Origin of the sequence: Caballeronia sp. LZ003, assembly GCF_031451465.1 — a bacterium.
GTDB lineage: Bacteria > Pseudomonadota > Gammaproteobacteria > Burkholderiales > Burkholderiaceae > Caballeronia.
The window spans coordinates 1,143,529-1,257,780 of the sequence record NZ_JARUXJ010000003.1 but is presented as its reverse complement, the minus strand read 5'-3'; the positions used below and the strand labels follow the sequence as shown (position 1 = coordinate 1,257,780).

110 protein-coding genes and 2 pseudogenes (1 of these 112 only partly in view) are annotated in these 114,252 nt (G+C 61.8%); 56 read left to right on the top strand and 56 right to left on the bottom strand.

Features of this window, described 5'->3' with window-relative positions; genetic code table 11:
- The 12 genes from QCE79_RS22895 to QCE79_RS22840 all read left to right on the top strand — a co-directional run.
- On the top strand, positions 1–644 hold the 3' end of the coding sequence (locus QCE79_RS22895) for an aldehyde dehydrogenase (RefSeq protein ID WP_250510729.1). It extends 835 nt beyond the left edge of the window; the window shows 644 of its 1,479 coding nt (coding positions 836–1,479); the start codon falls outside the window, past its left edge; its stop codon occupies positions 642–644.
- Between the two features lie 69 nt (positions 645–713).
- A complete protein-coding gene (locus tag QCE79_RS22890; RefSeq protein ID WP_255784709.1) occupies positions 714–845 on the top strand; it encodes a hypothetical protein in 132 nt (43 codons plus the stop codon).
- Positions 842–1,510 (top strand): haloacid dehalogenase type II, encoded by a 669-nt coding sequence (locus QCE79_RS22885; RefSeq protein ID WP_250468443.1) that lies wholly within the window; start codon positions 842–844, stop codon positions 1,508–1,510. The genes QCE79_RS22890 and QCE79_RS22885 overlap by 4 nt, the downstream gene beginning before the upstream one ends.
- 22 nt (positions 1,511–1,532) lie before the next feature.
- On the top strand, positions 1,533–2,807 hold the full coding sequence (locus QCE79_RS22880; RefSeq protein WP_309848125.1) for an FAD-binding oxidoreductase: 1,275 nt from the start codon (positions 1,533–1,535) through the stop codon (positions 2,805–2,807).
- Positions 2,808–2,893: 86 nt separating this feature from the next.
- Positions 2,894–4,510, top strand: coding sequence for an ABC transporter substrate-binding protein (locus tag QCE79_RS22875; protein ID WP_309848124.1), 1,617 nt, complete (start codon positions 2,894–2,896; stop codon positions 4,508–4,510).
- Between the two features lie 75 nt (positions 4,511–4,585).
- Positions 4,586–5,542 carry an ABC transporter permease gene (locus QCE79_RS22870; protein ID WP_244830116.1) on the top strand — a complete coding sequence of 319 codons (957 nt, stop codon included), beginning with the start codon at positions 4,586–4,588 and terminating at the stop codon, positions 5,540–5,542.
- Entirely contained in the window at positions 5,539–6,483 is a 945-nt protein-coding gene (locus QCE79_RS22865) for an ABC transporter permease (protein WP_250468441.1), read from the top strand. Before QCE79_RS22870 ends, QCE79_RS22865 begins: the two co-directional genes overlap by 4 nt.
- Complete coding sequence (locus QCE79_RS22860; RefSeq protein WP_309848123.1) at positions 6,480–8,327, top strand: ABC transporter ATP-binding protein; 1,848 nt, start codon at positions 6,480–6,482, stop codon at positions 8,325–8,327. The genes QCE79_RS22865 and QCE79_RS22860 overlap by 4 nt, the downstream gene beginning before the upstream one ends.
- A complete protein-coding gene (locus tag QCE79_RS22855) occupies positions 8,324–8,644 on the top strand; it encodes a (2Fe-2S)-binding protein (RefSeq protein WP_244830119.1) in 321 nt (106 codons plus the stop codon). The genes QCE79_RS22860 and QCE79_RS22855 overlap by 4 nt, the downstream gene beginning before the upstream one ends.
- A complete protein-coding gene (locus QCE79_RS22850) occupies positions 8,623–10,041 on the top strand; it encodes an FAD/NAD(P)-binding oxidoreductase (RefSeq protein ID WP_309848122.1) in 1,419 nt (472 codons plus the stop codon). The genes QCE79_RS22855 and QCE79_RS22850 overlap by 22 nt, the downstream gene beginning before the upstream one ends.
- Positions 10,038–11,207, top strand: a complete 1,170-nt coding sequence (locus QCE79_RS22845; RefSeq protein WP_244830121.1) for an FAD-binding oxidoreductase — start codon at positions 10,038–10,040, stop codon at positions 11,205–11,207. The genes QCE79_RS22850 and QCE79_RS22845 overlap by 4 nt, the downstream gene beginning before the upstream one ends.
- Complete coding sequence (locus tag QCE79_RS22840) at positions 11,204–11,650, top strand: helix-turn-helix domain-containing protein (RefSeq protein WP_250510724.1); 447 nt, start codon at positions 11,204–11,206, stop codon at positions 11,648–11,650. Before QCE79_RS22845 ends, QCE79_RS22840 begins: the two co-directional genes overlap by 4 nt.
- Here QCE79_RS22840 and QCE79_RS22835 read toward each other — a convergent pair.
- A complete protein-coding gene (locus QCE79_RS22835; protein ID WP_244830123.1) occupies positions 11,564–12,535 on the bottom strand; it encodes a LysR family transcriptional regulator in 972 nt (323 codons plus the stop codon). The two genes, QCE79_RS22840 and QCE79_RS22835, sit on opposite strands and share 87 nt — an antisense overlap.
- Before the next feature lie 103 nt (positions 12,536–12,638).
- On the opposite strand from QCE79_RS22835, the gene QCE79_RS22830 reads away from it, so the two are divergent.
- The 6 genes from QCE79_RS22830 (at position 12,639) to QCE79_RS22805 (ending at position 18,973) form a co-directional block, all read left to right on the top strand.
- Positions 12,639–13,715: an ABC transporter ATP-binding protein gene (locus QCE79_RS22830; RefSeq protein ID WP_309848121.1), complete on the top strand. Its 1,077-nt coding sequence runs from the start codon at positions 12,639–12,641 to the stop codon at positions 13,713–13,715.
- An 81-nt stretch (positions 13,716–13,796) separates the two neighbouring features.
- Complete coding sequence (locus QCE79_RS22825) at positions 13,797–14,510, top strand: HAD-IA family hydrolase (protein WP_250468434.1); 714 nt, start codon at positions 13,797–13,799, stop codon at positions 14,508–14,510.
- 2 nt (positions 14,511–14,512) lie between these two features.
- The gene (locus tag QCE79_RS22820) at positions 14,513–15,823 is read left to right on the top strand and encodes an FAD-binding oxidoreductase (RefSeq protein ID WP_250494136.1); all 1,311 of its coding nucleotides are present in this window, start codon (positions 14,513–14,515) and stop codon (positions 15,821–15,823) included.
- A 38-nt stretch (positions 15,824–15,861) separates the two neighbouring features.
- Positions 15,862–16,731: an ABC transporter permease gene (locus tag QCE79_RS22815; protein WP_404989400.1), complete on the top strand. Its 870-nt coding sequence runs from the start codon at positions 15,862–15,864 to the stop codon at positions 16,729–16,731.
- Complete coding sequence (locus tag QCE79_RS22810; protein ID WP_250468432.1) at positions 16,728–17,522, top strand: ABC transporter permease; 795 nt, start codon at positions 16,728–16,730, stop codon at positions 17,520–17,522. The genes QCE79_RS22815 and QCE79_RS22810 overlap by 4 nt, the downstream gene beginning before the upstream one ends.
- 23 nt (positions 17,523–17,545) lie before the next feature.
- Positions 17,546–18,973 (top strand): aldehyde dehydrogenase family protein, encoded by a 1,428-nt coding sequence (locus tag QCE79_RS22805; RefSeq protein ID WP_309848119.1) that lies wholly within the window; start codon positions 17,546–17,548, stop codon positions 18,971–18,973.
- Between the two features lie 56 nt (positions 18,974–19,029).
- On the opposite strand, the gene QCE79_RS22800 is transcribed toward QCE79_RS22805, so the two are convergent.
- From QCE79_RS22800 to QCE79_RS22755, 10 genes are all read right to left on the bottom strand, one after another.
- Positions 19,030–20,772 (bottom strand): GMC family oxidoreductase N-terminal domain-containing protein, encoded by a 1,743-nt coding sequence (locus QCE79_RS22800; protein ID WP_309848264.1) that lies wholly within the window; start codon positions 20,770–20,772, stop codon positions 19,030–19,032.
- A 23-nt stretch (positions 20,773–20,795) separates the two neighbouring features.
- Positions 20,796–21,812 carry an ABC transporter substrate-binding protein gene (locus QCE79_RS22795; protein ID WP_244830130.1) on the bottom strand — a complete coding sequence of 339 codons (1,017 nt, stop codon included), beginning with the start codon at positions 21,810–21,812 and terminating at the stop codon, positions 20,796–20,798.
- 243 nt (positions 21,813–22,055) lie between these two features.
- On the bottom strand, positions 22,056–22,403 hold the full coding sequence (locus tag QCE79_RS22790) for a cupin domain-containing protein (protein WP_250510718.1): 348 nt from the start codon (positions 22,401–22,403) through the stop codon (positions 22,056–22,058).
- Positions 22,404–22,428: 25 nt separating this feature from the next.
- A complete protein-coding gene (locus tag QCE79_RS22785) occupies positions 22,429–23,406 on the bottom strand; it encodes a M14 family metallopeptidase (RefSeq protein WP_309848118.1) in 978 nt (325 codons plus the stop codon).
- On the bottom strand, positions 23,403–24,869 hold the full coding sequence (locus QCE79_RS22780; protein WP_244830133.1) for an NAD-dependent succinate-semialdehyde dehydrogenase: 1,467 nt from the start codon (positions 24,867–24,869) through the stop codon (positions 23,403–23,405). The genes QCE79_RS22785 and QCE79_RS22780 overlap by 4 nt, the downstream gene beginning before the upstream one ends.
- 10 nt (positions 24,870–24,879) lie before the next feature.
- On the bottom strand, positions 24,880–25,959 hold the full coding sequence (locus QCE79_RS22775; RefSeq protein WP_309848117.1) for a tartrate dehydrogenase: 1,080 nt from the start codon (positions 25,957–25,959) through the stop codon (positions 24,880–24,882).
- 133 nt (positions 25,960–26,092) lie between these two features.
- Entirely contained in the window at positions 26,093–26,590 is a 498-nt protein-coding gene (locus QCE79_RS22770) for an Lrp/AsnC family transcriptional regulator (protein ID WP_244830135.1), read from the bottom strand.
- Positions 26,591–26,635: 45 nt separating this feature from the next.
- Positions 26,636–28,066, bottom strand: coding sequence for an aspartate aminotransferase family protein (locus QCE79_RS22765; protein ID WP_250468427.1), 1,431 nt, complete (start codon positions 28,064–28,066; stop codon positions 26,636–26,638).
- A 139-nt stretch (positions 28,067–28,205) separates the two neighbouring features.
- The gene (locus QCE79_RS22760; RefSeq protein WP_309848116.1) at positions 28,206–29,132 is read right to left on the bottom strand and encodes a glyoxylate/hydroxypyruvate reductase A; all 927 of its coding nucleotides are present in this window, start codon (positions 29,130–29,132) and stop codon (positions 28,206–28,208) included.
- Positions 29,133–29,137: 5 nt separating this feature from the next.
- On the bottom strand, positions 29,138–30,013 hold the full coding sequence (locus QCE79_RS22755) for a GNAT family N-acetyltransferase (RefSeq protein WP_309848115.1): 876 nt from the start codon (positions 30,011–30,013) through the stop codon (positions 29,138–29,140).
- A 200-nt stretch (positions 30,014–30,213) separates the two neighbouring features.
- Here QCE79_RS22755 and QCE79_RS22750 point away from each other — a divergent pair, with 200 nt between their 5' ends.
- Both QCE79_RS22750 and QCE79_RS22745 read left to right on the top strand, forming a co-directional pair.
- Positions 30,214–32,028 (top strand): DNA-binding protein, encoded by a 1,815-nt coding sequence (locus tag QCE79_RS22750; RefSeq protein ID WP_309848114.1) that lies wholly within the window; start codon positions 30,214–30,216, stop codon positions 32,026–32,028.
- Between the two features lie 167 nt (positions 32,029–32,195).
- The gene (locus QCE79_RS22745; RefSeq protein ID WP_250468423.1) at positions 32,196–33,218 is read left to right on the top strand and encodes a polysaccharide deacetylase family protein; all 1,023 of its coding nucleotides are present in this window, start codon (positions 32,196–32,198) and stop codon (positions 33,216–33,218) included.
- Here QCE79_RS22745 and QCE79_RS22740 read toward each other — a convergent pair whose 3' ends face one another.
- Entirely contained in the window at positions 33,219–34,343 is a 1,125-nt protein-coding gene (locus QCE79_RS22740) for a glycosyltransferase (RefSeq protein WP_309848113.1), read from the bottom strand.
- A gap of 918 nt (positions 34,344–35,261) precedes the next feature.
- Here QCE79_RS22740 and QCE79_RS22735 point away from each other — a divergent pair.
- A complete protein-coding gene (locus QCE79_RS22735) occupies positions 35,262–36,059 on the top strand; it encodes a right-handed parallel beta-helix repeat-containing protein (protein ID WP_244830142.1) in 798 nt (265 codons plus the stop codon).
- 104 nt (positions 36,060–36,163) lie between these two features.
- Positions 36,164–37,246 (top strand): EpsG family protein, encoded by a 1,083-nt coding sequence (locus QCE79_RS22730; RefSeq protein ID WP_309848112.1) that lies wholly within the window; start codon positions 36,164–36,166, stop codon positions 37,244–37,246.
- 42 nt (positions 37,247–37,288) lie between these two features.
- On the opposite strand, the gene QCE79_RS22725 is transcribed toward QCE79_RS22730, so the two are convergent.
- Positions 37,289–38,251: a GNAT family N-acetyltransferase gene (locus QCE79_RS22725; protein WP_244830144.1), complete on the bottom strand. Its 963-nt coding sequence runs from the start codon at positions 38,249–38,251 to the stop codon at positions 37,289–37,291.
- An 816-nt stretch (positions 38,252–39,067) separates the two neighbouring features.
- Between QCE79_RS22725 and QCE79_RS22720 the strand changes: the two genes are divergently transcribed.
- The 3 genes from QCE79_RS22720 to QCE79_RS22710 all read left to right on the top strand — a co-directional run bounded on the left by QCE79_RS22720 (position 39,068) and on the right by QCE79_RS22710 (position 42,114).
- The gene (locus QCE79_RS22720) at positions 39,068–39,922 is read left to right on the top strand and encodes a GNAT family N-acetyltransferase (RefSeq protein ID WP_309848111.1); all 855 of its coding nucleotides are present in this window, start codon (positions 39,068–39,070) and stop codon (positions 39,920–39,922) included.
- Between the two features lie 615 nt (positions 39,923–40,537).
- Complete coding sequence (locus QCE79_RS22715; RefSeq protein WP_309848110.1) at positions 40,538–41,689, top strand: hypothetical protein; 1,152 nt, start codon at positions 40,538–40,540, stop codon at positions 41,687–41,689.
- Positions 41,690–41,904: 215 nt separating this feature from the next.
- Positions 41,905–42,114: a hypothetical protein gene (locus QCE79_RS22710; protein ID WP_250510706.1), complete on the top strand. Its 210-nt coding sequence runs from the start codon at positions 41,905–41,907 to the stop codon at positions 42,112–42,114.
- 31 nt (positions 42,115–42,145) lie between these two features.
- On the opposite strand, the gene QCE79_RS22705 is transcribed toward QCE79_RS22710, so the two are convergent.
- The 12 genes from QCE79_RS22705 to QCE79_RS22650 all read right to left on the bottom strand — a co-directional run bounded on the left by QCE79_RS22705 (position 42,146) and on the right by QCE79_RS22650 (position 57,669).
- The gene (locus tag QCE79_RS22705; RefSeq protein WP_309848109.1) at positions 42,146–43,366 is read right to left on the bottom strand and encodes a glycosyltransferase; all 1,221 of its coding nucleotides are present in this window, start codon (positions 43,364–43,366) and stop codon (positions 42,146–42,148) included.
- Complete coding sequence (locus QCE79_RS22700) at positions 43,363–44,544, bottom strand: glycosyltransferase family 4 protein (protein WP_309848108.1); 1,182 nt, start codon at positions 44,542–44,544, stop codon at positions 43,363–43,365. The genes QCE79_RS22705 and QCE79_RS22700 overlap by 4 nt, the downstream gene beginning before the upstream one ends.
- Positions 44,545–44,561: 17 nt before the next feature.
- Positions 44,562–45,740, bottom strand: coding sequence for a glycosyltransferase family 4 protein (locus QCE79_RS22695; RefSeq protein ID WP_309848105.1), 1,179 nt, complete (start codon positions 45,738–45,740; stop codon positions 44,562–44,564).
- The gene (gene murJ / locus QCE79_RS22690) at positions 45,737–47,074 is read right to left on the bottom strand and encodes a lipid II flippase MurJ (RefSeq protein ID WP_309848102.1); all 1,338 of its coding nucleotides are present in this window, start codon (positions 47,072–47,074) and stop codon (positions 45,737–45,739) included. The genes QCE79_RS22695 and murJ overlap by 4 nt, the downstream gene beginning before the upstream one ends.
- Positions 47,075–47,117: 43 nt before the next feature.
- A complete protein-coding gene (locus QCE79_RS22685; protein ID WP_250494117.1) occupies positions 47,118–48,203 on the bottom strand; it encodes an SDR family oxidoreductase in 1,086 nt (361 codons plus the stop codon).
- An 18-nt stretch (positions 48,204–48,221) separates the two neighbouring features.
- Positions 48,222–49,499, bottom strand: a complete 1,278-nt coding sequence (gene tviB / locus QCE79_RS22680; RefSeq protein WP_250527903.1) for a Vi polysaccharide biosynthesis UDP-N-acetylglucosamine C-6 dehydrogenase TviB — start codon at positions 49,497–49,499, stop codon at positions 48,222–48,224.
- 80 nt (positions 49,500–49,579) lie between these two features.
- A complete protein-coding gene (locus tag QCE79_RS22675) occupies positions 49,580–51,826 on the bottom strand; it encodes a polysaccharide biosynthesis tyrosine autokinase (protein ID WP_309848099.1) in 2,247 nt (748 codons plus the stop codon).
- Between the two features lie 505 nt (positions 51,827–52,331).
- A complete protein-coding gene (locus QCE79_RS22670; protein WP_309848098.1) occupies positions 52,332–53,810 on the bottom strand; it encodes an efflux transporter outer membrane subunit in 1,479 nt (492 codons plus the stop codon).
- Positions 53,811–53,827: 17 nt separating this feature from the next.
- Positions 53,828–54,850 (bottom strand): HlyD family secretion protein, encoded by a 1,023-nt coding sequence (locus QCE79_RS22665; protein ID WP_309848096.1) that lies wholly within the window; start codon positions 54,848–54,850, stop codon positions 53,828–53,830.
- Positions 54,847–55,056, bottom strand: a complete 210-nt coding sequence (locus tag QCE79_RS22660; protein WP_309848095.1) for a DUF1656 domain-containing protein — start codon at positions 55,054–55,056, stop codon at positions 54,847–54,849. Before QCE79_RS22660 ends, QCE79_RS22665 begins: the two co-directional genes overlap by 4 nt.
- Positions 55,057–55,090: 34 nt before the next feature.
- Positions 55,091–57,193, bottom strand: coding sequence for an FUSC family protein (locus QCE79_RS22655; protein WP_309848094.1), 2,103 nt, complete (start codon positions 57,191–57,193; stop codon positions 55,091–55,093).
- The gene (locus QCE79_RS22650) at positions 57,190–57,669 is read right to left on the bottom strand and encodes a MarR family winged helix-turn-helix transcriptional regulator (protein ID WP_244830158.1); all 480 of its coding nucleotides are present in this window, start codon (positions 57,667–57,669) and stop codon (positions 57,190–57,192) included. Before QCE79_RS22650 ends, QCE79_RS22655 begins: the two co-directional genes overlap by 4 nt.
- Before the next feature lie 106 nt (positions 57,670–57,775).
- Here QCE79_RS22650 and QCE79_RS22645 point away from each other — a divergent pair, with 106 nt between their 5' ends.
- The 7 genes from QCE79_RS22645 to QCE79_RS22615 all read left to right on the top strand — a co-directional run bounded on the left by QCE79_RS22645 (position 57,776) and on the right by QCE79_RS22615 (position 65,565).
- Positions 57,776–58,537 (top strand): YoaK family protein, encoded by a 762-nt coding sequence (locus tag QCE79_RS22645; RefSeq protein WP_244830159.1) that lies wholly within the window; start codon positions 57,776–57,778, stop codon positions 58,535–58,537.
- Between the two features lie 23 nt (positions 58,538–58,560).
- Positions 58,561–59,736 (top strand): class C beta-lactamase, encoded by a 1,176-nt coding sequence (ampC, locus tag QCE79_RS22640; protein WP_284503438.1) that lies wholly within the window; start codon positions 58,561–58,563, stop codon positions 59,734–59,736.
- A gap of 475 nt (positions 59,737–60,211) precedes the next feature.
- Complete coding sequence (locus tag QCE79_RS22635) at positions 60,212–61,297, top strand: linear amide C-N hydrolase (protein WP_250494111.1); 1,086 nt, start codon at positions 60,212–60,214, stop codon at positions 61,295–61,297.
- Between the two features lie 82 nt (positions 61,298–61,379).
- Positions 61,380–62,084: a DUF3348 domain-containing protein gene (locus tag QCE79_RS22630; protein ID WP_309848262.1), complete on the top strand. Its 705-nt coding sequence runs from the start codon at positions 61,380–61,382 to the stop codon at positions 62,082–62,084.
- Between the two features lie 9 nt (positions 62,085–62,093).
- Positions 62,094–64,373 carry a DUF802 domain-containing protein gene (locus QCE79_RS22625; RefSeq protein ID WP_309848091.1) on the top strand — a complete coding sequence of 760 codons (2,280 nt, stop codon included), beginning with the start codon at positions 62,094–62,096 and terminating at the stop codon, positions 64,371–64,373.
- Positions 64,370–65,011, top strand: a complete 642-nt coding sequence (locus tag QCE79_RS22620) for an OmpA family protein (RefSeq protein ID WP_244830162.1) — start codon at positions 64,370–64,372, stop codon at positions 65,009–65,011. The genes QCE79_RS22625 and QCE79_RS22620 overlap by 4 nt, the downstream gene beginning before the upstream one ends.
- A complete protein-coding gene (locus QCE79_RS22615) occupies positions 65,008–65,565 on the top strand; it encodes a DUF2894 domain-containing protein (protein ID WP_309848088.1) in 558 nt (185 codons plus the stop codon). Before QCE79_RS22620 ends, QCE79_RS22615 begins: the two co-directional genes overlap by 4 nt.
- A 25-nt stretch (positions 65,566–65,590) precedes the next feature.
- Here QCE79_RS22615 and QCE79_RS22610 read toward each other — a convergent pair whose 3' ends face one another.
- From QCE79_RS22610 to QCE79_RS22565, 10 genes are all read right to left on the bottom strand, one after another.
- On the bottom strand, positions 65,591–66,592 hold the full coding sequence (locus tag QCE79_RS22610) for a transketolase family protein (protein WP_309848086.1): 1,002 nt from the start codon (positions 66,590–66,592) through the stop codon (positions 65,591–65,593).
- Positions 66,589–67,431 carry a transketolase gene (locus tag QCE79_RS22605; protein ID WP_309848084.1) on the bottom strand — a complete coding sequence of 281 codons (843 nt, stop codon included), beginning with the start codon at positions 67,429–67,431 and terminating at the stop codon, positions 66,589–66,591. The genes QCE79_RS22610 and QCE79_RS22605 overlap by 4 nt, the downstream gene beginning before the upstream one ends.
- A gap of 24 nt (positions 67,432–67,455) precedes the next feature.
- The gene (locus tag QCE79_RS22600; RefSeq protein WP_244830166.1) at positions 67,456–68,784 is read right to left on the bottom strand and encodes an MFS transporter; all 1,329 of its coding nucleotides are present in this window, start codon (positions 68,782–68,784) and stop codon (positions 67,456–67,458) included.
- An 88-nt stretch (positions 68,785–68,872) separates the two neighbouring features.
- Positions 68,873–69,622, bottom strand: a complete 750-nt coding sequence (locus QCE79_RS22595) for an SDR family NAD(P)-dependent oxidoreductase (RefSeq protein WP_250510696.1) — start codon at positions 69,620–69,622, stop codon at positions 68,873–68,875.
- A 135-nt stretch (positions 69,623–69,757) separates the two neighbouring features.
- Positions 69,758–70,654 (bottom strand): LysR substrate-binding domain-containing protein, encoded by an 897-nt coding sequence (locus tag QCE79_RS22590; RefSeq protein ID WP_244830168.1) that lies wholly within the window; start codon positions 70,652–70,654, stop codon positions 69,758–69,760.
- Positions 70,655–70,803: 149 nt separating this feature from the next.
- The gene (locus QCE79_RS22585) at positions 70,804–71,391 is read right to left on the bottom strand and encodes a peroxidase-related enzyme (RefSeq protein ID WP_250527897.1); all 588 of its coding nucleotides are present in this window, start codon (positions 71,389–71,391) and stop codon (positions 70,804–70,806) included.
- 19 nt (positions 71,392–71,410) lie between these two features.
- Entirely contained in the window at positions 71,411–74,020 is a 2,610-nt protein-coding gene (locus QCE79_RS22580) for a PAS domain-containing protein (RefSeq protein WP_250468400.1), read from the bottom strand.
- Positions 74,021–74,241: 221 nt separating this feature from the next.
- Positions 74,242–74,418 (bottom strand): hypothetical protein, encoded by a 177-nt coding sequence (locus QCE79_RS22575; RefSeq protein WP_244830173.1) that lies wholly within the window; start codon positions 74,416–74,418, stop codon positions 74,242–74,244.
- Positions 74,419–74,480: 62 nt separating this feature from the next.
- Positions 74,481–75,311: a siderophore-interacting protein gene (locus QCE79_RS22570; protein WP_309848080.1), complete on the bottom strand. Its 831-nt coding sequence runs from the start codon at positions 75,309–75,311 to the stop codon at positions 74,481–74,483.
- Positions 75,312–75,325: 14 nt separating this feature from the next.
- Positions 75,326–76,087: a PadR family transcriptional regulator gene (locus tag QCE79_RS22565; protein WP_244830175.1), complete on the bottom strand. Its 762-nt coding sequence runs from the start codon at positions 76,085–76,087 to the stop codon at positions 75,326–75,328.
- 149 nt (positions 76,088–76,236) lie between these two features.
- Between QCE79_RS22565 and QCE79_RS22560 the strand changes: the two genes are divergently transcribed.
- Together QCE79_RS22560 and QCE79_RS22555 are read left to right on the top strand one after the other, a co-directional pair.
- Entirely contained in the window at positions 76,237–76,818 is a 582-nt protein-coding gene (locus QCE79_RS22560) for a flavin reductase family protein (protein ID WP_309848079.1), read from the top strand.
- Between the two features lie 312 nt (positions 76,819–77,130).
- Entirely contained in the window at positions 77,131–77,883 is a 753-nt protein-coding gene (locus QCE79_RS22555; RefSeq protein ID WP_250527893.1) for a hypothetical protein, read from the top strand.
- A 94-nt stretch (positions 77,884–77,977) separates the two neighbouring features.
- Here QCE79_RS22555 and QCE79_RS22550 read toward each other — a convergent pair whose 3' ends face one another.
- The 3 genes from QCE79_RS22550 to QCE79_RS22540 are packed head-to-tail and all read right to left on the bottom strand — an operon-like array spanning position 77,978 to position 80,188.
- Positions 77,978–79,321, bottom strand: a complete 1,344-nt coding sequence (locus QCE79_RS22550; protein ID WP_309848078.1) for a HAMP domain-containing sensor histidine kinase — start codon at positions 79,319–79,321, stop codon at positions 77,978–77,980.
- Positions 79,318–80,058, bottom strand: coding sequence for a response regulator (locus QCE79_RS22545; protein ID WP_250468395.1), 741 nt, complete (start codon positions 80,056–80,058; stop codon positions 79,318–79,320). Before QCE79_RS22545 ends, QCE79_RS22550 begins: the two co-directional genes overlap by 4 nt.
- A 7-nt stretch (positions 80,059–80,065) precedes the next feature.
- Positions 80,066–80,188, bottom strand: coding sequence for a hypothetical protein (locus QCE79_RS22540; protein WP_284503437.1), 123 nt, complete (start codon positions 80,186–80,188; stop codon positions 80,066–80,068).
- A gap of 268 nt (positions 80,189–80,456) precedes the next feature.
- Between QCE79_RS22540 and QCE79_RS22535 the strand changes: the two genes are divergently transcribed.
- From QCE79_RS22535 to QCE79_RS22525, 3 genes are read left to right on the top strand one after another with little or no spacing between them, the layout of a single operon-like run.
- Complete coding sequence (locus tag QCE79_RS22535) at positions 80,457–80,645, top strand: DUF4148 domain-containing protein (RefSeq protein WP_309848077.1); 189 nt, start codon at positions 80,457–80,459, stop codon at positions 80,643–80,645.
- A gap of 39 nt (positions 80,646–80,684) precedes the next feature.
- Entirely contained in the window at positions 80,685–80,957 is a 273-nt protein-coding gene (locus QCE79_RS22530) for a hypothetical protein (RefSeq protein ID WP_309848075.1), read from the top strand.
- Positions 80,958–80,993: 36 nt separating this feature from the next.
- Positions 80,994–81,410, top strand: a complete 417-nt coding sequence (locus QCE79_RS22525) for an organic hydroperoxide resistance protein (RefSeq protein ID WP_309848073.1) — start codon at positions 80,994–80,996, stop codon at positions 81,408–81,410.
- A 99-nt stretch (positions 81,411–81,509) separates the two neighbouring features.
- Here the strand turns inward: QCE79_RS22525 and QCE79_RS22520 are convergent, their stop codons facing one another.
- The 3 genes from QCE79_RS22520 to QCE79_RS22510 all read right to left on the bottom strand — a co-directional run bounded on the left by QCE79_RS22520 (position 81,510) and on the right by QCE79_RS22510 (position 83,640).
- Complete coding sequence (locus tag QCE79_RS22520; RefSeq protein ID WP_309848070.1) at positions 81,510–82,133, bottom strand: superoxide dismutase; 624 nt, start codon at positions 82,131–82,133, stop codon at positions 81,510–81,512.
- A complete protein-coding gene (locus QCE79_RS22515; protein ID WP_309848275.1) occupies positions 82,021–82,656 on the bottom strand; it encodes a hypothetical protein in 636 nt (211 codons plus the stop codon). Before QCE79_RS22515 ends, QCE79_RS22520 begins: the two co-directional genes overlap by 113 nt.
- A 255-nt stretch (positions 82,657–82,911) precedes the next feature.
- Positions 82,912–83,640: a haloacid dehalogenase type II gene (locus QCE79_RS22510; protein ID WP_309848068.1), complete on the bottom strand. Its 729-nt coding sequence runs from the start codon at positions 83,638–83,640 to the stop codon at positions 82,912–82,914.
- Between the two features lie 93 nt (positions 83,641–83,733).
- On the opposite strand from QCE79_RS22510, the pseudogene QCE79_RS22505 reads away from it, so the two are divergent.
- The 3 genes and pseudogenes from QCE79_RS22505 to QCE79_RS22495 all read left to right on the top strand — a co-directional run.
- Positions 83,734–83,919 (top strand): annotated as a pseudogene (locus QCE79_RS22505) (helix-turn-helix domain-containing protein); the annotation flags it as partial.
- A 372-nt stretch (positions 83,920–84,291) separates the two neighbouring features.
- Positions 84,292–84,924: a TetR/AcrR family transcriptional regulator gene (locus tag QCE79_RS22500; protein ID WP_404989408.1), complete on the top strand. Its 633-nt coding sequence runs from the start codon at positions 84,292–84,294 to the stop codon at positions 84,922–84,924.
- Positions 84,925–85,149: 225 nt separating this feature from the next.
- Positions 85,150–85,521, top strand: coding sequence for a VOC family protein (locus tag QCE79_RS22495; RefSeq protein WP_309848261.1), 372 nt, complete (start codon positions 85,150–85,152; stop codon positions 85,519–85,521).
- Between the two features lie 91 nt (positions 85,522–85,612).
- Here QCE79_RS22495 and QCE79_RS22490 read toward each other — a convergent pair whose 3' ends face one another.
- Positions 85,613–86,035: an RcnB family protein gene (locus QCE79_RS22490; protein ID WP_244830188.1), complete on the bottom strand. Its 423-nt coding sequence runs from the start codon at positions 86,033–86,035 to the stop codon at positions 85,613–85,615.
- A 276-nt stretch (positions 86,036–86,311) separates the two neighbouring features.
- On the opposite strand from QCE79_RS22490, the gene QCE79_RS22485 reads away from it, so the two are divergent.
- From QCE79_RS22485 to QCE79_RS22475, 3 genes are all read left to right on the top strand, one after another.
- On the top strand, positions 86,312–87,826 hold the full coding sequence (locus tag QCE79_RS22485; protein WP_309848066.1) for an FGGY family carbohydrate kinase: 1,515 nt from the start codon (positions 86,312–86,314) through the stop codon (positions 87,824–87,826).
- The gene (locus QCE79_RS22480) at positions 87,823–88,488 is read left to right on the top strand and encodes an HAD family phosphatase (RefSeq protein ID WP_309848064.1); all 666 of its coding nucleotides are present in this window, start codon (positions 87,823–87,825) and stop codon (positions 88,486–88,488) included. The genes QCE79_RS22485 and QCE79_RS22480 overlap by 4 nt, the downstream gene beginning before the upstream one ends.
- Positions 88,489–88,689: 201 nt before the next feature.
- Positions 88,690–88,947, top strand: coding sequence for a hypothetical protein (locus QCE79_RS22475; protein WP_250468386.1), 258 nt, complete (start codon positions 88,690–88,692; stop codon positions 88,945–88,947).
- 19 nt (positions 88,948–88,966) lie between these two features.
- Here the strand turns inward: QCE79_RS22475 and QCE79_RS22470 are convergent, their stop codons facing one another.
- Positions 88,967–90,136, bottom strand: coding sequence for a zinc-dependent alcohol dehydrogenase (locus tag QCE79_RS22470; protein ID WP_309848062.1), 1,170 nt, complete (start codon positions 90,134–90,136; stop codon positions 88,967–88,969).
- Between the two features lie 42 nt (positions 90,137–90,178).
- Complete coding sequence (locus tag QCE79_RS22465; RefSeq protein WP_250510684.1) at positions 90,179–90,382, bottom strand: CsbD family protein; 204 nt, start codon at positions 90,380–90,382, stop codon at positions 90,179–90,181.
- A 265-nt stretch (positions 90,383–90,647) separates the two neighbouring features.
- Here QCE79_RS22465 and QCE79_RS22460 point away from each other — a divergent pair, with 265 nt between their 5' ends.
- A complete protein-coding gene (locus QCE79_RS22460; RefSeq protein ID WP_309848060.1) occupies positions 90,648–90,836 on the top strand; it encodes a hypothetical protein in 189 nt (62 codons plus the stop codon).
- Between the two features lie 58 nt (positions 90,837–90,894).
- Here the strand turns inward: QCE79_RS22460 and QCE79_RS22455 are convergent, their stop codons facing one another.
- The 6 genes from QCE79_RS22455 to QCE79_RS22430 all read right to left on the bottom strand — a co-directional run bounded on the left by QCE79_RS22455 (position 90,895) and on the right by QCE79_RS22430 (position 97,573).
- Complete coding sequence (locus tag QCE79_RS22455) at positions 90,895–91,722, bottom strand: ABC transporter permease (protein WP_309848058.1); 828 nt, start codon at positions 91,720–91,722, stop codon at positions 90,895–90,897.
- A gap of 19 nt (positions 91,723–91,741) precedes the next feature.
- A complete protein-coding gene (locus QCE79_RS22450; protein ID WP_309848056.1) occupies positions 91,742–92,995 on the bottom strand; it encodes an ABC transporter permease in 1,254 nt (417 codons plus the stop codon).
- Positions 92,996–93,072: 77 nt separating this feature from the next.
- Positions 93,073–94,119: an ABC transporter substrate-binding protein gene (locus tag QCE79_RS22445; RefSeq protein ID WP_244830197.1), complete on the bottom strand. Its 1,047-nt coding sequence runs from the start codon at positions 94,117–94,119 to the stop codon at positions 93,073–93,075.
- Between the two features lies 1 nt (position 94,120).
- On the bottom strand, positions 94,121–95,302 hold the full coding sequence (locus QCE79_RS22440) for an ABC transporter ATP-binding protein (protein WP_309848054.1): 1,182 nt from the start codon (positions 95,300–95,302) through the stop codon (positions 94,121–94,123).
- 29 nt (positions 95,303–95,331) lie between these two features.
- Positions 95,332–96,480 (bottom strand): SRPBCC family protein, encoded by a 1,149-nt coding sequence (locus QCE79_RS22435; RefSeq protein ID WP_250468381.1) that lies wholly within the window; start codon positions 96,478–96,480, stop codon positions 95,332–95,334.
- A gap of 166 nt (positions 96,481–96,646) precedes the next feature.
- Positions 96,647–97,573 carry a LysR family transcriptional regulator gene (locus tag QCE79_RS22430; protein ID WP_250468380.1) on the bottom strand — a complete coding sequence of 309 codons (927 nt, stop codon included), beginning with the start codon at positions 97,571–97,573 and terminating at the stop codon, positions 96,647–96,649.
- Positions 97,574–97,807: 234 nt separating this feature from the next.
- On the opposite strand from QCE79_RS22430, the gene QCE79_RS22425 reads away from it, so the two are divergent.
- From QCE79_RS22425 to QCE79_RS22405, 5 genes are all read left to right on the top strand, one after another.
- Positions 97,808–99,139 carry an NAD(P)/FAD-dependent oxidoreductase gene (locus tag QCE79_RS22425; protein WP_244830201.1) on the top strand — a complete coding sequence of 444 codons (1,332 nt, stop codon included), beginning with the start codon at positions 97,808–97,810 and terminating at the stop codon, positions 99,137–99,139.
- Positions 99,140–99,196: 57 nt separating this feature from the next.
- Complete coding sequence (locus QCE79_RS22420; RefSeq protein ID WP_244830202.1) at positions 99,197–99,628, top strand: RidA family protein; 432 nt, start codon at positions 99,197–99,199, stop codon at positions 99,626–99,628.
- A 15-nt stretch (positions 99,629–99,643) separates the two neighbouring features.
- The gene (locus QCE79_RS22415; protein WP_244830203.1) at positions 99,644–100,321 is read left to right on the top strand and encodes a DUF1028 domain-containing protein; all 678 of its coding nucleotides are present in this window, start codon (positions 99,644–99,646) and stop codon (positions 100,319–100,321) included.
- Positions 100,314–101,477, top strand: a complete 1,164-nt coding sequence (argE, locus tag QCE79_RS22410; protein ID WP_309848049.1) for an acetylornithine deacetylase — start codon at positions 100,314–100,316, stop codon at positions 101,475–101,477. Before QCE79_RS22415 ends, argE begins: the two co-directional genes overlap by 8 nt.
- 108 nt (positions 101,478–101,585) lie before the next feature.
- Positions 101,586–103,022 carry a cytosine permease gene (locus tag QCE79_RS22405; protein WP_309848048.1) on the top strand — a complete coding sequence of 479 codons (1,437 nt, stop codon included), beginning with the start codon at positions 101,586–101,588 and terminating at the stop codon, positions 103,020–103,022.
- A 56-nt stretch (positions 103,023–103,078) separates the two neighbouring features.
- Here the strand turns inward: QCE79_RS22405 and hpxZ are convergent, their stop codons facing one another.
- The 5 genes from hpxZ to QCE79_RS22380 are packed head-to-tail and all read right to left on the bottom strand — an operon-like array spanning position 103,079 to position 107,033.
- Positions 103,079–103,456 carry an oxalurate catabolism protein HpxZ gene (gene hpxZ, locus QCE79_RS22400; protein WP_250494079.1) on the bottom strand — a complete coding sequence of 126 codons (378 nt, stop codon included), beginning with the start codon at positions 103,454–103,456 and terminating at the stop codon, positions 103,079–103,081.
- A complete protein-coding gene (locus QCE79_RS22395) occupies positions 103,453–104,856 on the bottom strand; it encodes an AtzE family amidohydrolase (RefSeq protein ID WP_309848045.1) in 1,404 nt (467 codons plus the stop codon). The genes hpxZ and QCE79_RS22395 overlap by 4 nt, the downstream gene beginning before the upstream one ends.
- A complete protein-coding gene (locus tag QCE79_RS22390) occupies positions 104,853–105,050 on the bottom strand; it encodes an AtzG-like protein (protein ID WP_250494077.1) in 198 nt (65 codons plus the stop codon). Before QCE79_RS22390 ends, QCE79_RS22395 begins: the two co-directional genes overlap by 4 nt.
- Positions 105,051–105,099: 49 nt before the next feature.
- Positions 105,100–106,233 carry an amidase gene (locus tag QCE79_RS22385; RefSeq protein WP_309848043.1) on the bottom strand — a complete coding sequence of 378 codons (1,134 nt, stop codon included), beginning with the start codon at positions 106,231–106,233 and terminating at the stop codon, positions 105,100–105,102.
- Positions 106,230–107,033, bottom strand: coding sequence for a cysteine hydrolase (locus QCE79_RS22380; protein WP_309848260.1), 804 nt, complete (start codon positions 107,031–107,033; stop codon positions 106,230–106,232). The genes QCE79_RS22385 and QCE79_RS22380 overlap by 4 nt, the downstream gene beginning before the upstream one ends.
- Before the next feature lie 175 nt (positions 107,034–107,208).
- Between QCE79_RS22380 and QCE79_RS22375 the strand changes: the two genes are divergently transcribed.
- The 6 genes from QCE79_RS22375 to QCE79_RS22350 all read left to right on the top strand — a co-directional run bounded on the left by QCE79_RS22375 (position 107,209) and on the right by QCE79_RS22350 (position 113,013).
- On the top strand, positions 107,209–108,216 hold the full coding sequence (locus tag QCE79_RS22375; RefSeq protein ID WP_404989399.1) for a BMP family protein: 1,008 nt from the start codon (positions 107,209–107,211) through the stop codon (positions 108,214–108,216).
- A complete protein-coding gene (locus QCE79_RS22370; RefSeq protein ID WP_309848041.1) occupies positions 108,213–109,784 on the top strand; it encodes an ABC transporter ATP-binding protein in 1,572 nt (523 codons plus the stop codon). The genes QCE79_RS22375 and QCE79_RS22370 overlap by 4 nt, the downstream gene beginning before the upstream one ends.
- Complete coding sequence (locus QCE79_RS22365) at positions 109,781–110,887, top strand: ABC transporter permease (RefSeq protein WP_309848040.1); 1,107 nt, start codon at positions 109,781–109,783, stop codon at positions 110,885–110,887. Before QCE79_RS22370 ends, QCE79_RS22365 begins: the two co-directional genes overlap by 4 nt.
- Positions 110,884–111,801, top strand: coding sequence for an ABC transporter permease (locus QCE79_RS22360; protein WP_309848038.1), 918 nt, complete (start codon positions 110,884–110,886; stop codon positions 111,799–111,801). The genes QCE79_RS22365 and QCE79_RS22360 overlap by 4 nt, the downstream gene beginning before the upstream one ends.
- A gap of 41 nt (positions 111,802–111,842) precedes the next feature.
- On the top strand, positions 111,843–112,547 hold the full coding sequence (locus tag QCE79_RS22355) for a TetR family transcriptional regulator (protein WP_250468368.1): 705 nt from the start codon (positions 111,843–111,845) through the stop codon (positions 112,545–112,547).
- Positions 112,548–112,737: 190 nt separating this feature from the next.
- The gene (locus tag QCE79_RS22350; protein ID WP_309848037.1) at positions 112,738–113,013 is read left to right on the top strand and encodes a hypothetical protein; all 276 of its coding nucleotides are present in this window, start codon (positions 112,738–112,740) and stop codon (positions 113,011–113,013) included.
- Between the two features lie 29 nt (positions 113,014–113,042).
- Here QCE79_RS22350 and QCE79_RS22345 read toward each other — a convergent pair whose 3' ends face one another.
- Complete coding sequence (locus tag QCE79_RS22345; RefSeq protein WP_309848036.1) at positions 113,043–113,933, bottom strand: LysR family transcriptional regulator; 891 nt, start codon at positions 113,931–113,933, stop codon at positions 113,043–113,045.
- A gap of 219 nt (positions 113,934–114,152) precedes the next feature.
- Here QCE79_RS22345 and QCE79_RS22340 point away from each other — a divergent pair.
- Positions 114,153–114,252 (top strand): annotated as a pseudogene (locus QCE79_RS22340) (succinate dehydrogenase, cytochrome b556 subunit); the annotation flags it as partial.

Below are 114,252 nucleotides of genomic sequence, written 5' to 3'. Positions count from 1 at the left end.
CGCGGCGTATCGCCGGTGCGATCGCCGGCAACGCGGGCCAGGTATGCGTCGCGGGATCGCGGCTCCTGGTCGAGCGTTCGATCGCGGATGAACTCGCCGATCGCATTGCACATGTATTCGGCGAACTGCATGCCGGACCGACCTGGGCCGCCGACACCACCTTGCCGCCGATCATCTCCGAGCCGCAAGCCGCGCGTATCGAAGCGATCGTACAACGCAGCGTCGCGAGCGGCGCCGCGCTGCGCTGCGGCGGAGAACGCCCGCATGCCGCGACGCCCGGACCGTTCTATGCGCCGACGCTTCTGACCGGCGTGACACAGGAAACGGAAGCCGTGCGCCACGAAATCTTCGGCCCGGTGCTGACCTTGCAGGCCTTCGACAGCGAAGAGGAAGCGCTCGCACTCGCCGCTCACCCCGACTATGGCCTCGCCGCCGGCGTGCACACGGCGGACCTCGGCCGCGCGCTGCGCATGGTGCGCGGCATCGAGGCGGGCACGGTGTGGGTCAACCGCTACGGCCGCACCAGCGACTTCGTGATTCCCACCGGCGGCTACAAGGGTTCGGGCATCGGCAAGGACCTCGGGCGGCAAGCCTTCGAAGCCAATTTGCGCATCAAGAGCGTGCTGATCGACATCGGTCAATGAACGATCGATCGTGCGTCGGAAACGCGCCGCATAAGCTGCTGCGGACATGCCTCGAAAGAGTTGTTTTGCATGGTCGAAGCACCCGCATTCAACGACATCAGTATTTTTGCCCTGATTAAATTTTCCTCAGGAAATGCGTTTTTCCTGGCCCTCGCCCCTGAACCCTGCGCGGTTCATTACCCGATAGGACTGACACCATGATCGATTTCGAGCCTAAGTACATCACCTTCGACTGCTACGGCACGCTGACGAAGTTCCGCATGGCCGATATGGCCCGCGAGATGTACGGCGACCGTCTGAAGGGCGCCGAGCTTGAAAAGTTCGTCGCATTCTTTTCCGGATACCGCCGCGACGAAGTGCTCGGCGCGTGGAAGCCGTATCGCGATGTCATCGTCAATGCCGTGCGCCGTGCGTGCCAGCGCATGAACGTCGAGTTCAACGAAGCCGAAGCCGAAAAGTACTACCTCGCCGTGCCGAGCTGGGGCCCGCATCCGGACGTCCCGGAAGGTCTGTCGCGTCTCGCTTCGAAGTACAAGCTCGTGATTCTCTCGAACGCATCGAACGACCAGATTCAAAGCAACGTCGACAAGCTCGGCGCGCCGTTCCATCGCGTGTTCACGGCACAGCAGGCGCAGTCGTACAAGCCGCGCATGCAAGGCTTCGAGTACATGTTCGACCAGCTCGACTGCAACCCCGAAGACGTGCTGCACGTGTCGTCGAGCCTGCGCTACGACCTGATGACCGCGCACGACATGGGCGTGAAGCACAAGGCGTTCGTCAAGCGCGGCCACGAGCCGAGCACGCCGTACTACGAGTACTACGAAGTCGACACCATCGGCGATCTCGCCACCGAGCTCGGCCTGTAATCGTCATCCACCGGACCCGCCGATGAAACTCGACTCCTACTGGCTCGATACCGCACCCGCCTTCACGGCGGCGCAGGAAGGCCCGGCCGATGGCCGGGTCGATGTGGCGGTGATCGGCGGCGGCTTCACCGGTCTGTCGGCGGCGCTGGCGCTTGCCAAACGCGGCGCGAGCGTCGCCGTGTTCGATGCGGGGAAAATGGGCGGCGGCGCTTCCGGGCGCAACGGCGGCCAGTGCAACACCGGCGTGGCGCAGGACTATGCGGCGTTGCGCTCGCAACTGGGCGTCGAGCGTGCGCAGGGCTGTTATCGCGCGTATGCGGCCGCCGTCGATACCGTCGAGCGTTTGATTCGCGAGGAAGGTATCGATTGCGATTATGTTTCGACGGGTAAGCTGAAGCTCGCGTCGAAGCCGCATCATCTCGCGCACATCGAACGTACCGCCGAACTCATTCGCCGCGAAGTCGATCCCGATATCGACGTGCTGACTCGCGAACAGGTTCGCGGCGAAGTGCAGTCGGACAGTTTTCATGGCGGCTTGCTGCAACGTCATGGTGGCCAGATGCATATGGGCAAGTTCGCGGCGGGTCTTGCGAACGCCGCCGTGCGGCAAGGCGCGAAGCTTTTCGAACATGCGGAAGTGCGCGGCATCACGAAGGAAGACGGCGGGTTTCGAATCGATACGGCGCGCGGCGCGGTGAGCGCGAAGCAAGTGTTGATCGCGACCGGTCCTTCCAAGCACGGTCCGTTTTCATGGTACAGACGCAGGCTCGCGCCGGTGGGCTCGTTCATCATCGTGACCGCGCCGCTGCCGGCAGAAGAGCTCGCGCGCATCTTGCCCAAGCGCCGCTCCTACACCACGAGCCGCCTCATGCATAACTATTTTCGCGTGACGCCGGATGCGCGTTTGCTGTTCGGCGGACGCGCGCGCTTCACAGCATCCGAAAGACCTTCGGATGCGAAGAGCGGCCGCATCCTGCAGGACAACCTCGCGCAGATGTTCCCGAGTCTCGCGAGCGTAGGCATCGACTATTGCTGGGGCGGTCTCGTCGATATCACCGCGGACCGTCTGCCGCGCGCCGGGCAGCACGACGGCATCTACTTTTCGATGGGTTACAGCGGCCACGGCACGCAGATGTCCACGCACATGGGCCAGGTCATGGCCGACGTGATGAACGGCAAGGCCGACGCCAATCCGTGGCGCGATTTCGACTGGCCCGCCATTCCGGGTCACACGGGCAAACCGTGGTTCCTGCCGTTGGTCGGTGCGTACTACTCGATCAAAGACGTTTTCTATTGAAGCATCGAAGCATCGAAGCAAATACAGCCAGCCGGAAACAACCGAGCCGGCGATTCATTCAGCCCCAATCTCACGCGGAGAAGTTCATGAGCATCGATCAATCGCCTGATGCAGTCGACCATGCCGGTATCCGGCTCGACGAACTGACGAAAAAAGGCGCGTCGCGCCGTAGCGTGCTGCGCGCGCTGACCGCGGGCGGCTTGCTGTCCGTCACCGGCACGGGCCTGCTTTCCGTGAGCGGCGCCGCGTTCGCGCAGGAAAAGCCGAAGCAGGGCGGACGGATTCGCGTGGCGACGCAATCGTCTTCGTCCGCCGATACGCTCGACCCCGCCAAGGGCGCGCTCGGCACCGACTACGTGCGCGGCTTCATGATCTACAACGGCCTGACCGAACTGGATTCGCATCTCGGCGCGCAGATGTCGCTGGCTGAATCGCTCGAAACGAAAGACGCGATCGTGTGGGTCGTGAAGCTCAGAAGCGGCGTGCAGTTCCACGACGGCAAATCGCTCGCGCCGCAGGACGTGATCTATTCGCTGATGCGTCACAAGGATGCAGCGGTCGGCTCGAAGGCCAAGACCATTGCCGACCAGTTCAAGGACGTGAAGGCCACCGGCCCGAACGAAGTGACCATCACGCTCGCCGGCGCGAACGCCGACCTGCCCGTGATTCTCGCGGATTCGCACTTCCTCATCATCAAGGACGGCACCACCGACTTCAAGACGGCGATCGGCACGGGTCCGTTCAAGGTCAAGGAATTCACGCCGGGCGTGCGTACGGTCGGCGTGCGCAACGAGAAGTACTGGAAGCCGGGCCTGCCGCATCTGGACGAAGTGGAGCTGATCGGTATCGCCGATGAATCCGCGCGCGTCAACGCGCTTCTGTCCGGCGACGTGCAACTGATCAACGCGGTGAGCGCGCGCTCGACGGACCGCATCAAGGGCACGCAAGGCTTCAACGTGCTGGAAACGAAGACGGGTCAATACACCGACCTGATCGTGCGCGACGACGGCGGCATCACGGGCACGAGCGATTTCCGGCGCGGCATGATGCACTTGATGGATCGCGACCAGATTCGCCAGACCGTGTTTCGCGGCTATGGCGCAATCGGCAACGACCAGCCGATCGATCCAACCAACAAGTATTACATGGCCGGTCTGCCGCAACGCAAGTTCGATCCGGACAAGGCCAAGTTCTACTTCCAGAAGGCGAAGCTCGGCAGCGCGCCGGTGCAACTGTACGCATCGCCGGCGGCTGAGGGTTCGGTCGAAATGGCCGTGCTCTTGCAACAGGTCGCGCCGCAAGCGGGCCTGAATCTGCAAGTGGTGCGCGTGCCCGCCGACGGCTATTGGTCGAATCACTGGATGAAGCATCCGCTCGGCTACGGCAACATCAACGCACGCCCGAGCGCGGATGTGCTGTTCACGCAGTTCTTTAAGTCCGACGCACCGTGGAACGAAGCCAACTGGAAGAACCCGCAGTTCGACCAGATGCTGGTGGCCGCGCGCGGCGAGCCGGACGACGCCAAGCGCAAGAAGATCTACGGCGACATGCAGCAGCTCGTGCACGAGGACGGCGGCATCGGCATTCCGATGTTCCAGAGTTCCCTCGATGCCCACACCGCGAAGCTCAAGGGCCTCGGCTCGATTCCGCTCGCCGGTCTCGGCGGCTTCATGTTCGCGGAAAAGGTCTGGCTCACGGCGTAATGTACGCTGCGTCTCAAGCGACATCGCGCGCCCTCAACGGACGGCGCGCGAACCTCAAACCGGAGGCGATATCCGATGAAAGTTCATGCGCAACGACTCGTCGCCACGCGCATCGGCCTCGCGTTGCTGACCTTGCTGATCGTCTCGGCGGTGGTGTTCGGCATCACGGGTCTCTTGCCCGGCGATGCCGCACAGCAGGCGCTCGGCCAGGCGGCCACGCCCGAGCAGGTCACGGCCCTGCGTCACGAGTACGGGCTCGATCAGCCCGCGCTGCAACGCTACGTGCAATGGCTCGTGCACGTGGTCTCGGGCAACTTCGGCACGTCGCTGTCGAACAATCTCCCGGTGAGTCAGCTGATCGCCTCGCGTCTGCCGAATTCGCTCGTGCTGGCCGGTTTGACCGCGCTGGTTTCGGTGCCGGTGGCGCTCTTCATCGGCATCGTATCGGCCATGTTTCGCGGCTCGCTGCTCGACCGCGCGCTCAACGTGCTGACGCTTTCGACCGTGGCCGTGCCCGAGTTTCTCGTCGCGACCATCGCCGTCCTGATCTTCGCGGTGAAGCTGCGCTGGCTGCCAGCGCTCTCGTATCTCTCGGATGTGTCGTCGTTCGGCGCGCTCTTGCGGGTCTACGCGATGCCAGTGATGACGCTCTGCTGCGTGATCGTCGCGCAAATGGCACGCATGACGCGCGCGGCGGTGCTGGATCAGCTCAACGCGTCTTACGTGGAGATGGCGCGTCTAAAGGGCGCATCGCCGATGCGCGTGGTGTTGCGGCACGTCTTACCCAACACCATCGGGCCGATTGCGAACGCGGTGGCGCTGAGTCTCTCGTATCTCTTCGGCGGCGTGGTGATCGTCGAATCGATTTTTAACTATCCCGGTCTTGCAAGCCTCATGGTCGATGCCGTCACCAACCGCGACATGCCGCTCGTGCAGGGCTGCGTCATGGTGTTCTGCGCGGCGTATCTCGCGCTCGTGCTGATTGCCGACCTGGCCCAGATCGTATCCAACCCACGGCTGCGTCAACGATGAATCGTCCCTCGACACCTCACGTGCCACACGCCTCGCAGGTCATGTACGAGCCGGAGCCCGGAATACCGGACGTGGCCGAAGCGCCGGTCATCGTGCAGAAGCGCGGCCCGCTGCGGCGTCTCGCCGGACGCTTCTCGGTGCTCGGCTTGATCGGTCTTTTCATCGTCGTGTTCTGGCTCGCGGTCGCGTTCCTGGCTCCGCTCGTCGCGCCGTACAAAGGCGGCGCGATGACTTCCATCGACATCTTCGGCAGCTATAGCGCGGCGCACTGGCTCGGCACCGATTATCTCGGCCGCGACATGCTCTCCCGCGTGCTGTACGGCACGCAGTACACGGTGGGCCTCGCGCTCGCGGCGACGCTGCTCGCGAGTTTCATCGGCACGTTTTTCGGTCTGATCGCGGCTGTGTCTGGCCGCTGGGTCGATGAAATCTTGAGCCGCTTCTTCGATGCGCTCATCTCCATTCCGAGCAAGGTGCTCGCGCTGGTGGTGATCGCCGCGTTCGGCTCGTCGATCCCCATGCTGACGATGGTCGCCGCGCTCGCCTACATTCCCGGCGCGTTCCGCATTTCGCGCTCGCTCGCGGTCAACATCATGACGCTCGAATACGTGCAGGTGGCAAGAGCGCGCGGCGAGAAGCTGTTCTATATCGCTCGCGTCGAAGTGCTGCCGAACATGATTCACCCGATGCTCGCCGACTTCGGCCTGCGCTTCGTGTTCATCGTGTTGCTGCTGTCGGGCCTGAGCTTTCTCGGCCTCGGTGTCCAGCCGCCGAACGCGGACTGGGGTTCGCTAGTGCGCGAGAACATCGGCGGTCTGGCGGAAGGCGCGCCGGCCGTGCTCATGCCGGCGGTCGCCATCGCCACGCTGACGGTCGGCGTGAATCTGCTCATCGACAGCCTGCGCCGCCACGGTGCGCGCGGCAACGGAGGCGCGCAATGACCACCAACATGATCGAAGTGAAAGGCCTGCGCGTGGTCGCGGGCGCGGCGCCGGACCCGGTCGTCGAGATCGTGAAAGGCGTGGACTTCGTCGTGAAGAAGGGCGAAGTGCTCGCACTGATCGGCGAGTCGGGCTCGGGCAAGACGACGATTGCGCTGGCGCTGCTCGGTCATGCGCGCACCGGCTGCGCGATTGCGGGCGGTTCCGTCAAGATCGGCGACACCGAAGTGCTCGAACTGAGTGAAAAGGGCCGTCGCGCGCTGCGCTCGCGCACGGTGGCTTATGTGGCGCAGAGCGCGTCGGCGGGATTCAATCCGGCACGCACGATCATGGATCAGGTGACCGAGCCCGCGTTGCTGCACAAACTCATGTCCGCCGCGGCGGCGCGCGAGAAGGCGGTCGCGTTGTTCCGCGCGCTCGCGTTGCCGAATCCGGAAAGCATTGGCGACCGGTATCCGCATCAGGTCTCGGGCGGGCAGTTGCAGCGGTTGATGGCCGCGATGGCGCTGATCACCGATCCCGCCGTCGTCGTGTTCGACGAACCGACCACCGCGCTCGATGTGACCACGCAGATCGAAGTCCTCGCCGCATTCAAGCGCGTGGTGCGCGAACTCGGCACGACGGCGGTGTACGTATCGCACGACCTCGCCGTGGTGGCGCAGATGGCGGACCGCATCGTCGTGCTGAACGGCGGACGCGTGCGCGAGAACGGCGCGACCGCGCAAGTGCTCGACGCTCCCGCCGACGATTACACGCGCCAGTTGCTCGGCGCAGTGCGCCGCCCCGATGCGCTGCTCGCCGAACTCTCGCCGCTCACCAGTCAGGGTGAAAAGCCGTTGCTGGAAATTCGCCGCCTGAGCGCGGGTTATGGCCGTGTCGATGCGAACGGCGTGCCCGCCGTGCGCGTGCTCGACGACGTGAGCCTGAAGATCGCGCGTGGCAGCACGCTCGGTGTGATCGGCGAATCGGGATCGGGCAAGACGACGCTTGCACGCGTGGTCGCGGGTCTGGTGGACCGGGCGCGCGGCGACGTGCTGCTCGACGGCAAGCCGCTGCCGGCCAAGCTCTCCGAACGTACGCTCGAACAATACCGGCGCGTGCAGATCGTGTTCCAGAACGCCGATACCGCGCTCAACCCGAGCCGTACCATCGCCGATATTCTCGCGCGGCCGATGAACTTCTATCACGGCCTGCGCGGTGCGGCGGCACGAAAGCGCATGCTGGAACTGCTCGATCTGGTGAAGCTGCCCGCAGCGATTGCGAAGCGCCAGCCGGGCGGTTTGTCGGGCGGACAGAAGCAGCGCGTGAATCTGGCGCGCGCGCTCGCCGCCGACCCCGCGCTCATTCTCTGCGACGAAGTCACGTCCGCGCTCGATACGGTGGTCGGCGCGGCCATTCTCGATCTGCTCGCGGAATTGCGCCGCGAACTCGGCGTCTCGCTCATGTTCATCAGCCACGACATCTCGACGGTGCGGGCCATCTGCGACGAAGTCATCGTGCTGTATGCGGGCCAGTGTGTCGAAGCGGGCCAGCGCGAGTCGCTTTCGCATCCGCCGTATCACCCGTACACGGGTCTGCTCGTCGATTCGGTGCCTGCGCTGCAACCGGGCTGGCTCGACGAGCGGCGCGCATCGACGCTGACTGCCTTGCCCGTGCTCGGCTCGGATAGCGACGTGGATGCGTTGTGCAGCTTCCGTGCGCGTTGCACGGTGCGCATCGACGGCAAGTGCAACGTGACACCGCCATCGGTCAAGACCTTGCCTTCGGGCGCCGCCATTCTGTGCCACCGCTCGGCCGACGACCTCACGCGCATGCAGACACAAGACAACGCGGTGGCTGTATGAACGCACGTTTCGTGAGAGTGGCGGAGACGGGGCGCAAAACGGTGACCATCGTTATCGACGGCAGCATCGCACAGGCCAAGGAAGGCGACACGCTGATGGTCGCGCTGCTGACGGCGCAAGACACCTTGCGCGATTCCGAGTTCGGCGATGGCCGCCGCGCCGGTTTCTGCCTGATGGGCGCGTGCCAGGATTGCTGGGTTTGGACCGCGAGCGGCGAACGCCTGCGCGCCTGCACGACGCCTGTTGAAGAAGGCATGTCGATCGTCACACGCATCGGTCAGACGAAGGAGGGTGTATGGCCGCGCGCGAGCGTTTGAAGGTCGTGGTCATCGGCGGCGGACCGGCGGGCGTGCGCGCAGCCGAAGCGCTCGTGCGCGCGGGCTTGCGTCCGACCGTGGTCGATGAAGGACGGCGCGACGGCGGGCAGATTTATCGGCGGCAGCCCGACGGGTTTTCGCGCTCGTATGAAACGCTTTATGGCAGCGAAGCCGTCCGCGCTCAGTCGCTGCATCGCACGTTCGATGGCTTGCGCGCGCAGATCGACTATCTGCCCGAGACGCTCGTGTGGAACATCGAACCGAACGTGGTGCATATCGTCAGCGGCACGCGCTATCGCAAGCTCGACTTCGACGCGCTCATCGTGTGCAGCGGCGCCACCGACCGCCTCATGCCGGTGCCGGGCTGGCATCACGCAGGCACGTATAGCCTCGGCGGCGCACAGGTCGCGCTGAAGTCGCAAGGCTGTGCAATCGGCGCGCGCACGGTGCTGATGGGCACGGGACCGCTGCTCTATCTCGTCGCCGCGCAATACGTCAAAGCAGGCGCGACGGTCGGTGCGGTGCTGGACACCTCGACGCTTGCACAACGCATTCGCGCATTGCCGCAACTGCTCGCCATGCCATCGACGCTCGTCAAGGGCATCGGCTTGATGCGCGTATTGCGTCGCGCGGGCGTGGCGGTGCATCGCGGCATCACGCCGGTTGGCATCGGCGGGACGGCCGAACATGGCGTCAGCGGCGTGCGCGTTGAAACGGCGAACGGCGCGCAACTCGATATTGCCTGCGATGCCGTCGCGCTCGGCTATCACCTCCGTCCCGAAACGCAGCTCGCCGATCTCGCGGGCTGCGAATTCGTCTTCGATCAGGCCGCCCGGCAATGGCTTGCTCGCATCGACGGCGATGGCCGCAGCAGCGTGCCCGGCGTCTATCTCGCGGGTGACGGCGCACGCGTGCGCGGCGCGGACGCCGCCGAGCGCTCCGGACAACTCGCGGCGCTCGCCGCCTTGCACGATGCGGGGCTCGCGCCCGACAACGCGCGCGTCACGCAATTACGCGACGAACTTGCGCGCTTCACGCGATTCGCCGCCGGCCTGCGGGCCGCTTTCCCGTGGCCCGCGCGCTTCGCTGCCGCGCTTCCGGACGAGGCGATCGTCTGCCGCTGTGAAGCCATCACAGCGGGCGAATTGCGTCGCGTGGTACGCGAAATGGGCGCGCGGGAAGCGAATCGCGCGAAGGCGTTTTCCCGCGTCGGCATGGGCCGCTGTCAGGGCCGATATTGCGCGCACGCGGGCGCGGAAGTCATCGCCGCCGAGGCGCGCGTGCCGCTCGAAGCGGTCGGACGTCTGCGCGGACAAGCGCCTGTCAAGCCGCTGCCGATGGCCGTGACGCTGCAGGACGAAGTGCATCGAGGAATCGAAAAGGAGTTGAGCGAATGAACGAGCGCGCCGATGTGATCGTGATCGGCGGCGGTATCGTCGGCACGACGACCGCATTCTTTTTGCGCCGCCGTAAGCGTTCCGTGATCGTGCTCGAACGCGGTCTCACCGGGCAGCAGGCAAGCGGCGTGAACTTCGGCGGCGTGCGTCGCCAGGGCCGCGCGCTTTCGCAACTGGCCATGTCCAATCGCGCCTTGCAGACCTGGAAACGCTCGCGGGAACTGCTCGGCGAAGATGTCGAATTCCTGCCTTCGGGCCATACTCGCGTCTGCTATCACGCGCATGATGCCGAGTATTTTCAGCGCTATGCCGATGAAGCGCGCGCCCACGGCCTCGATCTCGAAGTGCTCGAAGGCCGTGCGATGTTCGAGCGCTTCCCCTTCCTCGGCCGCGAAGTCCTTGCCGCATCCGTTTCGCCGCTCGATGGCCACGCCAATCCGCGACTCGCCGCGCCTGCGTTCGGGCGTGCGGCGGCGCGGCTCGGAGCGCGCATCGTCGAGAACACGGAAGTGGTGCGTATCGAGAAAGAAGCGGGCGGCTTTCGCGTGGAAAGCGCGGCGGGCGACATCTATCGCGCCGAACAAGTGCTGGTATGCGCGGGCGCGTGGGCCAATACCTTGTCGACGCAACTCGGCGAGCCGGTGCCGCTCGTCGCGCGCGGCCCGCAAATGGCCGTGACCGAACCCGTGCCGTATGTCTTCCAGCATTCGATGGGCGTCTACACGACAGTCAAGGCCGAGAGCGTGTACTTCCGCCAGATTCCGCGCGGCAATCTCGTGCTCGGCGGCGGCCCGCCCGGTCCCGCCGATATCGCCACGCGCCGCGCGGGCGTGCTGCCGGAAAACACCGTCGCGCAGATGGCGCAGTTTCGCCGCATGGTGCCGGCGCTCGGACCCTTGCACGTAATTCGCGTCTGGAGCGGCGTCGAAAGCTATCTGCCGGATTCGGAACCGGTGATCGGCCCGAGCACGAAAGCCGATGGCCTCTTCTATGCGTTCGGTTTCAGCGGCTCGGGGTTTCAGATCGGGCCGGGCGTGGGCGAAACGCTCGCGGAACTGCTCGATACCGGCGCCACACCCATTCCTCTCGATTCGTTCTCCATTCAACGATTCCAGCGCGGTGCATCGGCACACGCGGAATCGGCCACGTCAGAGACTTCTTCATGAACCACGAGAGCCACGCGAACATCAAGCCCGCCGTGCTCGGCAACGCGCTCGCCTATATCGAAGCGAATTTCGACAAGACCGTGAGTCTTGCGCAGCTCGCCGATGTCTCGGCGTTGTCGGTGTCGCGCTTTGCGACCGTGTTTCGCGAGCAGATCGGGCTTTCGCCCTACAAGTATCTGTGCCGCGTGCGGGTGCGGCGTGCGCAGAGTCTGTTGCTCGCGGGCATGCCGGGATCGGTGGTGGCGACGGAAGTCGGCTTTTTCGATCAAAGCCATCTCGCGCGGCATTTCAAGCGCTTGTGCGGCATGACGCCGAGTACGTTCATCGAGCACGCACGCGACCATGCGGACACGCGTTCAGCCAAGCTCGATGCCGGTTGCCTTAAGGGCATCGCGAAGACCGAGCCGCGGATACTTGCTCTCGACGACGCGCATGTCGCCTAGCGTTTCCGCGATGAGCCAGTCGCGCACGTCGGCGACGATAGGCCGCAACGGCCGGTTCGGCGGCGTGACGAGGCAGCAGCGCCGGCTCGTCACGATGAGTTCCAGTTCCGCCGGCACGAGCGCGCCTTGCGCGAGCCAGTGAGACGCCACGTTGAGCCAGCCGAGCGCCATGCCTTGCCCGAGCAACGCGGCCTGCACGACGATGGCGTAGTCGTTGAAACTGAGCATGCCGGCGACATGCCGCTCTTGGTCGGCGAACGCATGAAAGCGCTCATGCCAGCCGCGTTCGCCGTCGTCCATGACGATCACCGTATCGCCATGCGCGCGGCCCGCTTCGGTACACGCGGTTTCGTGGTATCGCTCGTTCGATACCGGCAGCAGCGCTTCGGGCATGACCAGCACGGCGTTCTCGTCGATCTCTTCATCGTGAAGGAAGCGCATGCCGAGATCGACATCGACGAGCGGCCCGCCAATGCGCCCCGAGATCAGTTGAAAGCGCAGGTCCACCGAAGGAAACGCCTGATTGAGCCGGCTCATGCGCGGCATCAGCCAGTGCGTGGTGAAGGCGGTGGAAACCGACAGCGTGACCGACTCCACGCCGGTGGCGCGTGCCTCGATTTCGCGGATGGCGCTTTCTATGCCATTGAAGCCTTCCGATATCTTGCGATACAGAATGCGCCCGCTTTCCGTCAGTTCGATGCCGCCGCGCACGCGCTCGAAAAGCCGCACGCCGATATGGTCTTCCATGCGCGCGAGCATGCGGCTGACCGCCGGCTGACTCACGTAAAGTTCTTGCGCGGCACGCGTGAAATTACCGCAGCGCGCGGCCGCTTCGAAGACGAAGAGCGCGTTGGCGCTGGGCAGTTTCTTGCGAAGGTTTGGCATGACCTGATGTTATGCCCGATCCAACAATTTTGGAATTGCCGTCAAAAACATCGCGCCGTATATTTTTCTTAATCCTCAAGCCCGAAGACACGAGACGACACTCATGGATGCACGAGCGAAAACCGGCGTATCGATCAGGTCGGCAACCAAGCGCTACGGCGCGCTGGCCGCACTCGACGATGTTTCTCTCGACATCGCGCCGGGCGAATTCGTCTCGTTGCTCGGCCCGTCGGGTTCGGGCAAGACCACGCTGCTAGGCATTCTCGGCGGCTTCGTGCAGCCAACGTCCGGAAGCGTCTGGGTCGGCGAGCGCGACATTACATTTGCGCCGCCGCACAAGCGCGATATCGGCATCGTGTTCCAGAACTACGCGCTCTTTCCGCATATGACGGTGGGCGAGAACGTCGCGTTCTCGCTGCGTGCGCGACGCAAGCCGAAATCCACCTGGCCGAAGAAGGTCGCCGATGCCCTGGCGATGGTCGAACTCGCGGGCTACGAGAATCGCGGCATCGACCAGTTGTCGGGCGGGCAGAAGCAACGCGTGGCGCTCGCCCGCGCGATGGTCTTCGAGCCGCAACTGATCCTGATGGACGAGCCGCTCTCCGCGCTCGACAAGCAATTGCGCGAGACCATGCAGATCGAGCTGCGGCGGCTGCATCGGCGGCTTGGCGCGACCATTGTCAACGTGACGCACGATCAGCGCGAGGCGCTCACCATGAGCGACCGCGTGGCCGTGCTCAAAGACGGCAAGCTCGTGCAGATCGACACGCCCGAGCGTCTCTACGACCGTCCTTGCGATGCGTTCGTCGCGAGCTTCATCGGCGAGGCGACCTTGCTCGACGTGAGCCGCACGGGCGACGACACCGTGCGTCTCGGCAACACGGTCTTGCGCACGGCGCACCCGTTGCCACGCGGCGAGAAGCTCTTGCTCGCGGTGCAGACGGAGAAGCTTTTCATCGCGCATGGCGACGCGCAAGCAAACGCCAACCGCTTTTCCTGTCGCGTGACCGAAGTGCTTTATCAGGGCGAAAGTCTGCGCGTGTTCGCGGTGCTCGCAGACGGCACGGCCATCAGCCTGAGACAGCCCGGCAGCTTCGAGGCGCGCCGCCGCATTCCCCAGCCGGGCGCCGAGATGATCGTGGCGCTCGATCCCGCGGACACCATCGTCGTGCCCGCATGAACGGTTTTTCATCGCCTGTGCACGGGCGATTCGACTGGCACATGTTGCCAACTCATACGCAACCCGCAAAAGGATGATGCAATGAATCTCACCGATTTCAAGGTCCTGACGTTCGATGTCGTCGGCACGCTGATCAACTTCGAAAAAGGCGTGCTCGATTCCGTGCGGCGTCTGGGCGGCCCGAAGGCAAAGGACCTGACCGATGACCAGATCTTCACGCCGTACATGGATGGCCGCGCGAAGTATCCGGGGCGTTCGAGCCATGAGATGGCCAACGTCTACCTGCATCTGGCGAAGGAACTCGGTCTGCCCGACGACGCGCAATCGGCTGCTGCGTTCCAGCGCGACGTGCTCGAATGGCCCGCCTTCGAAGATTCCGTTGCCGCATTGAAGCGCCTGCGCAAGCACTTCCGGCTCGTCGCGATGACCAACGCGGACCGCGTCGCGCTGTCGGCGTATGCGCATACGCTCGGCAATCCGTTCGACGATACCGTCTGCTGCGACGAAACCGGTGTCGCCAAGCCCGACCCGCAATTCTTCGCTTACAACCGTGGACGTCAGGCTGCGTTCGGCTACAAGTTCGACGAGATTCTGCATACGGCGCAGAGCCAGTATCACGACATCGGCGTCGCGACGAAGCTCGGTTATGCGACGTGCTGGATTGAACGCCGTCAAGGTCAGAAAGGCTTCGGCGCCACGCCCGTGCCGGAGAACGTGACGACGCCGACGTTCAAGTTCGCGACCCTCGGCGCGCTCGCCGATGCGGTCGAGGCCGAACTGCGCGCCGCCGCCTGATCATGCGCGCCCCGACGACGCCGCGTCCCGCGCCCGACTCGCTCTGGCGGGCGATGGCCGGCCCCGCTGCCGCCACGGCGCCCTTGGCTCGCGACCTCGATGTGGAAGTCGCGATCATCGGTGCGGGCTATTCGGGGCTGACGGCCGCCCATGCCTTGCAAAAGCGCGGCGTGGAGTGCGCCGTGCTCGATGCGAATCCGGTCGGATGGGGCGCAAGCGGTCGCAACGGCGGCGTGGTGTCGTCGAAATTCAGGCTGTCGTTTCCGTCGATTGCGAGCGCGCATGGCGTCGCTATGGCCAAGCGCATGCATCGGCTCGCGCACGAGGGCGTGCGCGCGGTGGAAGCGCTCATCGACGAATTCGGTTTGCAGGCCGCGCAATTCGAGCACACGGGCAGTCTGCGTTGCGCCCATACCGAGCGCGCTTTCGCCTCGATACGGGCGGAAGCCGAGTGGGTTCGCACGACACTCGGCGACACGACCATGAGCGTGCAGTCGCGCGCCGAAGTGGAACACGAGACGGGTTCGCGTGGTTTCGTGGGCGGCGTGTTGAGCGCGGACGCGGGCACCATCTTGCCGCTGGAATACGTGCGCGGGCTTGCCGACGGTCTGACTGCGCGTGGCGTGCCGATCTTCGAATCGACACCGGTGATCGACATGACGCGCGCGGACGATCGTCGCGTGATCCTGCGTGCCCCTGGCGGCACGGTGCGTGCGAAACAGGTGATCGTCGCGACCAACGCTTATTCGAATCTTTCCGATGCCACCGCCGCCTATCATCGCGAACTCGTGCCGTTTCGCAGCGCGATGATCGCGACCGCGAAACTCCCCGCCGACCTCGACGCGCAGTTGATGATCAATCGCCGCAGCTACGCCGAAACGCGCCGCATGATGAAGTGGTTTCGCAAGGTGGATGGCCGCATGCTCTTCGGCGGACGCGATGCCTTCGGCAAGGAAGGCGAGCCAACCGGCTTCGATGCGTTGCAACGCGCGATGATCGCGCTGTTCCCGCAACTCAACGGCGTGCCGGTCGAGTACCGCTGGTCGGGCTATGTCGGCATGACCTTCAACGCGCTGCCGCATGTCGGCCGTAGCGACGACGCCACCACGTTCTGCCTCGGCTACAACGGCGCGGGGATTTCCATGGCGAGCCTCGTCGGGCAACATGCAGCGGCGCTCGCCCTCGGCGACAAGCCCGATCTCGCGCTGCTCGCGCAAGACGGCTTGCGGCCGGTGCCTTTTCATGCGCTGCGCGCGCCGGGCGTGAGGCTCGTCGCCGCGTGGTATCAGTTTCTCGACGCCGTGGGTGCATGATGACGATAGCCAAACGGATACTAGAGGATGCAACGCCGATGCATGCCGCCGCAGCCGACCCCTCGGTGCGCCATCAACGACGCGATGACCGCGCCATGCTGCTGCTCATGGCGCCCGCGTTGTTCGTGGTGATCGTGCTGCTGGTGGTGCCGCTCGCGTGGCTGTCGTGGCAGTCCATTTATCACGAAGGCGCGTTCACGCTCGTGAACTATCGGCGCGTTTTCACGGGCGCTTATCTCGACACCTTTCTGCTGACGTTCAAGCTGTCCATCATCGTGACGGGCGTGACGCTTTTGCTGGGATATCCGGTCGCATATTTCGCGGCATCGGTTTCGCCGCGATGGAGCGCGCTGATACTCGGCATGGTCATTCTGCCGTTCTGGACCAGCGTGCTCGTGCGCACTTACGCATGGCTCGTGCTGTTGCAGCGCACGGGCCTCATCAACAAGGCGCTGCTCGGCATGGGGCTGATCGAGCGGCCCTTGCAGCTTTCGTATAACCAGTTCGGCACGATCATCGCGATGGTGCATATCCTCTTGCCTTTCATGGTGCTGCCGCTCTATTCGGCGATGCAGAAGATTCCGCCGAACCTGTCGCAAGCGGGCGCGAGTCTCGGCGGTTCGCCCTTGCATGTGTTCATGCGCGTGTTCTTGCCGCTCTCGATGGGCGGCGTGATCGCGGGCGTGACACTCGTCTTCGTGTTGTGCCTGGGCTTCTACATCACGCCGGAACTCATGGGCGGCGGCAAGTCGATGATGGTCTCCATGATCGTCAGCCGTAATGTGGAGATCTACAACAGTTGGGGCGCGGCGAGTTCGGTGAGCGTGGTGCTGTTGCTGTGTGTCTTTGCAATCTTCTGGCTCGCGAGCCGCGTGATTCCGCTCGAAAAAACGCTGGGGGCGAAATGAAGAGACTGTCGCTCGGCCGGATCATACTCGGCGCATCGGTGCTGCTGATCCTCGTGTTCCTGATGGTGCCGGTGGTGATCGTCGTGCCGCTGTCGTTTTCGGATGCGCGCTTTCTGACCTTTCCGCCGCCCGCGTATTCGTTGCGCTGGTATCACGCGTTCTTCGACAACCCCGCGTGGATCGACGCAGCCAAGACGACGTTCGCCGCATCGACATGCGCGGCATTGATAGCGACGCCGCTCGGTATTGCGGCGGCTTATGGCATTCAGTACGGCTCGCACTGGTCGATGCGCTATCTGCGCACGCTCCTCATGTTGCCGATGATGGTACCGATCATCATCGTCGCGGTGGGCGTGTTCTTCGTGTTCACGCAAGCGGGATACGTGAATACGCTGGGCGGGCTCATCATCGCGGACACCATGCTGGGTCTGCCTTATGTGCTCATCTCGGTCGGCGCGGATCTGCGCAGCTTCGACCGCACGCAGGAAATGGTCGCGCGCAGTCTCGGCATGAACCGCTTTCGCAGTTTCATGGCGGTGACGCTGCCGCAGATTCGCGCGAGCGTGATCTCGGGCGCGGTGTTCGTCTTCATTCAGGCGCTCGATGAAACCGTCGTCGCGCTGTTCATTTCGGGCGGCAGCAACCAGACGCTCACGCGCCGCATGTTCGTCACCTTGCGCGACGAGATCGATCCGACCATCGCGGCCATCAGCACCATGCTCACGGCGATTACGTTGTGCCTCGTGATGATCGTCGTCGTGAGCCGGCGCTCGGCGGTGGCGCGCACTTAACGCTTATAGAAACGGATCAACGCATGTCACACTCATTGCAGTTCTACATCGATGGCGCGTGGGTCGAACCGGCCGGCACGCGACGTCTGCCCGTGATCGATCCCTGCACGGAAGAAGCGTTTGCAGAGATCGCACTCGGCGATGCGCGCGATGTCGATCGCGCGGTTGCAGCCGCGCGGCGTGCATTCGAAACGTACTCGCGGACACCGGTGTCAGAGCGCGTCGCGTTGCTCGAACGCATACTCGAAGCGTACCTTGCGCGTTACGACGAGATGGCCGAAGTCATCACGCGTGAAATCGGCGCGCCTTCCAAGTTATCGCATGCGTGGCAGGCGTCGCTCGGCAAGCGGCATATCGAAGAGACCTTGCGCACGGTCGCGCGCTTTCAGTGGCAACGCAGGAAGGGCACGACGCTCATTAACCACGAACCGGTCGGCGTCGCTGCGCTCATCACGCCGTGGAACTGGCCGATCAACCAGATCGTCTGCAAGGTCGCGCCCGCGCTCGCTGCGGGTTGCACGGTGGTGCTCAAGCCAAGCGAAGTATCGCCGCTGAATGCGCTCTTGTTTGCCGAGATTCTCGATGCGGCAGGCGTGCCGCCGGGCGTGTTCAATCTCATCAATGGCGACGGTCCGACCGTGGGCGCGGCGCTGTCTTCGCATCCAGATGTGGACATGGTGTCGTTCACTGGCTCGACGCGCGCGGGAGTCGAGATTGCGAAGCTGGCCGCGCCGACCGTGAAGCGCGTGCATCAGGAACTGGGCGGCAAGTCGGCGAACATCCTGCTTGACGATGTCGATCTGGAAGCGGCCGTGACGGCGGGCGTGAACTCGTGCTTCGGCAATAGCGGTCAGTCGTGCAATGCGCCCACGCGCATGCTCGTGCCTGCATCGCGTCATGCAGAGGCCGTGGAGATCGCGCGGCGTGCGGCTTCGAAGCAGCGCGTCGGCCCCGCCGATGCGGACGGCACGACGATGGGCCCGGTCGTCAGCGACGTGCAGTTCACGCGCGTGCAGCGGTTGATTGGCATCGGCATCGAAGAAGGCGCGGAGTTGGTGGCGGGCGGTTTGGGGCGTCCGGACGGGTTGGAACGTGGTTACTACGTGAAGCCGACGGTGTTCGCTGGTGTCGATCCGTCGATGACGATTGCGCGCGAGGAAATCTTCGGGCCGGTGCTTGCGATCATGCCGTATCGCGATGACGAAGAAGCAATTGCGATTGCCAACGATACGCCGTTCGGGCTTGCGGCTTACGTGCAGTCCGGGGATAAGGAGCGGGCGCGGAAGGTGGCGCTACGCATGCGCGCGGGGAGCGTTTATGTGAACTATCCGCCATGGGATGCGGGGTCGCCATTTGGCGGATATAAGCAGTCGGGGAATGGGCGCGAGTATGGGGAGTGGGGATTGGAGGCGTTTTTGGAGGTCAAGGGGATCGTGGGGTTTGGGGAGTAGTCAAGCGCACGCGCCTCGATTCGTAGCGCGCGTGACGCGACCGCCAATCTCACGCCCTACGATATCCGCTTCGACCCATACCCATCCACCACCCCGACCTCGCTCGCAAAGCGATTGGCGCTCGACTCCGCCCGCAGCATATCCGCCACGCGCTCGGCCATCATGATCGTCGGCACATTCGTATTGGCACAGGGTATCGAAGGCATCAGCGAGGCGTCGCATACATAAAGACCATCGACGCCATACACTGCGCCGCGCGCGTCAGTCACGGCGAGCGGATCGTTTTCAGCGCCCATGCGGCATGTGCCCGACGGATGCCACGTTCCGCCAACCGATCGTGTCACGAACCGCGTGAGCGCTTCGTCATCGTTCATCAAGTCGGCGATACTCACGCCCTGCGTCACCACGCGTCGGATCAGCCATCCACGCAACGGTCCCGCAACATCCAGCAGCGCACTCAACGCGCCGCGCTGCAACGCGTTCCACATTCCCGGCACCGCGACCGCTGCGACGCGCGGCGAATAGCTCGACGGAAACACGATGTCGCGATGCGCATCCATCGACGCCGCGTTAAGTGTTTGCGCGCCGAAGCGCAAGGCAAGCTTGAGCCGTTCGAGGTCGCGTGTATCGGAAAGCATGGCGAAATCGACCTTCGGTTCATCGAGTGGATTCGCCGATGCCAACGTCACCCGCCCGCGCGAATACGACTTGTTGACCCAAAAGAAGATCGTGCCGAGCCGATAACCCACCGAATGCCAGCCGGAACGCGAAAGAATCGCGCCGTGCATGTCGCCGGGCACGGTGTCATCGAGATGTGATGAGAAGCGCACGATCGCCTGCTCGTGATGCTCATCGGGATAAGGCGTGCGCGCCGAACGCGGCAAAAACGCGGACACCGCAATCGACGGATGCTCCATCAGATTGCCGCCCACGCCCGGCCGGTCCGCGCATACTTCGATGCCGAGCGCAGCCAACGCTTGCGCCGGCCCGATGCCGCTGCGCATGAGCAACGCGGGACTGTGTATCGCGCCCGCCGAGACGATCACGCGCCGCGCGTGCACATCTTCGTGCGTGCCATCCGGCCGCAGGATGCGCGCACCGATCGCGCGTTTGCCATCGAACAAAATGCGATCGACGACGAGACCCGTGCGGATCGATAGATTCACGCGCTTGCGAGTGGCATCGTCGAGATAACAGATGGACGTCGGAATACGTTCGCCCGCCGCGCTCACCGAGAGCGAGCCGATAAACGCGCCGTCTTGCCAGGGCCCGTTCTGATCCTCATGTAATGGATGGCCGCTCTTGCTAAGCGTATCCAGCACGGCGCGCACGAACGGCGAGATGCGCGCCCACTTCGGTCGCTGAATGCGCAGCGGTCCGTCCGAGCCGTGATAGGGGCCGGCGAAGTCGCAATCGGTTTCGAGCTTGCGGAAGTAGGGCAGGCAGTTCTGCCAGTTCCAGCCATCGGCCCCGAGCGTGTTCCACTCGTCGTAATCGGCGGGCGCGCCGCGATTGGCCATCAGCGCGTTGATCGCGGAACCGCCGCCGAGAATGCGCGCTTGCTCATAACGTCGAACGGGCGCGAGCGCGCTCATGCGGGCCTTCAACTGCCGCCAGATGTTGTTCGTATCGAGATAAGCGCGCCCCGGATAGCGGCTTCGAACCGCGTCCGGCATGGTGCTCGCGGAGATGTCGCGGCCCGCCTCGACGAGGCAGATGTGCTTGCCTGCGTCCTCCGACAGGCGCGCGGCCAGCACGCAGCCCGCCGAGCCGCCGCCGAGAATCAGATAATCGATCATGCCGGAACGCGCGCGCTGCACGTTCACTGCATGAACTTGAGCCACCGCGCCTTGGCCTGAATGCCCGGGTCCGATGCCCACCATTCTTCCTGCATCAGCGCTTGTTTCGCGGCATTGGCGGGTGAACTCGGCAGCTCGGACGCGCGCTTCTCGCTGATCTTGCCGGTCTTGAACGCGGCCGGATTGCCCGGACCGTAATCGATATACGTCGGCAGGTTCGCCTGCAATTCCGGCGAAAGCGCGGTATTGAGGAAGCGCACCGCATCGTTGAGGTTCGGCGCGTTCTTCAGGATGCACAACTGCGTGTTCTGCAGGATGCCGTCGTTGAAGGTGAAGTCCACGTCCGGATCGTCCTTGCGCACGGCGCTCGCGCGGCCGTTCCAGATCATCGTCATGTCGACTTCGCCGTCGTGCAGCAACTGCGCCGACTGGCCGCCCGAGGTCCACCATACCGTGATGTTCGGCTTGATCTCTTCGAGCTTCCTGAACGCGCGATCGACATCGAGCGGATAGAGCTTGTCGCGCGCCACGCCGTCCGCGAGCAAAGCGGCTTCGAGCACGGTCTGCGGGTCGTTGCGCAAGGCGCGCGTGCCGGGGAAACCTTTCACGTCCCAGAAGTCCTTCCAGCTTTGCGGCACCTTCTTGAGCGTTTTCTTGTTGTAGCCGATGACGGTCGAATAAAACTCGTACGCCGCCGAATAGGGCGTGCGGTATTGCTCGGGCATCGCGGCCGCGTTGGGGATCTTCGAGAAGTCGAGCTTTTCCAGCAAGCCTTCGCGCCCGCCGCGCAGACAGTTCGACGTCGGGGTATCGATCACGTCCCAGATCGGCTTGCCGGTAGCGGCTTGCGCTTTGACTTGCGGCCATGCATCCGGAATGCTGTCCTGCTTGATCGTGATGCCGAGTTCTTTCGCAGCGGGATCGAGAATCGCCTTGGTCTGCGCTTCCTGATAAGCGCCGCCTTGCGACACGAAAGTGATGCTGCCCGCGGCAAAAGCCGGTGCCGCGCCGCCCAGGGCCATGCCAAGCGCGAAAGTCATGGCAAGCGGGCGAAGCGTGAGACGGGAACAACTGAACCTTGCAATATTGATCACGGCGTTTCCTCGACAAGGTTGAAGCGAAGGACGTCTTGCAGGTCGCGCCGTCACTGCGGATGAGCATGTCATCGCGCAAGAACGACGCGGGTCTGAGCAAAAATATATTGGGTCAAATTCGCTGGAGCAACGCCGCAATTGTTGGAGGCTCCATGACCTTAGGTTATGCCCTGCAATTCAAGAAACGCTTCACTGGAAAATCACGTATACCTTGCGCATGGTCTCCTCGACTTCCCATGTTCCTTCGGTGTTCGCCGCGAAAAACAGCGTGTCGCCGCCCGTGAAGTGCACGGTGTCTTCGCCATCGGGCGTGAAGCGTCCGCTTCCGGCAAGAAAGTGCATGACTTCGGCTTCCTTGACCGAGCGACGATACGTGCCCGGCGTGCATTCGAACACGCCGGTGTCGATGTTCTCGCTGCCCGGAATCACGCGCTGTACGCCCGAAACCCTGACTTGCGGTGTGCCCGGAAGGCCTGCCGTGCCCCAGTCTTCCAGGCCTTGTAGCCCGATGCTCTGCTTGATCTGCTGAACTTTCATATGGTCGTGTCTTGTCGATCGAATGTTATTGCGATGCAGCGATACGCTGTTCTATCTTCCCAAGCCTCACCACCGTCACGCCCGCGCGCAATTGGCGCAGCGAAGGCATGACGAGCATGCAATCGGCATAGGGCGTGCGGACCGCTTCGCCTTCGGACCAGCCGATCACGCTACCGGCTTCCGGAAAGACTTCGAGTCCGGTGTAGGCATCGGCGAAACGGAAGTCGAGGCTCTTTGCCACGACAGGTTCCGTCACGCGCACGATCAGCATCTCCGGCGGTGACGGCTTGATCCATCCAATGGGAAGATCGGCCTCATCGAGCACGTCGGCAAGGCGGAGAAAGCGCGCCGTGACGTCGCGCGCCACGTCCACCGCGCTTGCTTCCCAGTGCTGTCCGCATTCGATCAGTAGCGCGTTCTTCTCGCTGGCCGGATCGCCAAAGCCTTCGTGATCGCGCATGCGGCGGCCTTCCGGATGGCCTTCGTCGCAGATCACGGTCGCGGGCGTGCCGAGTTGCGCCGACAGCGCAATGCCTTTATCGAGCGGTCCCGCGACGATCAGCGGCGCGCTCTTCTCGTGCATCGAATGCAGGTCGAGCAGCAGATCCACCGTGTCGATGACCGGACGCATCGCGCGGGCGCGGCGCAGTTCGCTCGAATCGCGCGAGGTGTCGTCGAGCGTCTGCGCGGTCCACACGCGGTTGAAGTCCTGATCGACGAAGCGCGAGGCATCCGGCTTCGCGGCATCGAAGCGTCGATAGGCATCGACATTCGCAAACGCGAGCGTGAGCTTGCCGCGCCGCGGGCGCACTTTCGCGCGCAGGAGTTCATCGACTGCAATCGCGCCGCATACTTCGTTGCCGTGCGTGAGCGCGTTGATCATCACGTGAGGACCGGCCACGCCCGAATCGAAGGTATGCACATAAGGGATGCCGGTGTTGCCGGCCTCATGCGCGCTGATGTCCGGAAACGTGACCTGAATGGGATAAGCCGTCGCGTTCATTCGAGACCGCCCTGACAGAGATATTTGATCGACAGATAGTCGTCCAGGCCGTACTTCGAGCCTTCGCGGCCGTAGCCCGATTCCTTCACGCCGCCAAAAGGCGCGGCTTCGCTCGCGAGCGCGCCTTCGTTGATGCCGACGATGCCCGCTTCGAGCGCACGCGCCACGCGGTCGATGCGCTTCACGTCCTGGCTGTAGAAGTACGATGCGAGGCCGAAGGGCGTGTCGTTGGCGGCGCGAATGCCTTCGGCTTCGTCGTCGAAACGAAAGAGCGGCACGACAGGACCGAAGGTTTCCTCGCAGCTCAGTTGCATGTCGGGTGTGGCATCGGCGAGCACGGTCGGCGCGTAGTAGTTCGCCCCGAGTTCCGTGAGCCGCTTGCCGCCCGCGAGCACGCGTGCGCCGCGCGCGACGGCGTCATCGACATGGCGGGCGATTTTGTCGACCGCGCGCGAGTTGATCATCGGGCCGATCTGCGCTTTCGGGTCGGTCGCGGGCGCAACCTTCAATGCAGCGACGCGGTTACTGAGCAAGTCCGCAAAGCGCTCGTACACGCCGGACTGCACGAACACGCGATTCGGACACACGCAGGTCTGTCCGCCGTTACGGAATTTCGAGGCCATCAGGCCGGTCACCGCCGCGTCGAGATCGGCGTCATCGAACACGATGAAAGGCGCATTGCCGCCGAGTTCGAGCGAGAGCTTCTTCAGCGTATCCGCCGACTCGCGCGCGAGATACTTGCCGACAGGAGTCGAACCCGTGAAGGTGATTTTGCGTACGCGGCTGTCCTGAAGCCAGTCGGCGACCGCGGGCACCGCGCTCTCCCGCGACGAACTGATGAGATTCAACGCGCCCGCCGGCACGCCCGCCTCGTGCGCGAGCATGACGAGCGCAAGCGCGGTCAGCGGCGTGTCTTCGGCTGGCTTGCCGACGACCGTGCAGCCCGCCGCGAGCGCGGGCGCGATCTTGCGCGCAATCATCGCGAGCGGAAAGTTCCACGGCGTGATGGCCGCGACGATTCCCACCGGTTCTTTCACCGCGCTCATGCGCTTGCCGCGCTGCTGTTGCGGAATGATGTCGCCGTAAATGCGCGTGGCTTCGTCGGCGAACCACGCCACATAAGACGCGCCGTACAGCACTTCGCCGCGACCTTCGGCAAGCGGCTTGCCTTGTTCGAGCGAGATGAGTTCGCCGAGCGCGTCGGCATTCTCGACGATCAGCGTGTGCCAGCGGTGCAGCACCGCCGCGCGATCCTTCGGCAGCGTGTCACGCCAAGCGGGAAACGCGCGCGCGGCGGCATCGGTGGCGGCGCGGGCATCGGCGGCGCCGCTGTCGGCTACTTCGACGATGACTTCGCCCGTCGCCGGGTTCGTCACGGCAAAGCGCTTGCCGTCGGCGGCCGCCACCCATTTGCCATCGATGAAATTATCGGCGCGGATCAGATCGCTCAATGTATGGCTCATGGCGGCTCCTTTAAAGCAGACGTTGCGCGACGGCTTGCCCGACTTGCGTCGTGTTTGCCTTGCCGCCCAGGTCGCCGGTATGCGGGCCTTCCTTGAGCGTTGCCTCGATGGCGGCGAGGATCGCGTCGTGGGCCTCGCGCTCCTTGCCCGTGCCGTTGCCGAGGAAGTCGAGCATCATCGCGGCCGACCAGATCATGGCGATCGGGTTCGCAACGCCCTTGCCCGCGATATCGGGCGCCGAACCATGCACCGGCTCGAACAGCGACGGGAAGTTGCGCTCTGGATTCATGTTGGCCGAAGGCGCGATGCCGATGGTTCCGGTGCACGCCGGCCCGAGGTCCGAAAGAATGTCGCCGAAGAGATTGGTGGCAACGACCACATCGAAGCGATCCGGGCTCAAGACGAAGCGCGCGCACAGAATGTCGATATGCTGCTTGTCCCACTTGACGTCCGGATACTGCTCCGCGATCTCCGCGGCACGCGCATCCCACCACGGCATGCTGATCGAGATACCGTTGCTCTTGGTCGCCACGGTGATGGTCTTTTCGCGGCGTTGCGCGAGATCGAACGCGAACTTCAGCACGCGCTCCGCGCCCTTGCGCGTGAAGATGGAGGTCTGCGAGACGAACTCGCGTTCCGTGCCCTCGAACATCGCGCCGCCGACCGACGAATACTCGCCTTCGGTGTTTTCACGCACGATCATGAAGTCGATGTCGCCCGCCTTGCGATTCGCGAGCGGCGAGGGCACGCCTTCGAAAAGACGCGCGGGACGCAGGTTGATGTACTGGTCGAACTCGCGGCGAAACTTGAGCAGCGAACCCCACAGCGAAATATGATCGGGCACGGTCTGCGGCCAGCCCACCGCGCCGAACAGAATGGCGTCCGTGTGCTGCAGTTGCGCCTTCCAGTCGTCGGGCATCATCTGGCCGTGCGCCGCGTAGTAATCGCAGCTCGCCCATTCGATATGTTTGTATTCGAGCGCAATGTCAAAGCGCTTGCTTACGGCATCGAGCACGCGAATGGCTTCGGGCATCACTTCCTTGCCGATGCCATCGCCGGGAATAACCGCAATACGATATTTGCTGGACATGAGGATCTCCGCTTTCGTTTAGTCAGGAACCACGCGCGCGAGGGTCGTGCGCCGACCCGCCCGCGGCGCGAGCGTTCGAAGCTTCAATACAGGAAACAAGGATAACAACGCGCGTGAATGCGCGTTGCGGTGGTCAGTGCTGGCTTGGCGAGAAGAGCGTTTCGAGCGGGTAATGCGTTTTCGCGAACGCCGTCTTGATGATGACGTAGCTGAAGTACTTCTCGATGCCGATATCCCGCTCCAGCAGCCCTTCGACGATGTTTTGATAATGGCTCACGCTGCGCGTGACGAACTTCAGCAGATAGTCGTAGCCGCCGCTCGCCAGATGACATTCGACGATCTCGTCCACGTCTTTCACTGCATTCACGAACTTGATGAAGTCTTCGCGCCGGTGATCCGCCAGCGTGACTTCGGTGAAGACCACCTGAATGTCGCCGAGCTTCTCCAATTGAATCTGCGCGCCGTAGCCCACGATATAGCCCGCCTTTTCTAGACGCTTCACGCGAATCAGGCAAGGGCTTGGCGATAAGCCGACTGCATCGGCGAGTTCGACATTGGTGATGCGTCCGCGCTTTTGCAATTGCGAGAGGATGCGCAGGTCGATTCGGTCCAGCTTGCAGTCGGTGCTCATCGTGGGAGGCGGGGCGGGACATGTCGGAGAAGTCGGTCGATGGTATCACGCAGCCACGCGACGATTAAATCCCGTTGCACCGCCTGCCGCGCCGCCCAGCGCCGCGCGCACTTCCGCTTGTGCGAGGACGTCGTCGAGTGTCTTCGTGAGACGCTCGAACATCATGTCGAAATTGGCTTCCGTGTAGCACAACGCCGGTGCAAAGCCGAGGATGTTGTCGCCGAACGCGCGGAACACGAGGCCGTTGCCGTAGGCGGCAGCGGCGATGCGGTCCGGCAGCTTGAGCGAGGCGTCGAAGCCGCGCTTGGTCTCTTTGTCGGCGACGAGTTCGAGCGCGCCGAGCAGACCGCGATGCCGCGAATGTCCGACGAGCGGATGCGCAAGCAGCGAATCGAGCCCTTCGGCAAAGCGCGGCGCCCGCGCCTGGCCGTTTGCGAGCAGTCCGCCTTCGTGATAAAGCCGCATGACTTCGAGACCGATCGCCGCGCTCACCGGATGCGCCGAATAAGTGTGACCGTGACCCACGGCCACGCCATTGTTCGTACCCGACGCGATGCCTTGATAGACGGCATCGGACATGAGGACGGCGCCCATCGGCGCGTAACCTGCCGTCAGGCCCTTGGCGACCGTCATCAAGTCCGGTTCCACGCCTTCGCCTTCGCACGCGAAGAGCGGGCCGGTGCGCCCGAAGCCGGTGATGACTTCATCGGCGACGAAGAGGATGTCCAGTTGGCGGCATGCTTCGCGCATGGCCTTGAGCCAGCCGACAGGCGGCACGATCACGCCGCCCGAACCTTGAATCGGCTCGCAGAAGAATGCGGCGACGTTCTCCGCGCCGAGCGCTTCCACCTTGGCCCGCAGCGCCGCCACCGACGCGGTGATGAGCGCGTTGTCGTCCGCGTAGTCGTTGCGATACGCATACGGCGAGGGAATGTGATGCTGCGTCGCGAGCGGCAGATCGAAGTTGCGATGGAACGCGGGCAGCGCGGTCAGCCCCGCACCAACCGACGACGAGCCGTGATAGCCGCGTTCCAGCGCGATGAAGTGCTTCTTCGCCGGACGGCCGGTCGCGTTGTAGTAGTGCGTGATGAAGCGCAGCGCGGAATCGACCGCATCCGAGCCGCCGAGCGTGAAGTACACATGCGTAAGCGATGCCGGCGCGAGATCGACCAGCTTTTCGGCCAGTTCGATAGCCGGTTCGGAGCCGAAGTGGAAGTAGCCGGTGGCGTAAGGCAGACGCGCCATCTGTTTCGAGGCCGCCTCGACGATGCTCGCATGACCATAGCCCGTGTTCACGCACCAGAGGCCGGAGAACGCGTCGAGCAGTTCCTTGCCTTCGATATCGCGCAAGAAGACGCCGTCCGCCGAATCGAGCACGGTGACGCCGCGTGCTTCATGGGCGCGGTAGCTTGCGACTGGGTGAATCAGATGTTTGCGGTCGGATTCGACCAGGGCTTGCTTGGATTGATTCGACATGAGCGGGCTCTTCTCGGAAGTAAGCTGGACCGTTCCATACTATCGGGGGAGCGCCGTCGGGCGCATCGCCAAATAAATCGCGGAAAAGCAAATATGCGGCGTTTTGCGGGGCGTGCGCAGCATTTTGTGCTGAGGCGCCTCAGTAGCCCCGGCTGCGGTCTATCTGACCGATCATCGGCTGCCCTTCGCGATGCCGGCGCAAATTGTCGAGCACCACGTCCACCGCTGTTTCCGGCCGCGTCGCGCTCGCGATATGCGGCGTCAGACGCACGCGCGGATGCGTCCAGAACGGATGTGTGTCGGGCAAAGGCTCGGGATCGGTGACATCGAGAATGGCGGCGTGCAGATGGCCGCTATCGAGCGCATCGAGCAAATCGTCCTGATTCACTTGCGGACCGCGCCCGACGTTGATGAACGACGCGCCTGGCGGCAGCGCGGCGAACACGCGCTTATTCAGCAGGCCGCGCGTGGAGTCGGTGAGCGGCAAGAGGCACACCAGCACATCGGTGCGGGCGAGGAAGGCATCGAGCGACTCGACACCCGCATGACATTCGATGCCTTCCAGTTCATGCGCCGAGCGGCTCCAGCCCGCGCACGCAAAGCCGAAACGGTGCAACTGTTTCAGCACGGCCGTGCCGAGCATGCCGAGGCCCAGCACGCCGACACGCCGCGTGGATGCCGCGCGCACCGGCATTGCACGCCATACGCGTTCGCGTTGCTGCGCCGCGTAGTCGAAGAGATCGCGATGCACGGTGAGCACCGCCTGCGTCACGTATTCGACCATGCCCTCGACGATGCCCGGCTCGACCATCCGCACCACGGCGATGCCGGACGGCACGGCGGACAGATCGAACTGGTCGATGCCCGCGCCCACCGAGAAGATCACTTCGAGATTCGGCAGCGCGCGCGTGAGGTCGGCGGGCGGTTGCCATGCGGCCAGATAGCGGATGGACGCGGCATCGCCGATATCCGGCCACAGGCGAAACGGTGTCTCGGGCGCCTTGCTGGCGAAAAGCTGCGCCCACTGTCTGCCGCGCTCGGGGTCGGCCTTATAGAGAAGAGCCATCGTATTCAACCCACTGCCTGATTGACGATGCCGAACTGGCCCACAGACGCGTCCGGCCGCGGCGCACCATTGCGCGCCATCTTGACGACCGCATCGACCTGCCTGAGTCCCAGTTCTTCGAGCCACGGCGTGAGGCCGCTGTCGCCCGGCGTATCCATGCGGATAAAGGCGCCTTCGTTGGCGGCAAGCCAATGCGCAACCAGCGCCTGCGCGCGCTGCAACCGTTCCTGACCTTCGCCCGTGGCGATGACCGGACCGATGGCGTGGCCGCGCCCGAATGGCCGCATCAGCGCGAAGCCGACGATCTCGCCGGCGGATTCCAGCGCGACGCCTTGCGCCACGCCGAGCAGTTGCTGCAGAATCGCGCCGCGATCCACACCGGCCGCGCGCGATGCCAGTTCGGCGAGACGCGGCGTATCGGCAAATTCGAGCGGACGCAGGCTTTCACCGGCCTGCAGCAAAATGGCGGGTGCGCGAAAATCGGCCGATTGATGTTGATGCAAGGTGCCGATTGGCTCGAAACCGAGTTTGGCGTAGAGCGGCTGTCCGGCGGGCGTCGCGTGCAGGAGGGTGACGCGGGAGCCGAGCGCATCGAGCAGCAGTTCCATCAGCTTTCGCCCGATGCCGTGCCCTTGCCGGTCGGGCGCGACGATGACCATGCCGAGCGAGCCGGCATCCTCGCCGAACTTCCAGTAGAGGGCGGTGCCGACCACGCGCTCGCCTTCCTGCGCGATGAAGCCGGCGCCAGCGTCGAGAACGAAGCGCCAGTCGTCGGCGCGGTGCGGCCATTTCACTTCGACCGACAGCGCATGCGCGGCGTCGATGTCGCGGGCTTCGAAGGGTCGGTACAGAATGGTTGAGCGTATTTCGGCAACGGACACGGCGCACTCCAGGGACGGGGACGCATGCTACTTTGACAGCCGCGAACGACCCGGGCTAGGACGATCCTGCTGCGCCGCGAGCGCGGCTTCGCGCGATGGCAGGCGCCGCGCCGTGCACGGAAAATGACGGATCTCGCGGCGAACGTAGTAACGTTACGCCAGTCGATGTTTTATCAGGCAAATACAGTGTTGAGGGGCACATGTCAGAGTCAAGCACCATTACGGATCAACAGGTCGCATCGATCGCGCAACGGTTGAGCGGAGAAGGCCGCGAGTTGTCGCCATTGACCGTCTGGAACGAAATCCGCAGCGGCTCCATCATCGAGGTGGCAAACGCGTTGCAGCGCTGGAAAGCGGCACAGGAGCCGCAAGCCGCGCCCGCACCCGTCGACGACGAAGCGAGCTTGCCGCAAGGCGTCGCCGAGACGCTTCTGAACGCGGCGCATCAGCTTTGGGCGGGCGCGCATCAGCAGGCCGGGCAACGCTTCCAACCGCAATTACGCACGTTGGATCAGCGGCTTACGGCCACGCTCGCGGAACGCGACGAAGCGCTCGCCGGTTTCCAGCAGGCCGACGAGGAAGCCGGCCGCGAGCGCCAGCAGCGCAACAATCTGGCGCAGGCGTTACAGGCTTCGGAACAGACGGTCGAACATCTGCGCAGTGCGCTTGCCGATGTGAGCGCCCGCGCCGAGACCGCCGAACGGCGCGTCGAGGAACTGACGCAGCGGGAATCGATGGAGCAGGGCAGGCTTGCAGCGGCGATCGCCTCCTTCGAGGAAGCGCAGCGTTCGCAGGAAGCGTTGGCCGCGTCGATCTCGGATAAGGATGACGAGCTCGCCCGAATTGCATGGGAGCGGGACGAAGCGCGCCATGCGCATGAGGCGCTCACGGCATCCGTCGCGGCGAAGGACGACGAGATTGCGCGAATCGTCCGCGAACGGGACGACGCGTTGAACGCGGCGACAGTCGGCAAGCACGAGGAGATCGCGCGCATCGTCCAGGAGCACAACGATGCCTTGCACGCGGCCGTCTCGCAAAAGGACGAGGAGATCGCGCGCTTCGTGAGCGAGCGCGACGACGTGCGGCAGGCGCATGAAGCGCTAAGCGCGCATGTCGCGAGCAAGGACGACGAGATTGCCAGCCTCGTTCGACAACGCGACGAGGCGCGTCAAAGAGCCGAGGCGCTGCAGCATGAAAGTCAGGCGAAATCCGATGAAGCGCAACGCTACGCGCATGAAGCGGGCGTTACCGCCGAACGCGTGGCGGCGGTCGAGCAGCAAGCGAACGAGCGTTTTGCGCGTATCGCGGAACTCGAAGTCGAACTCGACGCGGCACGCGGCGCGCTAAACGAGCTGCAACAGGCTCACGCGGCCAAGCACGATGAAGCCACGGCGCAGTCCGGCGAGCTTCAGCGTGTCGCACGAGAACTCGAAGCGGCGCGTTCGCAGATCAGCGCGTTGAACGAGCAAAAAGACGCGGCAAGCGCCGACGCCGCCCAGCGCGCGCAAGATGCCGCCGCTGCCCGCGAGCGCGCGGAGAATGCCGAACAGCAGGCGGCATTGCTGCAGGAGCGTTTGGCCGAACAGGAACAACGCGAAGCCGATGCAAGAAGCACTCACGCCTCGCAGCGCATGGAACTCGAGGCACGCGGCGTCGCGGTGGAAGGCGAGATCGCCGCTTTGCAACGGCAGATCACGACACAAGCCAAGGATCATACGAAGGCCTACGACAAGCTGCGCACGCAGGCCGAAGAATGGGTCAGTTATGCCAAGGACCTGAAGCAGCGGCTCGACGGCGCGAACGAGAAACTGCTCTTCATCGATGCACGCAGCACCGGCGAAGTCGCGCTCATGCGCCGGCTTGCGCTGGAACTCGAACGGCTCAAGCCGGACCATGAACTCGTGTTGCGTGAAGCGCAGCAAAGGGTGATCGGCGACAAGATGGTCCAGCAGCTTGCGCAGAAGGGCTATCGTTATGACCCGGCTACTTCGGCGATTTCGAAGATCGAAGAGTAGGCGTTAATCAAGCGGGACTCGGTGAGAACGTCAAGCGGGCCATCGTCGATGGCCCGCTTCGTCTAAGTGCGGTAGCCCACCATCGTCGGCGGGGAAATCAGCGAACATGCGCATGCATCAAGCATCGTTCGCCTGATTCATTCTCTTCCACGACGAAAAGCCGCTTCATGACATTCGACCATGGGGTGTTCACGGTCTCGCTTGACTTCGAATTGCTCTGGGGCGTGCGCGAGACGCGTACCATCGAGAGCTATGGCGCGAACCTGCGCGGCGTGCGCGAGGCCATTCCGCGCATGCTCGATGTCTTTGCCGCAAACGGCATTCACGCGACATGGGCCACGGTAGGCTTTCTTTTTCATCGCAATGCGGATGAACTTCGCGCGGCTTTACCGCCGCCTTCCCTGCGGCCGAATTACGTGCGCGCAGGCATTTCCCCTTATGAATATATCGATGCAGGCCAGGCGCTCGATCCGCTTTATCACTTCGCGCCCGAACTCGTCGAACGCATTGCGGAGCAGCCTGGTCAGGCTATCGGCACGCACACCTATTCGCATTACTACTGTCTAGAACAAGGTCAGGGCTTGCGCGAATTCGAAGCGGATATCGAATGCGCCACGGAGGTTGCCAGGCGCGCAGGCTTGCGGTTGAAGAGCATCGTATTTCCGCGCAACCAGTGCAATGAAGACTACCTTGCGGCGCTCGCGCGGCATGGCATCGTGTGTTATCGCGGAACACAAGGCGGTCACGCTTATGCGGCCTCCGACAAGGCAGGGCAAGGCTATCTGCGCCGCGCAACGCGTTTGCTCGATGCTTATATGAACGTGTCCGGACACAATACCCATGCGCTCGAATCATGCTTCGAAAGCGCGCCTTTCAATTTTCCGGCAAGCAGTTTTCTGAGGCCTTATTCAAGCAAATGGGCAATGCTCGATGGCTTGCGCCTTGGACGAATAAAAAATGCCATGACCGATGCGGCGCTCAACAAGCGCCTTTATCACCTCTGGTGGCATCCGCATAACTTCGGCCGCAATACCGCGCAGAACATCGCGTTTCTTGAGCGCATTGCCGAGCACTATGTTCTGCTGCGCGAACGCCACGGCTTCGCTTCGCTCAACATGGAGGAGCTTAGCGAGCTGGCGGCCACGCGATTGGTCGATCAAACAAGCTTGCCTGCCGCCGAGCCTGCGTGATCAACGGCGGGTTTCGGAGGCGGTCGGAGCAATCGACGAATGCGCGGTGAGAAAACGCGGCGTCCTGAAACGCACGATGCTTGCATAGAACCATACGTAGACCGCGATGAACATCGCGCCGGTGACGAAAAGCGCAAGCGGCCGGTCCCAGAACACCGTTGCGGGCGCGACGCCCACCGCGCACAACACCCACAGATAAGGCGATGTGCGGCCATTGCGGCGCGCGCGCTGACGCACATCGCTATAGTCCGATCCTTTGAGTGCAATGCGCTTGTAGATGAGCGTGTGAAGGTGCACGCCATCTGGTTCGCTCACAGGTCGGCCGCGCACGAACTTGCGGCGATAGATCGAGAACACGGTTTCGAAGAGCGGATAGATGGCGACGACCGCCGCATACCACGCCGACACGGAAGGATGCCGCGCGATCAGCAGCACGAGCAATTCGGCCATGACGAAGCCGATAAAGTATGCACCGCCATCGCCCAGGAAAATGTGGGCGCCTGGATAATTCCATACGACGAAGCCAAGGATGGTGCCGATCATGGTCAACGCGACGCTCATGACCAGCCAGTCGCCGACTTGATGCGCGACGAAACCTATCGAAGCGAAGATCAGGATGGACGAGACCGATGCGAGGCCATTCATGCCGTCAATGAGATTGATTGCGTTCGTGAGCCCCGACACGGTCAGCACGGTGAGGCCGACCGCAAGCGGCATGAGTTGAAGCCCGTGATCGACCACCGGCAGATCCACGCGAACCAATACCGCATGCAACGCATAGACGCCACCGATCGACCCTGCCATGGCCGCGAGCAGACGCGCACGCGGGCTTACATGCTTGGTCAGGTCTTCGAGACAGCCGGCCAGGAACGGTAAAGCGGCGCACGCCAACAACAGCATCAACTCGCCTCGTGGATTCGCACCGAATAGGCCGCCCATCATGAACGTGATTGCCGTTCCGCCGACGATGGCCGCACCGCCCACGCGTGGCACGGGGACCGCATGATTCTTCTGCACTCCATTGAGGTCGGTGTCGAGTAAATGCGATCCCGCATGACTCGCATAACGCACGATCCAAAGAGTCAGACAAAACGAAGTCAGGCAACCGAGAGCGAGGTTTAGCATTGTCTTATGCTCGTCTTAAACGCGGACGGTCGTTAATTTCAGTGAGGACGAACTATCGTTCGGCGAGACCGAAGCATGCAGATAGTCCAGGAAGTAAGCGGCGCAACATCGACGAAACTGAAAAACGAACAGCAACGGAATGAGATGACAAGGCGGTACATCGCGCTTACGGCTAACGGCTATTTCATCAAGCCATTTGCTTTTTGCCGTATTTACTGATTAATTAGGGAAACCCCCATGATTAAATGCCTTTCGGAGTCCAAATATCATCTCGCGGAGTGCAGCGAAGTGAGCATCTTTTTTTGAAGATGAAATGTGGGCTAGACCGCGTATCGATTCAAATTTGCTAGCGCTTCGAAGACGACTTTTGTGCTCTAAGCATTGTTGAACATTATCGAGTCAAGCCTGTGGCAAAGCGTTAGCGAAATGCTGACACTGATCGTTGATACGAGCGAAGCAGCATGGCTTTCAATTGGACTAACAACGAATGAAATAGCGGTGGGCGTGACCCGCGTGCAAGGTCGTCGAAGATATCTCGTCCGATGAAAACCTTTGGATCGGAGCGCTTGATCGGCCACCGCTAAGACGCGCGTCAGCGCGTGACAATAGACCTAAAGGTTTTCAGAGTCGAAGATGTAAGTCGCGATGCGGGTCCATCCCGTGAATGCTTTGTTCAACGCGTTAAACCATTACGATATGCTCGATAGAAGAACTGCATTAAAGGTTTTTGCATCGTGTGCATTGGTGCAAACCCTTGCGCCGCATCGCGCGCATGCGCAAACAAATGATTCGACTGAGCTTATACGGGCAAGCACGTTCGGTGTGAAAGGCGACGGTAAAAGCAATGACCGCGCGCGTCTTCAGGCCGCGATAGACAGTACCGTCGGCAAGACCTTGTTGATAGAAGGTCGGTGTCGAATGGATACGCGAGGTCTGGATTTGCACAGTAGTACGCATCTGCGTTTTGCGGATGGCGCATCGATCAAGCTGTTGCCTCACGACACGCCTTCTTATCAGATGATCCGTATCTGGGATGCGGATAACGTGCTGCTGGAAAATGCGACGCTGGATGGCAGCAAGGAGCTCAACGCAGCGCCGCCCGAAACACACGACGGTGGCTACGGTATGGGCATTTCCATCGCGGGGAGCACGAATGTCACGATAAACTCGGCCACGACGATCGGCTGTTGGGGCGATGGCCTTTATATCGCCAATAGTTATGAACGGGCGACGCGACGATCCCGCAATATTGTCGTCCGCGATCATCATGCGCGTGCGTGCCGGCGTCAGGGTGTGTCGCTCATCAGTGGAATGAACGTGCTGATCGAACGTGGTGTGTGGGAAGACATCGGTGGAACAGCGCCTTCGGCAGGCATCGATATCGAACCGAACTCCAATCGCGACGTGCTCGAAGACATTCGCATTGTCGATCCGCTTACGCGCCGATGCAGTATCGGCATTCTCGTTTATCTCGCGGAATTGCCCGGCCCCAAGCCTAAGACCGTAAGCATAGAAATAAGCGGACAGCGCGATGAATCTTCTTCCGACAATGCCTTTAGCGTGTCCGGTCTCGACACTAAAGGATGGACGGTGAAAGGTAGCGTGACGAATGTCTCGCCGGTATGGGTGAATTCGCGGCTAGCCTCAGTCGAAAGCGTCGACTACGATAAGCGCGGGCCGGCTATCGTCGTGTCCGGGTTACGCCTCATCCGTTAAGCCACATGCTGTGCGACAACGTACAGACGGGTCGCATGTACTCACGACACCCTCAGCGGGTTGTCGCCATATCATTAGAATCGCGCTAGCAAGGGAATTCCTAGATGAGAGCAAGAGCAATGGAAGCGCGAAGCGTTTCTCCTTCCCGTCCTCGTGCGCGTGCTCATTCCTATCTGGCGACGCCGAATGGCTTGCTGTTCATCATTCTCGCGCTCGTCGTCCTGTATGTGATGGCGACGGGCGTACGCAATGTGCCGACGTTGCTCGATCAGGACAATTACCTCGAATACTTCCGCAAAACCACGTGGGACTGGTTCCTCAATACTTACGAGGAACGCAAATCAACGGTTAGTTTCGTCATCAGCACAATCACCGAGGAATTCGGTTGGCGCGCTTGGGTCGTCGCTTTGAACGCATTGGGCTTTACACCCGATGCCGGTGTGCGACTTACGGTGGTGCTGCTCAACGCACTGATCTTCATTGCGCTTCTGGAAGTACGCCGGCCATTGCTGGGTCTCGTGCTCTGGTGTGTCGTGCCGATGGCGCTCGCCACTGTCGGACTCTTTCAGATTCGCCAGGGGATGGCGTTCTCTATCGCCATGCTCGTGTCCTTGCGCTATCAAAGACCCGTAACGGGATGGCTACTCGCAAGTTTTATTCACACCACGTTCGCGGTGCCCGCGCTCCTGCTTATCGCGATGCGTCCATGGGGCAATCGCAGATGGCTCGCGTTGGGAAGCGCTTCGGCGGTGGCGGTCGTGCTGGTTTCGTCGGCGGGCTTTCTCTTCAAGAACTTTGGCGGCCGTCGTATCGACGAATATGCGGGCTACCAGAACGATTTCACCATCAAACTGGTGATTCTCCTCGTGGTTTATATGACGGCGGCACTTGTCATGCTTTATACGGAATGGAAAACGAAGCAGGCGGGCAAAGCTCAGGCATGGCGCGACATCTGTTTCATGGACGTCGCGCTCGTGCTTTATCTGGTGCTTGCCTTCCTGCTGTTTCCCTTCGGCAAAGGGCGCGTATGGTATTGCGTGCCCTTGCTGCTGCCGTTTCTCGTCGGGCAGACGCGCTTCAAGAATCGCTTCGTATGCTGGTGGACCGTGGGAATATTGCTGGTGCTGACTGCGGAAATCATCAAGAGCTATTACGAGGGCGTGTACGCGTATTTCCTCGGCTTATGACCGCGCATGGCAAGCAATGGCGCGGTCATTCGCCTGCATGATTCACGTTTTATCGAGCGTTGCCTTGCGCAAGCGTCGCGCGCCAGTGCGGATTGCCATCTTCTCGCCTCTTAGTACGGTGCGCAGGGCGCCGTAATCCGCGCGCATGCGTTCAATTTCATAGCGCGTTACAAGGCGTCCCCCGAAGCCCGATAGAAAGTCGAGAATGGTAGCGGTGGAAATGCCGTCGAAATCGAAAATGAGTTTGCGTTCTCGCGCCACGCGCGCGCCTTCCCAAATCAGAAGACTTATTGCGCCGCCGTGTGCATCCGCCGCGCGCGATGACAGCAGGTAGTACACGGCACGCGTATCCCACACGAGTGCGGTCTCGGCGACGAGTTGGCCGTTCTCGTCGAATGCGCCAAGCATGACACCTGCATTGCGCTTGATGACTTCGCCGAGCACGCGGCGCATGATCTGCGAGCCGTACACGTTATTGCGTTTGCGCACGGCGAGGTTGGCGTCGTAGAAATCCGTGAAGGCGTCGGGGCTGTTTATTTCGCGCACGGTAAGCCGTTCGGTGGCGCGACGCAGCCAATTGCGTGTATTGCGCCGTAGCGCCGACCATGCCTCGGCTTCGCTTCGATCAGCCGGCAACTCGAGCGTATAGCCTATGGAGACATCGAAGCCATGCAGCGAAAATGCAATAGCTTCGGCTTGCGACATACGCGTGTCCATCAATTGATGAAAATGCGCACACGCAGGAATCTTCGAGACGAGCTGATTCGTGATGTCCATTCGATAACACCATTCGCGCTCGCCACTACCTAAACGTTGCGGTTTGATGACAGGGCCAAGCGTGCGCGTCAAAGGCGGCAGCACGGATATGCGCCAGATGCCTTTACGCTCGAACATATAAGGCATTTCCCCAATGACGACATCGCCCTGCTTTACTTCAGCAATGCCCCACTTACCGTCGGTCGCCGCTTCAAGCCACCAGGGCTCATGAAAGATGGAGCGCTCCACGATGCCTTCTGCTTTAGTGGTGCTCGAATCGTTCTTGACGTTTTCCCTGATTTTCTTTTTAACCGGTTTTGAACTTGGCTCGATAGGTGAAGAGCTTACTGAATAGCATTCGTTATCCATTGTCCCTCACAACTCGGTTCATGAAAGCCGTTCGCTTTGTGTGTATGCCGCTTTGATCATCCCGTTCGCCGCCAAAGATGGACGATTGCACCGGGCCGCCTCGCAGATGAAGCGCCGTGTTGCAGGCCGCTTGTCGCGGACCGGTGACAGCATGAGGATGTGCGTTCTATCGAGACGAAGTCGCGCCGTCTCCTGCGCGACCCTGTATAGGAACTTACTGGAGCGTAAAGACCAATCGCATGCACCACTGTACGCCATCGCACGTTGGGCAGTTTGCTATTCGATGCAAGATCTTGACTCGAACGAGAGCCAAGCTTGTGCTTAAGTGCGCGCTATGAGGGCACGCTTGTGCGGTTGCAGATCCATGATCAAGCGGACCTCGAATAACGATGCCGGAGCTGCCCGATGAATACGGCCAAATATGTGATCGATCTGATTAAAAGTCCTGACGAATTCGAAGCGCTGCATAACGAATGGGATGAACTGTGGACGCTCGCCAACGGGCGGCATCATGAATCGTTTGCGGTCTGCTCATTGGTTTGGCGTCATGTCGCCAAACCTGCGGGACGGTCACTTTGCATCATTACTGCGCGGCGCGAGGAACGTATCGTCGCCATTTGGCCGCTCGTGCGTTCGCGCAATCGTCTCTGGAACGTGCTTCGGCCACTTAGCTCTGAATCGGCAGACTATACGACCGTGCTGACCGATCCCGCGTATGCATCGCCGGATCTATCGCAATCGATCTGGCAGGCGGCGCGTGACCTAGGGAAGGGCGATATTGTTTTGCTTCCGTATGTCGATTGCAAAAGCGAGTTGTATCGGCTCGCTGCGGAGCATCCGGGGATCATGCTCGCCAAGGAACATCCCTATGCCGTGGCTAAACTTTCGGAAGTGAATTGTTGGGATGAATTCGTCATTGGCTTGGGCAAGCTTTCGGGCAAGCGACCCGGCCAGTTGCGTGAACGACTCGAGCGCGAAGGCAAGTTCGAGGTGTGTATTCTCGGCCCGCACGACCGTGAAGAGAACGCGCGCATGGTCGACTGGATGCTGGCGAGAAAGCGCGAGTGGGGCGAACGCGTCGACAAGAAGGGCAGTTGGCTGTGGGAGGAAACCTTCCGCAATTATCTAATCGAGCTGCTGAATCATTGTCATCCTCTCGCATGTGCAAAGCTCATGGTCCTGAAACTTGATGACGAGATTCTCGCCGTGAACATGATCGGTCTCGGCGCAAAGAGCATGATCGGTCTGATTGCGAGTTTCGATAAGCGCTTTGGCAAATTCGCACCCGGCGCGGTTTCAACCGAGGCATGGGTTCGGTGGGCAATCGAGCAGCGTTTGGATTTCGACCTCGGCATCGGCGCAGAAACGTTCAAGCCGTACTGGAGCCGGGGCAATACCGCAATGGTTTGCAGTCTGCAACTTGCGCAAACGAACTGGGGACGCGTGGCATTTGCCATTTCTGGCGCACAACGAATGCTTAAGAAAGCGAGCGTTAATATTTGGCGTTCGAACGTTCGGCCAGAAAAATCCTTGGGTAAAGAACAGGCGTAGAACGGCTCAGAAGCGAATCTATTCACAATTCAGAGCGGCTTGAGTATGACCGATTAAGCTTGTTTGATTCCGTGCGCTCAGCGTTGCGGGAAACAAGCTAAACACGAAAATCAGAGATTTTGCTGAAAGATCTACAATCGGCTGATTAGAAGAATTAAGGGAAAATTTCCTCCATTAATCTAATGAATAGCCGTTGTTTCACTGCGACAGAATTACTTTTCGCAAAATATTCGAGAATTGCTTATTCATCTGATTATATGCGCAATAGAAAAGCGCATTTCCCGCCTGACGTGCGATCGCGCGTTGCGTGAGCCAGAAAATTCGGCCCTGTCCCCGCTATTCAGTTACAGATAGTTACGATTCCTCTCTATTCGTCATACATCGATCTGTATCATACGATCCGTATTCGGTATTTAATGCCTTATCGGGGGCGAACTTAATTTCGATAAAGGTAATTGATGCCGTTCCAACGAGTGCGCGAGTTTGCTGGTCCTTCCAAGGGCCATCCGAGTCGTGAAAATCCAATCCGAAAGCTGACACGGCGAATCTGTTCGTCAGACGCCCATTGATAACTTCGAGCTCATGTCCTTGACCAAAAAAACTCCTGTTACTCCAATGCAATTTGCTGATCAGATCGATCGAATCTTCACGCGTCGCAAGTTTCTCACTGCGGTGATGGCCAGCACCGGATCGCTCGCACTTGCCGCATGCGGCGGCGGCGGTGAAGGAGATGTCGCTGATTCCGTCTCCAAGCGCCGCCGCCGTGCGTCCGGCACCAGTTCTGCGTCAAGCACCCAAGCTGCTTCGACACCGGCGGTCGCTTCGTCGACGCAGGCCGCGACGACATCCGGCACGGTCACCGACACGTCCTTCGGCGTGAAGGGCGATGGCACTACCAACGACCGCGTCGCGCTTCAGAAAGCGATCGACGGTTCAGTCGGCAAGATTCTGCTGATCACCGGCAAGAGCCGTATCGATGCGGCCGGCCTCGACCTGCGCACGAACTCACACCTGCGTTTCGCAAGCGGCGCGTCGATCAAGCTGCTCGCGCACAACGTCGCCAGCTATCAGATCCTGCGCGTCTGGGATGCCCAGAACGTGCAGATTGAAAACGCCTCGCTCGACGGCAGCAAGGAACTCAACTCCGCGACCAACGATCCGAACGACGGCGGCCAGGGCATGGGCATCTCCATCGCGGGTTCGACCAACGTGACGATCACCTCGCCGACCACGATCAACTGTTGGGGCGACGGCATCTACATCGGCAACTCGTATCGCAGCCTGACGACGCCGAGCAACACGGTCAACATCACGAAGCACCACGCGACCGGTTGCCGCCGTCAGGGCGCAACGATCACGAGTGGCGCGAATATCACGTTCGATACGCCGACCTGGGAAAACATCGGCGGCACGTTGCCTTCGGCGGGCCTCGACATCGAACCCAACAACAACAACGCCGTGCTGCAGAACATCAAGATCATCAGCCCAACGACGAACAGCTGCCGCTATGGCATTCTGATTTATCTGGGCGCCTTGCCAGGTTCGGTGAACAAGGTCGTCTCGATCGATATCTCGAACCATCGCGACAACAACGCCAATCACGTCGCGTACGAAGTCGGTGGCCTTGCGCTAAACGGCCATTCGGTCACGGGTCATATCACGAGTGCGTCGCCAGTCTATATGCATTCAGCGCTCGGCTTTAGCAAGACCGATTGGGACAACGCCGGTCCGACGGTCGAAGTCACCAACATGGTCTACACGCGTTAAGCGTTTAGCGAGGCAACATGTCGAAAAGAGGGCGCGCTTTCAGCGCGCGCCCGGTGTCGGTGCTTGGCGCACCGATTTTTCTTTGCGCGGCGCTTCACCATGCCAGGCTTTTTAGACGGAGATGCCGAAAACGATTGGCATGGATGGTGCTCTAATAAAGTATCGGGCGTCACGAAACGCCATCTCCGAAAACGCGGGAAAAGTCTGGAGATTCAATGGATCTCGCCATCATCATTGGCACGATCGCCTTCTTCGCTGTCGTCGCGCTTGCGTTGCTCGCGCTTGCCGACGTACTGCTGCCCTCGCGCCGCCGCCGGCGCGAGGAGCAAGGGCGCACGAGCATCTGGTCACGTTCGCATAAGGCGGGCGAGCTGAAGACTAAAGGCGCGGGCCATTCCGGGCCGGGTTCGGGACATCCGAAATGACGAACCGCGTGCAAAATCTTCCGGTGCGCGGTTATTGACCGGAACCAATGTGTCGTTCTTTCGCCGACACCTGTGCGACTGGCGCCGACGCTTCATCCACTGAGCCCCTTCGTTCGCTGATTCGCAAGTAGATGTCCTCATAGCGACGCCAACTGGCTTCGATCGAAAAAAACCTGTCGATTCGCTCTCTCGCCGCCACGCCGAGCGCCGCGCGCCGCGTCCGCGGCAGCATCAACATGTCGACGAGTGCCTGCGCCAGTGCATCGGCGTTCCGAGGCGGCACGACGGTTCCCGTTTCCCCGATGAGCCACGCGGTATCGCCGACGTCGGTCGCCACGCATGGCGTCTCGCATGCCATGGCTTCGCCGATGACGGTCGGCAATCCCTCGCTGCGTGACGAAAGACAGAAGACATCGAGCCCCGCCAATAGCGCTTCAGGATGCTTAAGCGGTCCAAGCAAGCGGCACGCATGTGCCACGCCTTCACTGCGAATGAGTTCGACGAGCTCGCGGTTGTCATCGTCGAGTCCATTGCCTGCCATCACGAAGCGGCACTGCGGCAACGCTTGCAGCACACGCCGCACTGCCGCGATGAAGTTGGGATAGTCCTTGACCGCGTGATACCGGCCCATGATGCCGACGACCGGCGCATCCGCAGCGAAGCCGTGGTTTTCGCGTAATGCCATGTGAGACGCTGGCGCGGGCTTGAAGACATCGAGTTCGAAGCCGTTTGGAACCGCGATCATCTTCTTCGCGCAGTAACCGCCTTCGACATGCGCGCGCCGTGCAGCTTCGCCGCAGCAGATGATCGCATCGGGCACGTGGTTCGACAGCAGCGCGCATGCTCGCGTCACCCAGCGCGTCATGCGGCTGCTACCGCTTGAACGAAGGTCCGTGTGATGAATGCCCCAGGCGAGCGGCAGCCGTTTCTTGCGCCATGCTCTCACGGCCGTGACCGCGAGTCCGCCCATCAGATCGCCGTGATAAAGCCAAGTTTGAACGACATCGGGTTCGAGTTCCTCGATCCAGCGCACGAGTTGCACTAACTTGCGCGGCTCCGGCAGACTCTTGCTCATGCCGAGTATGCGCACTTCGGCGCCCGCCTTACGAATGCGCGCCGCCAGCGTGTCTTCGGACGTCAGCGAGATGACCACATGCTCGACGCCTTCGCCGCGCGATGCGCGAATCAGTCGATATAGCATCATCTCCGCGCCGTCCGCGGGCAATGCAGTGATGACATGAACGATCTTCAAGGCGTGATCTCGACGGATGCGGTCGCACTCGCCGTCGATGTCGCGGGCGCGAGCGCGCGATACACCGCAAGGGTCCTGTCGATGACGATCGCTTCATCGAATTCGCGCAGCGCCTTCTCGCGCGCGGCGAGTCCGAGCTTGCGTGCGAGCGGACGATCGTCGTCGAGCAGGCGGATGGCGTCGGCCAGCGCCGTTGCATTGCGCACCGGCACCACGAGCCCGTCTTCGCCGTTGCGGCTCACCACTTCGCGGCAGCCGGGTGCATCGGTCGTGATGAGCGGCAATGCGCACGCGGCCGCTTCGATAAGGGACTTTGGCAAGCCTTCGCGATAACTCGGCAGCGCCATGACATCCGTTTCTGCAAACAGACCCGGCATGTCGCTGACATGACCGCGCCATTCGACGAGGCCTTCCTTCACCCAGCCTTCTATCGTCGACTGTTCGATCGAAGCGGGATTGCCCGCGTCCGGCGTCCCCGCAAGAATGAAGCGGATGGTGCGTCCCTCGCGCTTGAGCACGCGCGCGGCCTCGATGAATTCGGCAATGCCCTTGTCCCACAGCATGCGTGCCGCAAGCAGCACGCGCAGCGGCGCGTGCGAAAGAGGCGCATCGGCGGGGGGCGCCGTGAAGCGCGCGCAATTCACGCCGGAGCCTTTGATGAGGTGGATGGCTTGTTCATCGGCAAGACGGGCGCTCTTGAACATCGCTACATCGTCCGGATTTTGCAGGATCAGCGCACAGTTCTCGCCGTCAAGAGCCAGACGCAGGACTTGGCGCACCACGGGCCGTAAAAAGCGCGCTTTCATGTCGCGGCTCGTGAAAACGTAACCCAACCCCGCCACCGAATTCACGCGAGCGGGCACGCCTGCGAGCCTCGCGGCAAGCGACCCATAGACCGCGCTCTTGATCGTGAAGCCATGCACGAGCGAAGCCTGTTCCGCGCGAAAGAAACGCGCGAGCCAGAGCACGAGATTCAGTTCGCGCAATGGATTGAGACTGCGCCGGACCATCGGCACCGCATGCCAGCGAAAGCCGAGTTCGATCAGGCGCGTTCCATATTCGCCGGGCGGCGAAAGCAATATGACTTCATGCCCGAGATCGCGAAGTCGATTGGCAAGCGAAAGACGGAAGTTGTAGAGATACCAGTCGGTATTCGCAAAGAGAATGACCTTGTTCATCGCCTGCCTCTCAGGATCTAGTTCAACGTGCCGGGGCTCGATGCTTCTGCATGACGCAGGCCAGTATCCGTACCGGTCGATGTTTTCGTTTCGCTGATACCCACGCGCGCGAAGAGTTCGTCCCACGCCCGCAGGATGGTGCTGACGGCATAGCGCGCGCGTACCGATTGCGCGCCCTTGACGGAGAGCGCTTTGCGCAAACCTTCGTCGGCAAGCATGCGGCGCAATGCGTGCGCGAGCGCAATGGGATCGCCAGGTGGCACGAGCAAGGCGTCTTCGCCATCGCGCGTGATATCGCGTGGACCGCTCGGGCAGTCGACTGCCACTGCCGGCACGCCGAGCGCCATGCTCTCGGCCAGCGCAAGTCCAAAGCCTTCGAATCGCGAGGACATGACGAAGGCCTGCGAGCGCAGCACTTCGGTCCACGGCTTGTCGGTGACGCCAGGCATGAAGATGCGTCCGCTCATGCCGCGCTGCTGGATTCGCGATTGCAACGTCATGCGTTCCGCTCCTTCGCCCCAGATCCACACATCCCACTGTGGAAATTCATGGGCGATGGCCGCGAACGAATCGATCAATAAGCCGTAGTTTTTTTGCGGATGCAGCCTTCCGAGCGAAACGAGCCGCATGCGTTCATCGGGGCTTGCCGTTGGCGCGGGCTGGTGGAACAGTTCGTCGGGCAGCGGGTTCGGCATGACCGCCGTGTGCTTGATGCCGGGCACCATCGCGTTGAACGGCGCAACGACGTTGTCGGTCAGTACCGTGACGGCGCGCGCATGCGGATAAGCGAGGCGCGTGGCGAACTTCCAGAACGGCGTGCGGCCATCGACGGAAGGATCGTTGTGTTCGCATGCAATGACCGGAACGCGCAGACCCGCGCAAGCGAGAATGCTCGCCACGTTCACGTTGGTGAGGAAGCTGATCACCACGTCCGGATTGGTCTCGCGTATCAGCTTGCGCAACGCCCGGTGCCGTTGCATGTAGCCAAAAACCTTATTGCGCGTGGGCGTGATCCGATCCGCAAGCTGGATGAAGCGCACCTTGTCGGATAGCGCATAAAAGCACGCGCGCTTGCGGCTATACGTGGCGACGAGCGTGACCTTGTCGCCGCGCTCGCTCCATGCATCCACGAGTGTGGCGGCCACGCGCTCGGCGCCGCCGCTGCCCATCGAGCTCACCAACAGCATGATGTTCATGCAGCCAATCCTCCGGTCGGTCGCAGCGGCGGGATGCGTCGCGTGAAGAGCATCGAGAGGCAAAAGACGGATGCCTGCATCACGCCGGTCGCGACGACCACGCCCGGCATGCCGATCCAGCGCGTGAGCAATGTGTTGGCTGCGACTTTGACGATAAACCCCAGTGCGGTAATGATGGCCATCTCCTTGTAACGTCCCTCGACCGACAACAGGTTCATCATCACGAGCGAGGCGAAGTAGAACGGCAACTGCACGAGCGAAAAGCGCATGAGTTCCGCGACCAGTTCCGTGTTCTGCGCGGTGAACGCGCCACGCTGAAAGAGCACACCGACCATCCACGGCGCAAGCGGGTATGCAATCGCCGCGCAGACGGTTCCCGCGCCGAGCATCAAAAGCGACCATTGGAACGCGGTATGACGCGCGCGCTTGTGATCGTCGCGGCCGAGAATGTCGGACAGCACCGGCAAGGTGCCCTGCGCAATGGCAAGCGCGCCCATGCTGATGATCAGACCGAACACGCGGTTCGCATAGCCGAGGGTCGCGACCGCGCCATCGCCCAGATGAGCGACGAAATATTGATCGATCGCGGGTGTGCAGCACACCACCAGTTGACCGAGCATGAAGACGCGTACCGCGTGATAGACGGGCGGCCATTTGCGCGAGCGGAACGTGAAGCTCAAGCGCGCATAGTTGTTATCGACCTTGCCGCCGAGCGGCCTCAGCACCAGAACCAGCGCGACATATCCGAGTAACGTCCCGTACATGAGCGGCTGCATTGCGCTATTGCCGGTAAAGAACAGCACGAGCAGAAGCGTCATTACGGCAGGCAGACCGTCGAGCAAGGTCGCGATATGGCGCTCGCTCGATTGCAGACGCGTCGAGTAGGCCGTGACCATCATGATGAGGACGCCGATGGGCGCCATCACCATCATCATGTGATGCGCCATGTCCTGCGTCTCGACGGCGAGATTGCCCGCCATGAGCCGCAGAACGTATGGCCAGATCAGATACAGGATCGCGGTGAAACCAAGTCCCACCACGGCCGACCATGTAACGAGTTCGCTCAGGAATTGCGCTTCTTCGCTCGCGGATTGCTTGCGCAGATCGACGAATGCAGGCACCAGAACGATGGCGAAGATGGCGGAGCACGCCGACGGCAGCCACGAAACCAGCATGAGGGTGATCTGATAGGCATCGACCACGTTGCTGATGCCGTAGCGATATGCGATCACCATCTCCTTGAACGCGCCCGCGGAGCGCCCGATCAGCACGAACGCCGCCACTCTCGACATACCCCGCGCAGCGCGAAGATGGTCGGGATGAAGCTGCAGCAAGCGGTCTCTCAACGCGGCGAATTGTGATATCAACGCGGCGGCCTCACTTTCCGCTGGCCATGGCCGAGAGCGCGTCGACGCGGTTCGGCTCGTGGCCAGCACGTTCTGCCAGAAAGCGGATGTACCACGGCATCGCGCGCGCGAGTCCTTCCGCAAACGGCACCTTGCCGTCATAACCGAGCAGACGTTCGGCCTTGCCGACATCGGCTTGCGAATGACGGACATCGCCCGCTCGAAAAGGTCCAAACTGAGCATCGCGCTCGTAAGCGATGCCGTGCGCGGCGAGCAGACGCTTGAGTTCCGCGAAGAGTTGTCCGAGCGTCGTGCGATCGCCCACGGCGACGTTGTAGACCTGACCGCGGGCCGCGGCATCCGCCTTGGCCGCGAGCAGGTTCATCTGCACGACGTTATCGACGAAACAGAAATCGCGGCTCGTTTCACCGTCGCCGTTGATGGTCACGATCTCGTCGTTGATGAGCGCGGCCGTCCACTTCGGAATCACGGCGGCATAAGCGCCATCCGGGTCCTGACGCTTGCCGAAGACGTTGAAGTAGCGCAGGCCCGTCGCATTGAAGCCGTAAGCGCGTGCGAACACCGACGCATAGAGCTCGTTCGCATATTTCGTGACCGCGTAAGGCGAGAGCGGCTGGCCGATGCGATCTTCCACCTTCGGCAAGCCGGGATGATCGCCATATGTCGAACTCGATGCCGCATACGTGAAGCTCTGCACTTGCGCATCGCGCGCGGCGCATAGCACGTTCAGGAAGCCGCTCAAATTCGTTTCGTGCGTGGCGATGGGGTCGGCCACCGAGCGCGGCACCGAACCGAGCGCCGCTTCGTGCAGCACGTGATCCACGCCTTGCATGGCCGCCTGACAATCGAGCAGATTGCGGATGTCGCCTTCGATGAAGCGAAAGCGCCGCCACTGCCTTTCATCGACGCTCTCGCGCACTTCTTCGAGATTGCGTTCGTGCCCGGTCGCGAAGTTATCGAGTCCGACCACGCGCTGATCGAGCGCGAGCAACGCTTCGAGCAAGTTGGAGCCGATGAAGCCGGCCACGCCCGTGATGAGCCATGTCTCCGGACGTGCGCGCAATTGTTCGCGCACGCTTTCGTATCGATCGTTCATTGTCATTTTATGCCTGCACTACAGGCGCAAGTCGCTTGCGTCGGCGGGAAGAACGTATTTCAGATCGTAGACGACGTGTTGCTCCTTGCCGTACGCATGCAGCGCGGCCGCGCCCATTTCCGTGAATTGCCGGTGCGATACCGCCACGACGATCGCGTCGTACACGCCCTTGGCAGGCTCTTCCACGGGCTGGATGCCGTATTCGTGGAACGCGTCTTCACGCGAGATCCACGGGTCGTAGACATCGACATTCGTGCCGTATTGCGTGAGTTCAGTGACGATGTCCACCACACGCGAGTTGCGCATGTCCGGACAGTTCTCCTTGAACGCGAGTCCCATGACGAGCACGCGCGCGCCGGGAATATAGATGCGCGCACGCGTCATCGCCTTGACGAGTTGCGAGACCGCATACGTGCCCATGCTGTCGTTCAGGCGCCGTCCGGCGAGAATGATTTCCGGGTTGTAGCCGATCGACTGCGCCATGTGCGTCAGGTAGTACGGGTCCACGCCGATGCAGTGACCGCCCACGAGTCCGGGCCTGAAGTTCAGGAAGTTCCATTTCGTGCCGGCGGCGAGCAGCACGGCTTCGGTGTCGATACCCATCTTGTTGAAGATGATCGACAACTCGTTGACGAGCGCGATGTTCACGTCGCGCTGTGTGTTCTCGATTGCCTTTGCCGCTTCTGCCACGCGAATGCTCGCGGCCTTGTGCGTGCCGGCGGTGATGATCTGTCTGTACAGTTCATCTACCGCCTCGGCCACTTCGGGGGTGGACCCTGATGTCACTTTCTTGATGTCCGGCAAGCGATGCAGCTTGTCGCCCGGGTTGATCCGCTCGGGGCTGTAGCCCGCGAAGAAATCGACATTGAAGCGCAAGCCCGACACGCGTTCGAGCACGGGCACGCACTCCTCCTCGGTCACGCCCGGATACACGGTCGATTCATAGATCACCACGTCGCCCGGTTTGAGCGCGCCGCCTATCGTTTCGCTTGCGCGCAGCAGCATGCCGAGGTCGGGGCGCTTGTGCCGGTCGATCGGCGTCGGCACCGTGGCGATGAACACGGTGCAATCCTTGAGCGCTTCGGGATCGTCGGTGAATGCAAGCGATTGCGCCGCATGCAGCTCGTCGTCGCCGACTTCCAGCGTGGCGTCGTGTCCTTCGCGCAACGAGTCGATGCGATGACGGTTCACGTCGAAGCCGACTACCGCGTGATGCTTGCTGAACTCCACCGCGAGGGGCAGGCCGACATAGCCCAGCCCGATGACGGCGATCTTCTGGTCCGTGAGCGAACGCATTGAGGTGTCTCCAGTCTCGAAGCAACGCAAGGTTGTGATTGGGTTACCGCATATCCGTTAAAGCCGGATGTCCTCTCGCTTCAGTCGGGCGCCGACTCGTAGTTATGCGCGACATAAGCGCTGCTGCCATAGCGCCCCGCGAGCGCGGTATTGGCGGTATGCAATGCGACGCTGTTGAGCAGCACGCCCGTCACGCGTGCGCCGGTTTGATTGAGGCGCTTGATCGATTCCTTGATTTCACCGACGCGCGTCTGCCCGTAAGACGAAACCAGAAAAATGCTGCCTGCGGCCGGCGCAATGGCGCCCGCATCGGATACGGCGAGCACGGCCGGCGCGTCGACCAGCACGATGTCGTAGGCCTTCGATGCCTCGTCGATCACTTCGCGATACTTCGCTCGCAGAAGCAGCTCGGCCGGCGTCGACGGATAAGGACCGCCTTGCAGCACATCGAGGTTCGGAAACACCTGGCGATTCACGGTGGCCTCGAGCGTGCGGTTGCCCGCCAGCATGTCGGCGAGACCCGGTCCCGGATCGAGCCCGAACTGCTTGTGCAGATAACCCTTGCGCAAGTCGGCGTCGATCAGGAGCACGCGCGTGCCGCCCGAAGCCAGCACGGTGGCGAGGTTCGCGGAGAGAAACGACTTGCCCACGCCCGGCAGCGGCCCGGCGATCATCACGACGTTGTTGCGCGCGCCGACCAGCGTGAATTGCAACGCGGAGCGCAGGATGCGCAGCGCCTCCACGGTCGGGTCCTTCGGGAACTGCGCGGCGAGCACGGCCTGACGCGGCGCGGATCCACCGATGGCGGTCGTCAGCGCAGCTTGCCGCGCGCTCTTCGGAATGGTTGCGAATACGGAAAGGCCCGTCTCGATCTCGATCTCCTGCGTGTCCGTGACGCCACGGAAGACGCGATCGAGAAGCATCGCGAGCCCGATGCCGAAGAAGAGACCGAGCACGAGCGCGATGGCGAGCGCCAGTAGCTTGACTGGCTTGACCGGTTGTTCAGGCACGTCGGCGATATCGATCAGTTGCACCGATGCCGCCTTGCCCGCCTTGATGAGCATCATCTCTTCGATGTTGTTGCGCAGCGCCGTATAGAGATCGGTATTCACGCGCACGTTACGCAAGAGGCGCAGTGCGCCTTGCTCGGCCATCGGCATCGAGCGGGTGCGGTCGTTGAGTTTTTCGAGGAATTGCTGAGTCGCGGCGATCTGCCGGTCCACCGCGACCACACGTGGATGCGAAGGCGAGAACGTCGTGGCGAGATCGTCGCGGGTATGGCGCAAGGCCAGCAGTTGCCCGTTGGCGTCGGCTGTCTGCTTGAGCAGCAGACGGTTGGCTTCGTCCGAATCGAGCAGCGAGTTGGCGTCGCGGTACGTGTTGTACGCGTTCTCCGCTTCTTCCATCTGTTGCTTGAGCACGGGCAACTGGCGCTGCAGATAAGTGAGCGAGTTCTCCGCGATCACCGCCTTGCGGTCGCCGTTGAGACGCACATACTGCCGCCCGATCTCGTTGATGGTCGCGGCCACTTGCACGGGATCGGCGCTTTCCAGCGTCGCCTTCAGCACGCTCGACTTGTTGCCTTGTTCGCTGATCTTGAGCTGGTTCTGAATCGCGTCGATGGTCAATTGACGCGAGTAATGATTGACGTTGAAGCCGGCGCCAGGATTGCCCCTGAGCGAAGAGACGAAAAGCCTGACCGGCCCCTTGGCGGTTTGCGCTTCCAGAATCTCGCCCACCTTGCCCGTCACGGGCGCGCCGAGCGCCGGGTGGCCGAGCGTGTATTCGCCGTCGCTGCCGGCCGTGAGCAGGAAGTTCTGGCCTTCGAGCGAGCGCGGCACGTCGAAGTCCGTGACGCTGATGGATTCGTCGCCCCAGGTGTAATGGCCGAAGCCGAAGAGGCCCGGCTCGGATAGCGAGCCGTCGTGATGAACCAGACGGCTGCCGATGAAGGGCAGGCGCAACGGCCGCGCGCTGATATAGAGCTTGAGTGCGTCGACGGCGCGCGAGACGACGAGCTTCGAACCCAGCACCTGAATTTCGCCTTCAGCGGAAGAGCGGTCATCGAGTGTCGGCAACATATTGCTCAAAGGGTCGCCAGCGCGTGAATTGGAAACGTCCTTGTTGTCATCCACCTTGATGAGAATGGCGGATTGGAAAATCGGTGGACTTAGATAGGCATACGCGGCGCCAATCAATAGCGCGAGACAAACCACCGTGCTAATAAGAATGCGGTGGTTAATAATCGTATCAATCAGCGCTGCGAAAGGAATTTCGTCATCGGATTCAACGCCGGCTTCTTCAGACGATTTATCACTCGCAATCATGTGAGCAGATCCCGAATCTTATGGTTAATTCAAACGAGGCTTGAAGACGACATGCTGATAAGGGCCTGCCGAGCCGTCTCGCGAAGGTGCCGCCGATCGATATGGACCGTGAGAGAGGCGAGGATTGTGCGTGTCGCAACCGTATCAGCGGGTAGGTTGCCGGTATGCGCGGAAGCCCACATATCCAATCGTGGTGCATGCCAGCCTTCAAAAATTCATGCGGATTTCTGAAGGCGATTATCTGGCTTGGTGTTTCCCGGTGAATGGCTTGTGACAAGCCGGAGAAAATCAGTATTGGGATTTACACGTACAAGCCTGATTGCGCGATTATCTTCAGGCGAATTTATAAGGCTTTGATAAGCGTAATGACTTGTACAGATTTAATACGCTATACAAACCCGCGCTAATTTGTTTTGATTAGGGAAAACCAGTGTCGGGAATAGCGGACTGCAAGTCGATGCGCTCGGGCATCGACCTAATTCCAGTCGATGCCCAAGGAGCAAGATTACTTACCCCCGGCCCCCACCGCCACTTCTTCCTCGCGTTCCCATCCGCCGCCAAGCGCAAGAAACAGCGTGACCTGATCCTGCGCGACCTGCGCTTCGGCCGCCGCCACTTGCGCGGCGACGCTCGTCAAGGTGCGCGTGGCGTCGAGATCGGAGAGAAAGGATTCGCGTCCCGCCGAATACAGCCGATGCGTTTCATCGGCCGATTCGACCGCCGACTTGTACGCGGTGCGCAGCGCGTCGGCGCGCGTGGTGTCGGACGCGTAGTTCGCGAGCGCGCTTTGCGTTTCGCGCAGCGCGTTGAGCACGACGCCGTCGAAATGCGCGAGCGCGCCGCCGGATGCCGCCTCGGCCTGGCGCACGCGCGCACGCTGACCGTTGATCGGAAAGTTCCAGTTGATGAGCGGACCGAAAGCCCAGCGGTTGGTCGAGGCGCCGAGCAAATCTTCGGCAACGCCCACCGACCCGACCGATGCTCCGAAACTCACCGAAGGATAAAGCGCCGCCGTCGCCACGCCGATACGCGCCGTCGATGCCGCCAGTTGCCGCTCCGCCTGCCGCACGTCGGGTCGGCGTCTGAGCAGCGCCGCGCCGTCGCCGACCGGAATCGGCTGCCGCACATGCGGCGCCTTCTTGCAGGCGAGCGTGGCACGCGGCAATTGCGCGGCAGGACGCGCGAGCAGCATGGCGAGCCGATACTGCGCCACGCGGCGACGCGCCACATAACGCGGGATGTCGGCGGCGAGCGTGTCGGACTGCGTTTGTCCGCGCGTAACCTCGGACTGATTGCCACGGCCTGCATCGCGCAGACGCTGCGATAGCGTCACACGCTGCTTCTGCAAGGACAGCGATCGTTGCGCGATGCCGAGCTCTTCGGCGGCCGCGCACGAATCGACATACGCGCGCACGACATCGGCGACCACGGTGATGCGCGCGAGATCGAGGGCGGCTTCGATGGCTTCGTCATCGGCATTGGCGGCTTCGACACCGCGCTTGAGCTTGCCGAAGAGATCGAATTCATAGGAGACGCTCAGGTCGAGCACGCCTTCATTGACGACCGGAAGCTTTTCGGTCAGCAGATACTGCTCCGCCGATTCCTGCGCGCGCTGAAACCCCACCGACGACTTGGACGAGAAGCCGCCTTGCTGATTGGCGAATTCCACTTCGGCGCGCGAACGCACGAGATTCGCCGCCGCCACGCGCAGATCGGAATTCGAAAGCAGCGCCTCGTTGACGAGCTCGTCGAGCGCGGGATCGTCGTAGAGACGCCACCACTTCGCGGGCACCGTGCCTTGCGTGACGGGCGCTCGATCGGCTCCATCGATGGCGGCATTCGCGTAGTCCCGGTTGACGACCGCGCCGTCGGGCAGCTTGTAATTCGGCCCGACGGTCATGCAGCCGGCAAGCGCGAGCGTGGAAGCAAGAAGCGTGAGGCCGCAGCGCTTGAGCAGCTTGGGTCGCTTGGGTCGCTTAGGCATCGAGATGACGCGGTGTTTCATTGCGAAGCACCCGAAGCACCCGAAGCACCCGTAGCACCCGAAGCACCCGAAGCACCCGAAGCACCCGAAGCCGCATGCGCCGCCACCGGCGATGCAGGCGCGGTGGCCTGAGCGGGCACGGTGTTCGAAGCGGGCCGCGCGCCGACCGTCGGGCCGATGCCGCGTACCGAAACCGTCGCCGTGCGTCCCGCGATCATGCGGAAATCGGCGGGAATCTCATCGAGCGTCACGCGCACGGGGATTCGCTGCGCGAGCCGCACCCAGCTGAACGCAGGGTTCACGTTCGGCAGAAGACTCGAGCTTTGCTGACGATCGCGATCCTCGATTGCCGCCACGATGCTCTGCACATGACCGCGCAGCAGATTCGGCTCGCCCATCACCTTGATATCCACCGGTTGGCCGATGTCGATGCCATGCAGCTTGGTTTCTTCGAAGTAGCCATCGACGCGGAAGGAGTTCATATCGACCACGGACAGCACGGCGCGGCCCGAGGCGACGTATTCGCCGACTTTCGGCGCGCGGTCGTTGAGATAACCGTCGACCGGGCTCAGCACTTCGGTGCGCTGCAGATTGAGCCGCGCGGTATCGATGGCGACGTCGGCATCCGCGAGCGCGGCAGCGGCCTGTTCGACGCGCGAATGCGTTTCTTCCACGACCTCGCGCGCAACGAGATTGCCGAGCGAGCGATTACGCACGTCCTCGCGCTTCGCCTGATCGAGCGTGGCGCGGCGTTGTTGCGCGGCGGCTTGCGCGTTGCGCAGTGCGAGCGTGTAGCGCGCCTGATCGATCACGAAGAGCACGTCGCCGCGTTTGACTTGCTGGTTGTCGACGACCTTGACATCGGTGATGAGACCGGCCACGTCCGGCGCGACCTGAATGACGTCGGCGCGAACGTGGCCATCGCGCGTCCAGGGCGCGAACATGTAGTAATCGACCAGCTTCCACAGGACCGCGCCTGCAATTGCGACGACGATGAGCGTGAGCAGAATCTGCCCGACGGAGAACCAGGTTTTTTTCACGGGATGAGCCGATGCGAAACGACGACGACAAGCCCCAGCACCAAGACGTAGATGCCGAGATCGAAAACGGAGCGATGCCACACGAAACGATAGAAGCCCACGCGTGCGAGCACCGTGCGAATCACGAGGTTCACCAGATAAGCGATGAACATGAGCACGTGCACGGCGGGCACGAAGACGCCGAGAATATCGATTTCGCCGATCATGCGAGTCGATCCGAAGAGAGCGTTCGAGACGGCATCACGCGGGTTCCTGACGTTCGTTGGCGGGTTTATCGACAGCGGGCGGATGCAGCGAAAGCCGGATGCCGACGAGCGCATGCAGCGTATCGCGCAACGAACGCTCGCCGCGCGAAGCGACGGGCGCGGCTTTTTCCGCGACGCTGTTGGCCGCCACGACTTTCCGCGCGGCGGCGTCGATGGTCTGAATGAGCGTGCCCGGTACCGGCTGACGCGCGCGCCGTTCGAGGCAATGCTGGAAATACTGGCGAACGCCGGCGAGCACATCGTCGATGGACGATTGCACTTCCACCGACATCTTGCGGCGCGCGCGGCGCAGATCGAGCGCGTTGAGCGCCACGCGAAAATCGCGGAAACTTTCGATGGACGGATGCCGGTGCGCATCCGTTGCGGCGAGACGCGGCAGCACCTGCATCAGCCGGTCGAGCATGCGCGAGTAGAAGTTGCGCTGGTCGTGAAAGGCTTCCGGCAAGGTGCTCTTGACGATATCGCGCCACGCCGAGCGCGTGAGCCGCGCGACGGCCAGTTCCGCGCCGAAGGGCCGCGTCACGCGCGTCCAGACGAAGGCGAACAGAAGCCCCGCGACGCCCGCCAGATTGCTGTTGAGAAACACGAAGAAGTCCGCTTCGTAGGCGCTTTGGATGCTGATGAAGGTCGCCGTGTTGACGGCCACGAGCATGGTGACGAGATTGAAGCGCGGCCGCGGAATCAGCGTGCCGATGATCAGGAACGGTATCGCGAAGATCAACACGAGCATGGCGAAGTCGTGCACGTGCGGCAGCACCGCGAACACATAGAGACCGGCCAGCACCACGCTCATGCAGGTGGCGAGAAAGAACGCGAACACTTGGGGCGCGGGTTCGTCGAGCGCCGCGAAGAAGCAGCAGGCGACAGCGGCGAGCGTCACGGCGCCGGCTCCGTCGTTCCAGCCTGATTCGATCCACAAGCCGCACGCGACGATGATCGCGCTGACCGCCACGCCCGTCGAGAACAGCATCATGCCGCGATCGAAGAAGCGCGCGGTGCCGCCAAGACGCCAGTGACGAAAGCGCGGTTGCCATTCGTGAGTGTCGTTCAGGATGGCGAGGCGCAAACTGCGGATGTCCTGCCATACGTCGATGACTTGCGTGAGCCGCCAGAGCGCGCTGGAGAGCAATGCGCCGTTCTCGCTCGCAAGTCCTTCGGCGGATGGCCGCATGGCTTCGGCGCGGGCACGCAGCGCATCCGGCGTGCGCGCGAAGGCTTCGACGGCGGTCGGCTCGGCGGAATCGGGCATGGGCGCGGCGACCCACGCAGCCACGTCTTGCAGCAGCGCCTGCAACTCCGGCGTGCCCGCGCCACGTTTATCGATCAGTTCGATGAGCGGGTCGGCCATCGACGAGATCAGCGGCAAGAAAATCTGCATGCGTCCTTGCAAGGCGCGCGCGCGGCTCACGATATCCGGCCGCGTATGGTCGTAGGTCAACTGGCTCAACAGCACTTCGAGGCCGTTCACCGTAGCGGCGAGCCGTTGCCGCGCCGCCGAGATGGCCGCCCCCGCGAGCCGCCCGGAGAGCGATTCGCTCGCGTAGAACGCGGCGTCGCGAAACCACGCGTCGGTGCGCTCGACGAGCGTCGGCGCGAGCCGGCTCGGAAACACCACGGAGCCGACGATGCTCGCCACCACGATGCCGAGCAGAATCTCTTCGGTGCGCGAGATCGCGAGATCGAACACGGTGGCCGGGTTCAACACGGAAGGCAGCGCGATCAGCGGCAGCGTATAGCCCGCGAGCAGGAACACGTAGCTGCGCGCGGTGCGGTCGAACATGGAGAGAAAGAGCAGGGAGCCCGTCCATAGCGCGACGATCACGCTGAACAGAAACGGCGACTCGACGAACGGCGGCACGATCAGCACCGCGCCCGCCGCGCCGATAGCCGTGCCGAGCGCGCGATACAAAGCCTTCGAGCGCGTCGCGCCGACGAACGGGTTCGAGACGATATAGACCGTGGCCATCGCCCAGTACGGGCGCGGCAGTTCGAGCGCGAGGCCGATATAAAGCGCGATCATCGCGGCGGCGAAGGTCTTGCCGGAGAAGAGCCACTCGCGCGCGGACGGGAAGTTCATGGCGTGCGCGCTCCGCTCTTGCCGTCATCGCGTGCGGGCACGGTGTCGAGCGTGGCGCTGAACGCGTTGAGCACGCGCAGCGTGGTTTCGAGGTCCTCGCGGCTCACGCCCTTGAGCAGCCGCGCGCGCAGCGACATCAGGCGCTCTTCCATGCGCGCGGTGACGGCGCGGCCTTCGTCGGTGAGTGTGATGGTCTTGGCGCGCTTGTCTTCGGGGTCTTCGTCGCGCCGCACGAGTCCGGCCGCGCATAGCTGGTCGAGCAGACGCACGAGCGACGGTCCCTCGATACCGACATGCTCCGCGAGCGTCACTTGCCGCACGCTCTCACCGAGCCGGTTGGCCGTGAGCAGTGGCACCGCGCAGGCTTCAGAGACGCCATAGGACGCGAGCACGCCATGACTCGTACGCCGCCAGCGCCGCGCGGCAAGTACGAGTGTGCTGCTGACGGAGCGGCGCAGAAGGTCGAGATGGCTCATGGGGCGCGATTATATCGGCAGTTTTATTCGTTAGCGTCCTATCGATCAAAAATATCGCGGCACGCTCGTGTTATCTTTTTTGTCTCTTCATCGCGCGGGAAACGTCATGCCGATCGCCTATCTCCGGGGCCTGACTTCGCCCAGCCGCACGCAGTCGGCCAACCGCCGCCTCGGTTGCGCGCTGGCCTTCGTGGCGGGCGCGGCCAATGCGGGCGGCTTTCTCGCCGTGGGTCAATACACCTCGCACATGTCGGGGCTGGTGTCGTCGATCGCGGATAATTTCGTGCTCGGGCAAGCGGCGCTCGTGTTCTCGGCGATGAGCGCGGTGCTCGCGTTCGTCGCGGGAGCCGCGACTTCCGCGTTGCTCATCAACTGGGGACGCCAGCGCGCGGCGCATAGCGTGTTCGCGGTTCCGCTCGTCCTCGAAGCCTGCCTGTTGCTGGTGTTCGGCGTGCTCGGCGCGAATCTGGAGGCGCATCGTTTCTGGGACGTGCCGATGACCGTCATGCTGCTGTGCTTCGTGATGGGCCTGCAGAACGCGATGATCACCAAGATATCGAAAGCCGAGATTCGCACGACGCATGTGACGGGGCTCGTCACGGATATCGGCATAGAGCTGGGCAAGAGTCTGTATTGGAACCGGCGCGTCGGGCGCGACGACGAGCGCTATGTGCGCGCCAATCATGCGCGGCTCGCGCTCTTGAGTTCGCTTTTCGCGATGTTCATCGCGGGCGGCTTTGCAGGCGCGGTAGGCTTCGCGCATCTCGGGTTCATCGCGACCGTACCGCTTGCGGCCTTGCTGCTGCTCTTTGCGGCGGTGCCGGTGATGGACGATTTATCCGCTGGCCTGAGACGGGCGCGGAAGTAGTCACACTAAAACGGAGACGTTGCATGATCAGGATCGGGACGTTGAGCCTTTTGGCAACGGCCATTTTTTCCATCGGCGCGAGCCAAGCGGCGAATGCGGCGGCGGCGAGCGACAAGGCCATCAGGCAGACCGTCGATCGCACCATCGAGCCCTTGATGGCGCGCAATGGCATTGCGGGCATGGCGGTGGGGATCGTACTCGATGGCAAGACGCATATCTATAACTATGGCGTGGCGTCGAAGGAAGGCGCGAGGCCCGTCACGCGCGATACCTTGTTCGAACTGGGATCGGTGAGCAAGACGTTCACGGCGACGCTCGCTTCCTATGCCGAAGTGACCGGCCATCTTTCTCTCGACGATCACGTGAGCCGCTTCGTGCCGTCGCTGCGCGGCAGCCGTTTCGGCGACGACGTGACGCTCGTCGAACTCGGCACGCACACGCCGGGCGGCTTGCCGCTGCAAGTCCCCGACGACATTCACGACAACGCGCAACTGATCAAGTATTTCGAGGCGTGGAAACCTTCGTGCGAGCCGGGCACGTGCCGCACGTATGCGAATCCGGGTATCGGCATGCTGGGGTTCATCGCGGCGAAGAGCATGAATGCCGATTTCGATCAGCTCATGCAGCAGCGCATTTTTCCGGCGCTGGGATTGAAGAACACGTTCATCGACGTGCCGCCTTCGCGCAAGCACGATTACGCGCAAGGTTATGCGAAGGACGGCGCGCCCATTCGCATGGCGCCGGGCGTGTTGTCGTCGGAGGCTTATGGCGTGAAGTCGACTGCTGGCGACATGACGCGCTTCTTGCTGGCCAACATGAACGAAGCAGGACGTATCGATGCAAAGCTGCAACGCGCGATCGTCGCCACGCATACGGGCTACTTTCAAACCGGGCCAATGACGCAGGATTTGATCTGGGAGCAGTATCCGTATCCGGTCGAACTGCAGGCGTTGCTCGACGGCAATTCATCTTCGATGGCGCTGGAAGCGCATCCCGCCACGCGCCTCGACCCGCCGATGAAACCGCGTCAGGACGTGTGGATCAATAAGACGGGTTCGACCAACGGCTTTGGTGCTTATCTGGCATTCGTGCCGGAAGAGGACGTGGGCATCGTGTTTCTGGCGAACAAGAACTTCCCTATTCCGGAACGCGTCGCGGCGGCGCATGCGATCGTCAAGGCGCTGGATACCGTGAAGTAGGTAACAGATGCGCTGCATCGCGAGAAGCGCATCGACGTCCATAAAGGCGCGTGGGGTTGAGCCGATACCCACGCGCTCAGAACATCACCGTCGCGATTACCGTATCGCTATGACTGGCTGGCGGCGGGGTCGGTTGCGAAGTCGATATTCGACGCCGCACTATTCTCCGAACATGCGTGTGATTGAAAGCGGGCCTGTTACTCTGCCGATCCTGCTCACTTGACGACGTGCGGGAAAAAATCCTGAAGCTATTGATTCATTGTATTTATTTAGGTAATTTTCACCGGCTGGTTAAGCTGGCTCACCTTTGGCGCCGATGTTCGGCGTGCTTGGCATTTCGTCTTTACAAACGCTGGGAATTCCCCTATTTCTGAAGACGGCGCGGCGTCACCTCTAGAAACGCGCCGCCGTTCATCGCGCGAAAGGGTTTCGCCGTCCTCATTCAGAATTCGAAACGATAAACGGAACTGTTGCCATGACCCGAGGATTCACCCGGAAGCTCGTCTGTCTCTTTGCACTTGCTTGGTTGTCCACCTCGCTTGCTCTCGCCTGTACGCGCGCACTGTACGTCGGCGACAAACTCACCATCACGGGCCGCACGATGGACTGGTCCGAAGACATGCGGTCCAACCTTTGGGTGATGCCTGCCGGCATCGAGCGCGATGGCAACGCCGGCGAGCGTTCCACCAAATGGAAAGCGAAGTACGGGAGCGTGGTGGTATCGGGCTACGACATCGGCACCGTGGATGGCATGAACGAACGCGGACTCGTCGCGAATGCGCTTTATCTCGCCGAGAGCGACTACGGCAAACCCGACCCGAAACGCGATCCGCTCTCCATCAGCCTGTGGGCCCAGTACGCGCTCGACAATTTCGCGACGGTCGCGCAAGCGGTCTATGTGCTGAGCCGCGAGCCGTTTCAGATCATCGCGCCGCCTTTGCCGGACGGCAAGCCGCTCACCATCCATCTGGCGCTCTCGGACGCGCGCGGCGACTCCGCGATCTTCGAGTACATCAAGGGCAAGCTGATCATCCATCAAAGCAAGCAGTACAAGGTGGTGACGAATTCACCGGCGTATGAAGACCAGCTCGCCATCGACGCATACTGGAAAGGCGTCAGCGGCACGGCGTTCCTGCCGGGCACGAACCGCGCGGCGGACCGCTTTGTGCGCGCGTCGTTTCTCATGAATTCGATCCCCAAGCAGGCCGACCCGAACTACATGGCGGGCGTGCCGCAGAAGTCGTATCCGTTCCAGGCGGCGGCAAGCGTGATGAGCGTGATGCGTTCGGTGAGCGTGCCGCTCGGCATTCGCTCCGACAACATGCCGAATCTCTCGTCGACGATTTGGCGCACGGTGTCCGACCAGACCAACCTCGTCTATTACTTCGATTCGGCCACGCGCCCGGACACGTTCTGGGTGTCTCTGAGCAAGGTCGATCTGCGCCCGGGCGCGCCGGTGAGGAAGCTGACCATCGACGCGGGCCAAGTGTTCTCGGGCGAGACGGCGGATAAATTCGTGACGACGCCGTCGTTCACCTTCCTGCCCGCGAAAGCGCAGTGACGCCCGTGCGGCGTCCCTCCATCTCAAAATCGAGGCCGGCGCTGCGTCAGCGGTTAAAATAGGCAGCTTTTGCCCTGGTCATATCGTGCAAGCCCAGACGCGCACGGCGCTCAGCGGCCCGGCGCTCGTGCGTCTGCTGGCACGCATCGCCAACCTCGATGTTCACGAACCCGCCGCATCGCTTTCGGACCGCCTGAGCCAATGGCTCGGCTGGACCGATGCGATCGCGCTTTCGACCGCGCTCGCCGATGCGCCGCCGGCGCCTCTCGTGCCAATGCACTCAGGTGCGCACGCGCTGGAAGAAGCCTGCATGCGCATGCGCGCGTCGCTGGTGAATGCCGTCGCGGGCGGCGAGAAGCCTGCAGCCGGACGGCATCGCGCACGCGTGCCGACGCCACCTCCGGACGATCTTTCGCTCGACTTTGCGGCGTTCCGCCAGCGCTATGTGTCCTTGCAGCAGACCATGGAAACCAACATCGGCCCGTTGCGCGGCCGCTTGCGCGCGGCGCTTGCGGCGCAATCGCCCGATCTGGCGCGGCTCGCCGCCGTCGATGCCGTCATGGAACAGGCGTTGAGCGCACGCGAACGCAGCCTGCTCGCGCACGTGCCCGTGTTGCTCGGCAAGTATTTCGAGCGCATGAAGCGCGCAGCCGCGGACCAAGCCGCACCCGTGTCGAATGCCTGGCTCGAGGCCTTTCGCGACGACATGCGCCACGTCTCGCTCGCCGAACTCGAAGTCCGTTTTCAACCGGTCGAAGGGCTGCTTTCCGCCCTTCGAACCCGCTAAAGCCACGCCATGCCTCGCTATATCCTGAATGTCGCCGTCTTTCTCGCTGGTCTTGCCGCCGTTTGCGGAATCGCCATTGGCTATGTCGGCTCGAATGCGCTCGCGTTTTGCGTCACGCTCCTGATCGGCGCGTGCTACCTCGCGGGCGCGGCCGAACTGCAGCGCTATCAGCAAACCACCTATGCATTCGCGCATGCGCTGCGGCAACTCGCCGTCACGCCGAAGAGCCTTGCCGTCTGGCTCGAAAGCCTGCCCGTGGTTCTGCGCAATGCGGTGCGCTTGCGGGTCGAAGGCGAGCGCGCTGCGTTGCCGGCGCCTGTGCTTGCGCCATATCTCGTCGGGTTGCTCGTGTTGCTCGGCATGCTCGGCACGCTGCTCGGCATGGTCGTGACGCTGCGCGGCACCGGCGCGGCGCTGGAAAGCGCGACCGATCTTTCGGCGATCCGCTCGTCGCTCGCGGCGCCGGTTACGGGCCTGAGTTTCGCGTTCGGCACATCGATCGCGGGTGTCGCGACATCGGCCATGCTTGGCCTGCTTTCAGCGCTGTGCCGCCGCGAACGGCTCGACGCCGTGCAGACCCTCGACCTCAAGATTGCGACGACACTGCGCGTATTTACAGAGACGCATCGGCGCGAGGAAGGCCTGAAGCTGATGCAACGGCAGGCCGAACTCATGCCGAAGCTGGTCGATCGCCTGCAAGCGATGATGCACGCCATCGAACAGCAGAGCATCGCGGCAAACGAGCGGCAACTGACCAATCAGGATGCGTTTCATGCCAAAACCGAGACTTCGTATCGGCGGCTGGCGGCATCGGTGGAACAGTCGTTGAAGCAGAGCGTCGCCGACAGCGCGCGCGCCGCGAGCAGCGCGCTGCAACCGATCATGCAATCCGCCATGGACGGCATCGCGGGCGAGACGGCAGCCTTGCACGGCAAGATCGAACAGGCCGTGGCGCGGCAGCTGGATGGCTTGTCGAGCGGCTTCGAGGCTTCGTCGGCGAAAATCGCGGGCATCTGGCAAGACTCGCTCGATAAACATCGGCAGTCGAACGAAGCGCTCGTCACGCGCATGGGCACGTCGCTCGACGGCTTCGCGCAGGGCTTCGAAACGCGCTCGGCCGCGTTGCTCGAAGGCGTATCGGCGCGCATGGAACGCATCACGAGCGGCTTCACGACTTCGGTGACGGAGATCGCGGAGCACTGGAACCAGTCGCTCGCCGGGCATCGAAAGTCGAACGAGGCGTTGATGACGGGAACGCGCGCCGCGCTCGATGGTCTTGCCGAAACGTTCGAACAACGCGCGTCCGGTTTGATCGATGGCGTCGCCGCGCGGCTCGACCACACGTCATCCACGCTCGCCGAAACGTGGAGCGAAGCGCTCACGCAACAGACGCGCACCGGCGAGCATCTCGCCGCGCAACACGAGCAGGCGTTGCTTAACGCGACGGCGAGTTTCCAGGAACACGCCGCTTCGCTGCTGCTCGCCGTCGATCGATCGCACGCCGGTTTGCGCGACGAGATCGCATCGAACAGCGAAGCGCGCCTGAACGCCTGGACCGATGCGCTCGCCACGCTCGCCGCCAACCAGCGAGAACAATGGCAAGAGACGAGCGCGTTCGCCGCCGAGCGTCAACAGAACATCTGCGACACGCTCGCGCGCACCGCGAGCGAGATGGCCGCCGATGCCGAGAAGCGCGCGAGCGGCACCATCGCGAAGATCGAAGGACTGGTCGCGGCGGCGTCGGAAGCGCCGAAGCTCGCCGCCGATGTGATTGCGCAGATGCGCGAGAAACTCAGCGAATCCATGGTCCACGACAACGCCATGCTGGACGAGCGCACGCGCTTGCTCGCCACGCTCGAAACCTTGCTCGATGCGGTGAATCACACGTCGAACGAACAGCGTGTGGCCGTCGATGCGCTCGTCGCTTCGTCATCGGACCTGCTCGCGCGCGTCGGCACGCAGTTCACCGACAAGGTCGAGGCAGAGACCCTCAAACTCGAAACGGTCGCGGCGCAAGTCACGAGCGGCGCGCTCGAAGTCGCGAGTCTCGGCGATGCGCTCGGCGGCGCCGTGCAGTCTTTCGGCGCATCGAACGAACTGCTCGTCGCGCATCTCAAGAGCATCGAGGCCGCGCTCGACAAGTCGCTTGCGCGCAGCGACGAACAGCTTGCCTATTACGTGGCGCAGGCGCGTGAGGTGATCGATCTGAGCACGCTTTCGCAGAAGCAGATCGTCGAAGACCTGCAGCGTATCGCGGGGCAGCGCGCCGCCGGAGCGAAGGCCGCATGAACGAGGAGATCGATGGCGGCGTGGAGGCCGCCGCGCCCATCTGGGCTGCGTTCGCCGATCTCATGTCGGTACTGCTGGGCGCGTTCGTGCTGATCCTGGTCGGCGTCATTGGCGTGCAGTTGCAACTGTCGACGCGGCTGGAAAACGAAGTCAAGCAGCGGCAGATGGAAACGCAGCGCCGCAAGACGCTGGAGCAGGCGCTGGCTGGCCCGCTCGCGTCGGGGCGCGTGACGCTGGTGAACGGGCGCATCGGCATTAGCGGCAGCGTGTTGTTCGCGTTGAATTCCGATCAGTTGCAGCCGCAAGGGCGCGATGTGCTCAAGAGCCTTGCAGGACCGCTTTCCGCCTATCTCGGTTCGCACGAAGAGATTCTGATGGTGAGCGGTTTCGCCGACGATCAGCAGGTGCACGAAGGCAATCGCCGCTTCGCCGACAACTGGGAACTCTCGGCCAAACGCGCCTTGACGGTGACGCGCGCGCTGATCGACGCGGGTGTGCCATCGTCGTCCGTATTCGCGGCGGCGTTCGGCTCCGAGCAGCCGATCAGTTCCAATGCCGACGATCTGGGTCGCGCGAAGAATCGTCGAGTCGAGATTTCAGCGGTGCCGCGGCCGACCAACGGCGGAGTGAAGCGGTGACTGAGCGCTCGCAAGCACGCGCAATGCTCGATGAATGGCGCGTTCAGGGCGATGATCGCGTGAGTCCGCTGCGCTTCGCGTTCATCGATTCGCTCGAACGGAGAACGAGCGCGGAGCGTGGCGAAGCGCGTCGTCTGCTCGATGCACGCTTGCAGGCCTTGCTCCATGACTACGCGCGAGAAGTCGAACTTGCCGCGCCTGTCGAGCCGTCACGAAAGGTTGAAAACACGCCGCTCGCCGTGCTGGTCGCCGACATGAATGCGCGCGTGGCGCATGCCTCACAGAGCGAATTGCTCGAATACTTCCGCGAAGTGTGGGCCCGACTCAGCGCCGAGCAGCGCCTGAACGAGTCTCTCGCGCGGGTGCCGAAAAACGCGGGTCCGCTCAATTCGAGCAGTCTGGTGCATCGTTCGCTTGCATTGATGCGCGAAGTTTCACCCGCTTATTTGCAGCACTTTCTTGCGTATCTGGACGGGCTTTCGTGGATGGAAGAAATGGCGGGCGATGCACCCGCCGTCAAGAAACCCATGCGGGGCAAGGCGGCTCGCGGTTGAGCCGCGCCCGCCCGCATTCGTGCCGTTAGCCCAACCATCCTTTGATGGTTTCGCTCATCACGCGGGTGGAAATGCCATAACGGTCATGCAAGGTCGGTAACGCGCCGGCATCCAGAAATGCATCGGGCAGGGCGATCTGCTTGAACGGCGGCGCGACGCCAGCGTTCAGCAACGCGGCAGCGACACCTTCGCCAAGCCCTCCGATCACCGTGTGATTCTCGGCCACGACCACGAGCCGTCCCGAACGCCGCGCTTCGCGCACGATGGTCTCAGTGTCGAGCGGCTTGATGGTCGGCACGTGCAGCACCGCGACATCCACGTTGTCGGCTTCGAGCGCCTTCGCGGTTTCCAGCGCGCGCATGGTCATGATCCCGGACGAGATCATCAGCACGTCGGCGCCATCGCGCAGAAGCTTCGCCTTGCCGAGTTCGAACTGATAGTCGTATTCGTCGAGCACGGCGGGCACGTTGCCGCGCAACAGGCGCGCATACACCGGCCCTTTGTGCGCGGCGATGGCGGGCACCATCTGCTCGATATCGAGCGCGTCGCACGGATCGATCACGGTCATGTTGGGCATGGCGCGCATCAACGCAATGTCTTCGGCGGCCTGATGGCTCGGACCGTAACCCGTGGTGAGCCCCGGCAATGCGCAGACGATCTTCACATCGAGATTGTCTTCGGCGATAGTCTGGTGGATGAAGTCATACGCGCGCCGCGTCGCGAATACGGCATAGGTCGTGACGAACGGCTGCGCGCCTTCATGTGCGAAGCCGGATGCCGCGCCCATCAGCAACTGCTCGGCCATGCCCATCTGGTAGAAGCGCTCGGGAAACTCCTTCGCGAAGATATGCAGGTCCGTGTACTTGCCGAGATCGGCCGTCATGCCGATCACATTGCTCTTGGTGCGTGCGAGTTCCACCAGCGCGTGTCCGAAGGGCGCCGAGCGCGTGAGCTGTCCTTCGCTCGCGATGGACGCGATCATCGCCGATGTCTTCAGGCGCGGCTTTTGTGTCAGCGTATCGCTCATGCTTGTCTCCCTTGTTCAAGTGCCTGCAGCGCCAGTTGCCATTCGTCGGCATCGACACGGATGAAGTGGTTCTTCTCGCGCTCTTCGAGAAACGGCACGCCGCAGCCCATGCGCGTATCGCACACGATGATGCGCGGCTTCGCTTCCTTCAGATTGCGCGCGTTATCGAACGCTTGTTTGACGGCGTCGATGTCGTTGCCAGTCACGCGCTGCACAGACCAGCCGAACGCTTCGAGCTTCGGCACGAGCGGCTCGAACGCCATGATCTGCGTCGAGGGTCCGTCCGCCTGCTGATTGTTCACGTCGATCATGGCGATGAGGTTGTCGAGCTTCCAGTGCGATGCCGACATCAGCCCTTCCCAGATCGCGCCTTCGTCCAATTCGCCATCGGAAAAGAGCGTGTAGACAAAAGACTTCGATCCTTTACGCTTGAGACCGAGGCAACGGCCGACCGCGATCGTGAGCCCTTGTCCGAGCGAGCCGCCCGACATTTCCATGCCTGGCGTATAGCTCGCCATGCCGGACATGGGCAGACGGCTGTCGTCGCTGCCGTAGGTCTCGAGTTCCGCTTGCGGCAGGATGCCCGCTTCGAAGAGCGCAGCGTACAGCGCGATTGCATAGTGACCGTTGGACAAGAGGAAGCGGTCGCGCTCTTCCCATTCGGGATCTTCGGGGCGATAGTTCATCGCGCCGAAGTAAGCGACGGCCAGCACGTCGGCGATATCGAGCGCCTGGCCGATATACCCTTGACCTTGCACTTCGCCCATCAACAACGCATTGCGGCGGATACGGTAGGCACGCTCGGCGAGCGTGACCTCTTCGATGACTGCACTACTCATGATGTTTGTCTCCTTGAAAAATCTTTAGCGGTTCACGGTCTTGGCGGGCACGAGAAAGACCAGCGCCGCGCCCACGACGATTGCAATCGAGATGAAGATGAGACCGGCCGTCGATTTGCCCGTGAAGTCATTCAGCCAGCCGACGATGGCCGGAGAAAAGAAGCCCGCGAGATTGGCGAAGCAGTTAACCGCGGCAATGCCCGCCGCCGCCGACATGCCGCCCAGCACGGCCGTTGGCAAAGACCAGAATTGCGCCGATGAACTCAGGATGCCTGCCGCCGCCACGCTCACACAGATGATCGACGCGCTCACGCTGCCAAGCGTCGGCAAGGTGGCGAACGCCGCTGCGGCGATGAGCATGGGAATGGCCAGATGCAGGCGCCGCTCGCGGCGTTTGTCGGCGCTCGAACCGATGAGCGGCAGCGCGATGATGGCGCACAGATACGGAATCGCGGTGAAGATGCCGACCCACAGCGGGTCCGCCACGCCGGCACGTCGCACGATGGTCGGCAGCCAGAACGTGAGCCCATACTGTCCGAGCACGACGCAGAAGTAGATCGATGCCATCAGCCACAAGCGACGGTCGCCGATGAACGCGCGAATCGATACGTGCTGCACGGTCTGCGCATTGTCCTTTTCGACGTTGCGGGCGAGCAGGGCTTTCTCCGCATCCGTGAGCCACTTGGCTTGCGCAATGCTGTTGTCGAGATAGAAAAGGATCGCGACGCCGAGAAAGAGCGAAGGCAACGCTTCGAGCATGAAGAGCCACTTCCATCCGGCAAGTCCGTGCGCACCGGCAAGCGCATGCATGATCCAGCCGGAGAGCGGACCGCCGACCATGCCTGCGAGCGGAATCGCCATGAAGAACAGCGACAATGCCTTGGCGCGCCGCGCAGCGGGAAACCAGTACGTGAGATAGAGAATCACGCCCGGCGCGAAGCCCGCCTCGGCGACACCGAGCAGAAAGCGCAGGACATAGAACATCGTCGGCGACTTGACGAACACGAAGCTCGCCGAGATCACCGCCCACGTGAGCATGATGCGCGCAAGCCAGTTGCGCGCGCCGACTCGATGAAGAACGAGATTGCTCGGTACCTCGAAGAGGAAGTAACCAAGGAAGAAGATGCCTGCGCCCACGCCGTAGATGGTTTCGCTGAAGCGCAGGTCATTGAGCATCTGCAATTTGGCGAAGCCGACGTTGACGCGATCCAGATACGCGCCGAGATAGCACAGCATCAGAAAGGGGATGAGTCGCCGTCCGACCTTGGCGTAAGTCTGCGCTTCGAAGCTCGTGGAATCGGCAGGGGAAGCAAATTCGGCCGTGGCGGCCGGCGCGGAATATTTCGGTTTCATGCTTGTCTCCAATGGACCGGAAAAGCGCCTGCGCGTTGATCCGGTCACGTGCCCCGGTTGGTCCGGGTGCGTATCTGAGGTCGAATGCTTAGTGAATCAGCATGCCGCCGTTCACGTCGAGTGTGACTCCGGTAAGGTAGGAAGAGAGGCCGCTCGTGAGAAAGAGGCAGGCGTTGGCGATATCGGCGGCGTCGCCCAGACGTCCGAGCGGAATGCCCTTGATGATGTCCGTGCGCATTTCAGGCGTGAGCTTGTCGCCCGTGATGTCGGTCTGGATCAGGCCCGGCGTGATGGAGTTCACGCGGATGTGGTCGGGGCCGAGTTCGCGCGCCATCGCGCGGGCAAGACCGAGCACGCCCGCTTTGGCCGCGCTGTAATGCGGGCCGCCGAAGATGCCGCCGCCGCGCTGCGCGGAGACCGACGACATGCAGACGATCGAGCCTTGCTGCTGCTTCTTCATCTGCGGAATCACGGCTTGCGACATATGGAGCGTGCCGCGCAGATTCACGCCGATGACCGCATCGAAATTGTCCGCGCTGATTTCCAGCGTCTTGATCGGTTGCGTGATGCCCGCGTTGTTGATGAGCGCATCGATACGCCCGTATTTCTCGATGGTCGCGTTGGCGGCATCGACGCAGGCGGCTTTGTCGGTGACGTCGCAGGCAAGACCGAGATGGCCGTCGCCGAGATCGCTCGCGGCGCTTTCGGCATCGGCCTGACGCAGATCGAGAATGACGATGCGCGCGCCTTCCGCCGCGAGCGCCCTGGCCGTTGCCTTGCCGATCCCGCGCGCCGAAGCCGCGCCCGTGACGATCACTACCTGGTTGTCGAGCAGCATGTTTGTCTCCGTTGGTTGTCTGGTGTGGATGCAGTGTCTTCGCGTTCCACATGACGATCAACGGAGTTTGTCTCAGCTGTTGCTGAGAAATTTTCAGGTGTTCGCGGCGCCTTTCACTACGGGCCTCGAGGGCTGTCACCGTCTCTCACGGCCTCGTTCAATCTCCTGGTCCATCCACGCGAGAAACTTCGCGACGCGCGGCAGGTCCGCGTTCTGACTGGGGTATACCAGATGATGCGCGCCGACTTCGACGGCATACTCGCGCCCGAATACCGGCACGAGCGAACCGCGTTCGAGATGCACGGAGGCGAGCATGGTGCTTTCGAGCGCGATGCCATGACCGAGCGCGGCGGCTTCGAGCGACATGTAGGAGCGATCGAAGGAGAAATCGAACGCCTTGCGCCGCGTTGCCACGCCGAACTTGCCGAACCACTGCTGCCATTGCACGAGCGGCGACTCGGAGAAGATCAGCCTGTGTTCGATCAGATCGTCGGGCGATGCCACCGGATAGCGTTCCAGATACGCGGGAGATGCAAGCGGCGCAATGGTTTCGTGACGCAGGGTTCTGACTTCGATATCGGTCCAGTGCCCGTAGCCGTGACGGACATCGACATCGTAAAAACCCGAGGTAAAGGACACGTTTTCATAGGAGCACGCGAGGTTCATCTGGATATCGCCATTCGCCTCCTGGAACGCGGCGAGGCGCGGCAAGAGCCACATGAGGCCGAAGCTCGGACTCGAATGAATGCGTAGTATCTCGACCGATGTTTCGCTCGATGCCCGCTCGGTTGCGCGGTTGAGTTCGGCGAGCGCGCCGGTGACATCGGCGAGATATTGCGTGCCGGTGGGCGTGAGAACGAGGCCGCGTCCGAGCCGCGTGAAAAGCGCGCGGCCCACGATGCTCTCTAGATTCGCGAGCTGATGACTGACCGCGGAGGGCGTGAGGCCGAGTTCATCGGCGGCGCGGTTGACGCTCTTGGTGCGGGCGACGCTTTCGAACGCGATGATCGACTTCAGGGGAGGAAGGCGCATGGATGCGAGCGTGGAGTTGTCGAGAAGCGGGGCGGTGAAGTTTAGCTCGATTCGTGGGGCATACGCAGTGCAATGGACTTGCAAAGCACAGCCATTTCAGCGCCGCGGGAAGACTTGCGAAACGAATGCTTCCTTCTCTCGACAGGCCGCTAACCGCGCTCCCTACCCACCCGTCCCATCAGATAAAACTCCTCGTTCGGCCGCATGGAGATCACGTTCGCCATGCGGTTCGACAACCCGAAAAACGCCGTGATCGCCGCGATATCCCACGCGTCTTCATCGCTAAAACCGTGTTCGCGCAGCGTGGCAAAGTCTCTATCCTCCACCGTGCCTGAGGCCTGGCAGACCTTCAACGCGAAATCGAGCATGGCCTTTTGACGCGGCGTGATGTCCGCCTTGCGATGATTCACCGCGACCTGATCCGCCACCAGCGCATTCTTCTCGTAGATGCGCAGAATCGCGCCATGCGCGACCACGCAGTAAAGGCAATCGTTCACCGCGCTCGTCGCCACCACGATCATCTCGCGCTCGCCCTTGGTCAGCCCGCCGTCCTTCAGCATCAGCGCATCGTGATACGCGAAGAACGCACGAAACTCGTCGGGCCTGTGCGCAAGCGTCAGGAACACATTCGGCACGAAGCCAGCCTTCTCCTGCACTTCGAGAATGCGCGCACGGATATCGTCCGGCCACGCTTGCGGATCGGGAACGGGGTAGCGGCTGATGGGACGCGTGGTCATCGTTTCTCCGGTCATGGCTTCATCGCGCGACGGTCAGCGACGAAAGCAGCTTCAATAAACTATCCACGTTGACGGGCTTCACGAAGTGATAGTCGAAACCTGCCGACTGCGCGCGCAAGCGATCCTCCGCTTGCCCGTAGCCGGTAATCGCGATCAGCATGGGCGCACGTTCGCCCTTGCGCCGCAAGCGCCGCGCCAGTTCGTATCCGTCGATATCCGGCAAGCCGATGTCGAGCAGCGCGACATCCGGATGAAACGGCGGCGCGGCATCAAGCGCTTCGGCCGACGAATACGCCACGCGCGCCTTGTGTCCTTCGGATTCGCACAGCATGGCGAGCGAATCGGCGGCATCGCGATTGTCATCGACCACGAGTATGCGCAACGAAGCATTCGCTTTCGGCGCTTCGGTATCCGACAACGCGCGCGCGGAATGCCGCTCATGATGATGAAGCCGTGGCAGCCGCACCGTAACCGTCGTGCCGAGTCCCGGTCCCGGACTTTGCACGGTGATGGTTCCCTTGTGCATCTCCACGAGCTTCTTCACGAGCGAAAGGCCGATGCCAAGCCCGCCATTCGAGCGGTCCAGCGTGCGCTCGCCCTGCGAGAACAGCTCGAAAACCTTGGGCAGAAGGTCCGCCGAAATGCCCGTGCCGCTATCCGCGATGACGATCGAAACCCACTGCGCATCCGCCTGAACACTCACCGAAATGCGCCCCTGTTCGGGCGTGTACTTGCTCGCGTTATTGAGCACGTTGACGAGGATTTGCGAGAGCCGCGTGACATCGCCGCAGACCCAGGTGGTGGCATCGGGGACATCGACGGCAATATGCTGCGAGCGCGCCTCGACCATGCCGGCAATCGCCTCGACCGCGTGATACACCGCCGTGCCCACGAGTATCGGCTCCACTTGCAGCGCAATGCGCCCCTGCGTGATGCGCGACACTTCGAGCAGGTCATCGACGATACGCGTCATATGCTCCACTTGTCTGCGCATGAGGTCGATCATCTCGCGCGTTTGCGCCTCGACGTCGTGATCCTTTTGCACGAGGGCAATCGCCGTGCGCAGCGGCGCGAGCGGATTGCGCAATTCATGCGCGAGCATTGCGAGAAACTCGTCCTTGCGACGGCCGGCCTCGCGCAACATGAGTTCCATGTGCTTGCGTTCGGTGATGTCGATCACGCTTCCGATGATGCGCAACGGCACGCCGTCCTTACTGCGCTGAAGCAGGGCGCTGCCCTGCATCCACTGTTCCCCGTGCATCGTCTGCACACGAAACTCGAACTGGCTGCCCGGATCTTCGCCGGATGCCACGCGCCGCACGTAGTGGTCGAGCGTCGCGGCATCGTCGGGATGCACGCGGGCGAGCGCCGCGTCATACGTGATCGTGTCGTTCACCTGCCATTCGCCGCCGGTTTCGAAGAGGAGCGTCCAGGTTTCGAGTTCGAGCGAAACGATATGAATCTTGGCCGCCTGCATCGCCACCGTAAGACGCAGGCTGCGCGCTTCGATGGCGGCCTGCGCCTCGTATTGTGGCGTGACGTCGGTGGTCGTGCCGAACCATTCCTGCAGGGCGCCCTGATGATCGTAAAGCGGCGCGGCATGCGCCTGCACGATGCGGTAGGTGCCATCGCGTCTGAACATGCGGAACGTGAGCGTGAGCGCGTTGCCTTGTCGCACGGCGTCGAGCCACGTGCTGCGCGTGCGCTCGCGGTCGTCGGGATGCACGAAGTCGAGCCAGCCGAAGCCCATCAGACGATCGGGCGGCGCGCCCGTGAACTTCTCCCAGTCGCCGCCGGAGGGGCGAATAGCGCCGTTGGCATCGGCGGACCAGACGAGCGCATCCGTCGATTCGACGAGCGCCCGATATCGTCGCTCGGAACGGCTCAGACGCTCTTCGTCCGCGCGCTGTTCGCTTATATCGAAGCTCACTCCGTAGACGCGCGTCAGCACGCCATGCCGGTCGAACTCGGGATGCCCGCGCATGCGCAGCCAGCGATGCTCGGACTGATCGCCATCGAGCATGAAATCGAACTCGAACGGACCGCCGTCGCGCAGTGCTTCGGTGAGCATGCGCTGGAACGGCTCACGATATTCCGGCGCAACGCGATCCCACACTTCCGAGAGCATGACGGCCTCGGTGCCCGGCGGAAACGAATAGAGCGCAGCGAGTTGCGCGGTCATGCGCACCACGCGCGTTTTCATGTCCCATTCCCACGCGCCCATGCGCGCGCCCGCGAACGCAGCCTGCAAACGCCGTTCGCTTGCTTCGTACAAGGCCCATGCATGCCGCGATTCGTGGATGTCGATGGCCACGCCGACCGTATCGCCGAACTCGCCTTCGTCGTCGCGACGCGCCTGTAAGTGAAGCGTATGCCAACGGTAAGCGCCGTCCGCGCGCAAGAGACGCACATCGACATTGCGTAGCAGCGTGCCGTCGCGCATTTGACGGAGCGCATCGAGCACGGGCGGGATGTCGTCGGGATGAACGAAGGCGTCCCAGTGACGGCCTTCGAGTTCCGGCATGGCAATGCCGAGATACCGGCAAGCCCATGGATTGGCGTAGCGGATAGTGCCGTCTCGCGCCGCACGCCAGACGAAGGACGGCAGGAAATGAGCAGGATCGTGCATGGGCGTCTTTGCTTCGAATCACCGGCAAGACGCGTTGCCTGGTGCGATATATGGTTGTGAGCTAGGGGTCGTACCAATAGCTTAGGGATACCATACATCAAAGCGCGGCAACATCGGCGCTTCCGAGCAAGTTCAACACTCGGTAGTCCGTGTGATTCGGTACAAAGTGCGCTGCGAACGCCCGTTCGCGGCGCTATGTACTCTGCACTTCGTTAAGAGAACTAGCCTGCTTCGCCGACGTCTTTCGGATCGGGCAGCTTGCCTCCTTCGCTGCCCTTGGCGGGTTCTGGCTCGTTCTTCAGTTCGCTTTTCTGCTCATCGGAAAGACGCCGGTCAGCCACGTTCGGATCTTCGCTCGTCTGCTTCGGCGGCGTCTGTCGTTCGTTTTGCTCGCTCATGTGCGCTCCACGCGTTGGGTTCGATGGAGCATGTTGCACGCGGCGTGCCCAGGCTTCTAGCGTTACTCGTCGATGGTCCCGTGCACGCCTTGCTCGCCATGCTTCCAGTACGCCGAAGCCCGAATGCGCCGCTTGTCGAGACCGCGTTCGTTGCACAGCAACTGGCGCACTGCGCGCATGAGCGTGGCTTCGCCGGCGGCCCAGACGTATCCGTCGCCTTCGGGCAGATACGTGTAGCGCAAGGCGTGCAAGAGCGCGGCATGTGCATCGTCGCTGTCGCTGCGATAAATCCACTGCGCGAAGAGATCGGCACGCGTGTCGAGTTCAATATGCGCCGATAAGTCCGCCGCCTGAATCAGCGTGGCGACGCGTGTACCGGCAGGCAATTCCTCGAGCCGCCGCGCGATGGCGGGCAGGGCGGTTTCATCGCCGATCAAGAGATGCCAGTCGAATTGCGCGGGAATGACGAACGAGCCACGCGGCCCGCCGATGCCGAGGTACTGCCCTGGCTTGGCTTGTGCCGCCCACGCCGTGGCCGGCCCGGCTTCGTGCATGGCGAACTCGAGGTCGAGCTCGCGCGCGGCGCGATCGAAGCGGCGCGGCGTGAAATCTCGCGCGACGGGGCGCGGCTTGTCCGGATCGAACACTGGACCATTCGGGCCTGCTTGCGGCACTACGGGCTTGTCCTCGCCCGGCAGCGGGAAAAACACCTTGACGTGGTCGTCGAACGAGGCGCTTTCGAAGTCGGCGAGATCGTCGCCTCGAAGCGTCACGCGCACCAAATGAGGGTTGAGCGTGGCAACCTGCGTGACTTGCAGCAAGCGAAACTTGAGCGCATGCCGCACGCGCATGACTTCCAGTTCGGGACGGTGTTGCAGTGCGGATTCTGTCATCGTGTGTCGCTCCTTTACGCCTGCTTGGGCGCGGGATTCTGTTCGATCTCGGCGGTCGCGCGCGCCAGAATTTCGGCGATACGGCGTTGCTCGTCCGGCGAAACATCGGTGCGCAAGACCAGCGCACGTTTCAGCGCTCGGCGCGCGGCGATCAGCTCGGGCGTCCAGCCGTTGTCGGCGGCGGTATCGTCGCTTTCCTCGCCGGCATAGGCGCGGCGCACGAGGTCCATCTTGCGGGCAAAGTGCGTGAGCTTCGCGAGCATCAGGTCGATGCGTTCGCGGTTCGCTTCCAGATAGTCGCGGCCCGCGTCGGACAGCGCGTAGCGCTTGCGGTTGCCTTCCACTTCGACAGTCGCGTAGCCGATTTCTTCCAGGTATGTCAGCGCCGGATAGACCATGCCGGGGCTCGGGGCATAGAAACCGTTCGAACGGTCTTCGAGCGCCTTGATGAGTTCGTAACCGTGACGCGGCGCCTCGGCCAGCATGGCGAGCAGCAGCAGTTGCAGGTCGTCCGAGGAGAACTTGCGGCCGCGCGGCATGCCGTCTTCGCCGCCGAAGCCACCGCGTCCGCCACGGCCACCGAAGCCGCCGCCAAAGCCGCCGCCGAAGCGGTCGTCTCCGCCGCCACCTCCGCGTCCGTGCCGGCCGATCAGCCCCAGGCGGGAAAAGGCGAAACGCTCGACCCACTCGGGCGCGTTGCGAATGTCGAAGGGAAAATCGAAGCCAGCCGCGCGAGAACCCGCGTCGCGCCCGCGATGAAAACATTTGGATCGCATGAGATCACTCCTTAGATATCGTAAAACATATCTAAAGATATATATCGTAAGAGCGTCTGTCAAGCGACTATTTCACGATAAGCAACCGTCCGGCGATGCCACCTACAATTCTTCGATATTCACCCCTACCTAACACGCAGGAAACTCAGATGACTCACTTCCGCTCCGTCGCCCTTGAACACGCAAGCCGGTTGATCAATCACGGACCCACCGTGCTCGTCACGAGCGTTCATGGCGAACGTCGCGACGTGATGGCCGCGGCCTGGTCGATGCCGGTCGAATTCACGCCGCCGCGCATCGCCGTGGTCATCGACAAGAGCACTTACACGCGTGAACTCGCGATGGCGAGCGGCGTTTTCGGCGTCGTCATTCCGGGCGCGGCGGCTATCGACTTGACGTTTGCGGTCGGCTCGACGAGCGGACGCGAGATCGACAAGTTCAAGACTTTCGGGATCGAGACGATAAAAGGACCAGTGCTCGGTCTTCCGTTGATCGAGACGAACTGTGCGGCATGGCTGGAATGCCGGCTCATCAGCGAGCCGCATACCGAAGACACCTATGACACGTGCTTTGCCGAAGTCGTGTCCGCTGCGGCCGACGAACGCATTTTCTCTAACGGTCATTGGAACGTGGATGACTCCAATGCGTCGCTGCATACCATCCATCATCTTGGCGCGGGCAAGTTCGTGCGCGGCTCATCCATGCAGCAAGCCAAGCCGCTCGCGCGATAAAACTTGCCGCTTGTCGAGGCTGTCGTCGGTCGATCTGACTCGCCCTTGTACGCCTTTAGAGCGCACGTTCTAAGCGTGAATTAAAAGGTCTAAAGAATCTCTTTTCCCGGTCGTTAAGCAGTCGACGAACGCGAGGCACCGATGGTGCACTTGCGTCGCAAATAACAAGCACGCGATCCGTCACATGAACTCGGACGTGTGCGATAGGTGGGTGAGGACAGGTTTCATACAGTCACGGGCTTGCTGCGAAAGCGGCGCGCCGGTGTGACTGCCATGAAGGCCGCTCGCACCATCCGGGGAAAGGGGTGTGGTATGAAACAACGGTTTTCGGGTTTGCGATTCGTCGTTTATCTCGTGGGCTTCACGGGGCTACTGTGGCTGAGACTTTTGATCTCACCCGATGGCAAAAGCGGCGTGTTGGCCTTCTTCGCGTGCGTGGCCTCGCTCGCGGCGGCTTATCTGGTTTATTACGCGGCGTCGGAGGGTTACTTTCGCAACCTTGCCGGTGGCGTGGTGGTTTATCTTGCCATCGCGGCAGTGGTCGTGGCGTGTCCGCCATTCGTCTTGCTGCTTGCGTTCTGGTCGGTGACGAGCCTCTTCAAGCAACGCCGCGCGCTGCTCATGCATGCGCTTGCAAGCGTCACATTGTTCCTGCTCATCTTTCCGATGCCGCTCGCCGAGCGCCTTGGCATGCCTGAACTTGCGGGTGCGCCAGCGGGTCTCGCGTATTTGGTGTTTTCGCTTGCGTGGTCGGCTGTGGCGGCGCGCAGTCCGTTGAAGATCGGCCTCTTCAAGTTCGCGACGATGCTTGTGGCCCTGCCGCTCATTGGTACTTTCGTGTCGCTGGTTGGCGGCGGGATGCTGAATCGTCCGGAGCGGCGTGTGCGTAATTCGCTGGCACGTTCGCGACGGGCGATGCAGTTGGCTTTGCCTGCGCCCGAGGCTACAGCGGCTTCTTCCGCCTCGCGTGTGGCTTCGACCGATGCCGGATTGGCGTTGCCTGCCGCCTTGATCGCGGGGATCGCGGCTGAGGTGCTGATGCCGGTGGCTGTCGCGGCTGAGTAGGAGAGGTGTTTCGCCGATATGCTTGGTGGATGAGCGTATCGGCGGGAATGTTGGAGGCAGCTTGTCGACACGCGGAAGGCAAATCAGCGGCCCACTAAGTCTTCACCACCAACCTCGCCTCCAACCCACCCCCCTCACGCTCATGCAGCGTGAGCGTCGCATCCATCGCAAGCGTCAACTGACGCGCAATCGCGAGCCCCAGCCCGGTCCCTCCGGTCTGCCGGTTACGCGATCCTTCCAGCCGCACGAACGGCTCGAACACCGCTTCCAGCGACTCGGCCGGAATACCCGGTCCGCGATCCAGCACCACGATCGAAGCGCCTCCGTCCGGCAGTCCGCCGATCTCGATCTCCGCTGCCCCGGCGAACTTGAGCGCGTTATCCACGAGATTGCCGACGATCCGTCGCAACGCCTGCGGCCGCGTCACCATCGTACCGCCGATACTTCCCTTGAGCGACACGACCCTGCCCGCATCGAGATAATCGTTGAGAAGGCTCTCGAACAGCGCGTCCGAATCGACACGGAGCGGCGCCTCCGTCGTGCCGTGCAACGTCCGTGCATAAGTCACGCCTTCCTTCACGAGCGTTTCCATCTCCTGCAAATCCTGCTGTAACTTGGCACCGGCAGGATTTTCATCCATCGTGTCGACGCGCAATCGCATGCGCGTAATCGGCGTCTGCAAGTCATGCGTGATGGCCGCGAGTATCTGCATGCGCTGGGTCATGTACATCGAGACGCGGTCTTGCATCGCGTTGAATGCCTTGGCCGCGCGCGTTACTTCGTCCGGACCGTGCTCGGGCAGACGCGTGGCCTTGAGGTCCGGACCGAGCGTGTCCGCGGCTTCGGCCAATTGCTTGAGCGGGCGCGTCGCGATACCCACCGCGAGCCAGCAACATGCCGCGAGCAGCACGAGTTGTCCTGCAAGCACGAGTGGCAGCCACGCGGACAGCGGCGTGCCGACCATCGGATGCATGTCGATGGTGAGCGGGCTGCCATCGGTGAGACGCAAGTGAACCTGCATGCGTTCGGCATCGCCGGGAACGGCATTGACCGTCAGCGGATAACGCTTGCCGATGCCATCCGCTATCGACTTCGCAAAGCGCTCGGAAAGCGCGGCATCGAGCGGCGTGCCGCTTTCGCCCGGCCCGAGGATGAATTGATAGCTGCGGCGCGCCAGTCGCGGCAGCCACTCGGCACGTTCGGCGGGCGGCAGATGATCGAGCAGCGCCACGGAACTCGTCACCTCGCGCTCGACGTAGCCGACCATCACGTTGGTCATCGACTGATCGCGCTCGGTCATCGTGATCCAGAACGACAGCGTCTGCGCAAGCGCGATACCCACGAACAGAATCACCGCGAGCCGCGCGAACAGCGTGCGCGGCCAGGGCAAAAACCGTGGCGGATGCGCGGTCGATGTCGTTGCACCGAGCGCGCTCATGACGATGCATCCAGCGGCGTGACCGCAGCGGAAAACACATAGCCTTCGCTGCGCAACGTCTTGATGTAGCGCGGCTCGCGCGCCTCGTCTCGCAGACGCTGACGCAGACGGCTCACCAGCAGATCGATGGAGCGGTCGAAGGCATCGGCCTGACGGCCTTGCGTCAGGTTGAGCAATTGATCGCGCGTAAGCACGCGTTGCGGATTGTCGAGGAACACGCGCAGCAGGCGATATTCCGCGCCCGACAGCGCCACCATGGTGCCTTCTGCATCGAGCAGATGGCGCGCGGTGGTGTCGAGCCGCCAGTCGCCGAAGCCCAGCATTTGCGCCGATTCGGTCACTTCCATTCCCGGCGGCAACATGCGTGTGCGACGCAGCACGGACCGAATGCGCGCGAGCAGTTCGCGCACGGCGAAGGGCTTGGGCAGGTAGTCGTCCGCGCCCATTTCGAGGCCGAGAATGCGGTCGGCTTCCTCGTTGCGCGCGGTGAGCATAAGCACGGGCACCGCGCGGAACTTGCTCGCGCGCAATTCGCGGCACAACACGAGGCCGTCCTCGCCGGGCAGCATCAGGTCGAGCACGATCAAATCCGGCGCGCCTTGTTCGAGCGCCGCGCGCATCTGGCGTCCGTTGGCGGCGAGCGAAACGCGCATGCCATTCTTTTCGAGGTAGGTCGCGAGCAACTCGCGGATACCGCGATCGTCATCGACGATCAGCACATGGTCGGTCGTTTCCATCGATAGCTCACGGCTTCTTGCGCTTGATCTGCATCCGGCCCGTGGCTATTGAGAGGCACTGCGCCGGATGGGCCAGTTCGGTTGCGATACCGCCGAATAAAAACGCTGCGACGGCGAAGAACTGCTTCATTTCAATCTCCCGCGTGATCGCTGTGTCTGCGTTATAGCGCAAAACGCGAGCGGTTTTGTATCGCAGTGTATCCGGACTTTCTCGCGACACATGCGGATTCACTCGCGTCTTGAACGGCGCTTCGTATCGCAATGTATCCGCGCTGACTTCGATACAAAACATTGCTCACGCAACACACAGCGGATACGTCCGAACGTTTTAATGCTTCAACGACGGCATCAGCGGATTTCAAGCGTCGCCTCTCACCCACCAGTTAAGGAGCAGCACCATGAAGATTTCTATCGTTGCTTTCGCTCTCGTTGCAAGCGCCATGACGGGCATTGCTCACGCGGAGGTTCACGCCACGTCGACGCAACCGCAGGTCGGCAAGACACGCGCGGAAGTGAAGCGCGAACTCATACAAGCGCAAAAGAACGGGCAGATCGCGGCGCTCGCGAATCTGTATCGCGGTAGCTGATCGGCACCCATTGTCTCAATCCATTTCGTGAGGTTCACCATGTTCAAGAAGCTCATCACCGCTGCAGTCGTCGTTGCTAGCGCCACTGCCGCAGGCTCCGTTTTCGCAAGCAGCGGATACGGTCTCGCGCCGCACGGTGACACGTCGGCCGGCGTGCGCGCATCGCAACGCGCTCAGCGTGTGCAGTCCATCAACGATAGCGGCATGCAGGGCTATGGCGGCGTGCGCGATGTCCAGACGCAGTCTGGCAGCGCATCGACGATCACGACTTTTCCGACGAGCGGCACGGGTTCGCTCTTCGCGCATCACTAACGCCTTGATCAACGCCTACCGAAGGAGATGAACACCATGACGCAACTCGACAAGCTTCTCTACACCGGCAAGACACACGTGACCGGAGGCCGCGATGGCGCGGCGCGCAGTTCCGACGACCGGCTGGATGTCAGGCTCACGCCGCCCGGCGCGCCTGGCGCGGGGACCAATCCCGAGCAATTGCTCGCAGCGGGATGGTCCGCATGCTTCATCGGCGCGATGGGCAAGGCGGCCGCGAAACTGCAAGTGAAGTTGCCGGCCAATACCGCCGTCGATGCAGAGATCGATCTGGGTATGAATGGCGATGCGTACTTGCTGCGCGCGCGCCTGAACGTGAGCTTGCCGGGCATCGAACGTGATGCGGCGCAGGCGATCGTCGAGGGCGCGCATCGAACCTGTCCGTATTCGAAGGCGACGCGCGGGAATATCGATGTGACCATTACGGTAGTTTGAAGCCGCAAAAACTAAGCGCAGCCATGCAAAGTGCACTGGCTGCGCTTCTTTCTGCTGGCCGTTCAAAGCGGGAAAGCTCCCGCTCGCGATACTCGATACTTACTTCTTCGCTTCGGCAAAGCGCCGCGCGACTTCCTTCCAGTCGATCACATTGAAGAATGCGGCGATGTATTCGGGCCGGCGATTCTCATACTTCAGATAATAGGCGTGCTCCCATACATCGAGACCGAGAACCGGCGTATTGCCCGAGCCGATTCCCGACATCAACGGGTTGTCCTGATTGCCCGTGCTTTCGACCGCGAGCTTGCCCTGCGGTGTCACGCTGAGCCACGCCCAGCCGCTGCCAAAGCGCGTGAGTGCGGCCTTGGTGAAAGCTTCCTTGAAGGCATCGAAGCCGCCGAGGTCGGTATCGATCGCCTGGGCTACTTCGCCTTCCGGCTTGCCGCCGCCTTGCGGAGACATGATGGTCCAGAAGAGGCTATGGTTCGCGTGGCCGCCGCCGTTATTGCGCACCGGGGTGCGGACCGCTTCGGGCAGTTTGTCGATCTGCGTGATCAGTTGCTCGACCGCCAAGTCCTTGTGCCCCGAACTCTCCAGCGCGGCATTTAGATTATTCACATAGGTCTGATGATGCTTTGTGTAATGCACTTCCATCGTGCGCGCGTCGATGTTCGGCTCGAGTGCATCGTAAGCGTAGGGCAGGGGAGGCAGGGAATAAGCCATTGCGAATCTCCTTTTTGACGATGAGAGGAATCAATGCCGGGCCGGGCCGCTGGCGGAAAGCGCCAGACTGGCGTTTTTCGATGGTCCGGGCAATGAGGGAATGCGGCCCATGACGGGCGACGTGGCGGATCAGCGCCACGTGTGTTTCGCGGCTGTGACGCAAGGCGGCTTGCCGGATCGTGACCGGCCGCTCTGCGCTTACGGACAGCGCCAGAAGTGCTTCGTGCGCCTCGCAGCGCAACTGCGCGGCGGCGTCCTGATTGCCTTGTTCTGCGTAGTGATCGGCGAGGTTGTGATGCGAGACGACGAGCGCCGCGATACAGTCCTCGCCGCGTCCGGGCGGCGGTGCTTTGATGAGTCGACGCGCGATCTCAAGTGCGTGCTCGAAGGTCGAGCGTGCTGCCGTGGTCTGTTGTTCCGCTGCGGCTTTGATCGCTTGCCGCATGAGTGCTTCCCACACGGGAAGACTCGGGCTGTCTTGTGCAGATATGTCCACGGCTTGGAATTCGATTCGTTCGTGCATGGCGTAGGCTCCAGTTCCTGCGCCCTTTGCGTCGACGAAAAGCCTGCGTACTCGGGACAAACAATGATAACCAGTATCGAGGGAGTCTGCACGCGGGGGCTAAACCTCGCGCAAAGCGAAAGCTTGCAAGATTGCCATGCGCGGATCATAGAGCAACTAACCGTCTTCCTCTTGACCATCCACGAATTGGCCCACCAGTAGCCTATTAGCGACTCCGCTTGCCAACATGAGTTCCAAATAAAGACAGTGGCACGGTCAAGCCGTATCACTCAACGTATCCCGATGCGCCTGCGCAAACTCCGCCATGCTATTGAACCGAAAGTCGATGCGAGGTTGCGCGCCTGGGTCCATCGTTGCGCCGAAGCCCGGCTGCCCGTGCCGTCGATGAATCCAGCATGACGTCAGCCCGATTTCGTTCGCGGGCTTGTGATCGTGAAACAGACTTTCCGCGACGTGAAGAATCTGCTCCTTGCGAATATCTCTGCTTGCAAGCTTCTCCAGCAAATACTCGAAGTTACGTTGTGATGGCTTGTAAGCGCCGACATCCTCGGCGGTGACGATGCCGTCGAATTCCACTTGCAACTTCGCGTTGCTGAACGCAAAGCTTTCGTTATCGACGTTCGAGAGAATCACGAGCTTGAAATGCTGCTTCAGATAACGAAGCGCTTCGGCGGAGTCCGCAAACGCAGGCCAGTTGCGGATGGACCGACCATACGCGACGCATTCTTCCTGCGTGTAAGAGAGTTTCCATTCCTCGGCGAGCCGCTTGTAAACGATGGCCAGCACCTCCTGATAGCGCTTGCCCGGCGTGTAGTGCTGCTGCGAAGACTCGTGACGCGCATGCGCTTCGAGTACCTGATCGCGCGTGGGCGGCGGAACCGCGCGTTCGAGCAATGGCCGCAAGCCTTCGAAAATGCCGGTTTCCCAGTCGATCAAGGTTCCGTAGCAGTCGAAGGTGAGCGTATCGAAATCGGTGAGATTCACTGCGGCTCCTTTTTGGCGTTGGTAACGAACACCCGGTATCTTGCCGCAGATTAGAATATGAGCGAATCACTCATTTTAGAACGATAAGGCCGCATGATGGCGCAAGCTCGCAACGCTCCCCGGCAAGACCGCTCGATAAGGACCATCGATTCCATCGTGGATGCCGCCGCGCGCCTGCTCGGTGAACGCGGCCAGCTTCTGACGACGAATGCGGTCGCAGAAGCGGCGGGCGTGAGCATCGGTTCGCTGTATCGATACTTTCCAGACAAGGGCGCGTTGATCGACGCCGTCCGCCAGCGTCATCGCGATGATCTGCTTCCCGTGCTGCAAGTCGGACGTGGGCAAGTCGCCGCGTTCGTCGACGGGATGATCGAGGTGCATCGCCGCAATCCTGCCGCGCAGCGTGTGCTGCTGGAAGACGGACGCTGCGAAGCCGAATGCAGACGAGCGTACGAAGCGCTCTTCGCGGCCTTGACGCGATGCTCCGCGGAGCACAGGCGCATTGGCGCTGAAGTGTTTGCGGGCGCGGTGGGCGGCGCGCTTGAGGAGGCGGCGCGCAACGAACGCTTGGCATCACCCGTGTTTCGATGGGAACTGATCGCGCTCGTCGAGGCTTACACGAGCAAGCCGCGCCCTGCAAAAGCAGTCACGATCGAGCGCGCACCGCAAACGTCGCGAGCAAACAAGCGTCAGCCGCGTGCCCATTTGCGCCTGCGTAAATCGCCGACGCAGCCGCGCTCGTCGGAGACTGTCGCCGCCATCGTGGAAGCCGCGGCTCAAGTGCTCGAAAGCGAAGGCTTCGAAGGCTTCAATACAAATGCAGTCGCCGCGCGTGCCGGCGTGAGCATCGGCTCGCTGTATCAGTACTTCCCGGGCAAGGACGCGCTGACCGTTGCGCTCATCCATCGTGAGACGCAACGCTTCTACGATGACGCAGCCATCGCGCTGGATAAGCGAAGCGGCAAGGCGGCGCTCGAATATCTCATCGGCGCGTCGGTGCGTCAGCAACTCGAGCGTCCGATGCTCGCGCGTCTGCTCGATATCGAGGAGAGCCGTCCGGCCTTGCGCGATGAGCTTGCCAAGGTGGACCTCGCGGGGCTGTTTGCTGCAATCGTAGCGAGAGCGGCTCCGAAGCATCCGCAACCGGAAATAGCGGCAGGCGACCTGTCGGCGATTATCCGAGGCATGACCGACGCGGCGGGCGAACGCGGGGAACGCGACCTCGAACGTCTGCAACGGCGCGTTCGCGCGGCGGTTTTCGGGTATCTCGCGCGCGAGAGCTGAACATGCGAATGTGAGCAAGCGCAAAGCAAGCACGGGCGTGCCAAGCCGCGACGAACCGCGCGATGCGGACTTCACGCCGCGCGCTTGGAGGCGCTCGATGCGAGTTGTCCAATGTGAGCTTTTACTTTTATTCTGACGTCGTCGAGCGAAACGGCATGGGCCTTCGCCATTAACAAATGAGAACGACGATGACAGAAACCATCAAGAGCATGAAGGCTCAACCACCTGAGCTTTCCTTCACGCGATACTGCTGCAACCGCGAAATTCTTCGAACACTATCTGGGCTTCACCGTCTCAGGAAGCTGGGACAAGTCGTACATTTTGAAGCGTCCGGGCTTCGACGTGGTAATCGATCATGTCGAAAGCGATGACGTCACGTGGCCCCGGAATTTCCACGCGGGCTTCGAACTGCCGACTGTCGATGCGTTGCAGGAACTGCATGATCGCTTCAAGCAAGAGGGCGTTCAGATGGAAACGGCGGTCTTCAACAATGGCCGTGGCTCGCGCTTCTTTTGCCGCGCGCCGGGCGGTGTGATGTTCGAGTTGAATACGCGTTCGGACGCCGCACCGGAGTTTCGCGGCACGTTCGACGAGTAAGCATCGAGCGTAGATTGCGAAAGCCGCATTGCCCTGTAAAAGGCAATGCGGCTTGTGTCGTTTCGCGAGACGCCTCGCGGCGTAGTGCGAGTTACTGCGAAAGCACGACCTGCGCGATGATCCCCGAAGCAACGGCGACGAGCAGATAGTCGCCACCGACGCCTACCCACTGATAGCCGCGCGGCGGCTGACGCAGGCCGTGTTCATGGTAGTTATCGACGACGTATTGATGGTCACGATAGTCTTGCGACAGATGCTGACCTTTCTGCCAGTCTGAATGGCGCGGGCCGTTGTCCGCGTGCTCGGGCGGGCGCGGTGCGTCATGTCCGTAATTAGCAGGGCCGTGTCCTGGTTGGCCAGGACCGCCATGATTTTGCGGGCCGCCGTGATTTTGTCCCGGACCGCCACCGTGGTTCTGATCCGGACCGCCGGGGCCTTGCTGCGCAAAGGAAGCGCCGGCAGCAAGACTCAAGGTCGCGCACAACAGCGCGGCAACGATTCGATTCTGCTTCATGTTGATTCTCCAATCGAGTGAGTGGTTCGCGTGCATCGCCTGATGCGTGCGCTGCGAATCGATGAGCGGACTTTACTCAAAGCCGAAAGAAAACGGGGTGAGCAGATGTAAGCGTCGCTTACGTATGATTACGGCGAGGGGGGAGCAGACACGCGAAGGAAACAGATCGAGGCAATTACCGCCTGGCCGGGTACTTCGACATCTGTCGGTACACTTGGAAGGCAGGCCGCGTGGACTGCATGACCAGCAATGAGGCTGTCCAACGGATGGAACGACATGCAGACCTATTATCTTGCCATCGATGTCGGGACGGGCAGCGTGCGAGCCGCACTCGTCGATGCGCGTGGCGTGGTGCGCAGCATCGCCGCACACGAGCACGAGCAAATCGTGCCGCGTTACGGCTGGTCTGAGCAACGCCCAGCGGACTGGTGGGAAGGCGCCGCGCGCTCGATACGCGAAGTGCTCGACGACGTTCCGGAGGCAGCTTCCCATGTCGTCGCGATATGCGCATGCGGCCAGATGCACGGCACGGTGCTGATCGACGCCGATGGTCAACTCACACGCGATACCGCGCCGCTCTGGAACGACAAGCGCACCTTCGCACAGGTCGCGGCGTTTTGCGCGCGCCACGCAAGCGCCTCGTATCTCGCGAAGACCGCGAACCCCGCGACGCCCGCGTGGCCCGGTTTCAAGCTGCAATGGATCAAGGAGCACGACCCGTCGGCTTATGAACGCGCGAGCACGGTGTTCATGCCGAAGGACTACGTGAACTTCAAACTCACGGGTGAACGTGCGTGCGACTGGAGCGATGCATCGACGAGCTTCATGATGGACCCGCGCACGCGCGAGTGGTCGCAAGACATGCTGACCTTGCTCGGGCTCGATGCCGCGAAGCTCGCGCCGATTCGTGCGCCGCTCGACATACTCGGCGGCGTGACGCACGAAGCGGCCGCCGCAACCGGTTTGCGCGCGGGTACGCCGGTGCTGGTTGGCGGCGCGGATTATCCGGTGTCCGTGCTCGGCTCGGGCGTGTTCGAGCCGGGGCTGGCATCGGATATCACGGGCACATCGTCGATCATCACGATCATCGCCGACACACCGATGCTGCATCCCGAAGTGTCGAATCTGGCGACTTGCGAAGGGCTGTGGGGACGCTTCATGTTGCTCGATTCGGGCGGCGATGCCATGCGCTGGGCGCGTCGCGCGTTCCACGAAAACAGGCTGTCCTACGACGATGTCGCTGCCAAGGCCGCAAGCGCGCCGGTGGGTTCGGAAGGCTTGTTCTTTCTGCCGTATCTCACGGGCGAGCGTCTCGGCGAGCACGCCAATTCGCGTGCACAGTTCTTCGGTATTGCGGCGAGTCACGGGCTTGCCCATCTACATCGCGCGGTGCTCGAAGGCGTTGCATTTGGCGTGCGTCGGCATATCGCGCTCATCAAGCCCGAAGGCGTGGGTATCGAGCGGCTCGTTGCGGCAAGCGGCGGCGCGAAGGCGTCGCTTTGGCTCGATATCAAGGCCAGCATGTACCGCACGCCCATTCTCGTGCCGGCGCAAGTGGAATGCGGCGTGATAGGCTGCGCCATTCTTGCTGCAACCGCGCATGGCCAGTTTGCACGTCTCGCCGACGCCGTGCGCGCCTTCGTGCAGTTCGAGCGCGAAGTGCAGCCCGACCCGCGTGCGAGCGATACCTATGACCGCATGATGCCGATTTTCGAGCGCCTTTATGTGCACTCGCAGCAGTTTTACGACGATCTCGACCGACTCTTTCCAGACAACCCAACCTCTACATGACGAATCAGACTTCCTCCATCAAGGCTGTCCTTTGGGACATGGACGGCACGCTCGCCGAAAGCGAACCGCTTCATTTGAGCACGCTGGTTGCGGTGCTTGCGCATCACGGCATCGAAGCGGGCGACGAATTGCATCCGCTGATCTTCGGTAAGACAGGGCGCGAAGTGCACGCGCTGTGTAGCGAACGCTTTGACATCGAGACGGACTTCGCGGACTGGTCCGCGTTTCGCGCACGGCATTATCTCGAAGGCGCGCCTCGGCTCGTGCCGCGTCCTGGCGCGCTCGAGGTGTATCGCGCGGTGAAGCGGGCGGGCATAACGCAAGGAATCGTGTCCAATTCGTCGCGCATGTTGCTTGAAGCGAACTTGCGAGCACTGGGCATTGAAGAACCGCAACTCGTGAGCGTAAGTGTGAACGACGTGCGCAACGGCAAGCCGAGCGCCGAGCCGTACGAACGCGCGGCGTGGCTCATGCGTCTTAAGCCGGAGGAAGTGGTCGTCGTGGAAGACAGTCCCACTGGGGCGCGCGCCGCGATCGCGGCGAACATGCGCGTGCTGGCCTGGCCTTTCGACGATGCTGGCGCCGCGCTTTTTTCAAACGATGCGCAAATCGTCCGCTCCGCCGAGGAGCTTGCCAAGGCGCTGGGCGTAAATCTGGCCTAAGCAAGAAGGTGCCGGTGTTTTCAGGTGCGCCGCTTGCTAAAGCGAGATGGCAATCGGTGCATGCCTTCGTTAAGCGAGCATGAATCTACGCAAAGCACGCGCTTAATGACGCGCTAAGATGAAGGGCTGCACATGGAACGTGCTTCGTTCGCATAAGGCGCCGCGCGCTGCGAACGGACGCTCGGAAAAGAAGGAGACACCATGCTTACGCTCTATCATCGAGGTGTAGCGCTACAGCCGTCCGCAGGTCGAAGCGGCAAGCTGTTCGTATCGCGCGTATCGATTCTGGAAGAAGACGGCGAGGAGACGGTACTACGCGAGTTGGGCGCATTTCCCAGCCGCGACGCGGCGCTGCAGTTTGCGCTGACATGCGGCACCGCTTTCGTCGATGGTGAACCACTGCCTATTGCGCCACAATCCGTCGTGCGTGACGAGGAATCGAAAAACGCCGGTCTTTGAAGACCGGCGTTTTTTTGCTTCAGGGTGTGAGTACCACCTTGATGCAACCGTCCTCCTTGTCGCGGAAGGTCTTGTACATTTCCGGTCCTTCCGCAAGCGAGACGCGGTGCGTGATGACGAACGAGGGGTCGATCTGACCTTCCTGAATGCGGCTGAGCAGGTCGTCGGTCCAGCGGGCCACGTGCGTCTGACCCATGCGCCAGGTGAGGCCCTTGTTCATCGAGGCGCCAAAGGGAATCTTGTCGATCAGTCCACCATAGACGCCCGGTACCGACAGAATGCCTGCGGGACGGCACACGTAGATCATCTCGCGCAACACGTGCGGCCGGTCCGACTCGAGCATGACCGCCTGCTTGGCGCGATCGTAAAGCGAGTCGAACGAGCCCGTGGCGTGCGACTCCATGCCAACGGCATCGATACACTTTTCCGGGCCTTTGCCTTGCGTGAGATCGGCGAGGCGCTCGACCACGCTCTCTTCCTTGAAGTTGATGGTGGTGGCGCCAGTGACGCGCGCCATTGCAAGGCGTTCAGGCACGCAGTCGATTACGACGACATGCTTTGCACCAAGCAGAAACGCGCTGCGAATCGCCATTTGTCCCACCGGTCCCGCGCCCCAGATCGCCACGGTGTCCGTTGGCTCGATATCGCAGTTGATCGCCGCTTGCCAGCCTGTCGGGAAGATGTCGCCGAGGAAAAGCACTTGTTCGTCTGAAAGGCCATCGGGAATCTTCACGTGCGTTTTATCGGCGAAAGGTATGCGTACGTACTCGGCCTGGCCGCCGGCATAGCCGCCCGTCAAATGCGTGTAGCCAAAGAGACCCGCCGTGGTGTGTCCGAAAACCTTGTCGGCCGTGCTCTTGTTGCGATTACTGCGCTCGCACACGGAGAAATTGCCGCGCTTGCATTGATCGCATTCGCCGCAAAAGATGGTGAACGGTACGACTATGCGGTCGCCGACCTTGAGCGCAGCGTTTTCGGCGCCGACATCGACCACTTCGCCCATGAACTCGTGGCCCATGATGTCGCCGGATTCCATGCCCGGCATGAACCCATCGAACAGATGCAGGTCCGAGCCGCAGATGGCGCAACTCGACACCTTGATGATCGCGTCGCGCGGATGCTCGATCTGCGGGTCCGGTACCGTGTCGTACCGAATGTCCTTCTTGCCGTGCCAGGTAAGCGCTTTCATTGGAAGTATCCTTGTCCTTGAGAGTGAACTGTCGACGAAGCCTTACTTGTTAGTTGGCTCGCCGGGATCTTCGATGCCCTTTTCCATATTGTCCTTCTGGTCACCGTAGTCCTTTTGATTCGCACCGTTCGTTATCTCGACGTCACCCTTCAGCTTGCGATCTTCGTTGCCGGTGAGTGTGCCGATGGCCGTGTCGGTCCAGCCCTTTATTTGTTCCTTGATGCCTTCTTTCTGATCCTTGTTCATTGCGTTCTCCGTGCCATGTATCGGAAGCCTAAGAATCTCTGCGCCAATCGTTGGCGTCGATACAGTTCAGCAACGCGTGTGCCTTCGCGCGTGTATACATTGCGCGAGCGCTCCGGCCGACATGCGGCACTACGATTGCTGCGAGAAAGAAGTGCGCTTCATGGTTCGACATCGCGCATCGAATCCACGCCTGATCTGTGCGTCCGGATGTGATTCGTCTGTTTATCCATCCGATCACTTAAACGCAACTATCAGGAGCAACAAGATGAACACGCCCGCCGAAACCCCCATGACCGATGATCCGAAAAGCGACGACGAAGTCGAATCCGGCACGGACGATGCGCTCACCACGGATATATCGGAAACCGATGATGAAGGAACGACTGTCCGCGAAGCGGAAGTTGACCCGGACGATCTGACGGAGATTGAGCCGGAAGGAGGCGATAAGTCTTGATGTAAAGCGTTGTGAGCGGCGCGGTCCGAATGGCCCGCGCCGCTTATTGTGTGTCTGATCAGCCGAGCGCCTGACTGGCCGCCGCTGCACGTCCGCGCAGCCAGTTGATGCTCGCAAAAAGCAGTACGGCGAAGACGATCAGCACGGTCGCGACCGCAAGTATTGAAGGGTCGATCGAATCGCGGATGCCGCTCCACATCTGACGCGGCACGGTCTTCTGATCCGGCCCGCCGATGAATAGAATCACGATGACTTCATCGAATGAAGTGGCAAAGGCAAACACGCTGCCTGTGGCGACTGCAGGCATGATCAGCGGTAACGTTACACGCCTGAACGTGATCCATGGCGCCGCGCCAAGACCGGACGCCGCGCGCAGCAGGCTCTGATCGAACGACAGCAGCGAAGCCGTCACGGTGATGACCACGAAGGGCGTACCAAGCGCCGCATGCGCGAGCACGACGCCCGGATACGAGTTCACGAGACCGAGCGGCGCGAAGATTAGATAGAAGCCCGCAGCCACGACGACGATGGGTACGATCATCGGCGAAATGATGATGGGCATGATGAGCGAGCGCCACGGAAATTGCGCGCGGCTCAGGCCCAACGCGGCCAGCGTGCCGAGACAGGTCGCGATCAACGTCGACGCCGCGCCAATCCCGATGCTGTTCAATAGCGAGCGCTGCCAGTCCGCGCTCGTCAATGCCTGCTCGTACCAGCGCATTGAAAAGCCCTGCATCGGATATGAAAAGTACGAACCCGAATTGAACGAGAGCGGAATGATCGCGAGTATGGGAGCGATCAGAAAGAATAGGACGATCGCCGTATGCACGCGCACCCAGCGATTCGCCACGCGTTCGGTCAGCACGGTATTGCGTTGATCTTGCATGTCGTCGAGTCCGTGTCGTTCAACCGAAACGCAGCCGGTCGATGCCGACTATGCGGTTGAAGAGGAAATAGAAGACCGCCGTGAAGATCACGAGGTACGCCGACAGCGCGCCCGCGAGTCCCCAGTTGAGCTGCGTGTTGGTCTGAATGGCGATGAGCTGGCTGATCATTTCATCGCCCGCGCCGCCGAGTAGCGCAGGCGTGATGTAGTAGCCGAGCGCTAGCACGAACACGAGGAAGCATCCCGCGCCCACGCTCGGCAGCGTCTGCGGCACATAGACCCGCATGAACGCAGTGAACGGATGCGCGCCCAGCGACTTCGCTGCACGCATATAAACGGGCGATACGCTTTTCATCACCGAGAAGATGGCGAGGATCATATAAGGCAGCAGCACGTGCGTCATGCCGATCAGCACGCCCGCGCGATTGAAGATGAGTGGCACGGGATGCGACGCAAGGCCCAGCCCCATGAGCAGGCTGTTGATGACGCCGCCCGGTTGCAGCAGCACATACCAGGCGGTCGTGCGCACGAGAAGCGAGGTCCAGAACGGCACGATCACAAACAGCATGAGACGGTTGCTGCTCTTCGCGGGTAGATTGGCGAGCAACCACGCAACGGGGTAACCGAGCACGAGACACATGAGCGTGACGGTTGCGCTGATGGAGATGGTACGCACGAACGCCTCGCGAAACACCGATGAATCGGCCGGCATGGACGCGATGTTGCCTTGCGGTGTCACTTGCGCATCGACGGCTGCGAGCAGATAGTCGGGCGTGGGCGATGCCGCGGCGCGTTTGAGCAAGCGCCAGATTTCCGGTGAATTCCAGCGCTCGTCGGTTTCGATGAGCGCGGGTTTCCATGCGGGTGGTGCATCGGCGGGCAGGCTGCGCGCGGTACGCATCAACAGGCTGCGAAACTCCGCTTGCGCGAAGTTCAGACGGCGCGCCACGGTGCCGAGCTGACCGCTTTGCTGGGCATCCTTGAGGCCGGCGGCCAGCAATGCGAAGGTGCGTTCGTCGGGCACGCCGTGGCCGTGCCACGCATCGAGCGCGCGCGTGAGGGCGGGCATGCTGTCGGGGACTTCGCGATTCTGCACGCTGCGCGCGAGCAGTAGCGCAATCGGCGCGATAAAGGTGGACAACAGAAACACGATCAGCGGCAACGCAAGCAACAGCGCTTGCAACGATGCACGGCGACGCGCCTTCTGATAAGAGGCGTGGCCGTCGGCGCTTCTAGGAGAGCCCGATGGCGCGGCCTTTGCGGATACGGACATGTTGGTGGTCGCGGTCAAGTCGGGCTCTCTTCGGATCATGTTTCGCGTGAAGCGGACAGCGTCGATACCTTGCTGTCTTACTGCGTCAGCCACACCTGAAAGCGCTTATTGATCTGATCGGCATTGTCGGCCCAGAAATTCGCGTTGATCTGCACGGCGCGCTTGAAGTTGGCAGGCGAGGTCGGCAGGTCGGCAAGACGCTGCTTGTCCACCAGTTCTATAGCGTCCTTGCGCGGCGGCGCATAAGCGATGTACTTCGTAAGATCCGCATACGCCTTCGGCTGCGATGCCGAGATTATGAACTTGGCCGCCGTGTTCGCGTTCTTCGCGCCCGTCGGAATGCCCCACCATTCGAAGTCGTACACCTGCGCGTCCCACACTGCCTTGAAGGGCTTGTTGTCCTTCTTCGCTGCATCGTCGATACGGCCGTTGTAGACCTGTGTCATCGCCACTGCGCCGTCGGCGAGCAACTGCGGCGCCTGCGCACCCGACTCCCACCACACGATGTTCTTCTTGATGGTGTCGAGCTTCTTGAATGCGCGATCCACGCCAGCTGGCGTGCCAAGCACCTTATAGACATCCTTGGGATCGACGCCGTCGGCGATCAACGCCCATTCCATCGTCACCTTTGGCGACTTGCGCAGGCCGCGCTTGCCGGGAAACTTCTGCAAGTCGAAGAAGTCGTTGACGCTGGTCGGCGCGGTCTTCAACTTGCTCGCATCGTAGGCGTAGACGGTGGACCACACCATGCTCGCCACTGCGCAATCGAGGATGGAGCCGGGAATGAAGTCGCTCGTCTTGCCGAGCGTCTTCTTGTCGAACTTCATGAGAAGACCTTCGTCGCAAGCGGTGATCGCGTCGTTGGTTTCGAGGTCGATCAGGTCCCACGTCGTGTTCTTCGCCTGTTCCATCGCGGAGAGCTTGGCCAAGCCGCCATCATACGATTCCGTCGAGAAGCCGACGCCCGTGGCTTGCGTAAAGGGCTCGAAATAAGCCTTCTTCGCAGCGGCTTCATAAGCGCCGCCGAACGTCACGACCGAAAGTGTCTCTGCAGCCTGAACGGTGATGCTGGAAAACGCGCATAACGCGAGTGCCGCGCATTGAGTTTTGATAAAAGTGCGCATGTCAGTTGGCTCCTGCTGTAGCGGGCGTGGTGATTGAAGTTGACGACGGTGTGGAAGAAAGAGGTGTGGACACGCTTCTGGACGCGCTCATCGCAAGTATCTTGCAGTCGTCGTGGCGCCAGGCGACATCGACCGTGCTGCCATCCGCGGGCAAGGCGTGACGCTGAGTGTTCGGCAGCTTGACGACGAGGTTGTCGCGCGTGCCGAGCTTCAGGTGCACGCGATGATGATCGCCGCAATAAACGAGTTCTTCGACTCGGGCGCGCACCACGTTGCTGTGTTCGTCGACATGCGAACCTTCCGCGCTCGGAATGTGCGCGCGTTCGGGGCGCAGCGCGAGCATGGCTTCGTCGCCTTCGGTGAGGCCGGGTTCGCATCGTCCACGAATGATGTTGCCGTCCGCGAGGGCCAGGGTCGCCCATTCGTCGCTCGCACTGGCCACGCGGCCAATGAGGCCGTTGTTCTCGCCCACGAAGTTCGCGACGAAAGCGTTCTGCGCGTTCTCATAGAGTTCGCCGGGCGTGGCGGCTTGCTGAATACGGCCATCGGAAAACACGGCGACGCGGTCCGACATGGTCAGCGCTTCGGCCTGATCGTGCGTGACATAGACGATGGTGAGCGACAACTCGCGATGCAGCCGCATGATCTCGTATTGCATGGTTTCGCGCAGACGCTTGTCGAGTGCGCCGAGCGGTTCGTCCATGAGCACGACGCTCGGTTCGAAGACGAGTGCGCGCGCGAGCGCCACGCGCTGTTGCTGACCACCGGAAAGCTGCGAAGGACGCCGGTTCGCGAGATGCGGCAGTTCGATCATTTCGAGCGCGCGCTTGACACGCGCCTTCTGATCGGCGCGGCTTACGTGGCGCACGGAAAGCGGGAACCCGACGTTCTCTGCAATCGTCAGATGCGGAAACAGCGCGTAGTTTTGAAACACCATGCCGATATCGCGCAGATGCGGCGGCTTGTCGTCGAGACGTTTGCCATCGAGACGAATCTCGCCTTGCGTGGGAGATTCGAAGCCCGCGAGCATCATGAGCGTGGTCGTTTTGCCTGAGCCCGATGGCCCGAGCAGCGACAGGAATTCTCCCTTGCGCACGTCGAGATTCAAGTCTTCGACGACATAATGCACGCCGTCATAAGACTTGCTCACGCCCGTGAACGAGATGAAGGAAGCGTCAGGCATCGTTCGGTCCTGTCCGTTTGCAGTGATGTTCAATGCGCGCCAACCTTGCTGGCGAGATAGCGCGCGAAGTCATAGTTGGGCCGTTCGAGATGGCTGAGATGACCGGGCTTTGCAAGCGGCGCATGTACGCCACGAAAAACCGCTTCGACGCCGCGCTTGTCTTCCGCGTTGACTTCATCGAGCAAGGTCTTGAGCGAGGCCATATGCGCATTCGCTTCTGGGTCGGCGATGAACTCGGGCGCAAGACCGCCGCCGAAACGAATATGCACGCGGCCAACGCCTTGCGGTTGCAGCACGAGATACCAGAAGTAGCCAGGTGTGAGCGTGACGAGATGCGTCGGATAGATCGCCAGCAGCGCCGTGGTCTTGCGCCAGTGTCCCGTAAGCCGCGTGTTGTCCGGATGCGCGTTACCAATGGGCAGAGACGCTTCCTTCGTGATCCAGTGGTAATTAAATGCGGGAAAGCCGGGCGGGCATTCCATCTCTTCAAGACGTGAATGCGGTCCTACTGTCGCGCGATGCAGCATGGGCAGGTGATAGCTCTCCATGAAGTTTTCAGCGAGGATCTTCCAGTTGGTGTCCCACACGTGCTCTTCATAGAAAGTTTCGATGTAGTGCTCCATGCCGTAGGCATCGATGAGCCCGCTCAAATCGGCAAGCTGTTCACTGACCGGCCGCGCTTGATCGTCGAGCGTTACATAGATCCAGCCTTGCCATTCTTCACAACGCACGGCGGGCAACTTATAGCTTTCCTTGCAGAAACCTTCTTGACGGTCCATTAGGGGTGCGCCCTGCAACGCGCCATCCAGCGAGTAATTCCATGCATGATATGGACACACGATCCTGCGCACGTTGCCGCGCCCTTCGAGCAGAACCGACATGCGATGCAGGCAGACGTTGGACATCGCCTTGAGTTGCATCTGCTCATCGCGCAACACCACCAAAGGCTGTGCGCCAATGCGCGCCGTCAGGTAGTCGCCCGGCATCTTCAAGGCGCTTGCGCGGCCAACGCATTGCCATTCGCGTTCGAAGATGTCGCGCTCTTCGAGCGACAAAAAATCGGCGGAGGTGTAGACGCCAGGCGGCATGGCATGCGCGTCGTTGAACGATCGTTCGCAACCGGCGCGCAACTCATCGACGAGTGCCGTGATCGGGATCGTTCTTGCCTGGCTGGTCATGAAAGACTCCTTGAATCTATTTCCTTATAAGCGCGCCAGCGTAGAGTCGGCAAGGCGTTGCGCTCGCATGGCAACAAATTTATCAAGCCAAATTACCAGCCAAAATATTGTTTTCGGATACAAAGCAGAGCTTTTGCCTATGTAGCGTTCCTGGCTTTGGCGTTTCTTAGGCGTCTAGATGCAGCCGCCGGATATAGTTCTCACAAAATGAGGCGAAGCGTTGCACCACTTGGCGCGGCTTCATGGTGCGCGATTGCGCAATGCCTAGCGTCGTTGCATTGACGTTGTCCTTGAAGCGCTTAATCACGAAGTCTTCACCATCTACGGTGCGATTCGATTTGAGCGGAAAATTGAGGATGCTATAGCCTAAGCCGTTAGCCACCATGCCGCGCACGACTTCAGGCTGCGACGACCGAAATGCGGGAACCGGCCGGTTGCCGACGGCATCGAAAAGGGCCGCGAAATACTCTCGGCTATGCGGTAAATCCAGCATCACGTAAGGCTCCGCTTCGAGATCCGCTAAGGAGACCTTGCGCGCGCGGGCTAGCCGGTGCGTCTTCGGCAAGATGACATAAGGCGGCAGAGAAAGCAGTGGCGTAAACGCGATGTCCTCGGTCAAATCCAGGCTATAGGTCAGCGCAATATCGAGCGAGCCGTCGTGCAAGCCTCTTAGCAGGCCATCCTGATGCGCCTCGACGGTCCTAAAGGAAATCCCTGCATGCTCGCCGGTAAAGCGGCTTATGAGCCCCGGCATGAGCGGCGGCGCAAGTGAAACGAGGCAGCCGAGTGCGATCGAGCCCGTCATGCCGCCATCCATTTCCTTAGCGGCCATTTGCAATTCTTCGGCTATTTTTAGCAGGTTGCGCGCTTGCCCCAGAAGGTCTCGGCCTGCTTGCGTAAGCGACAATCCCGCCGCGTGATGCCGTATGAAAAGCTGCACGCCAAACGATATTTCGAGGTCCGCGAGCGCGGTCGAGATCGACGGCTGCGAAATGTGCAGGCGCCGCGCGGCGGCTGTAAAAGACAGCACTTCCGCCGTCACGACGAAGTAGCGCAATTGCCGAAGCGAGTAACGCAAAGGGTGGTTTTCCATCGGAAACGCTCCGCCTCTAAACGGTTGACCGGCCGAATTGTGGCTTCGCCAAAAAGGATTGCATAGTCAAAACCGATGCTAAGCATTTTTTAAATATATTTTTAGAATTCTGCGCTCAAGCGTAAATTTGGGCTTCATTGGCAGCACGCCAGCCACGTACGACTGCACGTATTTCAAGGACGCTGACTTCGCCGGACACTTCCGCGAAGTAAAGCCATATCGAAGGACATAGCCATGACAGTGGAAATAACCTCAATCGACACGCTCGTCGTTGGCGCCGGTCAGGCCGGCGTGGCGATGAGCGAGCATCTGAGCAAGCTCGGCGTGCCGCACCTCGTTCTTGAACGCGACCGCATTGCGGAACGCTGGCGCACGGGACGTTGGGACTCGCTCGTGGCGAACGGTCCGGCGTGGCACGATCGTTTCCCCAATCTCGAGTTCGATGAAGTCGATCCCGATGGCTTTGCCAATAAAGATCAGGTCGCCGATTACTTCGTCACCTACGCCGAAAAGTTCGATGCACCCATTCGCACGGGCGTCGAAGTCAAGAAGGTGGTTCGCAATGTCGGGCGGCAAGGCTTCACCGTCGAAACATCGGAAGGCGTGATCGAAGCGAGCCGTGTAGTCGTCGCTACTGGTCCGTTCCAGAAGCCGGTCATCCCGGCTATCGCCCCGAAGGACGAGCGTCTTACGCAGCTTCATTCGGCTGATTATCGGAATCCTGAGCAATTGCCGGAAGGCGCGGTGCTCGTGGTAGGCGCGGGATCGTCGGGCGTGCAGATTGCGGATGAACTAATGCGCGCCGGTAGGAAGGTGTATTTGTCGGTCGGCCCGCATGACCGTCCGCCGCGCGCGTATCGTGGCCGTGATTTTTGCTGGTGGCTGGGCGTGCTCGGCGAGTGGGATGCGGAAGTCATGCGGCCGGGCAAGGAGCACGTCACGATTGCAGTGAGTGGCGCGCGCGGTGGACAAACAGTCGATTTCCGCCGTCTCGCGCATCAGGGCATGAACCTCGTCGGTCTCACGAAGTCATTCGAGAATGGCATTGCAACGTTTCAGCCAGACCTCACGACCAACATCAACAACGGCGACGACAACTACTTGTCTTTGCTGAGCGCCGCAGACGCGTATGTGGCGCGCAATGGTATCGATCTGCCGGACGAGCCCGAGGCACGCATCATTCCGTCCGATCCGGAATGCATGAAGCAACCTGTTCTCGAACTGAACCTTGCCGATGCTGGCGTGAGTTCGATCATCTGGGCAACCGGCTACGCCGTCGATTTCAGCTGGCTCGATGTCAACGCCTTCGACGATAAAGGCAAGCCCAAGCATCAGCGCGGCGTTTCCAAGGAGCCCGGCGTTTATTTCCTTGGCTTGCCCTGGCTTTCGCGGCGCGGCTCCGCTTTCATCTGGGGCGTCTGGCACGATGCAAAACATATTGCCGATCATATCGTCACGCAGCGCAAGTATCTCGCGTATCACGATGCGTCGCGCCGTCATGCCGACCAAGCCGCGACATTCAGCGATCCGCGCGTGCACAAGGTCAGCGAGATGGGCGTGAGTTGACGATCACCCAAGACGCCGCACTCACTATTCAATCATTCTCAGCTTCGAGGTGCATCGATGAGCCAACCTACGCATACGCGTATCCGCATGTTCAACACGAAGGATACGTACCCGAACCAGACGCTCGATAACGATCTTTGCCAGGCCGTGCGCGCCGGCAACACGGTCTATGTGCGTGGTCAGGTGGGAACGGATTTCGAAGGCAATCTGGTGGGTCTCGGCGATGCACGCGCGCAAGCCGAGCAGGCGATGAAGAATCTCAAGCAGTTGCTCGAAGAGGCGGGCAGCGACATGAGCCATATCGTCAAGACGACCACGTATCTGATCGATCCGCGTTATCGCGAGCCGGTGTACCAGGAAGTCGGCAAGTGGCTCAAGGGCGTGTTTCCCATTTCGACGGGGCTGGTGGTGAGTGCGTTGGGACAGCCGGAATGGCTGATGGAAATCGATGTGATCGCGGTCATTCCTGAAGGTTGGAAGCCCGCCTAAGTCGAGGAGCCTTGCATGACATTCTCCGTGATCGGACGTTGCCAGGAAACCGGCCAGCTTGGCATTGCAATCAGTTCGTCGAGTATCGCCGTGGGCGCGCGATGTCCGTGGGCACGCGGCGGCGTGGGCGCGGTGGCCACGCAGAACGTGACTTTGCCCGCACTTGGGCCGCAGATCCTCGACCTCATCGACACTGCGCAACTCGATCCTCAGGCGGCGCTCGACCGTGCGCTCGATGCGAATGCGTACAGCGAATATCGGCAAGTAACGGTCATCGACGCTCATGGCCGCACCGCGTTTTTTAGCGGCAAGGAAGCGCTTGGCCTGCATCACGCGGTGGCTGGAGATCAATGCGTCGCCGCAGGCAACATGCTTGCGAGCCTCGGCGTGATCGAAGCCATGATTCCCGCGTTCGAAAACACCAAAGGCATGCTGGCGGATCGTTTGCTCGCTGCGATGCGGGCGGCGATGACCGCAGGCGGCGAAGCCGGACCGGTGCATTCCGCGGCGCTCAAGATCGTAAGCGATCTGAGTTGGCCTATCGTCGATCTGCGCGTCGATTGGGCCGACGCCGACCCCATCGGCCAGCTCGATGGTCTGTGGCAGGCTTATCGGCCGCAAATGCAGGACTACGTGACCCGTGCGCTGAACCCGACAGTGGCGCCTAGCTATGGAGTGCCGGGCAATGAGTGAGATGTCGAGCCGCGACTTGCTCGAACGGCTGATCGGCTTTGCAACCGTCAGCCGCGATTCGAACCTGGAACTCATCGAGTTCGTTCGCGACACCCTTGCGAATCTCGGCGTCGAGAGCGAACTGTTTTATAACGCCGAGCGAACGAAGGCGAATCTGTTTGCGACGATCGGTCCGCGTGACAGGGGCGGCATCGTGCTATCCGGTCATACCGATGTCGTGCCCGTCGATGGCCAAGCCTGGACGCTCGATCCCTTTCGGCTTACCGAGAAGGAAGGGCGCTTATATGGCCGCGGCACGGCGGATATGAAGGGTTTTATCGCTTCGGTGCTGGCCTCGGTCCCCACGTTCCTTGAGAAATCGCTAGTCATGCCCGTACACCTTGCCTTCTCTTACGACGAGGAAGTCGGTTGCCTTGGGGTGCGGCGCATGTTGGAGCAACTGGCAAGGCGCCCACACAAGCCCGTTTTGTGCCTGATCGGAGAGCCTACCGAACTGAAGCCGGTGCTCGGTCATAAAGGCAAGCTCGCCATGCGCTGCCAGGTGAAGGGCGCGGCTTGTCACTCGGCTTACGCGCCCTACGGCGTGAACGCCATAGCGTATGCAGCACGTCTTATCGGCAAGCTGGATGATATTGGCGAGCACCTGGCACGGCCCGAGCACCATGACGCACTCTTCGATCCACCCTATTCGACCGTGCAAGCAGGCGTCATCAAAGGTGGGCGTGCGCTCAATATCGTGCCGGCGGAATGCGAATTCGATTTCGAAGTGCGTGCGCTTCCCGGCTTCGACGCGCATGAGGTGGCGGATGAATTGCAAAGCTTTGCCGAAGCCGAATTACTTCCGAAGATGCGCGCGGTGAAAGCGGACACGGACATTCGCTTCGAATCCTTGAGCGCCTATCCGGGCTTGGCCACACCGCCAGATAGCGAAGCAGCGCGCTTGCTGACGCTTCTTAGTGGCTCGAACGAGTTCGGCACGGTGGCGTTCGGCACCGAAGGCGGACTCTTCAATCAAGCGGGCATCCCAACCGTGGTGTGCGGACCGGGAAGCATGGATCAAGGGCACAAGCCCGACGAGTTCGTGAGCGTCGAGCAACTTGACGCCTGCGACGCCATGCTCGCGCGTCTTGCGGATTATTTAGCAACCGCTTCCTGACACGCGCCATGGCGCGTTCGAGAGCCCCGAGACTTTCGACGGGCTCCGCGGTGCGCATGGTCTTTCGAAACGACTCGCGCATGCGCCAAATCAATAAAGGAGACGACTTTGAATACGTCGGATAGCAACACGTCCTCGTTCATCGAGAAGCATACGATCGGCTATGTGCCGCCGGAGGATCGGCATGGCAAGGTGCGCGATCTATTCACGCTCTGGTTCGGCGGAAACATTGCGCCATTGCCTATCGTGACGGGCGCGCTTGGCGTGCAGATATTCCATTTGAACTTGCTGTGGGGAATCGTCGCGATCATCGTCGGTCAGGCAGTGGGCGGCGTGTTGATGGCGCTTCATTCGGCGCAAGGGCCACAGATGGGTATCCCGCAGATGATCCAGAGCCGCGCGCAGTTCGGATCATGGGGTGCCTTGCTCGTCACGGTGATTGCGGGCGTGATGTACGTGGGCTTCTTTGCATCGAATATCGTGCTCGCGGGCAAGTCGTTGCATGGCATCGAAACGTCCATATCGGTGCCGGTCGGGATCGTCATCGGTGCAGTGGGCTCGGGGTTGATCGGGATCATCGGCTATCGATTCATTCACATACTCAATCGAATCGGTACGTGGGTGCTGGGCATCGGTATCTTCGTGGGCTTTGGATACATCTTCACGCATATCGCGACGGCCGACTTCTTCACGCGCGGCGGCTTCAATTTCGCGGGCTGGCTGGCTACCGTTTCCTTGTCCGCGCTATGGCAGATTGCGTTTGCACCTTATGTTTCCGACTACTCGCGCTATTTGCCGAGCAATGTGCGTGTAGCGTCGACGTTTTGGGCGACTTATCTGGGCTGCACCATTGGTTCCTCGCTTGCGTTTGCCTTCGGTGCGGTCGCCGCGCTTGCCGTCGCGCCCGGCGCTGATACCATGGACGCCGTCAAGACTGCGACCGGCCCCCTCGGCTTGCCCATGCTCGTCTTGTTTCTGCTTAGCGTGATTAGTCATAACGCGCTCAATCTCTATGGCGCGGTGCTCGCCACGATTACTTCGTTGCAGACGTTCGCTTATCGCTGGATTCCCAAGGCCAAAGCGCGCGCCGTGCTTTCAGTCGCGATTCTGCTTGCCTGCTGCTATGGAGCGATTGGCGCATCGACCAACTTCGTGGGAAATCTCGTCGATCTGGTGCTTGCCTTGCTCGTGGTGCTCGTGCCCTGGACCGCGATCAACCTGATCGACTTCTATGTCATCCATAAAGGGAAGTACGATATTCAATCGATCTTCGAAGCCGATGGCGGCATTTATGGGCGCTTCAATCCGCAGGCTTTGATCGCTTATGCAATCGGCATCATCGTGCAGATTCCGTTCATGAATACGCCGATGTACGCCGGTCCCGTGCCGAAGTATCTCGATGGCGCGGATCTGTCGTGGGTCATTGGCCTGCTGCTGACTTCGCCGCTTTATTACTGGCTGGCTTCGCGGGATTCGGGCTATCGGCGCAGACAAGAGGGCGCGTTGACGATGCGGCAAGCGCGCACAGGTCCCGGATACGAGTGATGATGCCTGGCGTCGCGGCGATCCGTCTGCATGAGGATCGCCGCTCGCGGTCGCATTTAGGTCATCCAGCTGACATGCGCGCTGACGACCTTCCATCCATCCTCGAAGCGTATCCACGTCTGACTTTGTCGGCCTATACGCGCGTCGCCTTCCCTCTGGAATTCGATATTTGCAACGGCCATCGAATCTCCATAGGTCGTAACCATTCGTGCCGTCACCTCGCGCGCCAAACCTGTTCCGGACCGTGCCGCACGAAACTCGCGTATGGCGTCGTAGCCGTAGAGATTTTCCGTCGCCCCATAGCGCACCGTTAGCGACGAATCAAAAAACAGGTCATCCAGCATCGCGACGTCATTGCTAGTCAGGGCCCGTTCATACGCGTCGAACACCGCATTCACTTCCTCGAGAACATCCGGTCGATTGATCTCGTTCACGCTTTCTCCTCGGCAAAACGCGGTGTCGCACAACCCGCTACGCCAGCTTGCTCCAGACGCCGGGCGGCTTCGAATGCCAGGTCTTCGCGCCACGGCGCGGCAATCAACTGAACTCCCATCGGCAAGCCGGCTTCCGTTCGCATAGGCGCGGTCACAACGGGCAACCCAAGGCACGAGATAGGTTGCGTCAACATGCCGAGGCTGGCTCGCACTGCCATTCGCTCACCGCGGACCTCCATGAACTCGTCGCCGATGCGCGGCGCCACGACTGGCGTCGCTGGCGCGATCAAGACGTCGTAGCGCTCGAAGAGTTCCAGCACGCGTCGCCGCAACGAAGCGCGGACGCGTTGCGCCTGAATGATCCATGCGGCAGGCAGCAACGCACCCGCGATCAAGCGGTCGCGCGACAAAGGCTCACGCTCGTCGTAGTGCGCGCGAAGGTCCTTCATGTGCAATTGGCCGCCCTCGGCAGCGGTGATGAGAAACGCTGCACCACGCGCCGCATCGGCATCCGGATACTCGACGGTATCCGTCGCTTCGAGCGCGGCTGACGCAGTGAGCGATGCGTTGCGCGCATCGTCGTTTGCGTAGTCGTCGAAATAGCCGGTCAGACGTGCAACGCGCAAGGTTCCGCTCATCGCACGCGCGGGTTCGAATTCACGCTGCGCGCAAGCCATATCGAGTGGATCGGCAAACTGTAGCGCCTCATAGGCAGCGCCGAGGTCCTCGACACTGCGCGCGAATGCACCCATATGATCCAGACTCGCGACGAACGGATACGTTCCACGCCGCGACAAGCGTCCATAGGTCGGCTTTACGCCGAACACGCCGCACAGCGAGGCAGGCACGCGCACTGACCCATTCGTATCGCTTCCGAGAGTGAGCGGCACGAAGCCCGCCGCGACCGCCGCGGCGCTGCCGCCCGACGATCCACCCGCCGAGCGTGTCAGGTCGTGCGGATTGCGGCACGGTCCCGCGTGACTGTTCTCGGTGGTGAAACCGTAGGCGAACTCGTCCATGTTGAGCGCGCCGACCATGATTGCGCCATGATCGGTGAGTCGTTGAACGAGCGTTGCATCCGCAGCGGCGGGCGCGGCATTGGCGAGCACGCGCGATCCCGCGATCGTCGTGACGCCCGCGATGTCGAACAGGTTCTTCGCCGCAAAGGGAACGCCTGCGAGCGGTGGCAAAGCAGCGCCGCTCGCGCGCCGTGCATCGAGGGCAGTGGCTTCATCGAGTGCGCGTTCGCGCGTGATCGAGGTGAAGGCGTTGATCTGCGCGTTAAACGTGTCGATGCGAGCGAGCGTTGCTTCGATCAATTCGCGCGCACTGAATGCACCGTCGGCATAGGCGCGTGCAATGGCAACTGCGCCAGCAGGGAATGCGTCGTTGATGGTCATGGGCGATACACCGGCGCAGGTTCATCCTGGGCATCGACGGGATAGGCGAGTACCGGTGCCGCGAGTTGCGCGATGCGCGCGAATTGCGTCTTGACACGCGCGGCGGTGTCATCCGTTAGATGAGGGAAGTGCAGCCGAAGTGCGGCGTCGGCATAAGCGTCGAGCGTTCCATCGATTTCCGGTGGCTTGTTCATGGTCTCGTTCGATGTTGAAAGCGATGATGAGTAGACAAGGTCGTCTACCTCATTCGATTTTGGAAAACAGACTTCGCGCCCGCGCAATCAAGGCACGGTCGCTGTTACGCGGACCGATCAAGGACAACGCGAGCGGGCCGGTCGACTCGTTCGCAATGGGTATGGTCACTTGCGGCAGTCCGGCAAATGCCGCGATGGCGTTGAAGGTCAAGGCATCGCGATAGAACGCGCCGATACGCTCCGACGTTTCATTCTGGCGCAAAAGCGAGACGGGCGTAGTTGGCAGCACAATCAAGGCATCGGCGACGATATGCGCAATATGTGCCGCATATTCCTCGCGTAAAGCGTGGCACCGATTCACTTCCGCGTCGTCGATCGACTTGAGCCGCGCGAAGCGTGGCGCGATGTTCGCTCCGAAGCGCGGCGTATGCGTGTCGATCCATGAACCAAGAGACGCACGTATCGCGTCGTCCTGCAACTGCTGATAGACATGCAGCCAGTCCGAGCCCTCGCCCGCGAAGAGTTCGATCTCGGCGGATGCGGGTGCAAATTCGCGCAGACGCGCGGAACCGTGCGCGTCGAATGCTTCCTTGCAGCGCACGAGACGCGTGGGAGCATCGTGGGAAGCGACCTCATCGAGGAGCACGTTTGCAACGCGCGCAAGCACATCACCCGAGCGCGCGAACCATCCGACCGTGTCGAAGCATGGTGCAAACGGCAGCACGCCATCGAGCGATACCGCGTCGTGCGTTGGCCGTATGCCCCAGAGTCCGCAGAACGCGGCAGGCACACGCACCGAGCCGCCGGTGTCGGTGCCGAGTGCGAAATCGACACTGCCGCTCGCAACCGCCGATGCCGATCCGCTCGACGATCCACCCGGCAACGCATGCGGCCAACGCGGATTGAGCGGCGTGCCATAGTGTTCGTTCGCGCCTTCGAGGCTGTAGGCAAGTTCATCGGTGATGGTCTTGCCATCCACGGATGCGCCCGCCGCTAACAGCTTCGCCACGCACGGCGCATGACATTGCGCGGCATCGTGCGTGGCAAACCAATCGGGATTGCCGCCGCCCGTCGTCACGCCCGCGATATCGATCAAATCCTTCACCGCAAAACGCAAGCCATCGAGCGCGCCGCTGCCGGTTGCGTTCACGCGAATACGCGGACCGGGAACGAAAGCGTTCATGCGGCCGTGCTGTTCAATGCGTCGGCGAATTGCAACGAATCCGCGACGAAGCCATAGCATTTCTTCACGTTCCAGATACTCGCTTCCGTGCAGAAGTCGGGCGATGAAGTCGCGCAACAATCGATGAGCATCACGCAACCGTAGCCGAGAAAATTGGCATCGGTGAGTGTGTGCATCACGCATTGGTCCGTGTTCACGCCCGCGAAAAACACGGTACGTGTACCGAGATTACGCAGAATGCTGTCGAGCGGCGTGTCCCAAAAGCCGCTGATGCGGTACTTGTCCACGCTGATGTCTTGCGGCTCGATCTTCAGTTCATCGACCACGGCGGCGGCCCACGAATCTTTTTCGAGGACATGTGCGCCATGTTCAGGCAAGGCCTCGCCAAGCCCGATGCCCGTTCCCTTCGGCTTATACAGATGCAGTTGATTAGGCGGCATGTTGGCGAGATCGGGCCTATTGCCCCAGTTCACCCAAATCACCGGCACGCCGGTTTTCCGCGCGATCGGCAGCAGGCGCTGCAATGGCGCTATTGGTGCACGGTCCGCACCGTAATCGCCCCCGATATGGTCGACCCACCCGCCTTTGGTGCAGAAGTCGTTCTGCATGTCGATGATCACGAGCGCTGTTTTCTCGATGTCGAAGCGCACTTTCTGCGGCTTGGCATCGAGTGTCGCGAGGCGCGGAACGGGCGTTCGCACGGCCATATCGACGAGCGTTTCCGTCGCTTGCCAGCGCGTCTGCGCAAATGCGCCGAGCAAGCCAGCGCCTGCCGTGGCGGGGTTCGGGGCGTGGTCCATCGTGTTCTCCATCGGAAAGAGTTGAGGATGTTGCCGCAGGTCGCCGATGACACCGAACGCGACTGGCGCGAAGTATTCGACATTCACGCGCGGGTTGAACATGGCATTGAAGTTGCAATGTGCATTTCGCTCATGAATAACCTACTTACCGAAACTCAACGCAAAAGGAGTGCCAGTGATGTTCCGTTCGCAACAGCCTTCCATCCTGATGAAACGCGTCGTGGCCATTGCCGGCGTAGTTGCGCTCGGCGTGCCGGCGTTCTTTATCCGCCCTGCGCACGCGGCCGATGAAGCGATGCGCGTGGGCGTCCTGATCCCCGGTTCGAAATCCGACAAGGGCTGGATGGAGTCGGGGTATGAAGGCGTCGCGGCCGCGCAAAAGGAGTTCGGCCCGAAGCTGAAGACGCAGATCATCGAGAACATCAACTACGCGGACATGGAGCAGGCGCTCACGAATCTCGCGACGAAGAATCAGCTCGTGATCGGCATCGGCGGTCAGACGCAGGCTGCGGTACTCAAGGTCGCGAAGCGCTTTCCCAACGTGAAATTCTCCATCGTCGGCGGCAACAAGGGCGAGAACATGCCGCCAAATGTCGCGGGCTATGACGTGAAGCAGGCCGAGATCGCTTATGTCGCGGGCGCGGCCGCAGCTATGCTGTCGAAGAACGGCGCGGTGAGTTATGTGGGCGGCATGGAAATTCCGTCGATCGTGAATGCGGGCAAGGAATTCGGCAACGGTGCGCGCTATATCAATCCGAAGGTCAAGTACTTCGAGGCTTATACCGGCGACTTCGACAATGTGGCGAAGGCGCGCGAAGCGACGGCAGCGGCCATCGCGCAGGGCGCGGACGTGCACTATCACATCCTGAATCTCGGCTTGCGCGGGCTCGAACAAGCGGCGAAGGAAAAAGACACGCACATCATCGGCAGCTATACGGACCGTTGCGGAAGCGATCCGCTTTACATCGCATACAGCATTACGGGCGTGGGCTATCAGGCGCAGTACGCCATCGAGCAACTGGAGAAGGGGCAATGGCAGCCGGGCTATAAAGCGTTCGGCCTTGCAATGGGGCCGAAAGCATCCGGCATGGTGATCTGCAAATCCACGCCCGCCATGGACGCCAAGATCAAGCAGATCGAAGATGATATCCAGAGCGGCAAGATCAAGGTTTCTGAAGGATGAGCACGCTGGCTTCCCCATCCGCCGATAGTTCGCCCATTCTCTCGCTGCAGGGAATCGGCAAACGCTTCGGCGCGTTCACGGCGCTCGACGACGTCTCGCTCGACCTGTATCCCGGCGACGTGCATTGTTTGCTCGGCGAGAACGGCGCGGGCAAGTCGACGCTGTGCAATGTGATCTTCGGTGTGCATCAGCCGGATGCAGGCGCCATGCGCGTCAACGGCGCGCCGTATCGGCCGCGCAATCCGCGTGAAGCGCTCGCGAACGGTATCGCGATGGTGCATCAGCATTTCAGTCTCGTCGACGATGCCACCGTGCTCGACAACCTGCTGCTCGGTCAGGCGCGCGGCTGGCTCGACCGGCCAGCGGAAGCCACGCGCGTGCAAGACGTGTTGGCGAGCGTCGGTCTCGATCTTGCGCTCGACGCGAAGATCGCGGACTTGTCCGTCGGCGAACGGCAACGCGTCGAGATCGTCAAATGCCTGATGCGCGAGCCGCGTCTTCTGCTGCTCGATGAACCCACCGCCGTGCTCTTGCCCGCCGAGATCGATGCGTTGCTCGACACGTGCGAACGCGTGGCGAAACGCGGTTGCGCGGTAGTGCTCGTGACGCACAAGCTCAAGGAAATCGGCCGCATTGCGACACGTGCGACCGTGCTGCAATCCGGACGCGTGGTCGCGCGTTCGTCGAATCCATCGAGGGATATCGACCGGCTCGTGCACGCGATGATTCATCGCGAAGACAGCGATGCCGCCGACGATCTCGCGACGCGTCTGTCACTCGTGCAAAGCGGCTCGCCGTACTCGCGACCGCTCGATGACGAAGTACTGCAACTCGACGGCCTGAGCGCTCGCGACGCGGAAGGCGTCACGCGTCTCGCGGACTGCACGCTCGTCGTGAATCGCGGCGAGATCGTCGGTATCGCGGGCGTGGAGGGCAACGGTCAAAGCGAACTCGGCGCGGTGCTCGCGGGCATGCTGAGCGCATCGTCGGGGCGCTTCTTTATCGCTGGCCGCGACATGACCAACGCCAGCCCGCGCGAACTCACGAAAGCGGGCGTCGGTATCGTGCCGGAAGATCGTCACGCGGTAGGCTGCGTCACCGGCATGAGTCTCACCGACAACCTCTTGCTCAATCATCTCGACCGCTATACGCGCGGTGGCTTTCTGCGCCGCCGCGCCATGCGCGATGCCGCGCTCGAACTCATGCAACGTTACGACGTGCGTGCAAGCGGCCCCGATGCATTGTTCGGCGGACTCTCCGGCGGCAATCAGCAGAAAGCCGTTCTTGCACGCGAACTCACGCTCGACCCTTTGCTGTTCCTGCTTGCGGCGCAGCCCACGCGCGGGCTCGATGTCGGCGCGGTGGCCGCCGTCTATGCGCATATTCGCGCGGCGCGCGACCGCGGCGTGGGCGTGCTGCTCATTTCCTCTGAACTCGACGAACTGATGAGCGTCGCCGATCGCATCGTCGTGCTGTATCGCGGTCGTATCATGGGCACATGTACGCCCGATGCGAGCAATCGCGGTCGTATCGGCGCATGGATGGCGGGCTCGGGAGATAACGCATGAACGTCAACATGAAGCTGCATCGGCCCTTCGCGGCAACGTCCGGCGCGCGCCATGCGCCGCAATTACGCGTTGCGTTCGTGATCGCGGCGGCCGTGCTCTTTGCGATGCTCGCGGCGCTCGGCTTGATCGCGTTGATGGGCGTATCCATTGCCGATGCGCTCGCCGCGTTCGCAGATGGCGCGTGGGGCTCGCCCTATACAATCGGGGCCTCCGTCAATCGCAGCCTCGCGTTCGCGCTCGTCGGCACGGGCTTCGTCATCGCAAATCGCGCGAAGCTGACCAACGTGGGCGGAGAAGGGCAACTGGCGATAGGCGGAATAGTTGCCACGGCGTTGAGTCTCTACGGCGGATGCGCGCACTTGCCTTTCGGCCTCGCCTTCATCGTGCCGATGCTCACGGCGGCCGCCGCGGGTGCGGTATGGGGCGGCGTGCCCGGCGTGCTGAAAGCTAAAGCCGGTACCAACGAAGTCATCAGTACGCTGCTGCTTTCGTTCATCGCCGTGTGGCTGCTTTACTGGTGCGTGCAAAGCGATGCACTGTTGCGTCAACCAATGACGAGCGGCGCGACCTTGCCTGAATCGCTGGAAATACCCGATGTAACCAAGCTGCCGGCCATCTTCATGGCAAGCGGCATGAACCTGAATATCGGCTTGCCGGTGACGCTCGTGCTGGCTGTTGCATCGGCCGTGATGCTCGCGCGCACGCGCTTCGGCCTGTCGTTGCGCGCAGCGGGGCTCAACGCCGTTGCCGCCAAGCGCGCGGGCTTGCCGATTACGTCATCGCTCGTCGGCGCGCTTGCGATCGCAGGCGCGTTCAGCGGACTCGCCGGCGCGTTGATGCTGCAAGGCGATCAATACTCGCTGAAGGCGGGCTTCTCGTCGGGCTACGGTTTCGATGGCCTCGTCGTCGGTTTGCTCGCGCGTGGTTCGATCACCGGCGTGTTCGCGGCGGCCTTGATGTTCGGCTTCTTGCGCTCGGGTGGCATCAACATGGAGATGGTCGCGCAAGTGCCTTCGGCGCTCGTGTTGATCGTGCAGGGCATCGTCACCATCGCTTTGGCAGGCGGCGCAATGTGGCTCGATAAAGGAGAAACTTCGCGATGAACCTCGAACTTCTCGCGGTCTTTGCGGGCGCATCCATTCGCCTGGCCGCGCCCATGTTGCTTGCTTCGACCGGCGAACTCATCAGCGAACGCGCAGGCGTGTTGAACATGAGCGTCGAAGGCATGATGCTGACGGGCGCGTTTCTCGGCGCGGTGTTTTCCTGGCTGACGGGGCATCCCTCGCTCGGGCTTTTATGCGGCATGCTCGGCGTGATTCCGCTTGCCTTGCTGCAGGCGTTTCTGAGCGTGACCTTGCGCGCGAATCAGATCGTGACGGGCATCGGCATCAACATTCTCGCGCTTGGTGGCACGACGCTCGCATACCGGGCAGTTTTCGGCGAACGTTCCAGCGCGGTCATTCCCGGCCTCGCGCACTGGTCGCCGCCCGTGCTCGGCAAATTCCCGTTGATCGGCGAGCCGGTGTTCGGTCAGGTGTGGCTGCTGTATGCAGGGTTTGCCGGCTTGATCGCAACGTCAGTCATCATGCGCCGCACCGCGCTCGGCATTGCGCTGCATGCGACAGGCGTCGCGCCACGCGCCGTCGATCAATCGGGGCTGCCTGTCACGCGCATTCGTTATGGCGCGGTGGTGTACTCGGGCGTGATGTCGGCGGCAGCGGGCTGCTTCATTTCCATCGGTGACATACACACGTTCACGGAGAATATGACCAACGGTACGGGTTATCTGGCGATTGCCGCCATCATCTTCGGCAACTGGAAGATCGGCCGCACGGCGCTCGCGTGTCTCTTGTTCGGTGCCGCCACGGCCATGCAGTTTCAGCTACCGATGTTCGGCCTGCACGTGCCCACCGCGTTGCTCATCATGTTGCCGTATTTGCTTGCGTTGATCGCGGTGGCGGGGCTCATCGGCAGACAGACCGCACCGCCCGCGCTCACGCTGCCGTTCAGACGTTAAAGGCGGGTAACATCGACATGTCCTTATCAACGACACGACTCATGGCCCCGCCCAAGCTGAAAAGCGCCTCGAAAGAAGATGCCGCGCCCACACGCCGCGCGCAGCTCGCGGCGAAGACGAAGGAGCGCATCTTCAGGATCGCCATTCGCGAGTTCGCGGACAAGGGCTTTTCCGGTGCGCGCGTAGAGACCATCGCGAGCCGTTCGAAGGTCAACATCCGCATGATCTATCACTACTTCGGCGGCAAGGAAGCGCTTTATGTCGAAGTCCTGGAGCATGTGCTCGCGCGCCTTCGCGAAGCCGAATTAGCTGTCACGCTCGACGCGCATACCGTCGATCCCGCCGCGGGCATTTTGCAACTTTATGACTTCACCGAAGGCCATTTCGCGGCACACCCCGAGCTGCTGTGTCTGCTTTCATGGGAGAACCTGAATCGCGCGCGCTACATGAAGCGTTCGAAGGTCATTCCAGCAATGTCGTCGCCGGTGCTCGACATGCTGCGCACGCTGATCCGTCGTGGCGAGACGGCAGGGACGTTAAGACGCGGCATCGACCCGTTGCATCTCTATGTCACGCTGGTGAGTCTCGCGTATTTTCACAAATCGAACGCGTACACGCTGTCACGCATGTTCGATACCGAGATGCTCGCCGCATCGTGGCAATCCGCGCACAAGGATCAGGCGCATCAACTCGTGCGCGCGTTTCTCGCAAGAGAAGGTACGATGAAGCTCGCGGTGAATGCGTGATGCGGTGAATGCGTGATGCGGTGAATGCGTGATGCGGTGAATGCGTGAATAAGCGTGCGATTCAAGCCGCGCGCAGGCATGTTTGCGAAGGCCGCAGCAAAGAAGCATTGCGATGCGCCGCCTCTTTGTGATAAAAGCCGAGCCACGCACGCGTCCGTTATCGACGCGGGACATGCATTGGGAGTCAAGGTTGAGAAGGTCCACCGAAAACAAGTTGAAGGTCGTCGCGGTTCGTGTCGAGCCCGCGATCGAACAAAGATTACGCATACTGGCGGAAGCGACTGGGCGCAAGCAGTCGTTTTTTCTGCAGCAGATGATCGAAAGCGGCATCGCCGCAATGGAAGAGCGGTGGCTCTCGCCGCAAGTGCTCGAACAGGTCAGGAGCGGCGCGTTGCAGTCGTTGCAGCCATCGAGCGGTGCGACGTCGGATTTGTTCGGCGATTTGCACGACGCTCAGGCCGAATGAGCGGCTTCGCTCACGCGGAAGCGGCCACCCTAAACCTGAGCAAAACCCAGTGCCATATCGAGAAAGTTCGCGGTCTTGGCTTGCGTGGCTTCAATCCGCGATGCCAACGCAAGCCTGATCGATACGGCTTTGCCGGTCATGTCGGCATACACGACGCCTTCGACCTGTATCTGGCACACGGAAGCCGGCACGAGCGACACGCCGAACTCGGCTGCGACGAGGTTCACGACCGACGAAAGCTGCGGCGCCTGCTGGCCTGCAACGGGCTCGAAACCGGCCTCCCTGCATGCGCCGACGATCACATCGTGCAGCGTCGGACTCGCCACGCGCGGCAGCATGACGAAGGGATCTTCGGCCAGCGCTGACAATGCGATCTTCTTTTTCTTCGCCAGCCGATGCGTGCCGGGCAGCACCACGCGCATGGGCTCTACCGCGATGTGGTGAAACTCGACGCCCGCGGGCGACTGGCTGCCGAGCCGCACGAACGCGACATCGACGGTGCCTGCATCGAGATAAGCCAGCAATTGGGCGGTGTTGCCTTCGGCCAACGTAAGCGTAACGTTAGGAAACGCCTGCCGATACGCGCGAATCAGTTGCGACACGACCGGATTGAACGCCGCCGAACCCGTGAAACCGATGTTGAGTTGCCCCATTTCACCGCGTCCCGCGCTTTGCGCGTTTTCCACGGCAATGCGCGTGTCGTTCAGGATGCGTCTGGCATCGGCCGCAAACGCTTCTCCGGCCTCGGTCAGCACCACGCCATGCCCCGTGCGACGGAACAGGCGCACGCCGATTTCGTCTTCTAGAGCGTGAATCTGCTGACTGAGCGGCGGCTGCCCGATGCCAAGCCGCTCCGCCGCGCGCGTCACGTTTAGCTCTTCGGCCACGGCCAGAAAATAACGAATATGGCGCAATTCCATGCGATATCTGTTAAAGCTATTTCAGAAAGACGAGATAGATATTGGACAGTATAACAACGACGCGACAAAATAACGCTATCGCGCAGACCGCGCGCCTATAACTCTTCCTCCAATACACGCGGCCGGTTTTCGACTGAGGCCGACGGGACGAGTCGCGCTCGACGAGCGTGCCGGCGACGTGCTGCGGTTGCTCAATCCAAAGTGAGAAGGGGTCTTCCCGTGGCTGAAGCCGTAAAAAAACCAAGGCCCGAGTTCCGGAACATCGGGCTTGGTCAACTCGCGAAGTATCGCTTGCCGCTCGCGGGGAAGGTGTCCATCC

Bases quoted from the DNA above. Each gene is read 5' to 3' on its own strand.
- QCE79_RS22870 (WP_244830116.1), top strand. From the start codon at position 4,586: ATGAAAGTTCATGCGCAACGACTCGTCGCCACGCGCATCGGCCTCGCG.
- QCE79_RS22385 (WP_309848043.1), bottom strand. From the start codon at position 106,233: ATGAACGCTTTCGTTCCCGGTCCGCGTATTCGCGTGAACGCAACCGGC.
- QCE79_RS22825 (WP_250468434.1), top strand. From the start codon at position 13,797: ATGAATCTCACCGATTTCAAGGTCCTGACGTTCGATGTCGTCGGCACG.
- QCE79_RS22845 (WP_244830121.1), top strand. From the start codon at position 10,038: ATGAACGAGCGCGCCGATGTGATCGTGATCGGCGGCGGTATCGTCGGC.
- QCE79_RS22420 (WP_244830202.1), top strand. From the start codon at position 99,197: ATGAGCCAACCTACGCATACGCGTATCCGCATGTTCAACACGAAGGAT.
- QCE79_RS22435 (WP_250468381.1), bottom strand. From the start codon at position 96,480: ATGACCAGCCAGGCAAGAACGATCCCGATCACGGCACTCGTCGATGAG.
- QCE79_RS22730 (WP_309848112.1), top strand. From the start codon at position 36,164: ATGAGAGCAAGAGCAATGGAAGCGCGAAGCGTTTCTCCTTCCCGTCCT.
- QCE79_RS22600 (WP_244830166.1), bottom strand. From the start codon at position 68,784: ATGAAACCGAAATATTCCGCGCCGGCCGCCACGGCCGAATTTGCTTCC.
- QCE79_RS22875 (WP_309848124.1), top strand. From the start codon at position 2,894: ATGAGCATCGATCAATCGCCTGATGCAGTCGACCATGCCGGTATCCGG.
- QCE79_RS22795 (WP_244830130.1), bottom strand. From the start codon at position 21,812: ATGACTTTCGCGCTTGGCATGGCCCTGGGCGGCGCGGCACCGGCTTTT.
- QCE79_RS22610 (WP_309848086.1), bottom strand. From the start codon at position 66,592: ATGAGCGATACGCTGACACAAAAGCCGCGCCTGAAGACATCGGCGATG.
- QCE79_RS22465 (WP_250510684.1), bottom strand. From the start codon at position 90,382: ATGAACAAGGATCAGAAAGAAGGCATCAAGGAACAAATAAAGGGCTGG.
- QCE79_RS22345 (WP_309848036.1), bottom strand. From the start codon at position 113,933: ATGGAATTGCGCCATATTCGTTATTTTCTGGCCGTGGCCGAAGAGCTA.
- QCE79_RS22520 (WP_309848070.1), bottom strand. From the start codon at position 82,133: ATGGCTTATTCCCTGCCTCCCCTGCCCTACGCTTACGATGCACTCGAG.
- QCE79_RS22880 (WP_309848125.1), top strand. From the start codon at position 1,533: ATGAAACTCGACTCCTACTGGCTCGATACCGCACCCGCCTTCACGGCG.
- QCE79_RS22835 (WP_244830123.1), bottom strand. From the start codon at position 12,535: ATGCCAAACCTTCGCAAGAAACTGCCCAGCGCCAACGCGCTCTTCGTC.
- QCE79_RS22700 (WP_309848108.1), bottom strand. From the start codon at position 44,544: ATGAACAAGGTCATTCTCTTTGCGAATACCGACTGGTATCTCTACAAC.
- QCE79_RS22370 (WP_309848041.1), top strand. From the start codon at position 108,213: ATGAGCACGCTGGCTTCCCCATCCGCCGATAGTTCGCCCATTCTCTCG.
- QCE79_RS22735 (WP_244830142.1), top strand. From the start codon at position 35,262: ATGGATACGCGAGGTCTGGATTTGCACAGTAGTACGCATCTGCGTTTT.
- QCE79_RS22865 (WP_250468441.1), top strand. From the start codon at position 5,539: ATGAATCGTCCCTCGACACCTCACGTGCCACACGCCTCGCAGGTCATG.
- QCE79_RS22785 (WP_309848118.1), bottom strand. From the start codon at position 23,406: ATGAACGCGACGGCTTATCCCATTCAGGTCACGTTTCCGGACATCAGC.
- QCE79_RS22365 (WP_309848040.1), top strand. From the start codon at position 109,781: ATGAACGTCAACATGAAGCTGCATCGGCCCTTCGCGGCAACGTCCGGC.
- QCE79_RS22650 (WP_244830158.1), bottom strand. From the start codon at position 57,669: ATGAGCCATCTCGACCTTCTGCGCCGCTCCGTCAGCAGCACACTCGTA.
- QCE79_RS22695 (WP_309848105.1), bottom strand. From the start codon at position 45,740: ATGAACATCATGCTGTTGGTGAGCTCGATGGGCAGCGGCGGCGCCGAG.
- QCE79_RS22455 (WP_309848058.1), bottom strand. From the start codon at position 91,722: ATGCAAGATCAACGCAATACCGTGCTGACCGAACGCGTGGCGAATCGC.
- QCE79_RS22860 (WP_309848123.1), top strand. From the start codon at position 6,480: ATGACCACCAACATGATCGAAGTGAAAGGCCTGCGCGTGGTCGCGGGC.
- QCE79_RS22805 (WP_309848119.1), top strand. From the start codon at position 17,546: ATGTCACACTCATTGCAGTTCTACATCGATGGCGCGTGGGTCGAACCG.
- QCE79_RS22540 (WP_284503437.1), bottom strand. From the start codon at position 80,188: ATGAAGCAGTTCTTCGCCGTCGCAGCGTTTTTATTCGGCGGTATCGCA.
- QCE79_RS22395 (WP_309848045.1), bottom strand. From the start codon at position 104,856: ATGACCATCAACGACGCATTCCCTGCTGGCGCAGTTGCCATTGCACGC.
- QCE79_RS22490 (WP_244830188.1), bottom strand. From the start codon at position 86,035: ATGAAGCAGAATCGAATCGTTGCCGCGCTGTTGTGCGCGACCTTGAGT.
- QCE79_RS22790 (WP_250510718.1), bottom strand. From the start codon at position 22,403: ATGAAAGTTCAGCAGATCAAGCAGAGCATCGGGCTACAAGGCCTGGAA.
- QCE79_RS22550 (WP_309848078.1), bottom strand. From the start codon at position 79,321: ATGAGCGCGCTCGGTGCAACGACATCGACCGCGCATCCGCCACGGTTT.
- QCE79_RS22450 (WP_309848056.1), bottom strand. From the start codon at position 92,995: ATGTCCGTATCCGCAAAGGCCGCGCCATCGGGCTCTCCTAGAAGCGCC.
- QCE79_RS22800 (WP_309848264.1), bottom strand. From the start codon at position 20,772: ATGATCGATTATCTGATTCTCGGCGGCGGCTCGGCGGGCTGCGTGCTG.
- QCE79_RS22485 (WP_309848066.1), top strand. From the start codon at position 86,312: ATGCAGACCTATTATCTTGCCATCGATGTCGGGACGGGCAGCGTGCGA.
- QCE79_RS22840 (WP_250510724.1), top strand. From the start codon at position 11,204: ATGAACCACGAGAGCCACGCGAACATCAAGCCCGCCGTGCTCGGCAAC.
- QCE79_RS22820 (WP_250494136.1), top strand. From the start codon at position 14,513: ATGCGCGCCCCGACGACGCCGCGTCCCGCGCCCGACTCGCTCTGGCGG.
- QCE79_RS22570 (WP_309848080.1), bottom strand. From the start codon at position 75,311: ATGACAGAATCCGCACTGCAACACCGTCCCGAACTGGAAGTCATGCGC.
- tviB (WP_250527903.1), bottom strand. From the start codon at position 49,499: ATGCGTTCGCTCACGGACCAGAAGATCGCCGTCATCGGGCTGGGCTAT.
- QCE79_RS22855 (WP_244830119.1), top strand. From the start codon at position 8,324: ATGAACGCACGTTTCGTGAGAGTGGCGGAGACGGGGCGCAAAACGGTG.
- QCE79_RS22545 (WP_250468395.1), bottom strand. From the start codon at position 80,058: ATGGAAACGACCGACCATGTGCTGATCGTCGATGACGATCGCGGTATC.
- QCE79_RS22585 (WP_250527897.1), bottom strand. From the start codon at position 71,391: ATGACCACGCGTCCCATCAGCCGCTACCCCGTTCCCGATCCGCAAGCG.
- QCE79_RS22415 (WP_244830203.1), top strand. From the start codon at position 99,644: ATGACATTCTCCGTGATCGGACGTTGCCAGGAAACCGGCCAGCTTGGC.
- QCE79_RS22445 (WP_244830197.1), bottom strand. From the start codon at position 94,119: ATGCGCACTTTTATCAAAACTCAATGCGCGGCACTCGCGTTATGCGCG.
- QCE79_RS22815 (WP_404989400.1), top strand. From the start codon at position 15,862: ATGCATGCCGCCGCAGCCGACCCCTCGGTGCGCCATCAACGACGCGAT.
- QCE79_RS22605 (WP_309848084.1), bottom strand. From the start codon at position 67,431: ATGAGTAGTGCAGTCATCGAAGAGGTCACGCTCGCCGAGCGTGCCTAC.
- QCE79_RS22740 (WP_309848113.1), bottom strand. From the start codon at position 34,343: ATGCTAAACCTCGCTCTCGGTTGCCTGACTTCGTTTTGTCTGACTCTT.
- QCE79_RS22780 (WP_244830133.1), bottom strand. From the start codon at position 24,869: ATGAGCCATACATTGAGCGATCTGATCCGCGCCGATAATTTCATCGAT.
- QCE79_RS22555 (WP_250527893.1), top strand. From the start codon at position 77,131: ATGAAACAACGGTTTTCGGGTTTGCGATTCGTCGTTTATCTCGTGGGC.
- QCE79_RS22810 (WP_250468432.1), top strand. From the start codon at position 16,728: ATGAAGAGACTGTCGCTCGGCCGGATCATACTCGGCGCATCGGTGCTG.
- QCE79_RS22675 (WP_309848099.1), bottom strand. From the start codon at position 51,826: ATGATTGCGAGTGATAAATCGTCTGAAGAAGCCGGCGTTGAATCCGAT.
- QCE79_RS22660 (WP_309848095.1), bottom strand. From the start codon at position 55,056: ATGATCGGCGAAATCGATATTCTCGGCGTCTTCGTGCCCGCCGTGCAC.
- QCE79_RS22480 (WP_309848064.1), top strand. From the start codon at position 87,823: ATGACGAATCAGACTTCCTCCATCAAGGCTGTCCTTTGGGACATGGAC.
- QCE79_RS22655 (WP_309848094.1), bottom strand. From the start codon at position 57,193: ATGAACTTCCCGTCCGCGCGCGAGTGGCTCTTCTCCGGCAAGACCTTC.
- QCE79_RS22525 (WP_309848073.1), top strand. From the start codon at position 80,994: ATGACGCAACTCGACAAGCTTCTCTACACCGGCAAGACACACGTGACC.
- QCE79_RS22440 (WP_309848054.1), bottom strand. From the start codon at position 95,302: ATGCCTGACGCTTCCTTCATCTCGTTCACGGGCGTGAGCAAGTCTTAT.
- QCE79_RS22380 (WP_309848260.1), bottom strand. From the start codon at position 107,033: ATGGACCACGCCCCGAACCCCGCCACGGCAGGCGCTGGCTTGCTCGGC.
- QCE79_RS22715 (WP_309848110.1), top strand. From the start codon at position 40,538: ATGCAATTTGCTGATCAGATCGATCGAATCTTCACGCGTCGCAAGTTT.
- QCE79_RS22580 (WP_250468400.1), bottom strand. From the start codon at position 74,020: ATGCACGATCCTGCTCATTTCCTGCCGTCCTTCGTCTGGCGTGCGGCG.
- QCE79_RS22460 (WP_309848060.1), top strand. From the start codon at position 90,648: ATGAACACGCCCGCCGAAACCCCCATGACCGATGATCCGAAAAGCGAC.
- QCE79_RS22575 (WP_244830173.1), bottom strand. From the start codon at position 74,418: ATGAGCGAGCAAAACGAACGACAGACGCCGCCGAAGCAGACGAGCGAA.
- QCE79_RS22710 (WP_250510706.1), top strand. From the start codon at position 41,905: ATGGATCTCGCCATCATCATTGGCACGATCGCCTTCTTCGCTGTCGTC.
- QCE79_RS22390 (WP_250494077.1), bottom strand. From the start codon at position 105,050: ATGAACAAGCCACCGGAAATCGATGGAACGCTCGACGCTTATGCCGAC.
- QCE79_RS22765 (WP_250468427.1), bottom strand. From the start codon at position 28,066: ATGTCGAATCAATCCAAGCAAGCCCTGGTCGAATCCGACCGCAAACAT.
- QCE79_RS22830 (WP_309848121.1), top strand. From the start codon at position 12,639: ATGGATGCACGAGCGAAAACCGGCGTATCGATCAGGTCGGCAACCAAG.
- QCE79_RS22635 (WP_250494111.1), top strand. From the start codon at position 60,212: ATGACCCGAGGATTCACCCGGAAGCTCGTCTGTCTCTTTGCACTTGCT.
- QCE79_RS22750 (WP_309848114.1), top strand. From the start codon at position 30,214: ATGTCAGAGTCAAGCACCATTACGGATCAACAGGTCGCATCGATCGCG.
- QCE79_RS22590 (WP_244830168.1), bottom strand. From the start codon at position 70,654: ATGCGCCTTCCTCCCCTGAAGTCGATCATCGCGTTCGAAAGCGTCGCC.
- QCE79_RS22515 (WP_309848275.1), bottom strand. From the start codon at position 82,656: ATGCACGAACGAATCGAATTCCAAGCCGTGGACATATCTGCACAAGAC.
- QCE79_RS22595 (WP_250510696.1), bottom strand. From the start codon at position 69,622: ATGCTGCTCGACAACCAGGTAGTGATCGTCACGGGCGCGGCTTCGGCG.
- QCE79_RS22890 (WP_255784709.1), top strand. From the start codon at position 714: ATGGTCGAAGCACCCGCATTCAACGACATCAGTATTTTTGCCCTGATT.
- QCE79_RS22685 (WP_250494117.1), bottom strand. From the start codon at position 48,203: ATGAACGATCGATACGAAAGCGTGCGCGAACAATTGCGCGCACGTCCG.
- QCE79_RS22885 (WP_250468443.1), top strand. From the start codon at position 842: ATGATCGATTTCGAGCCTAAGTACATCACCTTCGACTGCTACGGCACG.
- QCE79_RS22770 (WP_244830135.1), bottom strand. From the start codon at position 26,590: ATGAGCACCGACTGCAAGCTGGACCGAATCGACCTGCGCATCCTCTCG.
- QCE79_RS22425 (WP_244830201.1), top strand. From the start codon at position 97,808: ATGACAGTGGAAATAACCTCAATCGACACGCTCGTCGTTGGCGCCGGT.
- QCE79_RS22475 (WP_250468386.1), top strand. From the start codon at position 88,690: ATGCTTACGCTCTATCATCGAGGTGTAGCGCTACAGCCGTCCGCAGGT.
- ampC (WP_284503438.1), top strand. From the start codon at position 58,561: ATGATCAGGATCGGGACGTTGAGCCTTTTGGCAACGGCCATTTTTTCC.
- QCE79_RS22625 (WP_309848091.1), top strand. From the start codon at position 62,094: ATGCCTCGCTATATCCTGAATGTCGCCGTCTTTCTCGCTGGTCTTGCC.
- QCE79_RS22745 (WP_250468423.1), top strand. From the start codon at position 32,196: ATGACATTCGACCATGGGGTGTTCACGGTCTCGCTTGACTTCGAATTG.
- QCE79_RS22645 (WP_244830159.1), top strand. From the start codon at position 57,776: ATGCCGATCGCCTATCTCCGGGGCCTGACTTCGCCCAGCCGCACGCAG.
- QCE79_RS22620 (WP_244830162.1), top strand. From the start codon at position 64,370: ATGAACGAGGAGATCGATGGCGGCGTGGAGGCCGCCGCGCCCATCTGG.
- QCE79_RS22850 (WP_309848122.1), top strand. From the start codon at position 8,623: ATGGCCGCGCGCGAGCGTTTGAAGGTCGTGGTCATCGGCGGCGGACCG.
- QCE79_RS22775 (WP_309848117.1), bottom strand. From the start codon at position 25,959: ATGTCCAGCAAATATCGTATTGCGGTTATTCCCGGCGATGGCATCGGC.
- QCE79_RS22760 (WP_309848116.1), bottom strand. From the start codon at position 29,132: ATGGCTCTTCTCTATAAGGCCGACCCCGAGCGCGGCAGACAGTGGGCG.
- QCE79_RS22530 (WP_309848075.1), top strand. From the start codon at position 80,685: ATGTTCAAGAAGCTCATCACCGCTGCAGTCGTCGTTGCTAGCGCCACT.
- QCE79_RS22560 (WP_309848079.1), top strand. From the start codon at position 76,237: ATGACTCACTTCCGCTCCGTCGCCCTTGAACACGCAAGCCGGTTGATC.
- argE (WP_309848049.1), top strand. From the start codon at position 100,314: ATGAGTGAGATGTCGAGCCGCGACTTGCTCGAACGGCTGATCGGCTTT.
- QCE79_RS22470 (WP_309848062.1), bottom strand. From the start codon at position 90,136: ATGAAAGCGCTTACCTGGCACGGCAAGAAGGACATTCGGTACGACACG.
- QCE79_RS22535 (WP_309848077.1), top strand. From the start codon at position 80,457: ATGAAGATTTCTATCGTTGCTTTCGCTCTCGTTGCAAGCGCCATGACG.
- QCE79_RS22360 (WP_309848038.1), top strand. From the start codon at position 110,884: ATGAACCTCGAACTTCTCGCGGTCTTTGCGGGCGCATCCATTCGCCTG.
- QCE79_RS22355 (WP_250468368.1), top strand. From the start codon at position 111,843: ATGGCCCCGCCCAAGCTGAAAAGCGCCTCGAAAGAAGATGCCGCGCCC.
- QCE79_RS22430 (WP_250468380.1), bottom strand. From the start codon at position 97,573: ATGGAAAACCACCCTTTGCGTTACTCGCTTCGGCAATTGCGCTACTTC.
- QCE79_RS22670 (WP_309848098.1), bottom strand. From the start codon at position 53,810: ATGCCTAAGCGACCCAAGCGACCCAAGCTGCTCAAGCGCTGCGGCCTC.
- QCE79_RS22565 (WP_244830175.1), bottom strand. From the start codon at position 76,087: ATGCGATCCAAATGTTTTCATCGCGGGCGCGACGCGGGTTCTCGCGCG.